101 protein-coding genes, 8 tRNA genes, 1 other RNA gene and 1 riboswitch (1 of these 111 running past the window's edge) are annotated in these 115,343 nt (G+C 62.8%); of the genes, 93 read left to right on the top strand and 17 right to left on the bottom strand.

Going from position 1 to position 115,343, the window contains the following annotated elements; genetic code table 11:
• The 27 genes from VJ923_RS00545 to VJ923_RS00415 all read left to right on the top strand — a co-directional run.
• Positions 1-640: the end of an FtsX-like permease family protein gene (locus tag VJ923_RS00545; RefSeq protein ID WP_326437432.1), read on the top strand. It extends 2,642 nt beyond the left edge of the window; the window shows 640 of its 3,282 coding nt (coding positions 2,643-3,282); its start codon lies beyond the left edge, outside the window; the stop codon is at positions 638-640.
• 132 nt (positions 641-772) lie between these two features.
• On the top strand, positions 773-2,140 hold the full coding sequence (tig, locus tag VJ923_RS00540) for a trigger factor (protein ID WP_326437430.1): 1,368 nt from the start codon (positions 773-775) through the stop codon (positions 2,138-2,140).
• An 87-nt stretch (positions 2,141-2,227) separates the two neighbouring features.
• Entirely contained in the window at positions 2,228-4,477 is a 2,250-nt protein-coding gene (locus VJ923_RS00535) for a YgiQ family radical SAM protein (RefSeq protein WP_326437428.1), read from the top strand.
• Positions 4,478-5,239: 762 nt separating this feature from the next.
• Complete coding sequence (locus VJ923_RS00530) at positions 5,240-7,705, top strand: molybdopterin-dependent oxidoreductase (RefSeq protein WP_326437426.1); 2,466 nt, start codon at positions 5,240-5,242, stop codon at positions 7,703-7,705.
• A 7-nt stretch (positions 7,706-7,712) separates the two neighbouring features.
• Positions 7,713-8,276 carry a 4Fe-4S dicluster domain-containing protein gene (locus VJ923_RS00525; RefSeq protein ID WP_326437424.1) on the top strand — a complete coding sequence of 188 codons (564 nt, stop codon included), beginning with the start codon at positions 7,713-7,715 and terminating at the stop codon, positions 8,274-8,276.
• Between the two features lie 195 nt (positions 8,277-8,471).
• The gene (locus VJ923_RS00520) at positions 8,472-9,173 is read left to right on the top strand and encodes a Crp/Fnr family transcriptional regulator (protein ID WP_326437422.1); all 702 of its coding nucleotides are present in this window, start codon (positions 8,472-8,474) and stop codon (positions 9,171-9,173) included.
• A 7-nt stretch (positions 9,174-9,180) separates the two neighbouring features.
• Positions 9,181-10,551 carry an MFS transporter gene (locus VJ923_RS00515; RefSeq protein WP_326437420.1) on the top strand — a complete coding sequence of 457 codons (1,371 nt, stop codon included), beginning with the start codon at positions 9,181-9,183 and terminating at the stop codon, positions 10,549-10,551.
• Between the two features lie 1,088 nt (positions 10,552-11,639).
• Positions 11,640-12,470: a 50S ribosomal protein L2 gene (gene rplB / locus VJ923_RS00510; RefSeq protein WP_326437418.1), complete on the top strand. Its 831-nt coding sequence runs from the start codon at positions 11,640-11,642 to the stop codon at positions 12,468-12,470.
• Between the two features lie 20 nt (positions 12,471-12,490).
• Positions 12,491-12,763 carry a 30S ribosomal protein S19 gene (gene rpsS / locus VJ923_RS00505; protein WP_022740332.1) on the top strand — a complete coding sequence of 91 codons (273 nt, stop codon included), beginning with the start codon at positions 12,491-12,493 and terminating at the stop codon, positions 12,761-12,763.
• A 15-nt stretch (positions 12,764-12,778) separates the two neighbouring features.
• Positions 12,779-13,120, top strand: a complete 342-nt coding sequence (rplV, locus tag VJ923_RS00500) for a 50S ribosomal protein L22 (protein WP_326437415.1) — start codon at positions 12,779-12,781, stop codon at positions 13,118-13,120.
• 5 nt (positions 13,121-13,125) lie between these two features.
• Positions 13,126-13,839 (top strand): 30S ribosomal protein S3, encoded by a 714-nt coding sequence (gene rpsC, locus VJ923_RS00495; RefSeq protein WP_326437413.1) that lies wholly within the window; start codon positions 13,126-13,128, stop codon positions 13,837-13,839.
• Positions 13,840-14,262: a 50S ribosomal protein L16 gene (rplP, locus tag VJ923_RS00490; protein ID WP_016309215.1), complete on the top strand. Its 423-nt coding sequence runs from the start codon at positions 13,840-13,842 to the stop codon at positions 14,260-14,262.
• Positions 14,262-14,456, top strand: coding sequence for a 50S ribosomal protein L29 (gene rpmC, locus VJ923_RS00485; RefSeq protein ID WP_016309214.1), 195 nt, complete (start codon positions 14,262-14,264; stop codon positions 14,454-14,456). Before rplP ends, rpmC begins: the two co-directional genes overlap by 1 nt.
• Positions 14,457-14,475: 19 nt before the next feature.
• Positions 14,476-14,736, top strand: a complete 261-nt coding sequence (gene rpsQ, locus VJ923_RS00480; RefSeq protein ID WP_326437411.1) for a 30S ribosomal protein S17 — start codon at positions 14,476-14,478, stop codon at positions 14,734-14,736.
• Between the two features lie 50 nt (positions 14,737-14,786).
• Complete coding sequence (gene rplN / locus VJ923_RS00475; protein ID WP_022740329.1) at positions 14,787-15,155, top strand: 50S ribosomal protein L14; 369 nt, start codon at positions 14,787-14,789, stop codon at positions 15,153-15,155.
• A gap of 13 nt (positions 15,156-15,168) precedes the next feature.
• The gene (gene rplX / locus VJ923_RS00470; RefSeq protein WP_455423869.1) at positions 15,169-15,504 is read left to right on the top strand and encodes a 50S ribosomal protein L24; all 336 of its coding nucleotides are present in this window, start codon (positions 15,169-15,171) and stop codon (positions 15,502-15,504) included.
• A gap of 188 nt (positions 15,505-15,692) precedes the next feature.
• The gene (gene rplE / locus VJ923_RS00465; protein WP_326437408.1) at positions 15,693-16,244 is read left to right on the top strand and encodes a 50S ribosomal protein L5; all 552 of its coding nucleotides are present in this window, start codon (positions 15,693-15,695) and stop codon (positions 16,242-16,244) included.
• Between the two features lie 91 nt (positions 16,245-16,335).
• Entirely contained in the window at positions 16,336-16,521 is a 186-nt protein-coding gene (locus VJ923_RS00460) for a type Z 30S ribosomal protein S14 (protein ID WP_013980746.1), read from the top strand.
• Positions 16,522-16,623: 102 nt separating this feature from the next.
• Positions 16,624-17,022 carry a 30S ribosomal protein S8 gene (gene rpsH, locus VJ923_RS00455; protein WP_326437406.1) on the top strand — a complete coding sequence of 133 codons (399 nt, stop codon included), beginning with the start codon at positions 16,624-16,626 and terminating at the stop codon, positions 17,020-17,022.
• An 18-nt stretch (positions 17,023-17,040) separates the two neighbouring features.
• On the top strand, positions 17,041-17,580 hold the full coding sequence (gene rplF, locus VJ923_RS00450; protein ID WP_326437404.1) for a 50S ribosomal protein L6: 540 nt from the start codon (positions 17,041-17,043) through the stop codon (positions 17,578-17,580).
• 35 nt (positions 17,581-17,615) lie between these two features.
• A complete protein-coding gene (gene rplR, locus VJ923_RS00445; protein WP_326437402.1) occupies positions 17,616-17,984 on the top strand; it encodes a 50S ribosomal protein L18 in 369 nt (122 codons plus the stop codon).
• Positions 17,985-17,999: 15 nt separating this feature from the next.
• A complete protein-coding gene (rpsE, locus tag VJ923_RS00440) occupies positions 18,000-18,530 on the top strand; it encodes a 30S ribosomal protein S5 (protein WP_326437400.1) in 531 nt (176 codons plus the stop codon).
• Positions 18,530-18,721: a 50S ribosomal protein L30 gene (gene rpmD / locus VJ923_RS00435; RefSeq protein WP_326437397.1), complete on the top strand. Its 192-nt coding sequence runs from the start codon at positions 18,530-18,532 to the stop codon at positions 18,719-18,721. Before rpsE ends, rpmD begins: the two co-directional genes overlap by 1 nt.
• Positions 18,722-18,869: 148 nt before the next feature.
• Complete coding sequence (gene rplO / locus VJ923_RS00430) at positions 18,870-19,319, top strand: 50S ribosomal protein L15 (RefSeq protein WP_326437395.1); 450 nt, start codon at positions 18,870-18,872, stop codon at positions 19,317-19,319.
• Complete coding sequence (gene secY, locus VJ923_RS00425; protein WP_326437393.1) at positions 19,313-20,593, top strand: preprotein translocase subunit SecY; 1,281 nt, start codon at positions 19,313-19,315, stop codon at positions 20,591-20,593. Before rplO ends, secY begins: the two co-directional genes overlap by 7 nt.
• 37 nt (positions 20,594-20,630) lie before the next feature.
• Positions 20,631-21,260: an adenylate kinase gene (locus VJ923_RS00420; RefSeq protein WP_326437391.1), complete on the top strand. Its 630-nt coding sequence runs from the start codon at positions 20,631-20,633 to the stop codon at positions 21,258-21,260.
• 91 nt (positions 21,261-21,351) lie between these two features.
• Complete coding sequence (locus VJ923_RS00415) at positions 21,352-23,529, top strand: cytochrome C oxidase Cbb3 (RefSeq protein ID WP_326437389.1); 2,178 nt, start codon at positions 21,352-21,354, stop codon at positions 23,527-23,529.
• Here VJ923_RS00415 and VJ923_RS00410 read toward each other — a convergent pair.
• Positions 23,526-25,175 carry an ABC transporter substrate-binding protein gene (locus VJ923_RS00410; protein ID WP_326437387.1) on the bottom strand — a complete coding sequence of 550 codons (1,650 nt, stop codon included), beginning with the start codon at positions 25,173-25,175 and terminating at the stop codon, positions 23,526-23,528. The genes VJ923_RS00415 and VJ923_RS00410 overlap by 4 nt on opposite strands.
• Before the next feature lie 558 nt (positions 25,176-25,733).
• Here VJ923_RS00410 and VJ923_RS12235 point away from each other — a divergent pair.
• Positions 25,734-25,976: a helix-turn-helix domain-containing protein gene (locus VJ923_RS12235; protein ID WP_394355958.1), complete on the top strand. Its 243-nt coding sequence runs from the start codon at positions 25,734-25,736 to the stop codon at positions 25,974-25,976.
• Here the strand turns inward: VJ923_RS12235 and VJ923_RS00405 are convergent.
• Positions 25,943-26,836, bottom strand: coding sequence for a LysR family transcriptional regulator (locus VJ923_RS00405; RefSeq protein WP_326437385.1), 894 nt, complete (start codon positions 26,834-26,836; stop codon positions 25,943-25,945). The genes VJ923_RS12235 and VJ923_RS00405 overlap by 34 nt on opposite strands.
• A 212-nt stretch (positions 26,837-27,048) precedes the next feature.
• On the opposite strand from VJ923_RS00405, the gene VJ923_RS00400 reads away from it, so the two are divergent.
• From VJ923_RS00400 to VJ923_RS00380, 5 genes are all read left to right on the top strand, one after another.
• Complete coding sequence (locus VJ923_RS00400; protein WP_326437383.1) at positions 27,049-28,278, top strand: radical SAM/SPASM domain-containing protein; 1,230 nt, start codon at positions 27,049-27,051, stop codon at positions 28,276-28,278.
• Between the two features lie 192 nt (positions 28,279-28,470).
• Entirely contained in the window at positions 28,471-29,013 is a 543-nt protein-coding gene (locus VJ923_RS00395; RefSeq protein WP_326437381.1) for a hypothetical protein, read from the top strand.
• Between the two features lie 9 nt (positions 29,014-29,022).
• A complete protein-coding gene (locus VJ923_RS00390) occupies positions 29,023-29,256 on the top strand; it encodes a helix-turn-helix domain-containing protein (RefSeq protein ID WP_326437379.1) in 234 nt (77 codons plus the stop codon).
• Positions 29,257-30,722: 1,466 nt separating this feature from the next.
• The gene (nifJ, locus tag VJ923_RS00385; RefSeq protein ID WP_326437377.1) at positions 30,723-34,274 is read left to right on the top strand and encodes a pyruvate:ferredoxin (flavodoxin) oxidoreductase; all 3,552 of its coding nucleotides are present in this window, start codon (positions 30,723-30,725) and stop codon (positions 34,272-34,274) included.
• A 208-nt stretch (positions 34,275-34,482) separates the two neighbouring features.
• The gene (locus tag VJ923_RS00380) at positions 34,483-35,850 is read left to right on the top strand and encodes an ATP-binding protein (RefSeq protein WP_326437375.1); all 1,368 of its coding nucleotides are present in this window, start codon (positions 34,483-34,485) and stop codon (positions 35,848-35,850) included.
• Between the two features lie 123 nt (positions 35,851-35,973).
• Here the strand turns inward: VJ923_RS00380 and VJ923_RS00375 are convergent, their stop codons facing one another.
• Positions 35,974-36,690 carry a ferric reductase-like transmembrane domain-containing protein gene (locus VJ923_RS00375; protein WP_326437373.1) on the bottom strand — a complete coding sequence of 239 codons (717 nt, stop codon included), beginning with the start codon at positions 36,688-36,690 and terminating at the stop codon, positions 35,974-35,976.
• Positions 36,691-37,115: 425 nt separating this feature from the next.
• On the opposite strand from VJ923_RS00375, the gene VJ923_RS00370 reads away from it, so the two are divergent.
• The 6 genes from VJ923_RS00370 to VJ923_RS00345 all read left to right on the top strand — a co-directional run bounded on the left by VJ923_RS00370 (position 37,116) and on the right by VJ923_RS00345 (position 43,756).
• Positions 37,116-39,776, top strand: coding sequence for a molybdopterin-dependent oxidoreductase (locus tag VJ923_RS00370; RefSeq protein WP_326437371.1), 2,661 nt, complete (start codon positions 37,116-37,118; stop codon positions 39,774-39,776).
• 12 nt (positions 39,777-39,788) lie between these two features.
• Complete coding sequence (locus tag VJ923_RS00365) at positions 39,789-40,415, top strand: DMSO/selenate family reductase complex B subunit (protein WP_326437369.1); 627 nt, start codon at positions 39,789-39,791, stop codon at positions 40,413-40,415.
• A 155-nt stretch (positions 40,416-40,570) separates the two neighbouring features.
• The gene (locus VJ923_RS00360) at positions 40,571-41,341 is read left to right on the top strand and encodes a TorD/DmsD family molecular chaperone (protein WP_326437367.1); all 771 of its coding nucleotides are present in this window, start codon (positions 40,571-40,573) and stop codon (positions 41,339-41,341) included.
• A gap of 97 nt (positions 41,342-41,438) precedes the next feature.
• Complete coding sequence (nrfD, locus tag VJ923_RS00355; RefSeq protein WP_326437365.1) at positions 41,439-42,320, top strand: NrfD/PsrC family molybdoenzyme membrane anchor subunit; 882 nt, start codon at positions 41,439-41,441, stop codon at positions 42,318-42,320.
• 64 nt (positions 42,321-42,384) lie between these two features.
• Entirely contained in the window at positions 42,385-42,771 is a 387-nt protein-coding gene (locus tag VJ923_RS00350; RefSeq protein ID WP_326437363.1) for a GntR family transcriptional regulator, read from the top strand.
• Between the two features lie 22 nt (positions 42,772-42,793).
• Entirely contained in the window at positions 42,794-43,756 is a 963-nt protein-coding gene (locus tag VJ923_RS00345; protein WP_326437360.1) for a slipin family protein, read from the top strand.
• Positions 43,757-43,915: 159 nt separating this feature from the next.
• On the opposite strand, the gene asnB is transcribed toward VJ923_RS00345, so the two are convergent.
• The 4 genes from asnB to VJ923_RS00325 all read right to left on the bottom strand — a co-directional run bounded on the left by asnB (position 43,916) and on the right by VJ923_RS00325 (position 50,963).
• On the bottom strand, positions 43,916-45,826 hold the full coding sequence (gene asnB, locus VJ923_RS00340) for an asparagine synthase (glutamine-hydrolyzing) (protein WP_326437358.1): 1,911 nt from the start codon (positions 45,824-45,826) through the stop codon (positions 43,916-43,918).
• Positions 45,827-45,926: 100 nt separating this feature from the next.
• A complete protein-coding gene (gene cuyB, locus VJ923_RS00335) occupies positions 45,927-46,652 on the bottom strand; it encodes a cysteate racemase (RefSeq protein WP_326437356.1) in 726 nt (241 codons plus the stop codon).
• Positions 46,649-48,097, bottom strand: a complete 1,449-nt coding sequence (locus tag VJ923_RS00330; RefSeq protein ID WP_326437355.1) for a carboxylate--amine ligase — start codon at positions 48,095-48,097, stop codon at positions 46,649-46,651. Before VJ923_RS00330 ends, cuyB begins: the two co-directional genes overlap by 4 nt.
• Before the next feature lie 100 nt (positions 48,098-48,197).
• Complete coding sequence (locus VJ923_RS00325; protein ID WP_326437353.1) at positions 48,198-50,963, bottom strand: oxidoreductase; 2,766 nt, start codon at positions 50,961-50,963, stop codon at positions 48,198-48,200.
• Between the two features lie 213 nt (positions 50,964-51,176).
• Here VJ923_RS00325 and VJ923_RS00320 point away from each other — a divergent pair, with 213 nt between their 5' ends.
• A complete protein-coding gene (locus tag VJ923_RS00320) occupies positions 51,177-52,682 on the top strand; it encodes a helix-turn-helix transcriptional regulator (protein WP_326437351.1) in 1,506 nt (501 codons plus the stop codon).
• Between the two features lie 32 nt (positions 52,683-52,714).
• On the opposite strand, the gene VJ923_RS00315 is transcribed toward VJ923_RS00320, so the two are convergent.
• On the bottom strand, positions 52,715-54,004 hold the full coding sequence (locus VJ923_RS00315; RefSeq protein ID WP_326437349.1) for an aminotransferase class I/II-fold pyridoxal phosphate-dependent enzyme: 1,290 nt from the start codon (positions 54,002-54,004) through the stop codon (positions 52,715-52,717).
• A 234-nt stretch (positions 54,005-54,238) separates the two neighbouring features.
• Between VJ923_RS00315 and putP the strand changes: the two genes are divergently transcribed.
• Positions 54,239-55,801 (top strand): sodium/proline symporter PutP, encoded by a 1,563-nt coding sequence (gene putP, locus VJ923_RS00310; protein WP_326437347.1) that lies wholly within the window; start codon positions 54,239-54,241, stop codon positions 55,799-55,801.
• A 239-nt stretch (positions 55,802-56,040) separates the two neighbouring features.
• Positions 56,041-57,234 (top strand): FprA family A-type flavoprotein, encoded by a 1,194-nt coding sequence (locus VJ923_RS00305; RefSeq protein ID WP_326437345.1) that lies wholly within the window; start codon positions 56,041-56,043, stop codon positions 57,232-57,234.
• Between the two features lie 81 nt (positions 57,235-57,315).
• Here the strand turns inward: VJ923_RS00305 and VJ923_RS00300 are convergent, their stop codons facing one another.
• Complete coding sequence (locus VJ923_RS00300) at positions 57,316-58,854, bottom strand: helix-turn-helix transcriptional regulator (RefSeq protein WP_326437343.1); 1,539 nt, start codon at positions 58,852-58,854, stop codon at positions 57,316-57,318.
• 241 nt (positions 58,855-59,095) lie between these two features.
• Between VJ923_RS00300 and VJ923_RS00295 the strand changes: the two genes are divergently transcribed.
• A complete protein-coding gene (locus tag VJ923_RS00295) occupies positions 59,096-61,093 on the top strand; it encodes an FAD-dependent oxidoreductase (protein ID WP_326437341.1) in 1,998 nt (665 codons plus the stop codon).
• Between the two features lie 500 nt (positions 61,094-61,593).
• Here the strand turns inward: VJ923_RS00295 and VJ923_RS00290 are convergent, their stop codons facing one another.
• Positions 61,594-62,775 (bottom strand): coiled-coil domain-containing protein, encoded by a 1,182-nt coding sequence (locus VJ923_RS00290; RefSeq protein ID WP_326437339.1) that lies wholly within the window; start codon positions 62,773-62,775, stop codon positions 61,594-61,596.
• Between the two features lie 411 nt (positions 62,776-63,186).
• Between VJ923_RS00290 and VJ923_RS00285 the strand changes: the two genes are divergently transcribed.
• The 10 genes from VJ923_RS00285 to rplA all read left to right on the top strand — a co-directional run bounded on the left by VJ923_RS00285 (position 63,187) and on the right by rplA (position 67,478).
• Positions 63,187-63,271: transfer RNA gene (locus tag VJ923_RS00285), tRNA-Tyr, on the top strand.
• Positions 63,272-63,275: 4 nt separating this feature from the next.
• Positions 63,276-63,351 (top strand) — tRNA-Thr (locus VJ923_RS00280).
• Positions 63,352-63,354: 3 nt separating this feature from the next.
• A tRNA-Met gene (locus VJ923_RS00275) sits at positions 63,355-63,431 on the top strand.
• A gap of 80 nt (positions 63,432-63,511) precedes the next feature.
• Entirely contained in the window at positions 63,512-64,714 is a 1,203-nt protein-coding gene (gene tuf, locus VJ923_RS00270) for an elongation factor Tu (RefSeq protein WP_326437337.1), read from the top strand.
• A gap of 118 nt (positions 64,715-64,832) precedes the next feature.
• The gene (gene rpmG, locus VJ923_RS00265) at positions 64,833-64,982 is read left to right on the top strand and encodes a 50S ribosomal protein L33 (RefSeq protein WP_022740305.1); all 150 of its coding nucleotides are present in this window, start codon (positions 64,833-64,835) and stop codon (positions 64,980-64,982) included.
• 23 nt (positions 64,983-65,005) lie between these two features.
• Positions 65,006-65,082 (top strand) — tRNA-Trp (locus VJ923_RS00260).
• A 70-nt stretch (positions 65,083-65,152) separates the two neighbouring features.
• Positions 65,153-65,557, top strand: coding sequence for a preprotein translocase subunit SecE (gene secE, locus VJ923_RS00255; protein WP_326437334.1), 405 nt, complete (start codon positions 65,153-65,155; stop codon positions 65,555-65,557).
• A gap of 3 nt (positions 65,558-65,560) precedes the next feature.
• Positions 65,561-66,091: a transcription termination/antitermination protein NusG gene (gene nusG / locus VJ923_RS00250; protein ID WP_326437332.1), complete on the top strand. Its 531-nt coding sequence runs from the start codon at positions 65,561-65,563 to the stop codon at positions 66,089-66,091.
• 114 nt (positions 66,092-66,205) lie between these two features.
• Positions 66,206-66,703 carry a 50S ribosomal protein L11 gene (gene rplK, locus VJ923_RS00245; protein ID WP_326437330.1) on the top strand — a complete coding sequence of 166 codons (498 nt, stop codon included), beginning with the start codon at positions 66,206-66,208 and terminating at the stop codon, positions 66,701-66,703.
• A gap of 64 nt (positions 66,704-66,767) precedes the next feature.
• A complete protein-coding gene (rplA, locus tag VJ923_RS00240) occupies positions 66,768-67,478 on the top strand; it encodes a 50S ribosomal protein L1 (RefSeq protein ID WP_326437328.1) in 711 nt (236 codons plus the stop codon).
• Between the two features lie 88 nt (positions 67,479-67,566).
• Here the strand turns inward: rplA and VJ923_RS00235 are convergent, their stop codons facing one another.
• On the bottom strand, positions 67,567-68,541 hold the full coding sequence (locus VJ923_RS00235) for an NAD(+)/NADH kinase (RefSeq protein ID WP_326437326.1): 975 nt from the start codon (positions 68,539-68,541) through the stop codon (positions 67,567-67,569).
• Positions 68,542-68,607: 66 nt separating this feature from the next.
• Here VJ923_RS00235 and murJ point away from each other — a divergent pair, with 66 nt between their 5' ends.
• A complete protein-coding gene (murJ, locus tag VJ923_RS00230; RefSeq protein ID WP_326437324.1) occupies positions 68,608-70,644 on the top strand; it encodes a murein biosynthesis integral membrane protein MurJ in 2,037 nt (678 codons plus the stop codon).
• Positions 70,645-70,733: 89 nt separating this feature from the next.
• A complete protein-coding gene (gene map, locus VJ923_RS00225) occupies positions 70,734-71,507 on the top strand; it encodes a type I methionyl aminopeptidase (RefSeq protein WP_326437322.1) in 774 nt (257 codons plus the stop codon).
• 109 nt (positions 71,508-71,616) lie between these two features.
• Here the strand turns inward: map and VJ923_RS00220 are convergent, their stop codons facing one another.
• Positions 71,617-72,405: a hypothetical protein gene (locus tag VJ923_RS00220; RefSeq protein ID WP_326437320.1), complete on the bottom strand. Its 789-nt coding sequence runs from the start codon at positions 72,403-72,405 to the stop codon at positions 71,617-71,619.
• Positions 72,395-72,934: an RNA polymerase sigma factor gene (locus VJ923_RS00215; protein WP_326437318.1), complete on the bottom strand. Its 540-nt coding sequence runs from the start codon at positions 72,932-72,934 to the stop codon at positions 72,395-72,397. Before VJ923_RS00215 ends, VJ923_RS00220 begins: the two co-directional genes overlap by 11 nt.
• Positions 72,935-73,691: 757 nt before the next feature.
• Between VJ923_RS00215 and VJ923_RS00210 the strand changes: the two genes are divergently transcribed.
• A complete protein-coding gene (locus tag VJ923_RS00210) occupies positions 73,692-74,324 on the top strand; it encodes a hypothetical protein (protein WP_326437316.1) in 633 nt (210 codons plus the stop codon).
• A gap of 129 nt (positions 74,325-74,453) precedes the next feature.
• On the opposite strand, the gene VJ923_RS00205 is transcribed toward VJ923_RS00210, so the two are convergent.
• Positions 74,454-76,076 carry a CTP synthase gene (locus tag VJ923_RS00205; protein WP_326437313.1) on the bottom strand — a complete coding sequence of 541 codons (1,623 nt, stop codon included), beginning with the start codon at positions 76,074-76,076 and terminating at the stop codon, positions 74,454-74,456.
• A gap of 289 nt (positions 76,077-76,365) precedes the next feature.
• Between VJ923_RS00205 and VJ923_RS00200 the strand changes: the two genes are divergently transcribed.
• From VJ923_RS00200 to VJ923_RS00185, 4 genes are all read left to right on the top strand, one after another.
• Complete coding sequence (locus VJ923_RS00200) at positions 76,366-76,854, top strand: DUF1269 domain-containing protein (RefSeq protein WP_326437311.1); 489 nt, start codon at positions 76,366-76,368, stop codon at positions 76,852-76,854.
• A gap of 198 nt (positions 76,855-77,052) precedes the next feature.
• Complete coding sequence (locus tag VJ923_RS00195) at positions 77,053-78,534, top strand: DUF1846 domain-containing protein (RefSeq protein WP_326437309.1); 1,482 nt, start codon at positions 77,053-77,055, stop codon at positions 78,532-78,534.
• Between the two features lie 6 nt (positions 78,535-78,540).
• Complete coding sequence (locus tag VJ923_RS00190) at positions 78,541-79,308, top strand: trimeric intracellular cation channel family protein (protein WP_326437307.1); 768 nt, start codon at positions 78,541-78,543, stop codon at positions 79,306-79,308.
• A gap of 2 nt (positions 79,309-79,310) precedes the next feature.
• Positions 79,311-80,342: an asparaginase gene (locus tag VJ923_RS00185; RefSeq protein ID WP_326437305.1), complete on the top strand. Its 1,032-nt coding sequence runs from the start codon at positions 79,311-79,313 to the stop codon at positions 80,340-80,342.
• Here the strand turns inward: VJ923_RS00185 and VJ923_RS00180 are convergent, their stop codons facing one another.
• Complete coding sequence (locus VJ923_RS00180; RefSeq protein ID WP_326437303.1) at positions 80,343-81,260, bottom strand: site-specific tyrosine recombinase; 918 nt, start codon at positions 81,258-81,260, stop codon at positions 80,343-80,345. It lies immediately after the preceding gene.
• Positions 81,261-81,712: 452 nt separating this feature from the next.
• Between VJ923_RS00180 and VJ923_RS00175 the strand changes: the two genes are divergently transcribed.
• From VJ923_RS00175 to VJ923_RS00080, 20 genes are all read left to right on the top strand, one after another.
• Positions 81,713-82,189, top strand: coding sequence for a division/cell wall cluster transcriptional repressor MraZ (locus VJ923_RS00175; RefSeq protein ID WP_326437301.1), 477 nt, complete (start codon positions 81,713-81,715; stop codon positions 82,187-82,189).
• A gap of 19 nt (positions 82,190-82,208) precedes the next feature.
• Entirely contained in the window at positions 82,209-83,165 is a 957-nt protein-coding gene (gene rsmH, locus VJ923_RS00170; protein ID WP_326437299.1) for a 16S rRNA (cytosine(1402)-N(4))-methyltransferase RsmH, read from the top strand.
• 101 nt (positions 83,166-83,266) lie between these two features.
• Positions 83,267-83,839, top strand: coding sequence for a cell division protein FtsL (locus tag VJ923_RS00165; RefSeq protein WP_326437297.1), 573 nt, complete (start codon positions 83,267-83,269; stop codon positions 83,837-83,839).
• Positions 83,840-83,844: 5 nt separating this feature from the next.
• Positions 83,845-85,743: a peptidoglycan D,D-transpeptidase FtsI family protein gene (locus tag VJ923_RS00160; protein WP_326437295.1), complete on the top strand. Its 1,899-nt coding sequence runs from the start codon at positions 83,845-83,847 to the stop codon at positions 85,741-85,743.
• Between the two features lie 15 nt (positions 85,744-85,758).
• Positions 85,759-87,249, top strand: a complete 1,491-nt coding sequence (locus VJ923_RS00155) for a UDP-N-acetylmuramoyl-L-alanyl-D-glutamate--2,6-diaminopimelate ligase (RefSeq protein ID WP_326437293.1) — start codon at positions 85,759-85,761, stop codon at positions 87,247-87,249.
• 15 nt (positions 87,250-87,264) lie between these two features.
• Complete coding sequence (locus VJ923_RS00150) at positions 87,265-88,767, top strand: UDP-N-acetylmuramoyl-tripeptide--D-alanyl-D-alanine ligase (RefSeq protein ID WP_326437291.1); 1,503 nt, start codon at positions 87,265-87,267, stop codon at positions 88,765-88,767.
• Positions 88,767-89,813, top strand: coding sequence for a phospho-N-acetylmuramoyl-pentapeptide-transferase (mraY, locus tag VJ923_RS00145; RefSeq protein WP_326437289.1), 1,047 nt, complete (start codon positions 88,767-88,769; stop codon positions 89,811-89,813). The genes VJ923_RS00150 and mraY overlap by 1 nt, the downstream gene beginning before the upstream one ends.
• 3 nt (positions 89,814-89,816) lie before the next feature.
• Positions 89,817-91,289, top strand: coding sequence for a UDP-N-acetylmuramoyl-L-alanine--D-glutamate ligase (gene murD, locus VJ923_RS00140; RefSeq protein ID WP_326437287.1), 1,473 nt, complete (start codon positions 89,817-89,819; stop codon positions 91,287-91,289).
• Positions 91,290-91,292: 3 nt separating this feature from the next.
• Positions 91,293-92,567 (top strand): FtsW/RodA/SpoVE family cell cycle protein, encoded by a 1,275-nt coding sequence (locus VJ923_RS00135; protein WP_326437285.1) that lies wholly within the window; start codon positions 91,293-91,295, stop codon positions 92,565-92,567.
• A gap of 3 nt (positions 92,568-92,570) precedes the next feature.
• A complete protein-coding gene (gene murG, locus VJ923_RS00130; RefSeq protein ID WP_326437284.1) occupies positions 92,571-93,671 on the top strand; it encodes an undecaprenyldiphospho-muramoylpentapeptide beta-N-acetylglucosaminyltransferase in 1,101 nt (366 codons plus the stop codon).
• Between the two features lie 46 nt (positions 93,672-93,717).
• The gene (gene murC, locus VJ923_RS00125; protein WP_326437282.1) at positions 93,718-95,106 is read left to right on the top strand and encodes a UDP-N-acetylmuramate--L-alanine ligase; all 1,389 of its coding nucleotides are present in this window, start codon (positions 93,718-93,720) and stop codon (positions 95,104-95,106) included.
• 8 nt (positions 95,107-95,114) lie between these two features.
• Positions 95,115-96,047 (top strand): UDP-N-acetylmuramate dehydrogenase, encoded by a 933-nt coding sequence (gene murB, locus VJ923_RS00120; protein ID WP_326437280.1) that lies wholly within the window; start codon positions 95,115-95,117, stop codon positions 96,045-96,047.
• Positions 96,040-97,059 carry a cell division protein FtsQ/DivIB gene (locus tag VJ923_RS00115; protein WP_326437278.1) on the top strand — a complete coding sequence of 340 codons (1,020 nt, stop codon included), beginning with the start codon at positions 96,040-96,042 and terminating at the stop codon, positions 97,057-97,059. Before murB ends, VJ923_RS00115 begins: the two co-directional genes overlap by 8 nt.
• Before the next feature lie 178 nt (positions 97,060-97,237).
• Positions 97,238-98,464, top strand: coding sequence for an ATP-binding protein (locus tag VJ923_RS00110; protein ID WP_326437277.1), 1,227 nt, complete (start codon positions 97,238-97,240; stop codon positions 98,462-98,464).
• Positions 98,465-98,714: 250 nt separating this feature from the next.
• On the top strand, positions 98,715-99,839 hold the full coding sequence (gene ftsZ / locus VJ923_RS00105) for a cell division protein FtsZ (protein WP_326437275.1): 1,125 nt from the start codon (positions 98,715-98,717) through the stop codon (positions 99,837-99,839).
• Between the two features lie 22 nt (positions 99,840-99,861).
• Positions 99,862-100,689: a polyphenol oxidase family protein gene (locus VJ923_RS00100; protein ID WP_326437273.1), complete on the top strand. Its 828-nt coding sequence runs from the start codon at positions 99,862-99,864 to the stop codon at positions 100,687-100,689.
• A 3-nt stretch (positions 100,690-100,692) separates the two neighbouring features.
• Positions 100,693-101,385, top strand: coding sequence for a YggS family pyridoxal phosphate-dependent enzyme (locus VJ923_RS00095; protein ID WP_326437271.1), 693 nt, complete (start codon positions 100,693-100,695; stop codon positions 101,383-101,385).
• A gap of 103 nt (positions 101,386-101,488) precedes the next feature.
• Positions 101,489-102,280 carry a cell division protein SepF gene (locus VJ923_RS00090; protein ID WP_326437269.1) on the top strand — a complete coding sequence of 264 codons (792 nt, stop codon included), beginning with the start codon at positions 101,489-101,491 and terminating at the stop codon, positions 102,278-102,280.
• Between the two features lie 40 nt (positions 102,281-102,320).
• A complete protein-coding gene (locus VJ923_RS00085; RefSeq protein WP_326437267.1) occupies positions 102,321-102,578 on the top strand; it encodes a YggT family protein in 258 nt (85 codons plus the stop codon).
• Between the two features lie 63 nt (positions 102,579-102,641).
• Positions 102,642-103,466, top strand: a complete 825-nt coding sequence (locus tag VJ923_RS00080; protein WP_326437265.1) for a DivIVA domain-containing protein — start codon at positions 102,642-102,644, stop codon at positions 103,464-103,466.
• Positions 103,467-103,662: 196 nt separating this feature from the next.
• Here the strand turns inward: VJ923_RS00080 and rnpB are convergent.
• Positions 103,663-104,037: RNase P RNA component class A (rnpB, locus tag VJ923_RS00075), an RNA gene on the bottom strand.
• A gap of 123 nt (positions 104,038-104,160) precedes the next feature.
• Between rnpB and VJ923_RS00070 the strand changes: the two genes are divergently transcribed.
• From VJ923_RS00070 to VJ923_RS00010, 13 genes are all read left to right on the top strand, one after another.
• The gene (locus VJ923_RS00070) at positions 104,161-104,787 is read left to right on the top strand and encodes a thiamine diphosphokinase (protein ID WP_326437263.1); all 627 of its coding nucleotides are present in this window, start codon (positions 104,161-104,163) and stop codon (positions 104,785-104,787) included.
• Positions 104,788-104,848: 61 nt separating this feature from the next.
• Positions 104,849-104,973, top strand: a riboswitch (TPP riboswitch).
• Positions 104,963-106,345: a phosphomethylpyrimidine synthase ThiC gene (gene thiC / locus VJ923_RS00065; protein ID WP_326437261.1), complete on the top strand. Its 1,383-nt coding sequence runs from the start codon at positions 104,963-104,965 to the stop codon at positions 106,343-106,345. It overlaps the preceding riboswitch by 11 nt.
• Before the next feature lie 254 nt (positions 106,346-106,599).
• Positions 106,600-107,262 (top strand): thiamine phosphate synthase, encoded by a 663-nt coding sequence (thiE, locus tag VJ923_RS00060; protein ID WP_326437259.1) that lies wholly within the window; start codon positions 106,600-106,602, stop codon positions 107,260-107,262.
• A gap of 100 nt (positions 107,263-107,362) precedes the next feature.
• Positions 107,363-107,959: a cysteine hydrolase family protein gene (locus tag VJ923_RS00055; RefSeq protein WP_326437257.1), complete on the top strand. Its 597-nt coding sequence runs from the start codon at positions 107,363-107,365 to the stop codon at positions 107,957-107,959.
• Between the two features lie 101 nt (positions 107,960-108,060).
• On the top strand, positions 108,061-108,909 hold the full coding sequence (thiD, locus tag VJ923_RS00050; RefSeq protein ID WP_326437255.1) for a bifunctional hydroxymethylpyrimidine kinase/phosphomethylpyrimidine kinase: 849 nt from the start codon (positions 108,061-108,063) through the stop codon (positions 108,907-108,909).
• A 233-nt stretch (positions 108,910-109,142) separates the two neighbouring features.
• Complete coding sequence (locus VJ923_RS00045) at positions 109,143-110,837, top strand: FAD-dependent oxidoreductase (protein ID WP_326437253.1); 1,695 nt, start codon at positions 109,143-109,145, stop codon at positions 110,835-110,837.
• A 3-nt stretch (positions 110,838-110,840) separates the two neighbouring features.
• A complete protein-coding gene (locus VJ923_RS00040) occupies positions 110,841-111,254 on the top strand; it encodes a cytochrome c3 family protein (protein WP_326437251.1) in 414 nt (137 codons plus the stop codon).
• A 114-nt stretch (positions 111,255-111,368) separates the two neighbouring features.
• The gene (locus VJ923_RS00035; protein WP_326437249.1) at positions 111,369-112,067 is read left to right on the top strand and encodes a TetR/AcrR family transcriptional regulator; all 699 of its coding nucleotides are present in this window, start codon (positions 111,369-111,371) and stop codon (positions 112,065-112,067) included.
• A gap of 145 nt (positions 112,068-112,212) precedes the next feature.
• Positions 112,213-112,286: transfer RNA gene (locus VJ923_RS00030), tRNA-Gln, on the top strand.
• A gap of 23 nt (positions 112,287-112,309) precedes the next feature.
• A tRNA-Glu gene (locus VJ923_RS00025) sits at positions 112,310-112,386 on the top strand.
• A 54-nt stretch (positions 112,387-112,440) separates the two neighbouring features.
• Positions 112,441-112,517: transfer RNA gene (locus VJ923_RS00020), tRNA-Glu, on the top strand.
• A 54-nt stretch (positions 112,518-112,571) separates the two neighbouring features.
• Positions 112,572-112,648 (top strand) — tRNA-Glu (locus tag VJ923_RS00015).
• A 61-nt stretch (positions 112,649-112,709) separates the two neighbouring features.
• Complete coding sequence (locus VJ923_RS00010; protein WP_326437247.1) at positions 112,710-113,459, top strand: sulfite exporter TauE/SafE family protein; 750 nt, start codon at positions 112,710-112,712, stop codon at positions 113,457-113,459.
• A 36-nt stretch (positions 113,460-113,495) separates the two neighbouring features.
• Here the strand turns inward: VJ923_RS00010 and VJ923_RS00005 are convergent, their stop codons facing one another.
• Entirely contained in the window at positions 113,496-114,965 is a 1,470-nt protein-coding gene (locus VJ923_RS00005; RefSeq protein WP_326437245.1) for a CCA tRNA nucleotidyltransferase, read from the bottom strand.
• Positions 114,966-115,343 lie beyond the last annotated feature (378 nt).

Raw genomic sequence — 115,343 nt, 5'->3', positions numbered from 1 at the left:
CTCCGTGCCCGTGACGGCCGTTATCGAGAACTACATCGGCGACTACGCCTTCATGACGCCGGGCACCTACGAGCGCACCTTCGGCAGCGAGCCGGACAACCTTTCCGTGTACGCTCGCGCCACCGCCGACGAGGGCGCCCGCCAAGAGCTCTCCGAGGCTTTGCGCGCCACGGGGGCCGTGGACACGGTCGCCTTCAACGACGAGGTCATCGATGCTTACAAGCAGATGCTGAAGTCGGTGGACATGGTCGTGGTGGTGCTCGTGGTGGCCGCGGCGGCGCTCGCGTTCATCGTGCTGTACAACCTGACGAACATCAACATCACCGAGCGCGCCCGGGAAATCGCCACGTTGAAGGTGCTCGGCTTCACGCCGCACGAGGTGAACGCCTACATCTTCCGCGAAATCGTGCTGCTCACCATCATGGGCGCTTTGGTGGGTTTGGCCCTCGGCGTGGTGCTGGAAGGGTTCGTGGTGGTGACCGCCGAAGTGGATCAGGTCATGTTCGGCCGCACTATCCACGCGATGAGCTTCGTCATCGCCTTCGCGCTCACCATGGTGTTCACGGCGATGATCATGCTCGTCATGCGCCCGAAGCTCGCGAAGATCGACATGGTGGAGAGCCTGAAGTCCAACGAGTAGAGCGCTGCCCACGAGATTTGTGGGCTTGCCCCGCTGATGTCGTCTATTATTCGCGGCTGTGATACCATATCCCGCAAACAATAGGGCTTGGCACGAGGCTGGGCCCTCTCATGAGAAGGAGAAAGCCAAACCATGCGTGTCACCGAAAGCAAGCCGGCCAACGGCGTCATCAAGCTCGATTGCGAAGCCACGGCCCAGGAGGTCAACAACGCCCTGCGCGAGGCCGCCCAGGCCTTCGCGATGTCCATGGGCGTGCGTCCCGCGCCGGGCAAGAGCGTCGAGGAGGCTGCGAAAGAGCAGCTCGGCATCAGCGACCTGGACAAGATCATTGAGCCCAACGCCATCGAGGTGCTGGTGCCGCGCGCCCTCGATCGGCGCAACCTCGTGCCTGCTTTTCCGCCGAAAGCGGTCCCGACGGTGAAGTTCGAGCGCGGCAAGAAGTTTTCGTTCACTCTGAACGTCACCGTGAAGCCCACCTACGAGCTGAAGAGCTACGAGCCGGTGGAGATTACCGTGGAGCCCTTCGTCTTCGACGAGTCGGCCATCGACAACCAGATTGCCGAGCTGGCGAAGAACTCGGTCACGTACGTGGTCACCGATCCGAAGCCCCTTACGGCCGGAGATGCCTGCTCCATCGCCATGAAGTGCTACGACGATGGTGAGGAGATCAAGGCGCTGACCTGCGAGGACCGCACCTATCTCATGGGCCAGGGCTACATGCCCGCCGGCTTTGACGAGGAGCTTGTCGGCATGGAGCCGGGCCAGACCAAGGAGTTCACCTTCGAGGCCCCGCTTGGCACCGAGAACGGCGAGGTCGTGAACAAGCCCATCAAGTGCACCGTCACGGTCAACGACATCCAGAAGGAAGTCGAGCCCGTCATCGACGACGCCTGGGTGAAAGACCACATGCCCATGTTCGCCTCCCTGGAGGCCCTGCGCGCCGACATGCGCCGCGTCTTCGAGGCCCAGCAGCGCGAGGGCTACGAGGGCTACGTGCAGCAGATGGCCGTCGGTCAGCTCACGCGTCGCTTCGAGGGCCGCATCGCCGACGAGATCTACGAGGCCACCCGCGACCAGCTGATGCAGAACCTGCGCATGGAGCTTTCGCAGGCTGGCATGACCTGGGAGCAGTTCGTGGCCCAGAACGGCGGCGAGCAGCAGTTCGGCATGATGCTCATGATGCAGACCCGCGAGGTGCTCGTTCAGGGCTTCTGCCTGGACGCCGTGTTCCGTCACGAGAAGATGACGCTGACGGACAAGGATCTGGAAGACGCGTGTTACGGCATGAATCCTCAGGGCAACCCCAAGGTCATGCGCGAGGAGCTGGAGGCGTCGGGCCGCGGATTCGCCCTGCGCGAGACCGCCGAGCGCCTGAAGGCCGCGCGCTTCGTGGCCGCCCACGCCATCATCACCACGCGCGATAGCGCCGCGGCCGCCGCTCCGGCCACCCCGGCCGCCGATAAGGCCGAAGGCGACGCCGCGAAGGCCGACGAGAACTAGCCGAGCCCGGGGCCTGCGGGCTCGGTTCCATACGATTTGCCAGGGCGGGGAGCTTCCCCGCCCGTTTCTATGAAGGACGTGTTACCTGTGTCGAAGAAGCCCGCGCCGAAATCTCCGAAGAGCCGCGCTGCCAAGGCGCCCCGAGCCGCGCTGCCGGCGTCGGCCTTCCTGCCCACCACGCGCGAGGAGGCGGCGGCTCGCGGCTGGGACCAGCTCGACTTCGTCTACGTGTCGGGCGACGCCTACGTGGACCATCCCTCCTTCGGCAGCGCCATCATCACGCGCGTGCTGGAATCGCACGGCTACAAGGTGGGCTTCATCGCCCAGCCCGACTGGAACGACCCGGAAAGCATTGCGGTCTTCGGCGAGCCGCGGCTGGGCTTCCTCGTGTCGGCGGGCAACATGGACTCCATGGTGAACCACTACACGGTGAACAAGAAGCGCCGTCACGACGACGCCTACACCCCCGGCGGTGCGGAGGGTGCCCGGCCCAACCACGCGGCCGCGGTGTATTCCAACCTCATCCGCCGCACCTTCAAGAAGACTCCCATCATCTTAGGCGGCATCGAGGCGAGCCTGCGACGGCTCGCCCACTACGACTACTGGTCCGATTCCCTTAAGCGCTCCATCCTGCTGGATTCCGGGGCCGACCTCATCTCCTACGGCATGGGGGAGCGCTCCATCGTGGAGATTGCCGACGCGCTTGCTGCGGGCCTTGCCGTGGAGGACCTCACGTTCATCGACGGCACGGTGTTCCGCACCCGCTCGCTTAAGCATGTGGTGGACTACCAGATGCTGCCGAGCTGGGAGGACGTGAGCGCCAGCAAGCGCGCCTTCGCGGAGAGCTTCGCCGTGCAGTACCGCGAGAGCGACCCGGTTGCGGGCGGCCGTTTGGTGGAGGAGTACCCGCACGGCGTGTACGTGGTGCAGAACCCGCCGGCCGCGCCCCTGACCCAAAACGAGATGGACGCCGTCTACCGGCTGCCCTACGCGCGCACGTGGCATCCGAGCTACGACGAGGCCGGCGGCGTGCCGGCGCTTTCCGAGGTGAAGTTCTCGCTCACCTCCTGCCGCGGCTGCTTCGGCGAGTGCGCCTTCTGCGCGCTCACCTTCCATCAGGGCCGCATCGTGACGGGCCGCTCTCACGAGTCGCTGTTGGAAGAGGCGCGGCTTATGACCGAGGAGCCCGACTTCAAAGGATACATCCACGACGTGGGCGGCCCCACGGCGAACTTCCGCGGGCCGGCCTGCGCCAAGCAGCGCACCCGCGGCGCGTGTACCGACCGCCGCTGCTTGGGCACGAAGCCCTGCCCGGCGCTCAAGGCCGACCATCGCGACTACACGGGCCTTCTGCGCAAGTTGCGGAAGCTGCCCGGGGTGAAGAAGGTGTTCGTGCGTTCCGGCATCCGCTTCGACTACGTCATGGCCGACCCCGACCCCGACCGCACATTTATGCGCGAGCTGGTGGAGCACCATGTGTCGGGTCAGCTGCGTGTGGCCCCCGAGCACGTGTCCGATAAGGTGCTCTCGGCCATGGGCAAGCCGCCGCGCAAGGTCTACGACGAGTTCTGTCGGCTGTTCGACGACCTTAACCGCGAGGCGGGCAAGAAGCAGTTCGTCGTGCCCTATCTCATGTCGTCGCATCCGGGCAGTACGCTGGCCGAGGCTGTTGAGCTGGCCGAATACGTGCGCGATATGGGCTTCAACCCCGAACAGGTGCAGGACTTCTACCCCACGCCGTCCACCATCTCCACCTGCATGTACTACACGGGGCTGGATCCGCGCACCATGGAGCCCATCTACGTGCCCAAGTCGGCCCGCGAGAAAGCCATGCAGCGCGCGCTCATCCAGTACCGCAACCCGGCGAACTACGACTTGGTGCGCGAGGCCTTGGTGAAAGCTGGCCGCACCGACCTCATCGGCTGGGGCGAGCCGTGCCTCATCCGGCCCATTCGCCCGAAGAAGCGCGACGAGGCCGGCAACGCCCCGCGCAAGGGGAAGAACGCCGGCAAGGGAGGCACCGCTGGCAAGGGAGGAGCCGCTGGCAAGGGAGGCGCCCCGGGCAAAGCCAAGGTAGCTGGCAAGGGTGCCACCCCGGGCAAAGCCAGGGCCGGCGGAGGGGGCGGCACCCCGGGCAGAGCCAAGGTAGCTGGCAAAGGCGCTATTCCGGGCAAGGCCAAGGCCGGCGGTGGGGGAGGCGCCCCAGGCAGAGCCAGGGCCGGCGGTAGAAGCGATGCTCCCAAGTCTACGAAGGGACGCCCCGCCCCTAAGGCCCAGCGTGTCGGCAAACCTCCCAAGGCCAACGGTAGGAAGGGCGGCATCCGCAAGGGCCGCTAGATGCGGTTTTGCACCAGCGTTCAGTCAAAAGTGGGAATCCTTGCGCTCGACATTCGCTAAGTAGTTCCGATCTCCTTTTCCGTGGCCAGATGGCTTGAGGCGGACAGTATCGTAGAATGACGATGCGCGCGCCAGTGCTCCGTTCGTTGCAAGGAATCTCGTTTCGACCCCGATGGCACCCGCAGAGGCCAATATGACGCGCGGGTCGGAACGGAAATGTCCACATCGGCAGTATTTGGCGTCTCAGAAGTCCGTATCGACTCTATTTGTCGCTGCAGAAGTCCATATCGACTATATTTGTCCCACATCAGAGAAAAGTGGGCAAAAAAGGGCGATATGGACAGCGAGAGTGCCCTTTTCGGATATGCGAGAGAATCTGACCTGGGGTTTTGCGAGGCCGATGGCGTGATGGCTGCTCCAAGGTTGTCCATATCGGCGTTATTTGTCGCGAAAGATTCTGTCCCTGGCAAATAAGGGCGATATGGACAGCGATGCGTGCTGCAACCTGCACACGCAGGGCGATGCGTGCTGCAACCTGGATACGCAGAAGCGATACGCGTCTCAATCCAGCGGCACAGAGCGGTGCGCGCCGCAAGCCGGTGCATGCCAGCGCAGGGAGTGCTCGCGAAGCCCCGCGCTGGCGTCCAACCAAAAGTGGGGAATCCTTGTGCCCAATGTTGGGCAGAACGGTCGGCCCCTGCTTCCTATACTGAGCCTCATTCGACGCCCCTGCGTCGCTCTTACGAGAGAAAGAGGAGGAGTATGGAAGAGAAAGAGCAATTCGCTCCCACGGAAACCGTGAAGGACGGCAAGGTTACTCGCCGCACCTTCGTCAAGGGTGCCGGCTGGCTGACCATCACGTCGGCTATCGGTGCCAGCGCACTTGGCTGCGCGCCGGCCCAGAAGGCCGAAGAGGTTGACGAGCAGCTCGCCGAGACCGGCCCGGTGGCCGATCCCGAGGAGGGCTTCACCTACAAGAGCGCCTGCTGCTCGGTGAACTGCACGTCCCGTTGCCATCTGCGCGCCCGCGTCAAGGACGACAAGATCTACACCGTCACGCCGGGTCAGATGCCCGGTCGCGACGACTACGCCAACTGCTGCCTGCGCTCTATCGGCCTAGGCACGCGCACCCATGACGAGAACGTGCGCGTCATGCATCCCATGAAGCGCACCGGCGAGCGCGGCTCCGGCGAGTTCGAGCAGATCAGTTGGGAGCAGGCCATCGAGGAAATCGCCGAGCGCATGGAAGCCACCAAGGCTCAGTACGGCGCCAAAGCCTGCGGCTTCTACTCGTTCACTGGCAACCTCTCCAAGCTTTCCTGGGAGGCGCCCACCCGCTTCGCCGGCACCTACGGCGCTACCGCTTTCGACATCGAGGGCATCATGGGTGACCACGGCGCCACCATGGGCATGACCCTCACCTTCGGCCAGGGCCGCGGCGCCCACGACACACGTGACTACATGAACTCCAACATGGTGGTGCTCTGGGGCCGCAATGTGGCTGACACCCACACCTCCGAGTTCCGCTATCTGGTGAAGGCCCGCGAGAACGGTGCCAAAATCGTCGTGGTGGACCCGCGCCTGTGCTCCACGGCTGCCATCGCCGACCAGTGGATTCCCATCAAGGCCCAGACCGACCCGGCGCTGGCCCTCGGTATGATGAACGTCATCATTGGCAAGGATCTTCACGCTAAGGAATGGCTGGTCGCCAACTCTGTGGCTCCCTTCCTCGTGCGCGAGTCCGACGGCGCGCTTCTGCGCGACGGCGAGGGCGAAGAAGCCGCTTGGATGGTGTGGGACGAGGCCGCTGGCAAGGCCGTGCCCAACACCACCGAGGGTGTGACCGGCGCCTTGTCCGGCACTTTCGACGTGAACGGCGAAAAGTGCCGCACCGCCTTCGATCACTTGGTCGATGAGGTGTCGAAGTACACGCTGGAGTACACCTCCGAGATCACGGGCCTCGACCCCGAGGTCATCGAGGCCTTCGCCATGGAGTACATCAACGCCAAGCCCGCGGGCATCCGCATGGGCCAGGGCATGCAGCGCGTCTACAACTCGCACTCGCCCTTCCGCACGGTGGCCACCTTGGCCGCTGTGGCCGGCTACATCGGCGTCGAGGGCGGCGGCGCGTCCCACGCCGGCGGCACCGCTTCCATCCGTTCGACCCCCGGCATCACCATCCCGGCCTTCAACTACGACGACTGGGCCAACACCGGCGAGAACGAAGTGAACATGGTCAAGAGCTCCACGCTCTACGATCAAATCATCACAGGTGATCCGAACCCCATCGACTTCATGTGGTTCGCCAACTCGAACTTCATCAACATGAGTCCCGATTCCAATAAGATCATCAACGAGGTGCTGCCGAAGATCTCCACCATCGTGACGGTCGACCCCTACTGGACCTGGACGGCCAAGTACTCCGACTACGTGCTGCCGGCCTGCAACTACTGGGAGAAGTGGGACTTCCTTGATCGCTCCCCATGGGTGTTCTTCCAGAGCCCGGCCGTGACGCCGGCGGGCGAGAGCAAGTCCGACGTGCAGATCATGTCCCTGCTCGCCGAGAAGGTCGGTCTGGCCGATTTGTGGAACAAGACCGACGAGGAATGGGTGCGCAGCTTCGTGAATGAGGAGCATCCGGCCTGGGAGGGCTTCGACTTCGACCAGGCGGTCGCCGACGGTATTTGGGGTCGCCCCGACGGCATCTACGACTCCCAGATCGTCTTCGCCGACGGCGTGTTCGCCACGCCCTCCACGAAGTTCACGTTCTACAACGACGACTTGGTTGAGTTCGACGAGCAGGTGCCCTGCTACAAGCCGATGCTGGAGGATCCGAAGGGCCCGCTCGGCGAGAAGTATCCGCTCGTGTTCTTGCAGTATCACGACCGCATGAACGTGCACACCCAGCATATCGGCATTCCGGCGCTCGCCGGCATCCAGGATGAGCCCATCCTTGAGATGAACCCGGTAGACGCCCAGTCCCGCGGCATCGCCGATGGCGATGTGGTGAGCATCACCAACGATCGCGGCGCCTGCAAGATGAAGGTGTTCCTCACCGAGGGCATCGTTCCCGGTACCGTGGCCACTCAGAGCGGCTGGACGCCCGATTACACCATCGAGGGCAACTACCAGATGCTCACTCATCTGACCCTTAACCCCACTGAAGAGCACATTTCCCAGACGTGCACGGCCTTCTACGACGTGCTCGTCGAAGTAGAGAAGGCGTAGGTGCAACATGGCTAAGCAATATGGAATGGTTATCGACACGTCCCGCTGCATGGGCTGCCAGACCTGCGTGGTCTCCTGCAAGGTGTCCAACGACGCTCCCGGCGAGATTTACTGGGGGCATGTGGAAAGCCTCGATGGCGACGACGTCTACCGCCCCACGGGCACGTTCCCGAGCGTGAAGATGAACTTCCGCCCGACGCTGTGCAACCACTGCGCCGAGCCGGCTTGCGCGGCCAACTGCCCCACGGGCGCCATGGCCAAGCGCGACGACAACGGTGCTGTCGTGGTCGATCAGGAGGTCTGCATCGGATGCGGTACCTGCGCGAACGCCTGCCCCTACGGCGTGCCGCAGATCGACGATGAGGCCGGCGTGTCATCGAAGTGCACCATGTGCTTCGACCGCATGGATAACGACCACCGTCCCTGGTGCGTTCAGGCCTGCCCGGCCGAGGCCCGCTTCGCTGGCGATCTGAATGATCCGGAAAGCGATGTGGCCAAGTACATCGCCGAGAAGGGCGCCAAGCCCTATCTCGAGGAGAACGGCACGGTTCCCTCGGTCTACTACGTGTAGGAAGAATCGACAAGCCCTCCCTCTTGACGAGCGGCGGCGGCCTTTCGGGTCGCCGTCGCTTGTCGGCCATTGCGCGGGCAACGTGTCGGCGGGAGCGGGGGAGCGAACGCGTGGACTGAGCGTCCATGATAGAATGAGTGTCAACAAACAAGGCGTGGCAGAGACGAGGGGGCTGCGCTGGGGGGGGGAGAGCCTATGACCTGGACGGGCAAGAACGAGGTGGTACACGAGCCACTCGCTCGCGACGAGATGGAGGCGATGCTCAAGGACGTTGATGCCTCTTACGCGATTCGGCATGTTCCCAAAGGGGCCATGGTCATCTGGCCGGGGGAGGCCGACGACAACCATTACTATGTGGCCGAGGGGTCGGTCGAGTGCTTTCGCCTCGACCGCGATGGCCGCAAGAAGGTGATCGATCGCTATGGCGAGGGCATGTTCTTCGGCTACCACATCCTGCGCGACGATTGCATGCCCATGTCAACCATGCGCTGCGAGGAGGACAGCCGGCTCGTGGTCATCCCCAAGGAGTCGTTTTTCAAGCTGCTCCACGGCTCGCCGAAGTTCGCCGATCGTTGTGTGCGCTATCTGTTCGGCGTGCTTTCCATGCAGACCAACGAGATGCTGAACCAGTCGTTCTACGACACGGGCCAACGCGTGCCCATGCTTTTGTCCGGCCTCGTCTCCGAGCGTCTATCTGAAGGGGCGTTCGACGAGAGGGGTGTGCTCATTCCCCTGGGCAATAACGAGATCGCCGACATGCTCGGCGTGAGCCGCAACTCGGTGACCTCGGTCGTCTCTCGCCTTCAGGCCCAGGGCATCGTGGAGAAGCAGCGCAATGCCCTTCGCGTAATCGACCCCGAACGCCTCGCTGACATCGCTCGGCGCGAGCAGGAGTAGGAACGCTGTGGCATCGCGCTCGTCGACGACTGCCGCCCTGGCCCCGCTGTTCGCCGCGGGCTTTCTCGCATACGCTTACAACAATATCTTCATGACGCTCACGCCCACGTTTGTGGTGGGTCTGGGCGGCGCGCTCGCTGAGGCGGGGCTGCAGAACAGTCTGTTTCTGGCCGCTGCCGTTTTGCTGCGCTTCGTCGCGGGGCCGGTGGCTGACCGCTGGGGCACCAAGCCCGTCATGGCCGTTGGTCTGATCGCCTTCGTTATCGGTGGTGCTTTGTTTCCCTTCTGCTCCACGTTCTGGCACGTTGTTGCCGTACGCGTGGTGCAAGCCGTCGGTCTGGCCGGCTTCTGGTCCTCGGCCACGACGACGGTGTCCGATGTTGCGCCGGCGGAGGGGAGGGGCTGGTGGCTTGGGCTCTACCGCCTGGTGACTTCGGTTTCCCTGCTGATAGGCCCGACTATTGCCTTCGCGCTCGTCGAGGCTGTCGGGTTCAACGTATGCTTCGGCCTTCTTTCTCTTTGCGCTGCCGTAGCGCTGCTCTGCGTGCTCTTGCTGCGAAGTGGGCGGCTGGTTGATGGTCGCGTTGACGAGCGCTGTGCGGCGATGCCAGATGTTGCGGATGAGGAGCGGCCTTCTGCGCTGAGCGCTGTCGATGGGAGGCGAGCCTCGGCGCCGAGTGGCTTAGGCGTGTTCTGCGAAGGGGAATGTGCTACCCGGGATGGTGAGCCTTTCTCAAGTGGGACGCACCCGGCGATTTCGGCTGCCCCGAGCGCTCCCCGTGCTTCGAAGTTACGTGGCGCTGCGTCGCGATGGGCCCACGACGCTCGAGCCATTCCTGCTTCCGTTATCGCCTCGGTTCTTGGCGGGACCTTCATCGCCGCCGCCGGCTACGGGCTGCTCTTCAGCTTCGGCGCCACGTTCGCCTCCGCCGCGGGAGCGGCGGACAACGCTGGCTGGTACTTCACTCTCGTGGGCATTGGCGGCCTTGCGGCTAATCCCATTGCCGGATTCCTTTCCGACCGCATCGGGTCCCAGCGCTTGTTCGGCGCTCATCTGCTGCTTATGGGCATGGGTATCGCGCTGTTCTCGATGGCTGGTGTCGCGGCCGTGGCCTTCGTCGCTTCAGGGCTCTTAGCGGGTTTCGGCTATGCGGGCGCCACGGTCTGCGCCCAAGCGCAGGCTGCTTCTCGGGTGGACCAAGCGCACCGCGCCACCATCCTTGCCCTTCAGCAAAACGCCATAGATCTCGGCATTGCCTCGGCCAGCGCAGTGTATGGTATTGTCTTCACGGCTCTTGGGCCGGAGAGCGCTTTGCCGTTCATCGTCCAGGCGCTATTTGTGCTCGCAGCCGGCACATTCCTGCTGCGACGCCATTGAGCCGACCCAATTTGCCGCGTAAAGGTGAAGCGACAAGCGTCCGTGTCGGGTCTGCACGGTGCGGCAGAAGTCCGCATCGGCTCATTAGCGTCGCAGAAGTCCACAACGACTGTATTTGCCGCCGCAGAAGTCCACATCGGCGGTATTTGTCGCTGCAGAAGTCCGCATCGGCGGTATTTGGCGCCGCAAAAGTCCACAACGACTGTACTTGTCGCTGCAGAAGTCCACATCGGCGGTATTTGTCGCTGCAGAAGTCCGCAACGACTGTATTTGGCGCCGCAAAAGTCCACATCTGCGGTATTTGTCGTGCGCCAGATAAAAGTGGGCAAAAAAGGGCGATATGGACAGCGAAAGCGCTCTTTCCAGATTTGCGAAATGATCTGACCTGGGGTTTTGCGGGGCCGATGAGGTGACGGCTGCTCCAAGGTTGTCCATATCGGCGTTATTTGTCGCGAAAGATTCTGTCCCTGGCAAATAAGGGCGATATGGACAGCGCCGCAGCTGAGGAACGGAGAAACTTATTGAATCGGAGAACGCCTCTGCGCGGCAAACGTTTGTGCGGCGGCTTTCTCGCAGAAATCCTCCTATGCGAGGCAACGTCCATGCGGAAGGCCCCAAGCGGAAGGCCCCCGTGCGGAACCCCCCATGCGGACCCCCCATGCGGACCCCCATGAGGAAGGCCCCCGTGCGGAAGACCCCATGCGGAGACTTTCGGCGCAGGGGATCTCCGTGCAGAACACCCCCCATGCAGAGGAGCCTCTTGCGCGCAAAGGCCGTATGTGCGGGAAATGTGGGCGCGCGTCCGCTCGCGGAAAAAGTTCTTGAGTGCGCAAACTCCCACCCCTATAATGCTTCTTTGCGTCTGTGTGCCCAGCGATGGATACACCCGGGCGCGTGGCAAGACGGCGTCGCAGCGCAGAGCCTCCATCTGCGCCGATTGGCAATCGCCTTGCCACTACCAGTAGGGGAGGTTCCGGTGTGCGGAGAGGCGCGCGAGCGGAAACTCCAAAGTAAGGGGCGCCTCGCTCCGTCGGTTGCCGTTACCGGCCGGCGGGATGTGGAGCCCGAAGTCAAGAAAGGTTGTTACTGTGGGAATCAAACAGTACAAGCCGACGAGCCCCGGCCGACGTTTCCAGACGGTCTCCGACTTCTCGGAGATCACCACGTCCAAGCCGGAGAAGTCTCTTCTGGCCCCGAAGCCGAAGAAGGCCGGTCGCAACGCCTATGGCCGCATCACCACCCGTCACCAGGGCGGCGGCAACAAGCAGCGCTACCGCATCATCGACTTCAAGCGCAACAAGGACGGCGTGCCCGCCAAGGTTGCCACCATCGAGTACGATCCCAATCGTTCCGCTCGTATCGCTCTGCTGCACTATGTTGACGGCGAGAAGCGCTACATCATCCACCCGAAGGGCCTGAAGGTGGGCGACATCGTGGTCTCCGGTCCCGACGTGGACATCAAGCCGGGCAATGCTCTGCCTTTGGCCAACATCCCCGTTGGTACGCTGATCCACAACGTGGAGCTGCAGCCGGGCAAGGGCGCTGCTATTGCCCGTTCCGCCGGCACCTCCATCCAGCTCATGGGCAAGGAGGGCAACTACGCCATCCTGCGCATGCCTTCCTCCGAGATGCGCCGCGTGCTCATCACCTGCCGCGCCACCATCGGCGAGGTGGGCAATGCCGAGCACTCCAACATCAAGATCGGCAAGGCCGGCCGTAACCGCTGGAAGGGCATCCGTCCCTCCGTCCGCGGTACGGTCATGAACCCGGTCGACCACCCGCACGGCGGCGGCGAGGGCAAGAACAAGTCCGCTGGTCGTCACCCGGTCACTCCGTGGGGCATCCCGACCAAGGGCCATCGCACCCGCAACCCGAAGAAGGCCTCCAGCCGTCTCATCATCCGTCGTCGCAAGAAGTAGCGGAAACTTAAGGAGTCATAGTGAGCAGAAGTTTGAAAAAGGGTCCTTTCGTAGAACCGCGCCTTCTTGCCCGCATCGAGGCAATGAACGCGGCAGGCGAAAAGGAAGTCATCAAGACCTGGTCCCGCGCCAGCACCATCTTCCCGGAAATGGTGGGTCACACCATCGCCGTGTACGATGGCCGCAAGCACGTGCCGGTCTACGTTACCGAGTCCATGGTTGGTCACAAGCTGGGCGAGTTCTCGCCGACCCGCACCTTCAAGGGTCATGCGGCCGACAAGAAGAAGCGATAGGGCAAAGGTGAAGTAATGGAAACTAAAGCAGTATCGCGTTTCGTCCGCATCTCCCCCCGCAAGGCCCGCATCGTGGTCGACCTGGTTCGCGGCAAGTCCGTGCCCCAGGCCCGCGAGATCCTGGCCTTCTGCGAGCGTGCCGCCGCTGAGACCGTCTCCAAGACGCTGAACTCCGCTGTGGCCAACGCCGAGCACAACAACCACCTTCGTGGCGACAACCTGGTCGTGAAGACCGCTTACGTCGACGAAGGCCCCACCCTGAAGCGCATTCGTCCCCGCGCCAAGGGCTCCGCGTCGCGCATCAACAAGCGCACGTGCCACATCACCATTGTCGTCGCACCCCGAGAGGAGGCATAAGGTCCATGGGTCAGAAAGTCAGCCCTACCGGATTCCGCCTCGGTATCACCGAGGATTGGCGCAGCCGCTGGTACGCCGGTAAGGATTACGCCAAGACGCTCGAGAACGATATCGCCATCCGCAAGTTTCTCGACAAGCAGCTCGTCCGTGCCTCTGTGTCTCGCGTGGACATCGAGCGCGCCGGCGACAAGATCAAGGTGACCATCACCACGGCTCGCCCCGGCGTGGTCATCGGCAAGAAGGGCGCCGAGATCGACGCCCTGCGCAAGAAGCTCGAGAAGGTCGCCGACGGCCCCGTCTCCATCGACGTGGTCGAGGTGAAGCGCCCCGAGCTCGACGCCGAGCTCATCGCCCAGTCCGTGGCCGAGCAGCTTGAGGGCCGCGTGGCCTTCCGTCGCGCCATGCGCAAGGCCGTGCAGTCCGCCATGAAGTCGGGCGCCAAGGGCATCCGTATTCAGTGCTCCGGCCGTCTGGGCGGCGCCGAGATGAGCCGCCGCGAGTGGTACCGCGAGGGTCGCGTGCCGCTGCACACCCTCCGCGCGAAGATCGACTACGGCTTCGCCACCGCCGCCACCACCATGGGTTCCATCGGTGTGCAGGTGTGGGTGTACCACGGCGAGGTGCTGCCGGGCCAGAAGGCTCCCCAGCCCGCGCTCGAGGGCTCTTCCCGCCCGAACCGTTCCCGTCGTAACGATCGCCGCGAGAGGGGTGACAAGTAAATGCTCGTACCTAAGCGCGTAAAGCACCGCAAGGTGCAGCGTGGTTCCATGAAGGGCAAGGCCAAAGGTGGCACCCGTCTGAACCACGGCGAGTACGGAATCCAGGCCCTCGAGGCCCACTGGATCACCAACCGTCAGATCGAGGCAGCTCGTATTGCCATGACCCGTCACATGAAGCGTGGCGGCAAGGTTTGGATCACGATCTTCCCCGACAAGCCCATCACCTCCAAGCCCGCCGAGACCCGCATGGGTTCCGGTAAGGGCAACCCCGAGGGCTGGGTGGCTGTCGTGAAGCCCGGTCGCATCATGTTCGAGATCGCCGGCGTCGATGACGAGACCGCCCGTGAGGCTCTGCGTCTGGCCATCAACAAGCTGCCCATCAAGTGCAAGATCGTCACTCGTGAAACGGAGGGGCAGCAATAATGAAAGCAGCAGAGATTCGTGAACTTTCTGCCGAAGACCTGCAGGTGAAGCTGAAGGAGGCCAAGGCGGAGCTGTTCAACCTTCGCTTCCAGATGGCCACCAGCCAGCTGGACAACACTGCCCGCGTCAAGCAGGTTAAGAAGGACATCGCGCGCATCATGACTGAGATGCGGGCTCGCGAGCTGAGCGCGTAGCTTAAGGAAGGTGCAAGAAATGACTGAAGAGCGCAATCTGCGTAAAGTACGTCAGGGCGTCGTGGTCAGCGATGCCAACGACAAGACCATCGTGGTGGCCGTCGAGGAGCGCAAGCCCCATCCCATCTACAAGAAGATGATCACCACCACGAAGAAGTTCCATGCCCATGACGAGAACAACGAAGCCGGCGTCGGCGACACCGTTCAGATCATGGAGACGCGCCCGCTGTCCAAGATGAAGCGCTGGCGTTTGCTGAAGATCGTCGAGAAGGCCAAATAGTTTTGGTGCTCTGGCACGAGAACTATTGATAAGGAAAGTAGGAACATCACATGATTCAGATGCAATCCATGCTCGCCGTGGCCGACAACTCCGGCGCTCGCAAGGTGCAGTGCATCAAGGTCCTGGGCGGCTCCAAGCGCCGCTACGCTGGCCTTGGTGACGTGATCATCTGCAGCGTCAAGGAAGCGATGCCCAACGGCAACGTCAAGAAGGGCGAGGTTGTGCGCTGCGTGATCGTGCGCGTGAAGAAGGAAGTCCGTCGCGCCGACGGCTCCTACATCCGCTTCGACCAGAACGCCGCCGTGCTCATCAACAACGACGGCTCTCCGCGCGGCACCCGTATCTTCGGGCCCGTTGCCCGCGAGCTGCGTGACAAGAAGTACATGAAGATCGTGTCTTTGGCACCGGAAACGCTGTAGGGGAGGTGTCAGAATGGCTCAGAACAAGATGACGATCCGCAAGGGCGACACCGTCAAGGTCATCACCGGCAAGGATCGCGGTAAGACCGGCAAGGTCCTGCGCTCGGTTCCCGAGAAGTCCCGCGTGGTCGTGGAGAAGGTGAACATGGTCAAGAAGGCCATGCGCCCCACCCAGCAGAATCCCCAGGGCGGCATTTCCACGGTCGAGGCTCCCATCCACGTGTCCAACGTGATGCTGGTGTGCCCCAGCTGCGGCGAGGCCACCCGCGTGGCCCGTCGCCGCGAGGACGGCAAGCTCGTCCGCGTCTGCAAGAAGTGCGGTAAGGACATCCCCACCGTCGAGGCCTAATTTAGGCACTCAAGGCACAATTTGAGCCGCCTGCTACCGAATTTGTGTAGCAGGCGGTTTTTACTTGGAAAGTGTTGCCATTTGTGGGACAATTTCCAATCGCGCGCATGCGCCATGGCCCCGGGAAGGTCCCGGGGACGCCGGGTCGGAAATCCGGCGTTTAATCCATCGAAGAAAGGTATTGAAGCATGGCTGATACCCCCCGTCTCAAGGTGAAGTACCAGACCGAGATCGTCCCCGCGCTCGTCGAGCAGCTCGGTATTCAGAACATCAACTGTGTGCCGAAGCTGGAGAAGATCGTCGTGAACATGGGCGTCGGCGCCGCTGCCGGCGACTCCAAGCTGCTTGATGCGGCTATGAACGACATGCGCATCATCACCGGCCAGCAGCCCTGCGTCACCCGCGCCAAGAAGTCCATCGCTGGCTTCCATGTGCGCGAGGGCCAGGCTATCGGCTGCAAGGTGACCCTGCGCGGCGACCGCATGTGGGAGTTCATGGATCGCCTGCTGGCCACCGCCCTTCCGCGCGTCCGCGACTTCCGCGGCATTTCGCCGAAGAGCTTCGACGGCCGCGGCAACTACACCCTCGGCATCACCGAGCAGCTGATCTTTCCCGAGATCGAGTACGACAAGATCGATCGCACCCGCGGCATGGACATCACGTTCGTGACCAATGCCGGCGACAACGACGCCGCGTTCGCTCTGCTGAGCGCGCTGGGCTTCCCGTTCAAGAGCAAGTAAACCGACCGGGCATGCCGCCCGCGTCGCGCAACCTCGGTCACAAGCTCGCGATAAGGCTGCGAGCTTCAGGACATAAGAAAGAAGGACATGCATGGCTAAGAAATCGATGATCGCCAAAGCCAAGCGCGAGCCGAAGTTCTCTACGCGTCAGCATAACCGCTGCACCCGTTGCGGACGTCCCCGCGCCTACTATCGCAAGTTCGGCCTGTGCCGTATTTGCGTGCGTGAGTTGGCTAACAAAGGCGAGCTGCCCGGCGTGACCAAGGCTTCCTGGTAGGAAATCGCGGTTATGCGGGTGTGCCGGCGTTAAAGGCGGAGGCGCTAAGGGCGCCGACGAACCGAACGCACGGTTCATCACGGATCAAAGGAGAAAACAAACATGACAATGACCGACCCCATTGCAGACATGCTTACGCGCGTGCGTAACGCCCAGTCTGCCGGCAAGGACACCGTGTCCATGCCGACGAGCAAGAAGCTCGTCGAGATCGTGCGCATCATGGAGCAGGAAGGCTACATCCAGCGCTTCGATGTCATCGACGGCGAGCCCCGCGGCACCCTTGAGATCACCCTCAAGTACGGCCCGAAGAAGGCCAAGACCATCCGCGGTATCAAGCGCATCTCCAAGCCCGGCCTGCGCATCTACGCCGGCAAGGACGATCTGCCCCGCGTGCTCGGCGGCCTCGGCACGGCAATCATCTCGACCAGTCGCGGCGTTATGACCGACCGCGATGCCCGCAAAGAGGGCATCGGCGGCGAAGTCATCGCCTATCTGTGGTAGGAAAGGAAGGTATCTAGTATGTCTCGTATCGGCAAGATGCCCATCCCCGTTCCTGCCGGCGTCGATGTGACCATCGATGGCCAGACCGTTACGGTGAAGGGCCCCAAAGGCGAGCTCACCCGCACGTTCCTGCCGTCTATGACCATCACCCGCGACGGCGGTGAGCTTATCGTCACCCGTCCCGACGACACCCGCGAGTCCAAGAGCGCTCACGGCCTGACCCGCACCCTGCTCGCCAACATGGTAGAGGGCGTGTCTACCGGCTTCACCAAGAAGCTGCAGCTCGTCGGCGTCGGCTATCGTGCCGCACTCAAGGGCAAGGACCTCGAGATGCAGCTCGGCTACTCCCACCCCGTGCTGGTGGAGGCTCCCGAGAACATCACCTTCGAGGTGCCCTCTCAGACCGAGATCGTGGTCTCCGGTCCGAGCAAGGAGCAGGTCGGCCAGGTTGCCGCGAACATCCGCAAGTGGCGCAAGCCGGAGCCCTACAAGGGCAAGGGCATTCGCTACGAGGGCGAGCATGTCCGCCGCAAGGCTGGCAAGGCCGGCAAAGACTAAGTGCCTATTCGGTAGCTGATTGAAGGGATTAACCTATGAATAAGCAACAGGAGAAGCAGGCCCGTCTTGCCCGTCGCCATCGTCGCGTGCGCGGCAAGATCTCCGGCACTGCAGCTCGTCCGCGTCTGTGCGTGACGCGCAGCAACAGCAACATGTACGTGCAGGTCATCGACGATGTGGCCCACACCACCATCTGCGGCGTTTCCACCCTTGGCGAGGCCTTCAAGGCCACCGGCAAGTCCGGTGCCACCGTTGAGGGCGCGGCCGAGCTCGGCAGCATCGTTGGCAAGTTGGCTCAGGAAAACGGCGTGACGGAAGTTGTGTTCGACCGTGGCGGCCACCTGTATCATGGGCGCGTGAAGGCTCTCGCCGAGGCTGCCCGTGAAGCAGGCTTGAAATTCTAGAAGGGGTTTTAGCTTATGGCTCGTAACAACAATCGTCAGCAGGAGAGCGCCGCTCCCGAGCTTCAGGAGCGCGTGGTCTTCATCAACCGCGTCGCCAAGACCGTCAAGGGCGGCCGCCGCATGCAGCTGTCGGCCCTCGTGGTCGTCGGCGACGGCAACGGTCGCGTGGGCGTCGGCATGGGCAAGTCCGCCGAGGTTCCCACCGCCATCAAGAAGGGCGTCGAGGACGCGAAGAAGAACATGTTCACCGTTCCCGTGACCGCCGAGGGCTCTGTGCCCCACGAGATCATGGGCGAGTACGGTGCCGGCCGCGTGCTGATCAAGCCCGCCGTTCCCGGTACCGGCGTGCTCGCCGGCGGCCCGGTCCGCGCCATCATGGAGCTGGCCGGCGTCCAGAACGTGATCACCAAGTCGCTGGGCACCGATAACGCCATGAACATCGTCAAGGCTGCCGCCGAGGGTCTCAAGAACATGGAGAGCCCCGTCCAGGTCGCCGAGCGCCGCGGCATCTCCGTGGCCGAGATGTTCGGTGGGAAGGAGAACTAATGGCTGAGGCAAAGAAGACGCTGCGCCTGACTCAGGTGAAAAGCCCCATCGGCCGCGCGCCGAACCAGGGCCGCACCCTGCGTGCGCTGGGACTCAAGCGCATCGGCGATACGGTCGACCAGGTCGACAACGAGTGCGTTCGCGGCATGATCTTCACGGTGAAGCACCTCATCACTGTCGAGGAGATCTAGTCGTCACGACCCAATTCGGATGGATTTCGGCGTGTCCTTTGGGGCACGCCGTTGCCATGATAAAAGGAAGTTTGCTGGCGGCGAGCTGCCAGCACTGACCAGGCTTGAGAAGCGAGCTGGTCAGAGAGCGAAAAGGAGATTAAGCTACATGGAACTCAAGGATCTGCGCCCCGCTGAGGGCTCTCGCAAGAACCGCAAGCGCGTCGGCCGCGGCCCCGCCTCCGGCACCGGCAAGACCGCTGGCCGCGGCATGAACGGCCAGAAGTCCCGCGCTGGCGGCGGCAAGGGCGCCGGCTTCGAGGGCGGTCAGACGCCGCTCGCCCGTCGCCTGCCGAAGCTCCCCGGCTTCCGCAACATCAACCGCGTGGAGTACCTGCCGGTGAACGTGAGCCGTCTCGAGGCCAAGTTCGAGGCTGGAGACGTGGTCGATGGCGAGTCTCTGAAGGCCAAGGGCATCATCAAGCACGCCGATGCGCTGGTGAAGGTGCTCGGCGACGGCGAGCTGACCAAGGCGCTCACCGTGAAGGTTGATAAAGTGTCGGCTTCCGCCAAGGCGAAGATCGAGGCGGCCGGAGGAAAGGTCGAAGAGCCTTGCTAAGCTCAATCATTGACGCATTTAAGGTTCCGGAGCTGCGCAAGAAGATCCTCTTCACCTTGGCTATTCTTGCGCTCTACCGCTTCGGCGCCTACGTGCCGGTTCCGGGCATTCCGTTCCACGAGTTTGCCACGGCCTTCCAGGACACGGGTGTGGCCATGACCATGCTCGACCTGTTCACCGGCGGCGCGCTGTCGAACTTCTCGGTGTTCTCGCTCGGCATCATGCCCTACATCACCGCATCCATCATCATGCAGCTGATGCAGGGCGTTATCCCCGCCGTGGGCCGTTGGGCCCGCGAGGGCGATACGGGCCGCCGCAAGATCACCCAGGTGACCCGCTATCTGACGCTGGGCCTCGGCCTCATCAACGCCATCGGCTACTTGCTGCTGTTCAAGTCGCCGGCCTATGGCGTGCAGTTCTCCACCGAGGTGCCCGAGTTGCTCACCGACATCGTCATCATCTTCACGCTGGTTGCCGGTACTGCCTTCATCATGTGGATGGGCGAGCTCATCACCCAGCGCGGCATCGGCAACGGCATGTCGCTCATCATCTTCGTGTCCATCGTCTCCCGCGTGCCCTCGGCCATCTTCTCGTCGGCCACGCTCACGAGCGATCTGGGCACGGGCATTGCGCTCACCCTCGTAATTCTGGCGGTGGTGCTGGTCTGCATCCCGCTGATCATCTTCGTGGAGCGCGCCCAGCGCCGTATCCCGGTGAACTACGCCAAGCGCGTTCAGGGTCGTAAGATGATGGGCGGCCAGTCCACCTACATCCCGCTGAAGGTAAATGCCGCGGGCGTTATCCCGATCATCTTCGCGAGCTGCATCATCTACTTCCCGGCGCAGCTGGCGGCCATCTTCAACGTCGATTGGCTCACCACCTTCGCGAACTGGTGCTCCACCGGCTGGTTGAACTGGATCATCACGGTAGTCCTCATCGTGTTCTTCGCCTACTTCTACACCTCCATGGTGTTCAATCCCGAAGAGACAGCGGACAACATTCGCAAGCAGGGCGGCTTCATTCCGGGCGTGCGTCCGGGAACGGCTACCGTCCAGTACATCAAGAACGTGATCAATCGCGTGACGCTGCCCGGCGGCATCTTCATCGCGCTGATCGCGGTGGTGCCCACGATTATCTTCTACTTCACGGGCAACCAGCTTATCCAGGCTTTCGGCGGCACGTCCATCCTCATTATGATCGGCGTTGCCCTTGACACCATGAGCAAGGTGGAAAGCCAGCTGAAGATGTACAACTACGAGGGATTCTTCAAGTAAGACGGACATGCGGTCCGTATAGGAAAGGATGTTTGATATGAACATCGTGCTTCTGGGCGCACCTGGTGCTGGCAAGGGCACCCAGGCCGCAAAGCTGGTGGAGGAGTTCGGCACGCCGCACATCTCCACGGGCGATATGCTGCGCGCTGCCGTGGCGGCGGGAACCGAGCTGGGCAAGAAGGCCAAGTCCTACATGGACGCGGGCGATCTGGTTCCCGACGACGTTATCATCGGGCTCGTGACCGAGCGTCTGCAGGGCGATGACACGGCCAATGGATTCATCCTTGACGGCTTCCCCCGCACTTCGGCCCAGGCCGTGGCGCTGGATGCCGAGCTTTCCAAGCTGGGTCGTCCGCTGGATGCGGCGCTGCTCATCGACGTTGACCCCGAGGTCATCGTCGCCCGCCTCACCTCCCGTCGCATGTGCCGCGAGTGCGGCTACATCGGAAGCGCTGCCGATGGCGCCGCCTGCCCCAAGTGCGGCGGCGAGATGTACCAGCGCGACGACGACAACGAGACCACGGTGCGTAACCGCCTCGATGTCTACGAGACCTCCACAAGCCCGCTGATCGACTACTACCGCGGCTGCGAGCTGCTCGTCACCATCGACGGCGATCGTGACCCCAGCGTCGTCTACGCCGACGTGAAGGAAGCGCTCGACCTGTAGGCAGCGACCTTGCCGCCGCAAACAAACGGTCTTGGCATCTAATCCCGCATCCCTGGCCTAAGGGATGCGGGATTTCTTTATAATGGGGCCCATGCCAACCGTGCGCGAGAACATAGCCTACACCTTCGAGCATTTCATGCTCGTTTACCGCGCGACCTTGCTTAAGGTCGCGCGAGCCGTTGCCCTTATCGTGCTCGTCGCTCTGGCCCTCGAGGTGTTCGTTTTTAATATCAACTTCTTCACCTCGGCGGGCTATCGGACCATCAACCTGAACGACCGAATCGAGCTGCCGCGCGACGAGGAGGGCACTTTCGTGCTCACCGATATGGACCATGTGCTGGAATTCGGCAGCCTGAATACCGAGGTTCACAACATTCGCATCGACTTCGGCACCCAGCAGCCGGCCCAGAACATCGCCGTGAAAATCCAGTTCACCGATTCGGCCCATCAAACCTACTTCGATACCACCGAGTACACCGTCGGTATTCCCGAGGCCCATGTGTCCACCCTGGTAGACCCGAGCAAGTTCATCAACCTTCAGACCGCCGGCTACGTGGAGAGCCTCCGCATCGAGGTGGTGGGGGAGGAGGTGTCCTATCCCATCCTGCTCAACGGCGTGTCGCTGAATGCGCACCGCCCGTTCTCGTTCAACGGCGTGCGCTTCGTGGTGGTGCTGGGGCTTCTGCTTCTGGGCTACGCCTTCCGTCCGAAGTCGGCCATCTACCGCATCCGCATCGTGGAGAACCCCCGCAAATCGAAGGCGGGCATCGTCTTTGCCGTGGCCATCGAGCTGGCGCTGGTGACCACCTTCCTCTTCTACGGCTCGAATCTGGTGGGCGTTGCCACCTCGACTTACAACTACGGCGCCTGGAACGGCACCTCGCTCGTGAATACCTTCGAGGTGGGCGGCGACAACGCCCAGCAGTACGCCATGCTCGCCCAGGCCATGGCTGAAGGCCAGCTGCACCTGGAAGAGGAGCCGCCCCAGTGGCTCAAGGATATGGAAGACCCCTACGACAAGGGCGCCCGCGACGAGGCCCAGAAGGAGACCGGCGAGCCCTACCTGTTTGACGTGGCCTACCACGACGGGCACTATTACGTGTACTTCGGCGTGGTGCCGGTGCTGCTGTTCTACCTGCCGTTCTACCTGGCAACAGGGGCCAATTTCCCCACGGCTATCGGCGTGCTCGTCATGGCGCTGCTCTTTGTCCTGGGCGCCACGGCCCTGCTTGACCGCTTTGCCCGTTACCACTTCAAATCGGTGAGCCTGGGCGTGTACCTGCTGCTGCAGATACCTCTTGTGTTCTGCTGCGGCATCATGTACCTGGTGAAGTTCCCCACGTTCTACTCGCTGCCCATCATGTGCGGTCTCGCGTTCTCGGTATGGGGCCTGTACTGCTGGATGCGCTCGCGGCTGGCGGTGCGCAAGTGCGGCTGGCTGTTCGCCGGCTCGCTGTGCATGGCGCTCGTGGCCGGGTGCCGCCCACAGCTGCTCGTGTTCTCGCTTTTGGCTTTCCCGCTGTTCTGGCGCACCTATATCACCGAGCGGCGCCTGTTCACGCGCCAAGGAGCGGCGGAGTTCGCCTGTCTGGCGGCGCCCTATGTGCTGGTGGCCGCGGGCATCATGGCCTACAACTACGCGCGGTTCGGGTCGCTCACCGACTTCGGCGCGAACTACAACCTCACCGTGAACGACATGACCAAGCGCGGCATGAACCTGGGCCGCCTCGCGCCGGCGTTCTTCACCTACTTCTTGCAGCCGCCCTGCATGGCCGGCGTCTTCCCCTTCTTGCAGCCGGCCCCCTTCGAGACCACCTACATGGGGCAGACTATCAAAGAGGTCACCTTCGGCGGCATTCTCGCCTGCCTGCCCATCCTGTGGGTGCTGGCCTTCACCCGCCGCATTCTCGCCATGCGGGCCCGCCAGGCCGAGACGCGCACCATCTTCGGCATCATCGTGGCGCTCGTGGCCTCGGGCGTGCTCGTGGCCCTACTCGATGCGGAGCTCGCCGGCATCCTGCAGCGCTACTACGCCGACTTCAGCTTCATGTTCCTGGCGGCCGCCGTGCTTCTGTGCTTCGTGGTCAACGAGCAGCTCGCCTATCGCGAGGGCGCCCACGACCTCATGCTGAAGCTCTTGCTCGTCTTCGTGGGCGTATCGGTGGCCTACAGCGCGCTGCTGTGCCTGACGCCCGAGACGGGCTGGTATTCCGACGTGTACCCCTGGGCCTACCAGGGGCTGCTCGATTCGGTGCTCTTCTGGCGCTAGATCGGGTCGGCCTCGCGCATGGGGGTCGTGCCCAGGAAGTTCAATCCCGTGGCCGCAATGGGGTCGTAGTCGTCCAGCGTAGCCGACCACCAGGCCGTGGCCGTCTCGCGATGGAACAGCGGGTACAGCGGCACTTCGGCGGCGATGATGTCGAAGCACTGGTTCCAAATGCCCTGCTGCTCGTCGCCGTTGGTCGTCGCACGAGCCTGGGCGAGCAGCTCCGTCAGCTCGGCGAAGGCGGGTGCTGTGGCCCAGCGGCTCCGGGCCCGGGTCCAGACGTTGTCGCCGTACCACCAGCTGATGATGAGATCCGCGTCGTTGCCGAAACACGACGGGTCGCCGGGGGAGAGCACGACATCGAAGGGCAGAAGCGTGCCGGGCTCGGGGGCGGTGGACAAGTCCGCGAACAGGGCGGTGGTGTCCAGCTGCACCACCTCCGCCGTCACGCCGACCCGCCGCCAGTCCTCCACGATGGCCCCGGACAGTGCGCTGACCCAGTTGTCGTTGACGCGCAGGGTGAGCGCAAGCTCCGTTGCACCGGCCTCGGCCAGAAGCTTGCGGGCCTTCTCCGGATCGTAGCTGTAGACGGTGGCGGCGCGATGGTAGTGGCGGAAGTAATCCGGAAGCAGCGAGGTGGCGGCCCGCGCGTGCCCTGCCATGACCGAGCCGATGAGCGAGTCCACATCAATGGCGTACAAAAGCGCCTGGCGCACCCGTGCGTCGTCGAAGGGCGGTTTCTCGCAGTTGAACATGAGGAAGGGCAGATTGAATCCGGGCACCCACTCCACGGTGGCTCCCGCCTCCTCGATGTCCTCGCTTTGCACCTCGGGGGCGGCCTCCATGGCCATGACTCGCTTGGAAGTGAGGGCGTCGGTGCGCTTCTCGTCGTTAAGGAGCACGAGCCACTCCATGCGCTCGCAGGTGGCGGGCCACTGACCCGAGTAGTTCCGGTTGGCAGTGAAGGTGATGCGGCCCCCCTCGGAGGCGTTGACGGCGTCGTAGCACCACGGCCCCGAGCCCACGGGCTTTGCGGCCAGCTCCTCGTCGGTCATCGATGCGGGGAACACGCGCACCAGCGCGAGACGCTCCTGGAGAATAGAGCCCATGGGGGCCAAAAGGCGGAAGCGCACCCTGCGCTCGTCGGGCGCCGACACGCCCGCGATAAACGAGAGGAACGCTCCGTACAGCTCGTTGTCCATGTTCTTCTCGAAGGCGTTCACCACATCGGCCGACGTGAGGGGCGCCCCGTCGGAAAACACGGTGTCCTCGCGCAGGGTCACCTCGTATTCCAGATCGTCTATCTGAACGGGGGCATCGGCGGCCAGGCCCAGCTCGGCCCGGTAGGTGTGCATGTCCAGCTCGTAGAGCCCTTCGAAAACATGCCAGCCGGCGGCCAGAAACACCCCGGAGCTCGCGCCGACGGGGTTCGCGTCGCCCCCCTCGTAGGCCACGGCGGCCGAAAGGGTGGTGGCCACGCCGCTTGCTTCGGCCACGGGGTCCGCATAGGGCTCGCCGCTGCCCTCGGGCGCAGGCGTTTCGGGCTCTAAGGGCTGCTCCACCGAGCAGCCGGCCAAAGCCAGGCCCGCCGCAGCGGCGCCGGCCACAAAGGCGCGGCGGGTGAGGAACGTGCGGGTATTGGACAGCATAGAGTTTCTCCTAGAGCAAACACAAAACCATTAGCATTATAGAGAATGCCTCAGGCAGCTCCCTGATTTCCCGATTTTCACCTCAATTACCCTGGTTGCGCACTGACTCTGTCGAGTATACGGGTGGAACCTAGTCTTTTGTCAGGCCCTGTGGCGGCCCGCGAGTGAAATCGCTGTCACCAGGCAGAAATCGAGAAACTACGCGCAATTACCGAACGCTTGTTGCACGACTGGGCATAGGGGAAGGTTCCGTGCAATTCCCCGAGCTGCAATCTAATGAGCTTCGTGGCAATTGTCCGAGTTTGTGCTAGCGAAGGCCGGAGGCTCCCATATCGCGCAGCAGCATCCCAGTTCTCGTTGCAGGCGATGGGCGAGAGCGCGAACGTCTTCGAGGGATGGCTGGAGTTTGACAAGTTGTTCTATGGAGGCGATGCATTGAAGCTCCAACTCGAGTTCCGCCCCGTCCACCGTCACGCCACCCCGTCTTTCTCTTTAAGAATTTCTCCAATGTAACATATACGGTACATCCATCATATCATCCCTCGCTACTCTTTCCGTATGGGAGAAACACAACAAATAATTGGCGGTAGAGTGCGTGCGGTCCGTGAATCTAAGGGGCTCACGCAGGAGCAGTTGAGCCTTATGGTTGGTGTGAGCCGCATGTCTATCTGGCGGTTGGAGAACGATTCCGAGAATGTTTCCGTCGCCTGTCTCGATAAGCTGCTTGACGGCTTGGGATGCACTATTATTGAGCTTCTTCGTGACGATTATCTTGAAGTTATCGTAGGGGAAAAGAGGTGATCTCTCAGGCGGCGAAGCTCTGGGGTGATGGTGCGGTAAATGAGGTATACGGGCAGGGTGATAGAGTGCTTTGACGCGAGGGGGACTATCTCTAGATCTTCGTGAGTTTCAATGAGCGAATTGTTTGGGGCGGAGAAGACGACTCCTCCTGTTTTGAGAAAATGGTACAGTCCATCTTCTGTCGGCTCAACATGTTGGAAGTGTGGCGAGGGAAGGCCCAGGGCGTTGAAGTGCGCCTGAATCGTCGGCAGCACGTATCGGATGTCGTCGGGAAAAGCGAGGGGTGTGCCGCTCAGCTCATCGAGTCCTATCTTGGTGCGCGAGTGGGGCTTTGCGTCCCGATGGGCTAATAGACCGGGCGATATACTTCCAATACGGGTGCAGACATAGCCGTCTTCCGCTACGCGCCCGATGAGTATGGCGGCATCGGCGATGGACTCCTTGAGCGCTCGCAAGCATGTGTCGCTGGCGCGTCTGAGTATTCGCGTATCAACGAGGGGGAATGCGTGAGCGAATTCCCCGAGTGCGCTTTCGTCATACACCTCCCCTCGAAAAGGGGTGACAGAAAGAGCTATGGTGAGTTTTCCGCTTGCGGTCGTCTCGCTATCTTCGGAGCCTAAAGTTTCCAAATCATCGTAATTCTCGATTACCTCACGCGCGCGCTCGGCGAAGAGGAGGCCAAAAGATGTGGGCTTTACGCCTCGTCCATTTCGCTCAAAGAGTTTGCGGCCGAGCTGCTTCTCTTTGTCCGCAATGGCTTTGGTGATAGCCTGGGGAGAGATGATGAGCTGCTCCGCCGCTTTTGCGTGACTCTCCAATTCAATGGCAGCAACAATGTAACGAAGCTTTTGGATGCTCATAATATCCCCCAAATTTGGGTAAAAATCAATGAGAAACATGGATACGATTGAATATATTATCACTAATTATGAGAAGGGGAAGAACGGGTTGGTGACGATTCCCAATAAAAAAGTGGAAATCGAGTGCAAGAAGTTACGGGTCGGGTCTCATGACGCAAGCGTATTCGTGGGATACTTCTATTCAGGATGACTCTCTGGGAGAGGAGGCCCTGGTGGGCGAGAGGGGGCTGCTGTTTTCTGCCGATGGCGTATCAATGTTCGGAAGCTTGAGCACGGGGCACCTCATTGGCCTCTCGCCCGAGGAGGTCGAGTGGTGCGAGGCGTTTGCTCAGGAACGTATATCGTTGCGCGAGGTGGCCGCCAAGCATCCCGATTTGGCTGACGAGCTGGAGCGCGGGGAGCTTGGGGAGGTTGAGCCATCCACCGTCTGTGGTGCATACCTGCATGTGACCCAGCGCTGTAACTTATCTTGCATTGGGTGCTATTCAGGAGGCGGTGGGAGAAATCTTATCCCTGACCCCCCGCTTGAGAAGCTCGAGTTCGTCTTGTCGTATCTTGCACGCTTGGGAGTTTCTACGCTTAATATTTCGGGTGGCGAACCCTTTCTTCGGTCTGATTTGCCCGAGATAGTGAAGAAGGCCACGGAGTCGTACGGTATCGAGGTGGTGAACGTTCTCACAAATGGAACCGTTTGCGATACGACGATGCTGCAACGGTTGGCGCCTTTTGTGGCCGCCATCTCGGTGTCGTTCGATGGGGTCTCCGCCAGCGATGCGGCTCCCATACGGGGGCGGCAACGTTTTGATGAGCTCATAGAATTCGTGGGCCTAGCGCAAGAGATTGTTGGCAAGGTGTGCATAACGCCGACATTGCATCGCAAGAATATTGAGGATATGCCTCGATATCAAGCATTGGCGAATTCTTTGGGCGTTGATTTGGGGTTCAGCTTGCTCTCTACTCCCAGTGCGGGCTGCAGCACTGCCGACCTTTTGCCTGAAAGCCCAGATCTGGTGCGCATGGTCGAACTGCTTCTGGCTCCAACTGTGGGAGAGAGCTCGGCTTTTTCGATTCAATCGCTTGCTGGAGGGCTGGTTTGCCGGAATTGTTGCGGGGCAGGAAAAAGCACGGTGAGCGTGGATGCCGATGGGAGCGTTTATCCGTGCCATATGATGCACGACGCACGTTTTCTTATGGGAAATGTTTTCAAGGAGACTGCTCCGGCGTATCTCGAAGATACGTGTTGGGAGGTGTGGTCTTTGGCTGCTGAGTGCGAAGAGTGTGACTACCGTTATCTCTGCGGTGGAGGTTGTCGGGCTAGAACCGTGGCCGCAGGGAGCGACAAAGATCCTTATTGCGCTATGCACCAAGCTTTTTACGGTGAGGTGTTGCGAAGGGTGAAAAGGCAATTCGAGAGGAGAGAATGCGATGCTATTTCACAGTGAGGAAAAGGTACATGCTGGCTGTCATCAGATCGGGTTTGGTAATATATGTATAGCTCACGGCTTTGCTCGTGGCTCATCGAGAAGCGCTGTGACGAAAGCAAGCGATTCTGCATTAAAGCTAAGGAGTTATGGGGCAAAGGCGCCAAAGCACGTTTGCCCCATAACTGAAAGCAACTAGAAGAAGGAGCATTGGTGGGGCGAAACAGGGAGATCGAGCTACTGGAAAGATCGTTTGCGGGCATTCCTCGGTTGGGCAAGCTGCTCGGCATCATCTTTACGATATGTGCGTGTTTGAGCGCAATAATGATTCTCTTCCTGGCCGCCTCGCCGTTCTTTTTTGCGGTAGACGGTGTCGCGGGATTCGCACCGGCTGCGCAAATCGCTTATGACATTATTGGTCAGCTTGCCATGCTTGCGGTCTACGTAATGTGTGCGCTTGTTGCATGGGACATGTCGAAAGGGGAGACTCCTTTTGCGCAGAAGCAGGTGAGAAGAGCTCTCGCAGCGGCTTGCATTGTCGCACTGTATACGCTCGTCTGCTTCATTTGGGATCCTCTCTTTTCTGCCATTGAGGTGGCTTTGGGGCCGCTCACTTCAGTCTATGATGCCGATCTTAAGCCTGCGACATTTTTTGTGAACTTCGGTACGCTGCTGGCTTCAGCTGTGCTCTTTTTGCTTGCCTATATCCTGAATTACGGCAAGACCCTGCAAGCGCTTTCCGATGAGACGGGGTAGGTGGCTGCTGTGGGAGTGATTGTCAATTTGGATGTAATGCTCGCCAAGCGTAAGATGCGCTCCAAAGATATCGCAGAACGTATCGGCTTATCAGAGAACAATTTGTCGCGCATTCGTGCGGGCCATATCAAAGCCATCCGGTTTTCCACGCTTGGCGCCCTTTGCCGCGAGCTCGACTGCAAGCCAGGCGATCTTCTCGACTATGTCTACGAGGAATCCGACGAATGGGACGGCGAGGAATAAGAGAGAAGCCGGCGAAACCGAACTATGCTCCTAGTTCTCGGGCGCGTAAACGGCGGCTTGTGGCTTACATTGGGATTATTCTCAAATTTCCTTCAGAGTCTCTTTCTTCTAATTCAGCTTGTCTCCTTCTCGCGCTTATTAGCGGATGTGGCGGTCGAATCCCCCTCGATTCCGTGATGCTCTCGTGTCCAGCTCGAGTTGATGGAAAGTTTTGCTTGGCGAGACAGGGATAAGTCTCTGTAGAGGCTCGACTCGCAACGAAATAAAAGGAGTTGACACGAAATGCGAGGAAACGTTTTGCGGAGCCCTTGCTAAACTCTTCACGAACCGATCGGCTAAGTGCTGGATTCCACATACGATAGGAGGAGTTATGTGCAAAGAGATTGCTGGAGCGGCCCCCTCTATGTCGCGTAAGGAGTTTCTTATCGCTGCCGGGGCAAGCGCGGCTGGGGTGGCGATAACGGCTTTTTCGCCAGACATCGCGCTTGCGGATGAGGCGTTAAACGGAGGGCAACCGTTTCCTCCGGCAGACTCAGCTTGTTATCGCATTGTGAGTGAGGCAGAAATAGATCAAATGTGAGCAGATGCTCTTAAGAGTGCAGAGGAAACTGGTGGGGAAATTGTCTTGAATGAGCCTCATCCGGTTGATCCCCCCATCGTTCCTCGAAGCCGGATAAGTGCGCAAGTTCAAGCCAATACGACAGTTGGGGGCATCCCTGACATTATTTACTTGCTGGCAATATATGAAAACAAGCAAAACCAAACTCGCATTAGCACGGTATATAATAAATATGCATATGGGTTTCACAGCACTTGCGAGAATGGAACTTACAGTCACGTAATTGCCGATGGTGGTCGCACTCTTATTATTAATGCCACGGTAACCATGCGTAATACGGCAGGGTTTGCGCAGAGCTTCAGGCTTCATGGGGAGTTTGGCCCGAAAGGTGGAAATTATCTAAACGTTGCCTATCTTTAGCCCGCTGACAGGGGGATAATATGGGATCAGGTGAGATGTTTGTTCTGGTATGGACGTTTTTGGCGCCCATTGCGATTTTCGTATTAGCGCTTCTGGCCATCTATCTTGTGGTCAGAAAGGCTGTGAGGGATGAGCTGCGGAAAAGTTCGGCGGTCTCGCACCCACCCCATCGAGTTGAGTGATCCCACGAAGAAGCGGCCGCCAGGAGTTTCGTCCCGGCGGCCGCTCCCTCTTCTCGCGGGTTGTCCCGAACCCCGCCGACCGACGGGGGAGGGCGTCTTGGGGGCGCCCGCGCGCTTGACGTCGCGTCAGGGGCGGGCCCGCTGCTAATATCAGACAGGTATTTCTGTTCGCAGAGCAAATCCGACCCGTTTGATCGGACGCGCTTCGTCCCTCCGACCTCTCCGCGACAGTACCACCCGCGCGTTGAGCGACGAGGCCGCAAGCCGGCCGATTCCGTGCGGGCCAGATGCAAAGGAGAGGACACATGACGAGAGAACTCAAGTCGATGGACGGCAACAACGCCGCAGCGCATGTTTCTTATGCGTTCACGGAGGTCGCCGGCATCTACCCGATTACTCCCTCGAGCCCCATGGCCGACTTCGTCGACATTTGGGCAGCCCAAGGCCGCAAGAACATCTTCGGCACCACCGTCAAGGTGTGCGAGATGCAGTCCGAGGGCGGTGCCGCCGGTGCAGTCCACGGCTCGCTGGCCACCGGTGCCTTGACCACCACCTACACGGCCAGCCAGGGCCTGCTCCTTATGATCCCCAACATGTACAAGATCGCCGCCGAGCAGCTGCCCACGGTCTTCCACGTGTCGGCCCGTACCGTGTCCACTCAGGCGCTCAACATCTTCGGTGACCACTCCGACGTCATGGCCTGCCGCCAGACCGGCTTTGCCATGCTGGCCGAGTCCAACGTGCAGGAGGTCATGGACCTGTCTGCCGTGGCTCACTTGGCCGCTATCAAGGGCCGCGTGCCGTTCTTGAACTTCTTCGACGGCTTCCGCACCTCCCACGAGATCCAGAAGATCCAGGTGTGGGACTATGACGATCTGGCCGACATGTGCGACATGGACGCCGTGCGCGCCTTCCGCGAGCACTCCCTGAACCCGGAGCGCCCGGCCATGCGCGGTTCCCACGAGAACGGCGACATCTTCTTCCAGCATCGCGAGTCCTGCAACCCCGTCTACGACGCGCTGCCCGCCGTGGTCGAGGAGTACATGCAGAAGGTGAATGAGAAGCTCGGCACCAACTACCAGTTGTTCAACTATTACGGCGCTCCGGACGCCGAGCGCGTCATCGTGGCCATGGGTTCCATCTGCGACGTGGCCGAGGAGGTCATCGACTACTTGACCGCGCAGGGCGAGAAGGTGGGTCTGGTGAAGGTGCGCCTGTACCGTCCCTTCGTGACCGAGAAGTTCGTGGCCGCGCTACCCGAGACGGTGAAGAAGATCGCCGTGCTCGATCGCACCAAGGAGCCCGGCTCCATCGGCGAGCCTTTGTACATGGACGTGGTGAACGCCCTGACCGTCGAGGGCCGCACCGGCATCACCGTCACCGGCGGCCGTTACGGCCTCGGGTCCAAGGACACCCCGCCCGCGTCCGTGTTCGCCGTGTTCACCGAGCTGGAGAAGGACGCGCCGCGCCGCCAGTTCACCATCGGCATCGTCGACGACGTGACGAATCTGTCGCTGCCCGAGGTTCCCTCGCCTAACACCGCCGCCCCCGGCACCATCGAGTGCAAGTTCTGGGGCCTTGGCGGCGATGGCACGGTGGGCGCGAACAAGAACTCCATCAAGATCATCGGCGATCACACCGACAAGTACGTCCAGGCCTACTTCCAGTACGACTCGAAGAAGACCGGCGGCGTGACCATCTCGCACCTGCGCTTCGGCGACAGCCCCATCCGCAGCCCCTACTACGTGAACAAGGCCGACTTCGTGGCCTGCCACAACCCTTCCTACATCACCAAGGACTTCCCGATCGTGCGCGACGTGAAGCCCGGCGGCACCTTCCTCATCAACTGCCAGTGGACCGCCGACGAGCTTGAAGAGCACCTGTCCGCCGACGCCAAGCGCTACATCGCCGATAACGACATCAAGCTCTATCTCATCAACGCCATCGATTTGGCCATCGAGATCGGCATGGGTAAGCGCACCAATACCATCCTGCAGTCCGCCTTCTTCACCCTGGCCAAGGTCATGCCCCAGGAAGAGGCCATCCAGTACATGAAGGACGCCGCCACGAAGTCCTATGCCAAGAAGGGCCAGGACATCGTGGACATGAACCACAAGGCCATTGACGCCGGTGCCACCGCCTTTGTGCAGGTGGACGTGCCCGAGGCGTGGAAGAGCGCCGCTGCCGCGCCTAAGGCCTCCGACATCGAGGGTCGTCCCGAGACCGTGGCCCTTGTCGAGGGCATCATGCAGCCCGTGGCCCGCATGGACGGCGACTCGCTGCCCGTGTCCGCCTTCGTCGGTTACGAGGACGGCCAGTTCCCGCTGGGCGCCTCGGCCTACGAGAAGCGCGGCGTGGCCGTGTCGGTGCCCGAGTGGAGCTCCGACACCTGCATCCAGTGCAACCAGTGCTCGTTCGTGTGCCCGCACGCCACCATCCGTCCCTTCGCGCTGACCGACGCCGAGCTTGCCGCCGCACCGGCGCAGACCAAGTCCATCCCGGTCAAGGGCAAGGTGGGCGCCGACATGCAGTACGTGCTCGCCGTCTCGCCGCTCGATTGCATGGGCTGCGGCCTGTGCGTCATCCAGTGCCCGACCGATTCACTGACGATGATGCCCATTGCCGACGAGCTGGACGAGCAGCCGGTGTTCGACTACTGCGTGTCGAAGGTCGCCCGCAAGCCCGAGCTCGAGGGTACTTCGGTGAAGGCCAGCCAGTTCAAGCAGCCCTTGCTTGAGTTCTCCGGCTCCTGCGCCGGCTGCGCCCAGACCTCTTACGCCCGCCTGGTCACCCAGCTGTTCGGCGACCGCATGTACATCGCCAATGCTACGGGCTGCTCTTCTATCTGGGGCGGTCCGGCGGCTACCTCGCCCTACACGGTGAACGCCGACGGCCATGGTCCGGCCTGGTCCAACTCGCTCTTCGAGGACAACGCCGAGCACGGCATGGGCATGCTTTTGGGCTACGAGGCCGTGCAGGACAAGGTCGTCGTCGACTCTGAGGCCCTCATCGAATGCGGAGGCGCGGCCGGGGATCTGGCCGATGCGGCCCGCGCCTGGCTTGAGGCCCGCGCTGACGCTGAAGCCTCCAAGACTGCGGCGGCGGCCTACATCGAGGCGCTGAGCACTGCTGCCGAGGGCACCGGAGAGGTGGCCGAGCTCGCGGCCGGTATCCTTGCCAACAAGTCCTACCTGACTAAGAAGTCCGTCTGGATCTTCGGCGGCGACGGTTGGGCCTACGACATCGGCTACGGCGGCTTGGATCATGTGCTCGCCTCCGGCAAGGACGTGAACGTGTTCGTGTTCGACACCGAGGTGTACTCCAACACCGGCGGCCAGGCTTCCAAGGCTTCCAACCTCGGCCAGGTGGCGCAGTTCGCCGCCGCGGGCAAGGATGTGAAGAAGAAGAGCCTCGCCGAGATCGCCATGACCTACGGCTATGTGTACGTGGCCCAGGTGGCCATGGGCGCCAACCTCAACCAGACCATCAAGGCCATCACCGAGGCCGAGGCGTACCCCGGCCCCTCGCTCATCATCGGCTACAGCCCCTGTGAGATGCACTCCATCAAGGGCGGCATGACCAACTGCCAGACCGAGATGAAGAAGGCCGTGGACTGCGGCTACTGGAACCTGCTGCGCTTCAACCCCGAGGGCGCTCCGGGCAAGAAGCTCGTCATCGACTCCAAGGAGCCGATCGAGGGCGAGTACCAGAACTTCCTCATGAACGAGGCTCGCTACAGCCGCCTCACCCGCGAGTTCCCCGAGCGCGCCGGCGAGCTGTTCGCCGAGAACGAGCAGGCGGCCATGAACCGCTGGGCGCACCTCGAGAAGCTCAAGGACCTCTACGCCGCCGAGTAGCGCGCCGTACCAGATCCGCCCAACCAACGAGGCCCGGATGCGTTCCGGGCCTCGTTTACTGTCCAGGGTATTTTGCTGATGATCCCATTAAATCCAATTTCGTGTACAGCTTGTACACGAAAATACGAAATTTCGTGTACAAGCTGTACATGAAATTCTATTTTCGATCTATAATGGGCTGTAGAAGGCCTTGGATGAGGGGTGTCTTATGGACTATATGAAGCGCAAGCTTGAAGAGGCGGTACGAGCGTGGGCTCAAGATGCTAATTCGCGCCCTCTGCTCATCCAGGGGGCTCGTCGGGTGGGGAAAACGGTTCTCGCGGAGCACATGGGACGTGAACTGTTTGAGGATGGTTTCGTTAGGCTCGACTTCCAGACGGATCTGGTGCGAGCGAGCGCTCTCTTTGATTGGCCGACCGACGATGTTGATGGGCTTGTGGCCCGCATCGCCGAATACAAGGGCGCGGCTATTCGGCCCGAGAAGACGCTTATCATTTTGGACGAAATTCAGCTTTGCGAGCAAGCGCTCAACTCCCTGCGCTTCTTTGCCGGCTCGCCGTGGCGTGTGCTCGCAACGGGCAGTCTGCTGGGTGTTACTACGAAGCGCCGCAGCTTGCCGTTTCCCTCAGATGTGGTTCAGCTCGAGCTCCATCCCCTCGATTTCGAAGAGTACTTATGGGCGTTCGGGGAGTGCGTCATGGCAAACGATATCAGGGCCCATGCAGTCTCGGGGGAGCCCTACGTGCGTCACGACCAGGCTCTTGACTGGTATCGGCGCTACTTGGTGCTCGGCGGAATGCCGAAAGTCCTCAGTTCCTACCGACAAGACCGAACCTTTGCGTCGGCTGCGGAGATTCAAGCAGAGATAAACGGTACCTATACCGCCGATATGACCGATCCCGAAAACGGCATCAGCGGCATCTCGGCCAAACGCATTTGGGATAGTTTGCCTAAGCAGCTCCTGCGGGCATCGACGAAGAAGTTTAAGTACGCCGAAGTGGTGCGTGGCGGCCGTCGTGAGCGCTTGCTTGAGCCGCTGGAATGGCTCGCCGCTGCGGGCATCGTGAGCATCAATGATTTGACGCGCGACGACCAAGCACCGCTAGCACCATTTAACGATGAAGAAGGAAGCTACTTTAAAGTGTATGTAGCTGATACGGGGATCATGTTCTTCAAGTTCGGCATCGATGCGGGCCTCTTTCTTGAAAAGGAGTCGCGATTGGTTTTGGCCTCTGATTTTCGGGGGGCGCTGGCTGAAAATTACGTGATGCAGGCTTTGGCGGCTAACGAGGTAAAAACGTTCTACTGGATGCCCTCCGACAAAGTGGGGAGCGGAGAGATAGACTTTGTCTTCCAGGATCGTCGGGCGCAGATTGTTCCTGTCGAGGTGAAGTCGGCGCGTAACGTAAAAGCCAAAAGCTTGCGCAAATTCATGGAAGAGGGGAGCTCCCCCTATGCGCTTCGCCTGTCAGAAGCAAACTTTGGCGTTGAGAAGATTGGGGATTCCGACAAGCTGTTGCGAAGCCTCCCTCTTTATGCAGCCTTCTGCATAACGCAAGCGGGCGTTGGGGCTTAAAGCCGATTTCGCGTGCAGCGTTCCATATACTTGCATTTGAAGGTTTTGAGTCAGGGCATCTTTGCAATATGGAGGCTCGAGGCGTTCAGAATGCGCCTTTGGCTGCTTGTTGGAAGAAGCTGCTTATTGAGCCACAACCAACTCGAGTTCCGCTTCTGATTCGATGGGAGCAGCGTTGGCGACATGATCGGCCAGGGCCTTGCACGTACGCAGCACCACATAGGCGCCAGCGACGAGCGAGTACACGATAATGCTCACAGTGGCTACCTGGCTGCCCGAAAGTGCGCTCGGCATGAGTAGCAGGGCAAGGTGCACGTAGGTCAGCAGGTAGAAGGGGTAGGCGAGGCGTTGGGCCGCCTTCCAAGCGGCAGCCTTCATGCGGTGCTTAACCGCGAGGAACGACGTGACGAATAGCGCAATCATGAGTAAGGCGATAAACGCCGCCAATCCGAAGGAAAGACCGATTCTGCCTGAGAAAACGTTCACAAGGTGGGGGAGATACGAGTTCGTGTAGAAGGCAATATGTCCCACGGCGAGTATACAGGCGATGATGGACAGTTGGCGCCGAATGGGCATGAGGTGAGCGCGCAACCTCGATTTCTCGTTAAGCACGCCGACGAACATCACTACGGAGAACAGCAGAAATGCCAGGGCGCAGCGATGGATGATCTGCTGAAACACCGACCAAGCTTCACCGCGCATCCCGCTGGAGACTCCCCAAAAGTAAAGCCCCACTAGAGCCACGGCACCCAAATAAAAGGGGATGGGATACTTTTTCAACGGCTTCGCAAAGGCGACAACGAGTGCAAGTGAAAGAACCAAAGCGATTATGAACCTCATGCCTAAGCCCCTTCTCAAGTGAAGCATCGAGAATTGTAAACTGTTACGATGTTGTCACAATAGCATAGGATAGATTAAAACACAACGAGCAAGGAGCTATACTATGACAGCGCTGTAGATGCCTCATGATGCAAACAAGCCTCTCCACTATGAAACCTTACTCTCAATCCCATTTCTAGAAAATAATATGTTACCAGGAAAAAGTATGAAAAGAGTTAAAGATATGCCTATAAAGAATTTATTCTCAAAATAGATAAGCTGGTAGCACGGTATTGTCGTTGACTGTCCTATTTGAGCATGATAGTATATCCACCAGTAACCGTCATATTAGTTTAGGACGGTTGTACCTATGCATGGGTCGCGTTGGAAGAGGGGAGCGGCCCGCTTCGGGCTTCCCCGACACAATCACGAGAGGGAGGGTCAATATGACAACATCATTGACTCGACGCAACTTCGTCAAGTGGGGCACTGTTGCTGCTGGAGCCGCCGGCATCGCCGGCTTCACCGGATGCGCTACTTCATCGGAGAGCGCAGGGGATGCGTCTGATGCGCCCGCAGCATCCGGCGTAAAAGCCGAGCTGGCCGAAACGGGTAACGGCGAATGGAAAACTGCGCCTTGCAAATATAATTGCTGCTGCGGTGTTTCCCGCTGTCTGTTGAAGGTATATGTGGAAGATGGCGTGCCGCTCAAAATTCGCACCGACGAGGCGGAAGACACTATCGCCAATCCGCAGCGTCGCGCCTGCGCACGCGGGCATGGACAGATTTCGAATATGACATCTCCTGCTCGCATTAAGTATCCCATGAAGCGCAAAAACTGGAGTCCGGACAATCCCAATGGGGATTTGCGCGGCAAGGATGAGTGGGAGCGCATTAGCTGGGATGATGCGCTGCAGTATGTGGCTACCGAAATCAAGAAGACGTACGACACTTATGGCCCCCGCAGCATGTTCGGGGCCTGTCCCGACGGTGTTTTCTCGGAAGACCCCATCGTTTTCGCGCTTTACAAGCTCGGTGGTGTAGTGCACAACAACGCGGGAACCGTGTCGTTCGGGTCGTGGGCTGTGGCCGATACCCACATGCTGGGTGGATGGTGCGCGAGCGCCGGTCCTCATCATCTTCAGATGCGCGACTGCGAGTTGCACGTACTCTTCGGCTGCAACTGGATGGCAAATAAGGCGGGTAACCACGGTCACTTCATCGATCAAAGTCGCAAGAACGGCGGCAAGGTTATCGTCATCGATCCTTGGCTGAACCAAACCGCTCAGGCCTTGGCCGATGAGTGGGTTCCTATTTTGCCTGGTGGCGATACGGCTTTGTCGCTCGCGATTTGCTATCAGTGGATTCAGGACGGTACGTTCGATCAGGACTATCTTGACAGGTACTGCATTGGATTCGACGCCAATCACATGCCTGAGGGCGTTGATGCCAAAGACAACTTCAAAGATTACGTGCTGGGAATAACCGACAACGAACCAAAAACGGCCGAATGGGCAGAGCCTTTGTGCGGTGTTCCGGCAGCCAAGATTGTCGAACTGGCAAAAGAGATTGCCGGCGTTGACAAAGTGAACTTTTTCGCTGGCCAGTCCACTTCGAAAATTCCTGCCGGCGAACAGTTCGTGCAGGTGTTCTACACCATGGCTCTTATGCATGGCGGTATCGGAACGCCGGGACATTACATGGGCTGGAAGGGTGTGAACGAGGGCAATGTCGGCGCCCTTGCCGCTGGCAGTGCCCTGACGCCTGAGCTGGATCTTCATAATCCGCTCAATCCTCCGGGAACGCCAATTTACATGATGTACCCCATTCCCACATTCGATGTCATGGAAGATCCCGATGCTTGGGATATGCTTGAACCTTCGGAGTCGTGGAAGAATATTCTCGACGGAGAGTATGGTCGCGATTGCTGGCCGACTGGCAAGCGCAAGCTTGATATCCATCAGATGTACTACGGCGTTGTTCAGAACTCGCTCAATCAGATTCCCAACACCAACGCGGGTATTGAGGCTACGAGAAAGATGGACTTCGTCTGGGGAACTGGCGTGTTCTTCGACGCATCTCGCCAATACTGCGATATCGTGCTTCCTGTTTGCTCATATTGGGAACAGGGCGGCCAGGCCTATAGCGCCGAGGCCTCTACCATTTTCTGGTACGACGCCATGATGGAGCCCTCCTATGAGTCAAAGAACCTCAACGAGATTGCTGAATTGCTCGCGGAGAAGCTCGGCCTTGACCCCAAAGAGGTGAACAGAGCGTCTCTTGAGGAGCGCAACTTCCGCACGGTGGCGGGCGCCACGATTACGGATATGTCCACGGGAGAGGCGAAGCCGCTGCTCACCTTGACTCAAGAGGATATTGACGAATTTGGCGTTGAGGGGCAACCTCAGGAGGGCGTCATTCCGTTCGCTGAGCTCAAAGAGGCTGGTATTTACAAATATCCTGTTGAGGAGGGTAGCTTCATCCCCGAGCCTTTCGCGGCCTTCATCGCCGATCCTGAGGCGAACCCGCTCAACACGGCCACGGGTAAGTTCGAAATTTGCTGTCCGACGTTGGCGTACATGATTAATTCAGTGGGTTACTCTACGATATCCCCGATTGGAAAATGGCAGATTGGCGATCCGACTCAGGGCATTGGCGCTCAGACCGATGAGTATCCGCTGCTCCTTTGGACGCCCCATTCTCTGCGCCGTGCGCACTCTCTTGACGACAATGTGTACAGTTTGCGCGAGGCGTTCCCCCAGGAGTGCTTCATGTCGACGGTGGATGCTGAGGCGCGCGGCATCAAGAACGGAGATGCGGTGTTGATGACGAGCCCTCACGGGCAGGTGCTTCGCCCGGCTAAGGTATTGCCGACGATTGTGCCCGGCGCCGTTGCGCTGCAGGATGGTTCGTGGACGAGAATCGATGAAGAAACTGGCATCGACCTCGGAGGCAACCCAAACGTTCTTCAGGCGCCGGCCTCATCGGGCGGCGGGTCTCAGTCTTGGACTGGTACTCTTGTGCAAGTTGAGAAGTACGCAGGACCGTTGGAGCTTGTGCCTGACAGGGAGTGTCCCCTTGTTATGCCCGTTGGCATCGAAGCGTAAAGGAGGTGCGTCATGACGCAGTACGCATTCTATTTCGATCAGGATATATGCACGGGTTGCAAGACTTGCCAGGTCGCTTGCAAGGAGACGTACAAGCTGCCCGCTGGCAATCTGTATCGACGCGTGTTGAATTATCAAGGTGGCGCATGGGAGCGCAACGAAGCAGGGACCTATGTGCCCAATGGGGTGTTCGGCTACTTTGTTTCCGTCGCCTGCAATCACTGCACCGATCCTGCTTGCGTGGAGAATTGCCCCACAGGCGCCATGCAGAAAGATCCCGAGACAGGTATCGTATGGACCGATCATGATGCTTGCATCGGTTGTAAAACATGTCAAACTGCATGCCCCTACAATGCCCCTACGTTCTCCGAAGAAAGGGGCTATATGGTTAAGTGCGACATGTGCGCGGGAGAGCTCGAGCGCGGTCGCAAGCCCATTTGCGTGGCCAGTTGCCCCATGCGTGCTCTCGATTTCGGGCCGCGAGAGGAGCTCATCGAAAAGTACGGCGATGGCGACGTCGAGGTTGAGCCTTTGCCGCAAAACACTACCGATCCGAATCTCATTCTGAAGCCGCACCGGGAGGCTCAGAAGTCGGGATCGGGCACCGGTGAAATAGTAAGTCTGGACGAAGAGCTTTAAAGATCGCCGCGCAACAAGGAGGGGCCGCCGAGACGGCCCCTCCTGCGAAAAGCCGCGACATCCTATCGAGTGGTAATTCCGATATGCGGCAGGCGTCGAACAGGTTAAATCTCCCTCCCAACCTGCTGGTGCCTTGCCTGTTTAGAGGTGATGAAATGGAAGAGGTCATGTCTTTGGAGGACTTGGGTGGCGCGGAGGTGTGCTTCGCTGTTGCATCGCGGCTCCTCTATTGCGAGCCTGATTATGAAGAAGTGGCTGAGCAAGTGGCGATGCGCCAGTTTTCTCGAGCTCCGTTTGCGGGAGATAACCCCGTCGCACGTAAAGGGCTGGAGGAAATGGATGCATGGTGCGTCGAGGTTGTTGAAAAAGCTCGCGGGGATGCTGCATTCGCATCGGCGGGCCCCCTCGCATCCGAGGTCCTAGTCGACTCGCCAGTTTTTCGAGAGAGCGTCGACGCTCTTCGTCGTGAGTGGTTTCGTCTGTTCGTTGGGGTGGGCGCGCCTGAGGCATCGTGTCTGGAATCGTTCTATGTTGAGCCCAGCAGCCGCATGTTCGCCAAAAACACGCTTGCAGTGCGCGAGGCCTATCGGGCTTATGGACTGCAAATCGAGCATCTTCATTCCGAGCCGGACGACCATCTGGGTCTTATGCTGGGATTCGTGTCGCACCTAATCGGTGCGGAGGGCGAGGCGCGCGAAAGCACGGACGATTCGGTTTCGCGCATCGTTAAGGATCAGGAAGATTTCCTCGTCGAGCACGTGCTGCCTTGGCTCGCGGTTTGGCGCTATGGAGTTATGAAGCGCGCTGCATCTGATTATTTCCTTGGTGTTGGCGACTTTGTTTTCGGGCTTGTTGCCAGCTATGCCGAGCGCTTCGGCATCGTTTATGATGCCAAGCAAGAACGGTTTAAGCACATGGAGTCTTAGCGACGAGCGGCAAGCAAGTCAAAGGCACGTCCGAGCATGCGGTGTCGACTCTGCGATTGACGGGGCATGCTTGTAAGGCATTGGGAGGGGTTAGCTGGTGCTCGGAACTTTTGTGGTTCTCTATCTGCTCCTTGGCGGTTGTGGTGCGGCCGTTCTGGGACTTGCTGCTCTCTGGTCGCTGCTCTTCAGCCGCACGTGTACTCGTACAGGTGCGCAGAGTCGCGCCTTTGCGCTCTTGCGTGCTCGTTTGTTTCTTGTCAGCTTCGCCATCCTCGTATTGGCGGCGTTGTGCCTGCTGCTAGATTTGGGACGGCCAGCTCGCGTGTTGCTATTGTTTGTTCGACCGACGACTTCCCTTATATCTCTCGGCACTTTCGTTCTCGCAGCATGTCTCGTCTTGAGTGCGTTTTTGGCCGCCGCAAATATGCTGGACAGTATGCGAGTTTCTTCGCGGATACGGAAGGTAGCCGAGGTTTTATCGCTGATTCCTGCTGTGGTGATGCTCGTGTACACGGGCCTGTACATGGCTTGGATGGAAGCGGTTCCGCTGTGGAACAATCCAGCGTTGCCCTGGCTGCTTGCCGCCTCTTCGCTCTCATCGGGCGTGGCGCTTATTATGTTAATAGCCCCTTTCAGCCGGGATTGGAAACTCCTTACTGGTTGGTTAGATGCTTTGCGCCGAATGCATCAAATGATACTTGTTGTAGAGCTTGTGGCGCTGATTGCTTTCTGCATTCTGGCGGCGATGAGCCCCTTTGCCGTGGTGTTTCTCGCCGATCTGTTTGACCCCATCGCGTTGGGCCCTTGGTTTGTCGTGGGCTTTATCGTGCTGGGTCTTGTTCTGCCCCTCGCGGCGGAATTTCTGGTTAAATCACTGCGCGGCAGCGCTGGCCCTAAGCTCGCCGAGGTCCTTTGCATTTCCGGCGGGTTGATTCTGCGGTTCTGCCTGGTGTTGGCGGGGAGTCATTGGTTGGGGTGATACAATGCCAAGCTGTACGTTTCCCTAAAAGGTTGTTAGGCCGCAGAAGCTTTCAGGAGGTGACATGGCTCTTTTCGAGATAGACGAATCCAGCGGGCTGCCCGTGTGGGTGCAGCTGCGCAATCGGTTCGTGTACCTCATCAAGACCGGTCACTACAAGCCCGGCGATCAGCTGCCCAGCGTGCGCACCTTGGCTGCCGAGGCGGCCATCAACTACAACACCGTCAGCAAGGTGTACGTCAATTTGGAAAGCGACGGCTATGTGGAGTCCGTTCGCGGTCGTGGCGTGTTCGTGCGCGATATCGGCGGCAAGGCCGACGACGTTCGCTCCATTGCCGATACGGAAATCGAGGGCTGTATCCGCCGTTGCCTTTCTTTGGGCATGACCATCGACGAGGTGGTGCTTCGCATGATGGACGTCGCCCATCGTCTCAAGGAAGAAAAGTCCTGATCCTCGAAGAGGAGAGGTTGCTATGAGAAATCGTACCCCCAAGGCCGAGCGCGCGGATAAGCGTCCGGCGCGCATCTCGGGTATCGAGAAGTACAATTCCAATGTCGATCGCCGCACGTCGCAAAACGGGCCGCTGGTGTTCGCGGCATTCGTGGCCGTGGTGGTGTTCGCCATCGTGCTTACGGCGAGCTATGCGCTTTCGAGCGCTTTCAGCGTTTGGGGGCTGCTCGCGGCCTTCATCGTGGCCTGGGCGGCTACTATGACCATCCACATTGCCATGCAGTGGGAAAAGGTGGTCATTTTCCGCTTCGGCAAGTTCAACCGTATGGCCGGTCCGGGCCTGTACTTCACCATTCCCTTCATTGAGCAGACGGCGCTCAAGGCCGACCAGCGCATCATGGTCACCGGCTTCGGCGCCGAGGAAACGCTCACGAGCGACTTGGTGCCCATCAACGTGGACGCCGTGCTGTTCTGGATGGTGTGGGATGCGAAGAAGGCGTGCCTGGAGGTGGAGAACTACTACAACTCGGTATCGCTGGCGGCCCAGACGGCTCTGCGCGATGCCATCGGACGTGCGAGCGTGTCCGAGGTGGCTATCCGCCGCAACCAGTTGGACCAGGAGCTGCAGGAAGTCATCGAGGAGCGCACGAGCGTATGGGGCATCACGGTGATGTCCGTGGAGATCCGCGACATCGTGATTCCCCAGGAGCTGCAGGAGGCCATGTCGGCTGAGGCCCAGGCCGAGCGCGAGAAGAACGCCCGCATGGTGCTCGCCGAGGTGGAGAAGGATATTTCCGCCATGCTGGTAGATGCTGCCAACGTCTATGACGAGAACGAGCTTGCCGTGCGCCTGCGTACCATGCACCTGCTTTACGAGTCGGTGAAGGGCTCCGGCGGCACCGTGGTCATCCCGAGTGCGTATTCTGAGGGATTCTCGGATGCCGCCCTGGACAAGGCCGTCGACAGCCTGAAAAGCGGGAAGTAGGCCGTTTCCGCAGGCGGCGCCCCGTCGTTCCTGTGCCGCTTTCGTGAACCTCGTCAACGCCGCGTCAACGGGCCGGCAGGTGAGTATAATCCGAAATCAAGGCGGGTACCGGACAGATTCATCCCCCTCCCTCCCGATTTGTCCGGTGCCCCGCCTGCTCTAGCCGAAATATGCTTCGTGCCACAAGGTGAAGCAATAGGCCGACCAAATCCTCTTCATATGCGAGCGGGCACCGCTTCGGTGCTCGTCTAAGAGCGCGTCCAGCACCTCGGTGCGGAAAAAGCGCCGCGCCGTGGCGCTGTGCAGCACCTCGCGCACCTGGGCCGCCCATGGCTCCTCGCGCAGCCACTGGGCGAGCGGGGTGAGAAAGCCCTTCTTGGGCATGGCCGCGGTGCGCGCCGGCAGCGTGCGGGCGGCTGCGCGGCGCAGGGCCGGCTTCGTCTCGGTGCGGGTCACCCGCAGCTCGGCCGGCAGGGTGCGCGCCACGGCGAATACCTCGCGGTCGAGGAAGGGCACGCGCAGCTCGAGCGAGGCGGCCATGGACATCTTGTCCGCCTTCAGGAGGATGTCCTGCTGCATCCAGGTGAGGATATCGGCGGTCTGCATGGCGGTGACCTCGTCGACGGCCCCGCTCCCGCGTCTCTGTCCGCCCGCGCTCTCGCCCCGTGCCGCCGCATCGGCCCCGCACGCCTCCGCGAGCAGAGGGGCGGCCGCCTCCCAGGGCGCGCCCGCGCCGCGGGCGAGCGCCGCCAGATCGGGCTGCAGCAGGTCGAGGGCGTCATTCCAGGGGAAGTTGTACTCCAGGCGGAGGTAGCGCTCGCCGAAGGGACGCGCCCCGCGCATGAGGAAGCGGCGGCCATGTGTGCCCTCGGGGAGGCGCGCCGCTCCGGCCGCGAGGGCGTGGCGCAGATTTGCCGGCACGGCCATATAGGGCCCGAAGGAAAGGCATTCCTGGTAGTAGGGGTAGCCGCCGAACAGCTCGTCGGCGCCCTCGCCCGACAGCACCACCTTCACCGACTCGGCGGTCATGCGGCACAGGTGGTACAGCGGTATGGCCGAGGGGTTGGGCAAAGGCTCGTCCATGGCGTACTGCACGGCGGGAACCGACGCGAAGAACTCCTCGGCGGTAAGGGTGCGCCCCTGGTTGGAAAGGCCCACGGCGCTGGCGAACGCGCGGGCGGCCGCCAGCTCGGAGTAGCGCTCCTCGCCGTAGCCGATGGAGAAGGTGCGCGCGTCCATGATGCGCGCGGCCTCCGACGCCACCAGGCTGGAATCCACCCCGGCTGACAGGAAGCAGCCCACCTCCACGTCGGCTATGGCATGGGCCGCCACCGACTCGCGCAGCACGTCCTCGATGGCCTCGGCAGCCTCATCGGCCCCAAGCCGTGTGTCGGGAACGAAGTGCGGGGAGAACCAGCGGCCCATCTCGGTGCGGCCGTCTCGCCAGCGCAGCCAGTGCCCGGCGGGCAGCTTGCGCACGCCGGCGATGAGCGTCTCGTCGTCGGGGAGGTACTCCATGCACAGCCAATGGCCGAGCCGCCGCTCGTTCAGCCGCGCTGTGAAGCGCGGGTGCGCCTGCAGCGCCTTGATCTCCGAGGCGAACAGGAGGCGCGGGCCGTCGGCAGCGTAGTAGAGGGGCTTGATGCCGAAGGCGTCGCGGGCGCAAAACAGCTCTCCGCGCGTTCGGTCGTACAGCGCGAAGGCGAACATGCCTCGCAGCTCGTCTAGGAGCCGCGGCCCCCACTGCTCGAAGCCGTGGACGAGCACCTCGCCGTCGCCCTGGGTGGCAAAGACGTGCCCGGCCCCTTCCAAACGCCGTCTCAGCTCGCGATAGTTGTAAATCTCGCCGTTGAACACGAGCACGAGCGTGCCGTCCTCGTTGAAAAGCGGCTGGCTGGCTCCTTCAAGGTCGATGATCGCCAGGCGCCGAAAGCCCAGGGCGCAGCGCCCGTCGTCGAAGGCGCCCGCCTCGTCGGGGCCGCGGTGCGCGATGGCGGCCGCCATGGCGTCAAGCGCGGCGGCGCGGTTGTAGCCGGCGCCGTCGTCGAAGAACCCCGCGAATCCGCACATAGAACTCCTCCTCGTTTTCGTGTATGGCGGAAGCGAGCGCGTTCCCGCCAACCTCCTGACCAGGAGATGAAGGGAAAATGCGCAGGTCAATCCCGCAATTTCAAAGGGGCGGGAACGCCTTCGCTTCCGCCCTGCATTCTGCCAGGGCGATGACGCGGTCCACCAGCACGTCCAGGGCGTCTATCATCGGAAGGCCCGCCGCCATCGTTCTGCCCCCGAAGGCGAGCGAGAGCTCGGTGCAGCCCAGCACCACGCCGTCGCAGCCTGCCGCGGCCACATCGGCCGCCAGCACGTCCAAGCCGGCCGCCTCCACGGGAAGCCCCGCCTTCACCTCGTCGTAGATGATGCGGCTCGCGAGCCGCTGGGCGGAAGGCGACAGGTAGCGGCATGCTAGGCCGCATGCGGCCGCCTCGCGCCCGTACACGTCGGCGAGCATCGTGCCGCGGGTGGCCAGCACGCCCAGCTGCATCAAGCCAGCGTCGGCGGCGGCGCGTACGGTCTCGCGCACCATGTGCACGACGGGAACGGGCAGCGCGGCCTGCACCTCGTCGAAAAACGTGTGGGCGGTGTTGCAGGGGAGCGCCAGAAGCTCGCAGCCGCAGGCGGCCAGCAGCTGTCCGTCCTCGATAAGCGCCGCCACCGGCGAGCGGGCGCTCTCGCCGGCGATGAAGGCCGTGCGGTCGGGAATGGCCGTGTCGTTGAAGGCGAGCGTGCGTACATGGTCCTGGTCGCGGCGGGCGTCGGTGCGCTGCACGAGCCGCGAGAGGAAGTAGGCTGTAGCGCCCGGGCCCGTGCCGCCGAGCACGCCGACGAGTCGGCCGCTCACGATGCGACCCTCGCGCAGCGCATGTCGTCGGAGGCTATCAGGGTCGTAGGCGCGGCCGGGTTCGGCGCGCTTGCGGGTCCGGCCGCCGCGCCAGCTGCCTCCCGGGATGCTCCTTCTGCTGCGAGCGGTCGAGGGGTATCGGAGCTGTTCGCTTGCGCCGCCTGCGCCCCGCGCCGCTCCCGCTCCCGTTTGGCCTCCATGGCCGCCCGGCAGGTCTTCCACTGGCGCGCGGCGAAGACGAGTGGGTACAGGCGGCGGCGCAGGTGCTTTTCGGCGGGGTAATCGAGCGGGTCGGCATCGCAGCCCAGCGCGTAGAGCCCCTGGATCTCGCGGCGCAGGGCCACGTCCTCTATGTAGTCCAGCAGGATGCGCTTCGGCACCACGGTGTACAGCGACTCGCGCCCGCGGACGATCTGCACCCCGTCGGGGAAGGGGCGCTCCTCCACCAAATCTTCCACCAGCAGCTGCGCCACGTTGCATCCGGCGGCGGTCACGTAGTAGTTGCTGCGTCCCAGGCGGGTGTTCACCTCGAAGAACACGTGGCTCCCGTCGCGCGGGTCCACCTTGATGTCGAAGTTCGCGAAGCCGGTGTAGCCCACTGCCTCCAGAAGGCGGGTCGCCTCGGCCACGATCTGCTCGTCGGTGCGGCTCACGATGGCGAGCGGGTTGCCCACGCCCATGGGCCGCATGTCTTCCAGAAGCGTCTGGCCGAAGGCGGCGAAGCGCACCTTGCCCGCGCGGTCGGAATAGGTGGTCAGGATGCGCATGTAGGTGTCGTCGCCGGGGATGGTCTCCTGCACGAGAAAGGCTCCGTCATAACGGCTGGCCTGCACGACGTTCAGCACGCGCTTAAGCTCGTCGGCATCGCGCGGGAAGAACACCTTCTCCTTGCCGGGGAAGTCGGCGTAGTGGTAGGTGGCCGATACGGCCGGTTTCGCCACCACGGGGAAGGGGAAGGGCACGTCGATTCGGTCGGGGTCGGCTGCGTCGTCGCCCGCATCGAAGACGACCGTGCGCGGCACGGGCACGCCCACCTGGCCGCACAGCTCGTAGAAGCGCTCCTTGTCGGTCAGCTGGTTCAGCAAATCCTCGCCGATATAGGGGATGGTGAAGGACGCTTCCAGAACGGCGCGGCTCTCCACGATGGCCCGCACGTACCAGTCACCGCAGCCGAGCAGGATCAGGGTGCGGTGCCCGAAGCACTCGGCCACATCGGCCAGCGCCGAGAGCATCACCTCGCGCCGCTCCAGATGCGGCACCACGCGGTTCACCAGAATGGACGAGTCGCCGCACATATGGCAGTCGGCCTGGGACAGCACGAGCGAAACGATGCCGTAGGCCTCATGAAAGGCCCGCGCCAGGCTGTAGGCGCCGATGTCGCCCCCCAGAATGACGGGCAGCACATCGTGATTAAGGGGCTCGGCCATGGTTCTCATCTCCTGCATCGTCGGCCTTCGGTACAGGAAGATGATAGGAAAAGGCCCCCTTACGCTTCCCATAGCAAATGCTGACGAAAGCGTAAGGGGGCCGAAAGATTGCTTAAGGTTAGATTCCCGCCTGCTGCTTGCAGCCGGCCAGGGCCTCGGCGACGGCCGTCGAGGTCTCGGTGGCCCCGCTCACGGCATCCACGTTGCCTGTCTCCACGATCTGGGAGGCGAACTGCGAGCCGAGCTCGCGGCCGATGCCGGCGGTCTCGTTTGAGGTATCCACATCGGCGGCGGCAATGACGCCGTCTTGCACGGTGAGCACTACCGTCACCTCGCCAATGCCCGTGGCCGTGGCGCCGTACTGGTCGTCCTCGAGCTGCAGGGCGCCAAAGCCGTCCAGGGTCTCGATGTTGCGCGCCACGATGTTGGCCCGGGCCACCGCGTTCGCGATCGTGCCGGGGGCGTAGGCGTCGCCGACGGCATGGGCGGCAAAACCCGCTTCGCGGATGCTCGCGAGCAACTCGGGGCGGCTCTGGGGCGGCCGGGCGTCTACCAGCACGTCGAAGGGGACGGTGGCCGCCACGCCGCGCTCGTCGGTGAACGTGATGTCGCCCTCGCCCACGGAGATGTTGCGGGCCTGATGGTGCAGGCGCACGCCATGGGTCTTAAGCCAGGTGGTTCCCATGAGCTTGGGCCAGGTGGGCGCCCCTTGGTAGAGGCTCTCGGCCGGGGAGGGGCTGACGATGTCCACGGTGCGCCCGGCGCGCACCAGGTACTCGGCGACGTTGCAGGCCTCCATCTCGCAGCCGTACACGGTCGCCCTTTCGCCGGCAAGGAGCTCGGCCACTGCCTCGTCGCCGGAAAGCTGGGCCTCCTGCAGATCGGCCAGGGTCACCAGGCGCGCCGCCGCTCCGATGGGCTCGTTGCGGTCAAGGGCTCCGCCGCAGGCCACGACCACGATGTCGGGTGCGCAGGATACCACGAGGTCCACATCGGCCTCGGTGCTCAGGTGCACGTCCACGCCGGTTACCTCGAGCTGGCGGGAGAGGTAGGCGATATGGTCGGCGATGCGCTCGTGGCTCCCCTTCACGGCGGCGGCCAAGCCGGTGAGACCGCCCAGGTGGTCCTCCCGCTCGTACAGCGAGACGCGGTGCCCGCGCAGGGCGGCGATGCGGGCCGCCTCCATGCCGGCCGGGCCGCCGCCGATGACCATGATGCTGCGCGGGTCGCTGGCCGGCACCGGCGTGTAGCCCTCGGGCATCTCCTCGGTGAAGGCGCGGGTGTGGGCGGCGTTCACGCGGCAGTAGGAGGGCGTGCCGAAGGAGAAGGGGGCCACGAAGCAGGTCATGCAGCGGGTACAGGGGGCCACTTCGTCGCGACGTCCCTCCTCCAGCTTCTGGGCGATGGCCGCATCGGCGATGAGGGGGCGGGTCATGAGCATGAAGTCGATCTTCCCGTCGGCAATTGCCCGGTTCATAAGATCCGGTTCCGCCCGCGGGTCCATGTAGCCCACGGTGCCCACGGGAATGGAGACGGCCTCTTTGATGCGGGCCGCCACCTCGATGAGGGCCCCCGCTCCGTCATGGGAGCCGTCGATGACGCCGCCGAAGTGGCGGTCGTAGTCGATGACGGTGCCGTAGCCGGTGTCGCCGTGCTCGTGGTAGTGCAGCACGTCGGGCTGGAAGCCGCCGTTGTGATGGCCGTAGAGCTGCGAGCGTACGTGCAGGCTGGAGGCGCCGGCCCTCTCGAAGAGCTTCGCGAACTCGATGGCCTCCTCGATGCTCGTGCAGCCCGTGTCGTCTCCGAGGGACGCGACGTTGCCCTCGATACCGCTGTAGAGCACCTGGATGATGAAGTCGTCGCCGACGCGCTCGCGTATCCCCTCGATGATCTCGGTGAGGATGCGGGCGCGGTTCTCGATGGACTCGCCGCTGTACTGATCGGTGCGCTCGGTGTTGGCATAGCGCGAGAGGAAGGTGGAGAAGTAGTGGTTGCACGAGGCGTTCAGCTCCACGCCGTCCCAGCCGGCCTTCTTATAGCGCTCTGCCGCATCGATGAACGCCTGCTGCTCGGCCTGAACCTGCTCGGTCGTCTGCATGAGGGGAGGAACCATGGCCATCTCCAGCGATCCCTCCTCGCGCACGGTCGAGGCGGCGGCCCCCGTGGAGGTGGACACATCGAGCATCTGGGCGATCAGCACCACGTCGTGACGGTGGATGCGGTCGGCGATTTCCTGGTGCGCCGGGATTCCCGCATCGTCGTAGATGCTGAGGAATCCCGAAAGGCCGCTCGGCATCACGTCCTCCATGGAGCTGCTGCCCTCGGCGCCCGCATCGCCCATCGGCGGCAGGTCGCCCATCGCGCCGTCCATCGGCGGCAGGTCTCCCATGGAACCGTCCATCGGCGGCAGGTCTCCCATGGAACCGTCCATCGGCGGCAGGGCCGAGGTGTCCATGGAGGCCGCCGGCGGAAACAGCAGAGACTGCTCGTAGACGATCATGCCCAGGCCGCCCTCGCAGAAGCCCTCGTAGAAGCCGAGCATCTTCTCGTCGGGCCATTCCGTCGATTCCTGCAATTCCGATCCCGCGCAGCTTTTGCCCAAACGGTTCTTCACGGTAACATGGGCTATGTTCAGGGGAGAGAAGATCGCGCTCATATCGCCGCTGGGGCCTTCGACGGCTGCCTGGGGGTTCAGCTGGTCTCCCAGAAGGACGCTCTCCCCCGTGGTGGCGGGGTCGGTACCGGTTTCGGCGACGGGAGTGCCCTCGGCGCCGCAGCCGGCAAGCGACGCCGAGGCGGCGATGCCTGCCACGGTGGTGGCTGCGCCGGCGAGGAACGAGCGGCGTGAGAAGGTCGGGGTGGACGAATCTGGGGAACGATGCATGGTCTCCTCCTCCGTTGTGGTCGGTTGAGCGCCCGGGTGGTGCGTCATGGGGCTAACGGTACGGAAAGGGAGGAGTCCTGTCTGTAGGACATCGGCCCGTTACGTGTAGGACATCATTAGTAAAAGGGCTTTTCGGCGGGGTTTGACCCCCTCTTTCGCATCTCCGCCACAGGGCGGCCGCTATACTGGAGAGGCGAGAAAGGAGGGGGGACGATGGCTGGCGGAAGAGGCGCGGAGATACTGAGGCAGGCTTGCCTGCAGGCCGGCCCGCTTTGCTACTTGGTGACGCTTGCGTTCAAGCTGCGGTTGGCTCAGGATGCCCTGGCGGGTCTCGCCCCGGCGCAGGCGGCGGGGCTGCACGTGGCGTCTATGGCCCTGGGCGCCCTTTGCTGCATGGCCCTCGTGCGCCTGCGGCCGAGGGGCGGTCAGCAGTGCGTGGCCGCCGTCGCGGCCATTGCCCCCGCCGCCCTTCTGGCCGTGGCGCTCGTGTGCGGCGACGTGGCGTCGCTTCCCGTGTCTCTCGGCTTGGGTGCGACGTGCATGGCGCAGTTCTTCCTCATGGCGCGTTGCCAGCCCCTCGGATTCGCCGAGGCGCTTTCCGCCGCCGCCATCGCCTTCGGCATTGCCGGCGGTATGGCCGTCCTGCTTCACGGGCTGCCTCTGCTGTACCACCTCGGCGTCGGCGCCCTGGGGCTTCCCCTGACCTTCTCGGGAATCGTCGTGGGGCAAAATGCTTTTCGAAACGTGCATCTCGCTCCGTCGGCGGAGAGCTCTCTCGGGCTGTCGTCTGGCCTTAGCGCCGATCGTGCCGAAGATGCCGTATCCACCCCTTTCGAGGCCGCGCTCGGCGTACAGCAGGAGCGCGATTCCTCGTTGCCCGGGCTGTTCGCCTCGTCGCTTCGCTCCGCCGCGCCGGTGCTCCTCGTCTGCCTGGCGTGCGCGATGAGCCTCGGGGGCTCGTGGAGCCTCAACCCCTTCTATGACGCGCGCGCCGAGCCGCTCCCGTTCTTTATCGGGTCGCTTGCAGCTGTGTTCATGCTGCTGTGCTTGCGCGTCGCCTGGGTGCGGACGCGCAGCGGCGACGCGCTGCTCCTTGCCTCTGCCCTGCCGCTCTCGCTCGCCATCGTGCTCATCGCCTGCTATGCCGTCGCCCCCACGCCCTTCGAGTACAGCGTGGCCGCCATGTCCGAGTTCGGCTTTCTTTCGGTCATATGGGCGTGCTCCCTGCTGCTCGACCGCTCGCCGCGATTCCCCGGCTTCGCGGGCACCGCGCTTCTCGTGTACTTCTTGGCCCTGTTCGCCCTCTTCACGTTCGTCGGCAGCCTGATGAGCCTCCGAATCGCCCGGGCCGCCATGGCGCTGGCGGCCTGCCTCGGCCTGCTGTTCCTCATCGGCTTCGCGTATACGGCCCGCAGAGGACAATCCTACGGCACCGTCGAAATGCCGCAGGTGGGGGTCTCTGGCGACGAGTCGGCCTCGGCGCCCTTTCGCGAGTCGGTCGACGCCCGCTGTGCGGAGCTGAGCGAGTCCTGCGGCCTCTCGGCCCGCGAGGCCGAGCTGCTGCCGTTCTTCGCTGCCGGCATGAGCGCTACGGCGATAGGGGAGAGGCTCTTCATTTCCCCGAAGACGGTCAACAGCCATCGCTACCGCATGTACGGAAAACTCGGCGTGGCGAGCAAGGACGAGCTTATCGACCTGATTTGGGGCGGCCGGCAATAGCTGTTCCGCTGCCCCTTCCGCAGATGGGGTCGCTAGTCTTCCAGCAGCTTCTCCAAAGCCGCCAGCTTCACGCAGCAGCAGAACACGTCCATGGCGGCGTCCAGCTCGTCCAGCGGGGGCAGGGACGGGGCGATGCGGATGTTGGAGTCGGCCGGGTCGTCGCCGTAGGGCCAGGTGGCGCCGGCGCCGGTCATCGTCACACCGGCCTCGCGGGCCAGGCCCACAATGCGGGAGGCGGTGCCCTCGGGCCCCTCGAAGCTCACGAAGTAGCCGCCGCGCGGACTCGTCCAGGTGGCGATGGCGGCCTCGCCCAGCTCGCTTTCCAGCTTTTCCACCACCAGATCGAACTTCGGCTTCATGAGCGCGCCGTGGGCCGCCATGTGCTCGGCCAGGCCCGCGCCCTCCTTCAGAAAGCGCGCGTGGCGCAGCTGGTTCAGCTTGTCGTGGCCGATGGCCTGGGCGTTCATGTGGCGCTTGACCTCGGCCACGTTGGCGGGGCTTGCGGCCACGGCCGCCACGCCGGCGCCGGGGAAGGTGATCTTCGAGGTGGAGCCGAACTTCAGGTAGCGGTCGGGGTTTCCCGCCTCGGCGCATGCGGCGGCGATATCGAGCACCGTGTCCTGCTCGGCCGGGTCGTCGGAGAAGTGGTGCGCGGCGTAGGCGTTGTCCCAGAAGATGCGGAAGTCGGGCGCGGCGCAGTCCATGGCCGCCAGGCGGTGCACCGTCTCGTCGGAGTAGGTGACGCCCGACGGGTTCGAGTACTTCGGCACGCACCAGATGCCCTTGATGGCGGCGTCCTCGGCCGCAAGGCGCTCCACCTCGTCCATGACCGGCCCGTTCTCGTCCATGGGCACGGGGATCATCTGGATGCCCAGCGCCTCGCAGATGGTGAAGTGGCGATCGTAGCCCGGTACGGGGCAGAGCCATTTCACGGCGTCAAGCTTGCCCCAGGGCTCACTGCCCAGGGCGCCGAACATCATATAGCGGGCCATGGCGTCGTACATGGCCGTGAGGCTGGCGTTGCCCAGCACGATGACGTTGTCGGGCGCATCGTCCAGCAATGTGGCCATGAGGCGCTTCGCCTCGGGAATGCCGTCCAGCACGCCGTAGTTGCGGCAGTCGGTGCCGTCCTCGGCACTCAGGTTGGCGGAGGAATCGAGCACATCGAGCATCGGAAGCGACAGTTCCAGCTGGGCCGCCGACGGCTTGCCGCGGGCCATGTTGAGCGCCAGACCACGGGCCTGCATCTCGCTATAGCGCTCGCGAACCTGCGCGAGCTCCTCTTCCAATTCCGCCGTCGTGAGGTCCGCGTAGCGCGCCATGGGGCATCCTTTCGCCGTAAAACTGTTCGTACGCTCAAGATGGGAGCTTTCACTCCATCGCGGTAAAGTATAATCCCAACAGTCAGTTTTAAGAAGGAACAGGCGACTTCGCGGCGACGAAAAGTCGTGCGGAGTCGGGGTTGGCGCACAGGTCCGCGCGGTTTGCGGCTGCAGCCGGTCTTTGGGCCAACCCCGACTCGCGTCTTTGCGCGAGTCCCGCAGAAAGGGGGAGCTATGATTGAGAACGACTTCTGGGTAGTTTTCGCCATGCTCATCTACTTCGTAGCCGTCGTTGTGATCGGCTTCGTCTACGCCAAGCGCTCGAACTCGTCTTCCGAGGAGTACTTCCTCGGCGGCCGCGGCTTGGGCCCGTGGCTCACGGCCCTGTCGGCCGAGGCCTCGGACATGTCCGGCTGGCTGCTCATGGGCCTGCCCGGCGTGGCTTACTTCACCGGTGCGTCGGATGCCATGTGGACGGCCATCGGCCTGGTCATCGGCACGTATTTGAACTGGAAGTTCGTCGCCAAGCGCCTGCGCAAGTATTCCGAGAAGGCCGGCAACGCCATCACGGTGCCCGACTTCTTCTCGAACCGCTTCCATGACCACAAGCACATCCTCATGACTATCGCCGCGGTCATCATCTTGCTGTTCTTCACCATTTACACCGCCTCCTGCTTTGTGACGGTGGGCAAGCTGTTCGCCACGCTGTTCGGCTGGGATTACGCGGCCATGATGGTCATCGGCGCCATTATCGTGTTCCTCTACACCTTCATGGGCGGCTACCTTTCGGTCTGCACCACCGACCTCGTGCAGGGCACGCTCATGTTCTGCGCGCTTGTGACCATCTTCGTCGGCAGCGTGACGGCCGCCGGCGGCGTGGACAACACCGTGGCGTTCCTCCAATCCATCCCCGGCTTCCTGTCGGCTACCGAAATTGCCACGCCCGTTCTTGACGAGAACGGCCTGCAGGTCATGATCGACGGCCTGCCGCAGTTCGGCGATGCGAACACCTACGGCATCATCACCATCGTGAGCGGCCTGGCTTGGGGCCTCGGCTACTTCGGCATGCCCCAGGTGCTCATCCGCTTCATGTCCATCCGTCATTCCGACGAGATCAAGAAGTCCCGTATCATCGCCATGATCTGGCTCGTGGTGTCCATGTCCGCCGCTGTGTGCATCGGCCTCATCGGTCGCGCTTACCTGCCGGACTGCTTCGCCTCCCAGTCGGCGGCCGAAAGCGTGTTCATCGTGCTCGCCCAGATTCTCCTGCCGTCGTTCTTCTGCGGCCTGGTGGTGTCGGGCATCTTCGCCGCGGCCATGAGCTCGTCTTCGTCCTACCTGCTCATCTCCGGCAGCGCCGTAGCCACCAACATCTACAAGGGCCTTATCAAGCGCGATGCCACCGACCGCCAGGTCATGATCGTGGCCCGTATCACGCTCACCTGCATCTTGGTGCTGGGCTGCTTCCTCGCCATGGATCAGAACTCCTCCATCTTCAACATCGTGTCCTATGCCTGGGCCGGCTTCGGCGCATCGTTCGGCCCGCTCATGCTCTGCGCGCTGTACTGGCGCCGCACCACCCTGCAGGGCGCCATCGCCGGTATGCTGACTGGCGCTGCCACGGTGATTATCTGGAACAACTTCATCGCCCCGCTCGGCGGTTGGTTTGGTGTATACGAGCTTTTGCCCGGCTTCGTGCTGGCGCTTATCGTCATCATCGTGGTGTCCAAACTCACCCCCGAGCCCAGCAAGGAAGTCACCGACGACTTCGACACCTATATGCAGCTGGATGTGTAACGAGTGCGTTAGAGGAGGAGCGCCGGAGTGGCCGGCGGCGCCCGCGCGCAGGTTGCGCAGCGAACGGAACAGGACTAAATGTCCTGTTCCGCCGAGCGAGCCATTGCTTGAGCACGGGCGTTGCCGGCCACTCCGGCGCTCCGGACAAAACGATTCCTCAACGAGGCATCCCAGGCAGGGGTGCCTCGTTTGCGCTAGGGCTACCATGGTGCCGTAATCCGTACAGGTGAGGAGGCATCATGCTTAAGGCCATCGAGATCAAACCGGACGTTTTCTGGGTAGGCGGCATCGACTGGAACGAGCGCAACTTCCACGGCTACACCACCGAGCGCGGCAGCACCTACAATGCGTACCTGATTCTGGACGAGAAGATCACCCTCATCGACACCTGCAAGAAGCCCTTCGTCGGCGAACTTGTCGACCGCATCGCCGGCATCATCGACCCGGCCTCCATCGACTACATCGTGTCGAACCATGTGGAGATGGATCACTCCGGCGGCCTGCCCGCTCTGGCCGAAATCGCCCCGAACGCCACCATCATCACCGGTGCCCCCAAGGGAGTGCAGGGACTTACTGCCCATTACGGCGACGGGCTGAGCCTTAAGGGCGTGAAGACCGGCGACACGCTGGGCATCGGCAAACGCACGCTCAGCTTCGTGCAAACGCCCATGGTGCACTGGCCCGATTCCATGGTCACCTACGACGAGTACGACCAGATCCTCTTCTCCAACGATGCCTTCGGCCAACACTACGCTTCGTCCAAGCGCTTCGATGACGAGGTGGGCTTGCCCGAGGTGCTCGTGCAGGCGCAGAAGTACTACGCCAATATCGTCATGCCCTACGGCAAGAACGTGGAGGCGGCCCTGAAGGCGCTGGCGGGCCTGTCCTTCGATATGATCGCTCCGGCCCACGGCATCATCTGGCGCAGCCATGTGCCGGAGATTCTCGCCATGTACCAGAAGTGGAGCAGCAGCACGCCGGAAGAGTACGCGCTCGTGGTCTACGACTCCATGTGGCACACCACCGAGTCTATGGCCGTCGAAATCACCGAGGCGTTTATCGAGATGGGCATTCCCGCGCGCCTGCTCGATTTGAAGGTGAACCACATCTCCGACATCATGGCCGAGGTGCTGAATGCCCGCTACATCGCCGTCGGGTCGCCCACGCTGAACAAGACCATGATGCCCACAGTGGCATCGTTTCTCTGCTACATGCGCGGTCTGGCCCCGGCCGGGCGCGTGGGCATTCCCTTCGGCAGCTACGGCTGGGCCCCCATGGGCCCCAACGAGGTGTACCAGGCTCTGGAGAGCTGCAAGTTCACGCTGCCCGAGGCGCCGTTCACCCATCAGTGGGTAGAAGACGAGGCGGGCCTGAATTCGCTGCACGACGCCGTTATCGACTACGTGAGCCTTTTCCACGAGAAGGCCCAGTAGCAAAGCACCTCTTGTCCTTCCGCAATCCTGCTTCCGCAGCGCCCTACGTAGGAGCAGACTTCAGCCTGCCCTCATCAGCTGCTAGCTCAGTCCGTCTTCGATAAGAGAGAGCAGCTCCTGCTGCGTGTGGATATCCAGCTTGCGATACATATTCTTGCGATGGGTGTTCACGGTGTTCCGCGAGATGAACAGCTCCTTCTCGATATAGGTCACATCACGTCCCCGTGCGAGCAGCGTGAAAATCTCGGTTTCCCGCTCAGTGAGCCCATGGGCGGCTGCCACTTCGCGGCACCGTGCGTCCAACGACTCATGGGAGAGTTTGAGCAGCCTCGGGGAGAGCAAAAGCAGCGTGCGCTCAGGCAAGACGAACACGTAGGCTGCCACTAGCACGGCAACGGCGAAGAACCCGACATAGGGGAGCAGGTCGAACCCCTCCGAGAGCGTTGCAAGGTGCTGCATGACCTTGGCCGCGCCAAAGCCGCAGGGGAGGGCCAGGCACTGCAGCCCGAAAACGAGCCCCACGATGCGCCGGGCGGGAATGTGCCGCATGAACACGACGCTCCAGGCGAGCATCCACATGGTGGCCGTGATGAGGGCGTAGGCCACATAGATGACGGCATAAGAAAAGAACAGATGGTTGTAGGCGAGGGGGAGCGCCGAAGAGCCGGCGACACCTATGGCAAAGGCCGCGCGATAAAACAGCTCCATACGGTAAGCGCCCCAACGTTCCATAAGGTGGAGAATGACGGTCATGACGATTGCCGAGGCAATGAGAACGCACAGATAGACGAGCCAGAACAGCCCTTGATCGAGCGGAGCGCTCGTCATCACGACATTGCATGTCCAGACAAACTGGACGACGAAGGCAAAACAGAACAAGGAAACCGCCATGCGGGCGGGCACGTAGCGCGGCCCCTCCACGTTCTCGTTTGGCTTGGCACTAGGGCCTTCGCCCAAATCTTCGCCGGCAAAGCCTTTCAAGCCCCAAAAAGAGAGGAGGGGGAGCCCTCCGGCGAGGACGGCCTTCCCGACAGCGCCGAGAGAAGTCACGACAATAAACGGAACCCACTGAAGGCAGAGCGCGACACAGAGCACCACGACCATCTCGCGAATGTCGAATGAGGTGATGAGAAGCCCCCACGCGAGCGTATAGCGCACAACAAAAGCGGCGGCACCCAGGCCAATGAGAACGGCTGCGATGGTCACGGCGGGTCCCATAGCGGTTGTTGTGATGCTCAGCGCAACGCCGGCGATACCGGACAGCGCGCCAAGAATGCCGCAAAGGAGAGCCCCGCGGCCTTTCGGCGCCTTGGTGCCGCCCTTGCGTTTCGACAGCTTTGAGGGCATCAACCCCAGAGCGACAAGCGTGCATCCGCCGAGAAGCAGTGCTGTGATGAAAAGCGGATCGCGCACGACGCCGCCGCCGTACGCTACGGTGTCTCTGAGAAAGCCTTCGAAGCAAATGAGCAGGTTCACCCAAGCGCTGAAGGCGGCGAAGCCAACGAGCAGCCTTGCCCGAGGGCCATCGAGATATTTCGCGAGAAAAGGCGCACCCGATTCCGACGCTTTAAGGTCTTCTCGCTTCAGCGAGACGTTCTCTTCCCGGTTGCGTCCCCCCATGTAATCCCTCCCAGCATTTCAAAAGGAACCACTCCATTATAAGCCCGCCCTGTTGCGCCTACTAAAAAACAATGTGCGTACTACCTGGGGGAAAGGTGATTTCACCTTCTCGTGGTGAGGCGTTTAGGGGCGGTTTCACCATAGAGACGGTATAGCCGGACGGCTCTGGCGCCTCCATAGTGGTCTGCGGGGCCGCAATCCTCGGCTCTGTCAAGGCTATGAGAAAGAAAGGGGATGGGGAATGGAGAACCATCACGAGATTGAGAAGCTGCGGGAGACGCTCGCTGGCAAGCGCGGCCGCATCGCGTTGAGCCGCCGCAGCTTCCTGCGGGGTGCCGGCGTCATGGCGGCCGGCGCTGCGGCGGCAGGCATGGTGGTCGGCTGCAGCCCGCAGACTGAGGGCGCTTCGGCCTCCGGCGCCGCAGGGTCTGGCGAGGCCATGGCCAGCACCGGCGCGGGTGCTGCAGCCACAGGCAACGAAGGCAAGACCATGGGCGAGGTGCTCGGTGCCGGCTGGCTCGGCGAAGAGCCCGAGATTGCCGAGGACGAGATTGCCTCTGTTCAGGAAGCTGACATCATCGTGTGCGGCGCGGGTCATGCTGGCACCGCTACCGCTCGTCGCGCCGCTGAGCTTGGCGCGAGCGTCATTGTCGTCGAGATGCAGCCCGAGGACACCTTCAGCGCCCTTGGCAACGACATTGGTCATCTGAATTCCTCTTGGCAGGTCGATCGCGTCGGCGTGCCGGAGTACTCTGTCGTAGACTTCATGAACGAGTATCAGATGTACGGTGCCGGCCGCGTCCAGCCCACGCTGCTTTCCCAGTTCGCCAACCGCTCCGGCGAGGCGCTCGACTGGTTTATTGAGGACTACACTGAGGCCGAGAAGGACGAGCTCATCCCGCTCAACTGGCCAGTCGTCGAGGGCTACAATTACAAGAAGGGCCCCTTTACCTCCTATGTGGGCACCTGTCAGTTCGGCGGTTCCGTCGGGATGACCGATGCCGTGAAGCGCTCCCAGGACAAAGCTAAGACCGCCGGCGCGCAGTTCTTCTTTGGGCAGCCGGCCGTGCGCCTCGTGCACAACGAGGACGGCACCGAGGTCACCGGCGTCATTACCAAGGATTCCAGCACGGGTGAATACACCCAGTACAATGGCCGTGCTGTCGTTCTCGCTTGCGGCGACATCGGCAGCAACTCTGCCATGTACAACGCCATCTGCCGTGAGAACTACGAGCTGGGCGAGTACAAGGACTGCTCCGCTATGTCCGGGCGCGACGGGTCGGGCATCGCCATGGCCATGCGCATCGGTGCCAAGGTGGAAATCGCCACGGGCGGCGATATGGGCAGCCACGCCTTCATTCCGCTGTCTCCCATGGAGGGCGTGGAGTGCCTGTGGCTCAACAAGTACGGTGAGCGCTACTGCAACGAGGCCTTCGGCGGTCCGCTGCTTTCTGGTTGCGCCGGCGCTCGCGAGCCTGGTGACCGTGCCTATTTGGTGTGGGGCAACGACTGGCAGGAAGTCTTCCTGAACCAGCTCGCCGGCCACCTGGCCCCCAAAGAGTGGGATGATGAGGCCATTGCCAACGTGAAGTCCTATATGGACGCCGCCGTGGGCTCGGGCCCGGAAGGTGATGACACGTCCGGCAAGTTCCTCTACTGCGCCGATACCCTCGAAGAGCTTTGCGATTACATGGGCATGGAAGAGGGTGTGAAGGCCAACACCCTGGCCGCCATTGAGAGGTGGAACGCTGCCCACGATGCCGGCGTCGACACTGAGTTCGGCCGCGATCCTGAGACCATGTGGCCCATCAAGGACGGCCCCTTCTACGGCTACCCGTGCTCTAAGCGCGTCGGCGGCGGCTCGCTTGTAGCCACCTCCGGTCTGCTCGTCACCGGGCGCCAGCAGGTGCAGGGCCGGGGCTTTGAGCCCATCAAGGGCCTGTTCGCCTGCGGTAATACGTCGGGTGGACGTTTCCCCATGGGCTACAACGGTATCATGAACGGCGTGTCCATCGGCATGTGCCTGTGCCTCGGCTACACGCTGGGTGAGTTCCTCGCCACCGAGGACTTCGATCGCTACTGCACCTTGGGTGCCGGCAATGCTGAAATCAAGCAGTCCGAAAACGGCATGGCCGGCCCGCCCATGGGCGGCGAAGGCGAGGGCGACGGCGGTGCCCCGGCTGGCGACGGCGGTGCCCCCGAAGGTGGCGCTCCAGATGGCGGCGGTGCCCCGGCCTAAGAACGGCCTTCTGAGCACCTAGGTGCTGACACATCCCCGATGACTCGGGACGCACTCCTCTCCCTCCCTCCAGCGTCCCCGGGCATACATTGAGAAGAGTCCCCCCTCCCCAGGGGGCTCTTCCGCGTCGCGGGACCCATCGTCCTTTGTTTGTAGGTGTAAAGGCAAGCGCGGTCTTTTTTGGGCAAATAATCTCGATATGGACGCGTTCCGCAAAGAAGGCGAAAATAAGCAAGCCTCTGAACAGGGATTATTGCCCCCTCTTGCTCGCACGGCGTCCAAAGCAGCTGAAAATGTGTCCATATCGCCGTTGTTTGACAAGAAAAAATTTCGGTAGGGCAAATAATCGCGATATGGACACGCAGAACGAGCAGCACCCTAAATCGGGCACATTTTTTTCCTACAACCCGCCTTTGCGGGAGGGGCGAGCTTGAAGAGGTTCGACCATGAAAAAGGGCTCCTGCGGGAGCCCTTGTCGGTGTCGTTCGATAAATCGCTTGCTAGTAGCGCGTGTAGATCATGCCGGAGTGGACGCCGGAGATCTTGACCACATCGCCGGAGCGCGGGGCGTGGATCATCTGGCCGTCGCCGATGTAGATGCCACAATGGTGGTCGTTGCAGCAGATGTCGCCGGGCTTGGGGTTGGACACGCGGGTGTAGCCCATGAAACTGGCGGCAGTGCCCAAACGGCTGTGGCGGCCGAGCAGGCAGTAGCTCACCAGGCCGGAGCAGTCGTAGGAGTTCGGGCCCACAGCGCCCCACTTGTAGGGCTTGCCCAGCTCGCCGTAAGCGCGGTCGACTGCCGTGCCTCCGACCGTCTGCGGCTTCGAGTTGTTCGAAGACCCGCTGCTCGATCCGCCGCCGGAGCTGGAGCCGGACCCCGAGCTGGAGCTTCCCGAATCGTCGTCATCGTCGTCGCTGTTGCTAGAGCCTCCGCCGCCGTTGTTGCTGCTTTGCTGCTGGCGGCGCTCCTCGGCCTCGGCCTGGCGACGGGCCTCTTCCTCGGCGGCCTGGGCGGCGGCGCGAGCGGCGGCCTCGCGGGCCGCCTCTTCCTCGGCCAACAGCTGCGCGGCCTCGGCGGAGAGGGACTGGTAGGTCTCATCCATCTGGGCCACGAGGGCCTCGGCCTCTTCTTCGACGGCCTTGGCCTCCTCGGCCTTCTGGGCAGCGACGTTGCGCTGCTCCTCGTAGACGGCCTTCTCGGATTCCACCTCGGCGCGCAGCGTCTTGGTCTCTTCAACCATATCGGCGTCGTTCTGATTCATGTCGTTCAGAAGGTCCCAGTTCGAGGCGAAGGCCTGGAACGTGGTGGCTCCCAAGAGCAAATCAAGGAAGGTGGAAGAACCGGAACGGTACATGGAACGGGCGCGGTTGCCCAGATGGTCCTGCAGCTCGCTGATGCGCGAAGAAGCGGTGTCGATGCGGCCTTGGGCCTCGTCCATGCGGGCCTGGGCGTTATCACGCTCGGTGCAGGCGTTGAAGTAGTTATCGGAAGCGCGGTCGAGCTTCTCCTGCATGGCATTGAGCTTCTCGAGGGCCGCGTTCGCCTCGGCCTGCTTTTCAGCGGCCGTGACGGCATGGGCAGTTCCGGGGGTCAGCGGCGGCAGGCAAAGGGAGATGCCGAAAACCGCGGCGCCACCGACAAAGGCTCGTCTGCTAAAGGGACGTGTATGCTCACTCATATAAAAGTATCCTCCTGGTTGAGCATCTAGTGCGTTGGTGCAAACTCGTTCGGCTATCATAGCACGGAACAGGGGTCTCCACGACCCCCACAGAAGGGATTCACAAACCCCCGAAGGCTCCATCCGCTGCGGAAATAATGCCGTTCGCGGCGGGCGCGTGTTGCGCGGATGCGGAGCTCACAAGACCTGGTGCCTCGGCGTTTTCTTTACTCTATATATAGTAAGAGGGGCGTAGGCGCCTCCGTGCGGGCGGAACAGGGGATGGGGAGGAATCGTGGAGACACGCCCGGGGGCGTGTAAACGGTTGACACCACCCGACTCGTACCGTATTATTCATTCGCTCGCTTTTCCCGGGCATTCGGGAAGCGCGAGTGGCAGCTTGAAAAGTACACATGAATTAAGCGCCGAAATGGGCGTGTGCCCGAGTGGTTAAAGGGGACGGGCTGTAAACCCGTTGGTTATGCCTACCTAGGTTCGAATCCTAGCGCGCCCACCATTTCGCCTGTGTAGCTCAGTCGGTAGAGCACTTCGTTGGTAACGAAGAGGTCACCGGTTCAAGTCCGGTCGCAGGCTCCACTTGGCGGTGTAGCTCAGTTGGTCAGAGCACACGGTTCATACCCGTGGCGTCACTGGTTCAAATCCAGTCACCGCTACCATTTAGATTTACCGCGTCCTTTCTGGGCGCGTTTATTTTGTTGCAATTCGTTTCGCTATCACCCTTGAAGGAGGATGAAACATGGCTAAGGAGAAGTTCGAGCGTTCCAAGCCGCATGTTAACATCGGTACCATCGGTCACGTTGACCACGGCAAGACGACGCTGACGGCCGCCATCTCCAAGACCCTGTCTGAGAACGACGGCTCTCATGGCACCGCTAACGCCGACTTCACTGCCTTCGACATGATCGACAAGGCCCCCGAGGAGCGCGAGCGCGGCATCACCATCTCCATTGCTCACATCGAGTACGAGACCGATACCCGCCACTACGCTCACGTCGACTGCCCCGGTCACGCCGACTACGTGAAGAACATGATCACCGGTGCTGCCCAGATGGACGGCGCCATCCTGGTTATCGCTGCTACCGACGGCCCCATGGCCCAGACCCGCGAGCACATCCTGCTCGCCCGTCAGGTCGGCGTGCCCTACATCGTGGTCTTCCTGAACAAGTGCGACATGGTCGACGACGAGGAGCTCATCGAGCTCGTCGAGATGGAAGTTCGCGAGCTGCTCGACAGCTACGAGTTCCCGGGTGACGATACCCCGATCATTCGCGGCTCCGCCCTGAAGGCCCTCGAGGGCGACAAGGCGTGGCAGGAGAAGGTCTGGGAGCTCATGGAGGCTGTCGACTCCTACATCCCGACCCCCGACCGCGACGTCGACAAGCCGTTCCTGATGGCTGTCGAGGACACCATGACCATCACCGGCCGTGGTACCGTTGCCACCGGTCGTGTGGAGCGCGGCGTGCTCCACGTGAACGACCCGCTGGAGATCGTCGGCATCCGCGAGACCGCCAACACGGTCTGCACCGGCATCGAGATGTTCCGCAAGCTGCTCGACGAGGCTCAGGCTGGCGACAACATCGGCTGCCTGCTGCGCGGCATCAAGCGCGAGGAGATCGTCCGCGGCCAGGTTCTCTGCAAGCCCGGTTCCGTGACCCCGCACACTGAGTTCGAGGGCCAGGTCTACATCCTGACCAAGGAAGAGGGCGGCCGTCACACCCCGTTCTTCGATGGCTATCGTCCGCAGTTCTACTTCCGCACCACCGACGTAACCGGCGTTGCCCACCTTCCCGAGGGCACCGAGATGGTTATGCCTGGCGACAACGTGACGATCAAGGGCGAGCTCATTCACCCCATCGCCATGGAAGAGGGCCTGAAGTTCGCTATCCGCGAGGGTGGCCGCACCGTGGGCTCTGGTCGCGTGACCAAGATCTTCAAGTAAGCATCCCTTACTGAATGATTTCAAAGCGGGGCCTGTCTTTTTCGAGGCAGGCCCCGCCCCCTGCGCTTCATGTGTATAATCAATCCTGCATTTCGTTTTATAGGTAAAAGGAGAATTCATGCGTACTCTGGTCACTTTGGCCTGCACCGAGTGCAAGCGCCGTAACTACACGACCAAGAAGAACAAGCAGAACAATCCTGACCGCATCGAGCTCAAGAAGTACTGCAAGTGGTGCAACGCCCACACAGTGCACAAAGAGACCCGATAAGAGGTTAAGGAAGAAACAGGCATAGGCCAGTAGCTCCAATTGGTAGAGCGGCGGTCTCCAAAACCGCATGTTGGGGGTTCGAGTCCCTCCTGGCCTGCCAGCTTGTTTATGTGAGCAGCCCTGGGCTGCTTTTTTGGCGATTAGACAAGAGATGTTCCATAAGGAATCCCATGGCAAAGAAATCAAAGACACAGAAAGCCAAGGCCTCCGCTGCTCGTCAGCAGCGCAAGGCCGAGCGTGAGCTCGAAGGGCAGAACCCGGCTCCGGTGGCCGCCGAGGCGACCGAGGAGAAGAAGGGCTCCCTGTTCAAGAAGGGCTCCGAGGACAAGTCTGCGTCTTCCACTGATACCGCGAAATCCTCCAAGAAGGAGGAGAAGCCGAAGAAGAAGCGCTTCCAGTTCTTCCGCGATGTGAAGTCCGAGATGAAGCGCGTCACGTGGCCTACGCGCACCGACGTGCTCCGCTGGAGCGGCGTGGTCGTGGTGGCCCTGCTGTTCTTCGGCGTGTTCGTGGCTCTTCTGGACAACGTGATTATCACGCCGTTGCTCGTGTTCATCTCCGGGATTGGGGCGTAATCGATGGCTAAGAAATGGTACGTGCTGCACACCTACTCGGGCTACGAGAACAAGGTGAAGTCGAATCTCGAGCAGCGCATCGAGGCCATGGGCCTCGAGAACAACGTCTTCGGCATCGAGATCCCCACTGAGATGGTCACCGAGATTAAGGAGGGCGGCCGCCGTGTGGAGAGCGAGAAGAAGGTGTTCCCGGGCTACGTGCTCGTCCGCATGGAGCTGGACGATCGCAGCTGGGCCGCCGTTCGCAACACGCCCGGCGTCACGGGCTTCGTGGGCAGCCAGGGCAACCCCCAGGCGCTGACCCGCGAGGAATACAACAAGATCATGAAGCGCACGAGCCGCGAGGCTCCGAAGAAGACCTCCACGAACCTCGAGGTCGGCCAGTCGGTGAAGGTGACCCACGGTCCTCTCGCCGAGTTCGACGGCACCGTTTCCGAGGTTATGCCCGACGCGGGCAAGGTCAAGGTCATGGTCTCCATCTTCGGCCGCGAGACCCCCGTCGAGCTTTCCTTCGACCAGGTGGCCAAGATCTAATTTTGCAAGCACTTTGACTTGCTGGGCGTGCCCGCGTGGACCGGGGCTTCTCACGACCAGCGAGTTTTGAGTGATAGAGAAGTAAACGTCGATACATCTGAAAGGTAGTCACAGATGGCTGACAAGAAAGTCACTGGATTTGTAAAGCTGCAAATCCCCGCCGGTGCTGCCAACCCGGCTCCTCCGGTTGGCCCGGCCCTCGGCGCCCAGGGCGTCAACATCATGCAGTTCTGCCAGGCGTTCAACGCTCAGACGCAGGACCAGGCCGGCACCATCATCCCGGTCGAGATCACGGTCTACGAGGACAAGTCCTTCACCTTCGTGTGCAAGACCCCTCCCGCGGCCGTGCTCATCAAGGAGAAGCTCGGCATCAAGAGCGGCGCCGCCATCCCCCAGATTCAGGTGGCCGGCACGCTGACCGAAGATCAGCTTCGCGAGATCGCCGAGATCAAGATGCCCGACCTGAACGCGAACACCATCGAGGCCGCCATGGAGATTGTGGCCGGCACCGCTCGCTCCATGGGCGTGCGCATCGAGGGCCGCGAGATGAAGAAGAAGTACGTGCCCAGCCGCAAGGTTGCCGCTATGCTTCAGGGCAAGGCCGTCGACTAGTTCGACTGATTAAACGACAGTGGAAGGGCTGGAAGCGCCCGCCATTACCACGAAAGGAAGTTCAATGACTAAGCACGGAAAGAAGTACGCCGAGGCCGAGAAGCAGATTCCGGCCGAGGCCCTGCGTCCTCTTGAGGCCATGAAGCTGCTGAAGGAGATCTCTACGGCCAACTTCGACGAGACGGTGACGGGCGACTTCCGCCTGGGCATCGACACCCGTCAGGCCGACCAGCAGCTGCGCGGCACCGTGAGCCTGCCCAACGGCTCCGGCAAGACCGTCCGCGTGGCTGTCTTCGCCGAGGGCGAGGCGGCGCGTGCTGCCGAGGAGGCCGGTGCCGACATCGTGGGCACCGACGAGCTCATGCAGCGGATCCAGGCCGGCGAGTTCAACTTCGATGCCGCTGTGGCCACGCCCGATCAGATGGGCAAGGTCGGCCGTCTCGGCAAGATCCTCGGCCCCCGCGGCCTCATGCCGAACCCGAAGCTGGGCACCGTCACTAACGACGTGGTCAAGGCCATCAATGAGCTGAAGGGCGGCCGCGTGGAGTACCGCGCCGACCGTTACGGCATCGCGCACGTCATCCTCGGCAAGGTGAGCTTCACCCCCGAGCAGCTCGCCGAGAACTACGGCGCTGTCTATGACGAGATCCTGCGCATGAAGCCGGCTGCGGCCAAGGGCAAGTACGTCAAGTCCGTCACAGTTTCCGGCACCATGACTCCCGGCGTGGCCGTGGATTCTACGGTGACCCGCGCCTACACCGAGGCTGCCGAGTAAATCGACGCTTCTCTATCGAAGAGAACGGGCCCCGCGCTGCGGGGCCCGTTTTTTGTTTTCGCTCGTGAGGGGCGTTTGTTGGGCGGCGTTAGTCGTCGAAGAAGTCCTTGGAGATGCGCTCGTAGAACGAGGCGCCATCGGCGCGCAGGAGGGTGACATCGAAGGGGGCGCGCTTGAGATACAGCTTGCGCAGGGGCCGCTTGAAGGGGACGATGTCGCCATCGACGAACAAGGTTGCCTCGCGGAAGGAGTCCGTGTCCTCAAGCGACACCTCGATGATGTCGCTGCTGTCGGTGACTACGGCGCGCGAACGCAGGGTGTGGGGTGCGAGGGGCACTGCGATGAGCCCCTTGAACCCTGGGGACACGAGAGGGCCTCCGGCGGAAAGCGCGTAGGCCGTCGAGCCGGTGGCGGTGGACACCACGAGGCCGTCACCGCGCATGCGGGCCACGTTGACGCCCGAAACGCCCAGGGTCAGCTCGATAATGCGCCCCAAGGCACCGCGGGTGATAGCGGCCTCGTTCAGGGCGAAGAACTGCCGGGCGCCCGCGAGTCCGCGCCCGTTCACGCCGAACTTGTCCAAAGGAGCGCCCTGAACCCCCTCAGAGGCGCTGTCGCCCACGCGCGCGTCGTAGGCGTTGCGTTCCTCGTCGTCGCCGTAAGGATCGCGTTCTCCCTCGCAAACGACCTCGATGGAGAGGACGCTGCGGCACTCGACATGCAGATCGCCGGCCAATCCCTCGGCCACCAGGGAAACGAGCCCGCCTTCGTCGGCGTTGGCGAGAAATCCTAAGCGCCCGAAGTTGATGGGAAGAATGGGTGCCTGCTTGTCCCGCAGCAAATGGACCGTATGGAGCACGGTGCCATCGCCGCCGAGCACGACCGCCATGTCGGGAGGGACAGAGAGCTGCCGGCGCACCTCTTCGCGTCCCTGGTCGGTTCCCAGCGACGAGGAGTCGGCGAGCAGCACGTCGACTCCCTGGCTGGTGAGGTAGGTGGTCAGAAGCAGCGAGGCGTCGATGGCCTGGGGGTTGGAGTTATTGCGTACGACAAGTATGTGCATGGGGGACTACTTTCCGCTTTTGCTAAGATAGGTAAATTATACCCCTCAACTCTGAAGAGTCCGACCATGCCCGACAAGCTCCAACGAGCCCGCCATATTCGCCCGAATCCGCCCGCGCCGGCGGCGGGCGATAGCGCGCCCGAAAGGCTCGGCCGGCATGGGCGGCGCGCGTCCGGCGGCTCCGGCCCTGTTGCGGTGGAGCCGATGTGCGAGAGGGAGGACGCCGCTTTTTTGCCCGCGGTGCCGCGCAATAATCCGCGCGCGAATCGCGAGGCGCGCCGTGCGGCCCGCGGTCTTCACCGTGGCGTGGACAAAACGCTGCTGAACCCTCCGGTTGACCCTGGCTCCACGGGGCTCATCCCCGTGGTCGGCTCTCATGCCGGCCTCGATAGAACCATTCCCTCGGCCACCGCCGAGCGGTCAATCCGCCAGCAGGAGCTCATCGTCGCCGAGGCAACTGACGAGGCGACAGGCGCCGAAGAGCCCATCGACGCCGGCGCGCTGTCCGCCGAGTCGGTCGGAGCCTCGGCGGCCCTCATCTCCGTCTGCGTCATCATCTCGCGCATCACCGGCTTCGCGCGTACCTGGGCCATGGCCTTTGCCCTGGGCTCCACCTTCGTGTCCAGCTCTTACCAGGTGGCGAACAACTTGCCCAATATGCTCTACGAGCTCGTGATGGGCGGCATGCTCATCACGGCGTTTCTGCCGGTGTACCTTTCGGTGAAAAAGCAGCTGGGGGACAAGCGCGGCAACGAATACGCATCGAACCTGCTGACCATCGTCGTGGCGCTGCTTGCCATCGTGTCGGTGCTCTGCGTCGTGTTCTCGGGGCAGATCATCTACACTCAGAGCTTCTACTCGAACCAGGACGAGATGGCGCTCGCGGTCTTCTTCTTCCAGTTCTTCGCTGTTCAAATCGTGTTCTACGGCGCCTCGTCCATCGTCTCGGGGCTTTTGAATGCGAATCGCGAGTACTTCTGGTCCTCCTTCGCGCCGGTATTCAACAATATTATCGTCATCGCGTCGTTCATTCTGTACGCCGTCATTGCCCAGACCGACCAGAACCTGGCCTTCCTCGCCATCGCCATCGGCAACCCGCTTGGCGTATTCGTGCAGATGGCCTTCCAGATTCCCGCCTTGAAGAAGGTGGGCATTCATCTGCGCCCGCGCATCAACTTGCACGATCCGGCCCTGGCCGATACGCTGCGCTTGGGCGCGCCGGCGGTGTTCGTCACGGTGTGCTCGTTCGCCACGGTATCGGCCCAAAACGCCGCCTCGTACTGCTTCGCCGACAACGGCCCCTCGGTCATCGCCTACGCGCGTCTGTGGTTCACGTTCCCGTATTCGTTTCTGGCGGTGCCGGTGACCACGACGCTGTTCACCGAGCTTTCCGACATGCAGGCCGACGGCAACACGCGCGGCGTCGTCGCGGGCATCATCGATGGCACGCGGCAGATTCTCTTCCTCATGGTTCCCATGGCCCTCTACCTTATGGTGTTCGCCACGCCGCTGGTGACGCTGTACCACATCGGCGCCTTCACGGCCGACGCCATCGGGCAGATTTCGAACTATCTGGCTGTTATGGCCGTGGCGCTGCCGTTTTATGGCGTGAACGCCTATCTGAACAAGATATTCAGCTCGATTCGGCGCATGGGCGTCTTCTCGATCATCAACTTTGTTGCCGTAGCGGCCCAGGTGGCGGTCACGCTGGGCGCGGCGTGGGGCTATCAGCACGGGCTTCCCGTGACGCTTGAGGCCGTGGCGGCGAGCACCATCGTGTCCTACGTTATCGGCGACCTTGTCGCCTTCGCGTACCTGCGGCGCCATTTCGGGCCTATGGGCCTGGGAGCGGTGCTGCGCTCGTTCTTTGTGGCGCTCGCTTTGGGCGGCGCCGGCTCGGTGGTCGGCTACGGGGTGCTCGTGGCGCTCTCGCTCGGGCTGGGGCCTCTCGATGGCAGCGTTGGGCGCGCCTTCGCCTATGTGCTTGCCGGCGGCTTGGCGGCATTGGTGGTCACGTACGGTCCGGCTGTGCGCGGCAACTGGCCCGAGGCCTCGTTTGTTTCCGGCGCCGTGAGGAAAGTGGCTCGCAAGCTGAAGAGATAGTGCCGTACCCTGCGCCTCGTGAGCGCCGAGGAATGGACGCGACGAGGCGGTCGTGCGGCGGCGAAGATGAATTGAGAAAGCGTGGTTTCATGGCAGTGAAGTTGAAGTCCCCGGCGCAGATCGAGGCGATGAGGGAGGCCGGGCGCGTGTCGGCCTTGGCCTTGCGACGCGTCGGCGAGGCCGTGGAGCCGGGCATCACCACAGCAGAGCTTGATGCCATCGCGGAGAAGACCATCCGCTCCGAGGGCGGCATTCCCGCCTTCAAGGGCTATGGCGGCTTCCCCGGCACTATCTGCGCCTCGGTGAACGAGGCGGTCGTGCACGGGATTCCCTCGAAGCGGCTCGTGCTGCGCGAGGGGGACATCATTTCCATCGATACGGGCGCCATCGTGGACGGATGGGTGGGCGACAATGCCTGGACTTATCCCGTGGGCGCGGTTGCTCCCGAAGTGCAGCGGCTTTTGGAGGTAGGGGAGCGCTGCATGTGGGAGGGGCTCGACAACGCCCGGGCCTCCAAGCGCCTCGGCGACATCGGGCACGCCGTGCAGTCTCTGGCCGAGGCAGCGGGCTACTCGGTGGTGCGCGACTACGTGGGCCACGGCATCGGTCGCGCCATGCATGAGGACCCCAACGTGCCGAACTTCGGGCGTCGCCGCACGGGTCTGAAGCTTTTGCCGGGCATGGTGCTTGCCATCGAGCCTATGGTAAACATGGGCTCCCGCAAGGTGAAGGTGGGCTCCGACGGCTGGCTCGTGCGCACCCGTGACGGCAAGCCCTCGGTGCACTTCGAGAAGACCGTGGCTATCACCGAAGACGGGCCTTTGATCCTCACCACCGAGGAGGGCCACGAGCGGCCGGTCTAGGGTCGCCCGCGGTATCGGCCCTTCGGAACCCCCGATACTGCTGCCCCATTGGATGTCAACATTCTCCAAAGGGTGCAGGGTTTGCAGGGGCGGCTCTTGACCCTTAGGGTCAATTGGTTGCGCAGGGTACAAGATTGATGGTTAAGGGACCGCCGTGAAAGAGGCTTGACGAAAAATCCCATTGCCCCTTCAGCTGATCGATGTCGAGCGCATAACACTTTGAAGATGCGCCGGCCTCTTCTACGGTAAGAGAGGCGGTTTCGAGTTGGTCGACTGTGAGCTCCATCTCCTTGTATATTCGGTAACTGTCTCTTTCATAGTCTGTCTCGATCATATCTCGGTAAGTAGCTTCATCGAGGGACGAAAGACGGATGAGGATAATGAAATCGATGCTTGACGAGGGGTTGCGAATCGTAAGATGCCTGGATGCATCTTGGTAGTAGGGCACATCGGCTTTGAGGGACGGAAGGGCAAGCTCAATCGACGGACTATCGAAGGAAAGAATTCGTTTGCCCATGCCTTCCGATGACGAAGGAAGATTGAGGTGGGCATGAAGAGCGAGGATGATATCTTCGTCAACCTGGTAAATGGGGCCGCTCGTAAGGCGGAGGTGCTCGGCGCTATGCTTTGGCGCAAAGGCGTCGGCAATCGTGGGGAGGGAGGGAATGGCGAGAACTGACCCGAGCACGCAAACCGTGAGCAGGAGACAAGCGGCAATTTTCGCAGCGAAATGCATCTTGACTCGAAAGGTGGATCTCGCACGTGAGGCGTTGTGGCCTCCCTTTGGGGCGACGTGCTTTTCTGGATCGTTCTCCAGGATTAAGGAAATAGTGCGATCGGCCAAATCGGGGGGAGCTTCAATGTCTTTCATAGCTTGGATGTAGCGGCTAATGTTCATGGCCTCTCCCATCTTCTAAATACCTACGGAGTGTTTGGCGGGCGCGCCTTAAATTGGTTCGCACTGTGTTGTGCGGCATATTCGTCATTTCGGCGATCTCTTTCGTGGTGTACTGCTCCACATAGAAGAGATAGATGAGTTTTCGCTGATTGGGGGAGAGCTTCTCGACAAAGTTCCAAATCTCACTCTCCTCGTCATGGTGCGACTCGTCGCATGCGTTCTGCAGGAAAGCAGCTTCCGTGTAATCGGTTGGATCGACGAGGATCTCCTTCGTTCTTCGCGATTGTTCGTGAAAGAAGCGCTTGCAGCGATGGGAGGCTGTCTTGAAAAGCCATCTTTTGAGGTGCTCGTCGTCGTGAAAGAGAGGAGCAGATTGGTAAAGGGCGACAAAGACCTCTTGATATATATCTTCGGCAGTGTGTCGACGCAAAACCTGGCTCAAGGCGAAGCGATAGACATCGCCGCCGAAAGTTCGTATCGCATATTCAAGCAGGTCTTTGCGGTTAATGATGCAGTCCTCGCTATCCATCGGGGTTCTTGGTCGATAAAGCGAAGCAGGCAGGTGAATTGTTTCACATTCACACAGTGTACACAACAAGGAGAAGACGGTCTGCTGGCGCTCGTCAAATTGGGCAGGTGCAAGCTAGTTGCAGGCCTCTTTGCTTGGTTGGCTTTCTGTGATCGTTTTTGATTTATGAAACATTTCAGCAAGAAAGAGTGCTGTTAGAGCGTGTGGACGTTGGAGCGGAGAGGAAGGAGGAGAGATCACGCTACCAGTAGCAGCCTGCGATAACTAAGAAAGAAGGACGCCATGTCGAAAACGAGAAAAGGGATGCTGTGCATTTGCATGGCAATGCTAATGGCTTGTACTGTTTTTGCGTCGGCCGCATATGCTGCGGAAACATACGGCCTTCCAGTGTCTAAATCCTACAAAGGAAGCTATATCGTGACCGGAAAGAATTGGGTTGAGGATTCTTTCAGCAGTAGTTTTTTGGGGATGGGAACGCAGGCCAGCTTGGGGGGGAGGTACGATGGCGAAAGGAACAGTTAAATTGCGAGCTCGAGCTGCAAACCAGAATATGAAACTCGTCAAAACTGGAAGTTGGAGTGCGAACAGTCGAAGCATAACCTACGCTAACCCCTTTTCGGTGTCAGTAACTTACAGCGACAATAGCGGGCGGTTTTGCTCCTACGGGCAAATGGCTTTTGTCGGGGACACCGCACTCACAGGAACGATACAGGTTCCTGCTTCCCCGTTCCGGACGCTTAAGTAAGGAGTTACAGAAATGAGAATAATCAATATAACTCGCTCTAATCATTTCGTACTGACAATTGTTGCTGTGCTTGCTGCATTCTGTCTTACGTTGTGCGGGGGCTTTGCGTTTGCTGGCGATAAAGAGGGGCGAATGGTCGATCGCGGGGAGTTTCTTGTGAACGAGGCCGGGCAGACGTACGGTACTGCCTTCGATGCGGAGAGCTCTGAAGCTGAGCCAGATCTCATTGAGGCAGTTGCTACCAATGGCCAAGAGGGGTATGTGCTGAAGGTCGACCTCGATAAGGCATCGCATGCAGACGAGGGCGTCGACGAGTTGTTGATCTCCCAAGAAGAGCGAAGAGAGATGGCAAGCGGGCTTCTCCTCGAGAAGATGAACGACCGAGACGAAAGATTCGACTACTCAATTGAGGAGGCAGAGCTTGCCCTTGCGTACGGACTCTGCTCTGAGAGCGTGCCATCGGCAAAGATGCAAGATGCTCTTGGCGTTTCAGCTGATGACTCGATGGCGCGAGTGCGTGCCATCGAGAAGGATACGCTTGTGGAAATGATCTATGAAGTCGATGAGGCTATGACCGTTTACATTCCCGTGTATGAGATAGATGGCGTTACTCGGATTGGAGAGTTTCCCGTAAGTCAGCTATAGTGTCTTCCCTTTGTCCCTCCGCTCGCCACAGAGGGACAAAGGGAGAGGAGCCGCTTTTGGCATTGGGCGCCGAAGGGGAAAGCGGAGCGATCTGCGAGTACCTTTTCCGGCGCCCAATGTCACAGCCTGCTATTCTGCCTGTGCGCTCTCGCGTTCGTTGGCGGCACCTATGAAAGCTTTAAAGAGGGGGTGGGGGTTGGTGGGGCGGCTCTTGAACTCGGGGTGGCCCTGGCTGGCGACGAAGAAGGGGTGGTCGGGCAGCTCTATCATCTCGGTGAGGCGTCCGTCGGGTGAGAGGCCGGAAATCACAAGGCCTGCCTCCACGAGCCTGTCGCGGTAGGCGTTGTTCACCTCAAAGCGGTGGCGGTGGCGCTCGTAGATGACCGGCTCGCCGTAGGCCGCCTCCGCCCGGGTGCCCGGCACCACCTTGCAGGGATAGGCGCCCAGGCGCATGGTGCCGCCCTTGTCTTCCACGTCTTCTTGCTCGGGCATGAGGTCGATGACGAATGGTGCGTCCGCAGGCGCGTCCTCGGCGAACTCGGCGGAGGTGGCGCCCTCCAGGCCGCACACGTCGCGAGCGAACTCGCACACGGCAGCTTGGAGTCCCAGGCAGATGCCCAAGAACGGCACGTTGTTCTCGCGGGCGTAGCGGGCGGCGGCAATCTTCCCCTCGAAAGCGCGCTGGCCGAAACCGCCGGGCACCAGGATGCCGTCCATGGCGCCCAGCACCTCGGCGGCGTTCTTGGCGGTGAGTTCCTCGCCGTCGATGAGGTGGACGTTTACTTTGCGACCGTGGGCGATGCCTGCTGCCACGAGCGCTTCGTTGATGGAAAGGTAGGCGTCGGGCAGGCTCACGTATTTTCCCACCACGGCGATATCCAGCTCGCCTTCGCAAGCGTCCTTGGCTTTCAGGAAGGCGCGCCAAGGCGCGAGCTTGATCTTCCGGGGCGCAAGCCCCATCTTCGCCAGGGCCGAGATATCGAAACCCTGCTCGTAGAGGCTCACGGGCACTTCGTAGATGGAGGGAGCATCTGGGCAGGCGAGCACATCGTCGGTGTCCACATCGCAAAACGATGCGATCTTCTCGCGCACGCTATCTTCTATCTCGTGGTCCGAGCGGCAGACGATGAAGTCCGGCTGCACGCCGAGGCTGCGCAGCTCCTTCACGGAATGCTGCGTGGGCTTGGTCTTCACCTCGTGGGCCGCGGCGATGTAGGGCACGAGCGTCACGTGCACGAACAGCACGTTGCCCGGCCCTGCCTCCTTCTTGAACTGGCGCGCCGCCTCGATGAAGGGCAAACCCTCGATGTCGCCGATGGTGCCGCCAATCTCGGATATCACGATGTCGGCGCCCGACTGCTCGGCTGCGCGGCGGATGCGCTCTTTGATGGCTTCGGTCACGTGCGGGATGACCTGCACGGTGCCGCCGAGGAAGTCGCCGCGTCGCTCGCGGGCGATAAGTGTCTGGTAGATGGATCCTTGGGTGAAGTTGCTCTCGCGGGAGAGGTTCTCGTCGATGAAGCGCTCGTAGTGGCCGAGGTCAAGGTCTCCCTCGTGCCCGTCCTCGGTGACGAACACCTCGCCGTGCTGGAACGGGCTCATGGTGCCCGGGTCCACATTCAGGTACGGATCCATCTTCTGCATGGTCACCTTGTAGCCACGGGCCTTCAGAAGCTGGCCGAGCGAGGCGGCCGTGATGCCCTTGCCGAGCGAGGAGACGACGCCCCCAGTAACGAATATGTGCTTGGCCATGACGCGGTCTCCTTTCGCCCCGCAGGGCTCCCTGGGCATAAAAATACGCCGGGACAGGCGGCCGGCGCCTCTCCCAACGTTGTCCCATAATGCGCCGCGAATGTTTCCAGCGGGAAACGCGTACGGAATGTAACGAGCCTGAAACACAGGGAGCGGCACATCGGCGGTGCGTGACAGTCTGACAACGGCGCATCCATCGAGCGATGACGGATGCCGTGCGCGCAGCCCTTTGCGGGAGGGTCATCTTTAGACTGGGCGTCAACCTTGTTTCGAGAGAAAGGACGCATGTATGTCTACACTGCTTGTTTTGGGCTATCCCACCGAGGAGAAGGCCAAGGAGGCCTACCAGGAGGTGCTGAACCTCGGCAACGACTTTATCGTGAACCTCCAGTCGGTGGCCGTGGTCGCCCGCCGCGACAACGGCAAGTTCGATGTGGTGACACCCGGTCAGCCCATCGGCAACTCCACCGTGTGGGGCCTGTTTTGGGGCATGCTCTTCGGCCTCATCTTCCTCATCCCCTTCTGGGGCGCGGCCATCGGCGCGGGTCTGGGCGCGCTCACGGGATTTTTCGTGAAGCGCGGCGTGGATGAGGACTTTCAAGACCGGGTGCGCAACCTTCTGACCCAAAAGGACGAGGCGGCCGTGTTCATGGTGGTCAGCTCCATGACCGAGGACAAGTTCGCCGAGGCCATGCGTCCCTTCGGCGGGGACATTCTGCAGACCTCGCTGTCCATCAAGGACGAGGAGGAGCTCAAGTGCGAGCTGGGCAAGTGCTAAGCGCTCGCTAACCCTTTTGCCGATCTTTGGGCCCGCGCGGTGCACGCCGCGCGGGCCTTTTGGCGTTCTGGGCCGAAGGAAGCCGCCGAATCCCCGCGAGGGGATGCGGCGCGGTGCGCTATACTGAATCGGTTATCGGGGCGCCGCAGGCAAACGGCGCCGGCAGTGGAATCCGCGTCGTGAAAAGGAGTGCCGCCCATGCGCATTGGATTCGACAACGACAAGTACATCGAGCTGCAGGCCGAGCGCATTCGCGAGCGGGTCGACCAATTCGGTGGCAAGCTCTACCTCGAATTCGGCGGTAAGCTCTTCGACGACTACCACGCCTCGCGCGTGCTTCCCGGGTTTTTACCCGACACGAAGATCTCCATGCTGCAGTCTATGAAAGACGATGTGGAGATCGTCATCGCCATCAACGCCAACGACATCGAGCGCTCGAAGGTGCGCGGAGACTTGGGCATCACCTACGACGAGGACGTGCTGCGCCTCATGGATATCTTCCGTTCCATGGGCTTCAAGGTGGGCTCGGTCGTCATTACCCGCTATGCCAACCAGCCCGATGCCGACGTGTTCCGCAAGCGCCTGACGGCCATGGGCATCACGAGCTACCTGCACTACTCAATTCCGGGCTATCCCAACGATATCGACTTCATCGTCTCCGACGAGGGCTTCGGTAAAAACGAGTACATCGAAACCGAGCGCCCCATCGTGGTGGTAACCGCCCCGGGCCCCGGCTCGGGCAAGATGGCCACCTGCCTCTCGCAGCTCTACCACGAGCACAAGCGGGGCATCACCGCCGGCTATGCCAAATACGAGACGTTCCCCATTTGGAACTTGCCGCTCACCCATCCGGTGAACATCGCCTACGAGGCGGCCACGGCCGATTTGGACGACGACAACATCATCGACCCCTTCCATCTGGAAGCCTACGGCGAGACCACGGTGAACTACAATCGCGACGTGGAGATTTTTCCGGTGCTGCGCGCCACCATGGAGCGCATCGCGGGGGAGTGCCCGTACCAGTCGCCCACGGATATGGGCGTGAACATGGCGGGTCTGGCCATCTCCGACGACGAGGTCTGCCGCCAGGCCGGCAACAACGAGATCGTGCGCCGCTACTTCCAGACCGCCGAAGAGATCAAGCGCACGGGTGTGGGCGAGGAGGCTCTGAAGAAGATAGAGCTGCTCATGAACCAGGCGGGCATCAACCAGAATCTGTCGCCGGCTCGCTCGGCGGCCCTGCTCAAGGAAGAGATGACCGGCGGTCCTGCCGGCGCCATGGTGCTGCCGGACGGGCGTGTGGTCACGGGCAAGACGGGCAATCTGCTCGGCGCGGCATCGGCGCTGCTCATGAACGCGCTCAAGGGCGTTTCGGGGGTCGATGACGAGCTCTACGTTATCTCCGACGACGTGCTCGAGCCCATCTGCCACTTGAAGACCGAGCATTTGAAGAGCCACAACCCGCGCTTGCATTCCGACGAGACGCTGCTGGCGCTTTCCGTCAGCTCGGTGCACAACCCGCTGGCAGAGAAGCTCATCGACAACGCCGATAAGCTGCGGGGCTGCGACGCCTACTTCTCGGTTATCATCTCGGCGGCCGACGAGAAGCTCTACAAGACGCTGGGCATCAACGTGTGCTGCGAGCCGAAGTACGAGCAGCATCGCTTCTACCACAAGTAACACGCCATGGAGCACCTCTTCGCCGACGGCACCGCGCTCACGGTGCCCTTCGGGGCCGACTTCTTCAGCGTGGCCGTGGGCGTTATCACCGGGGCCATGTTCGCGTGCGACCGCAAGCTCGATATCGTGGGCACGATTGTGCTGGGCCTGATGACCGCTTATGGCGGCGGCATCATCCGCGACTTGCTTTTGCAGGACGACGGCGTCTACTTTATGGAGTTCCCCGGCGTCATTCTCGTTTGCATTTGCCTGGCGGTGTTCGTGTTCTATTTCCGCGGGCTGTTCCGCCATTCGGGCCAGTTGCTGTTCTTCGCCGATGCGCTGTCGGTGGCGCTGTTCGCCCTGGCCGGCGCCAACAAGGCCTTTCAGTGCGGCGAGGAGTTTGTGATGGTGGTCATCTTGGGCGCGCTCACGTCCGTGGGCGGCGGCGCTTTGCGCGACATATCGGTGGGGGAGACCCCCGGCGTGTTCCAACGCTCGAACTTCTATGCGGTGGCCGGGGCGGCCGGGGCGCTCGTGTTCGCGGCCATGGCCTTCGCGTCGGCTCCGCTCGTGCTGGCGGCTTTGGCCTGCGTGTTCACGGTGGTCTTCCTGCGCTATCTTTCCGTTTACTACGATTGGAAGACGGCCAACGAGGCCGACCTCACGCCGAAGGTGGCCCACGGCGCCCATGCGGCCAAGGATTTCCTTTCGGAGATATTCCGCCGCGCCACGCTGCACCGTAAGAAGGTACCCGCCACGCGCGCGTCGTGGTTCCGACGTCGAAGGGGCTAGCTATGACTCCGCGCATTCTTCTCATCTACACGGGCGGCACCATCGGCATGACCGAGGATTTGGCTACGGGCGCTTTGGTGCCCTTCAGCTTCGAGCACCTCATGAAAAACGTGCCGAAGCTCGCCCGCCTCGGCTACGATGTCGATCTGGTCGAGATGGAGCCCATCGATTCGTCGAACATGAATCCGGCCCACTGGGCGGAAATCGCCTCGATCATCGCCGAGCGCTACGAGGAGTGCGACGGCTTTGTGGTGCTGCACGGCACCGACACCATGGCCTACACCGCCTCGGCGCTCTCCTTCATGCTGCCGCACCTTGCAAAGCCGGTGATTCTCACGGGCAGCCAGCTGCCCATCGGCGAGATTCGCGAAGACGGCACGGAAAACCTCATTGCCGCCCTGCAGATTGCCGCCGCGCGCACGGCTGCGGGCGAGCCTCAGGTGCAGGAGGTGGCCATCGCCTTCGGGCGGCGCTTGTGGCGGGGCAACCGTGCCACCAAGGTCAGCTCGACGGATTTCGGTGCCTTCGAGTCGTTCAACTACCCGCCCTTGGCCGAGATGGATCTGCACATCGTCTTTCGCGAGCGCTTGCTCGCGCGCCCGGAGCCGGGCACGCTGCTGCGCCCGGCTCTTGCCATGGACGATGCCGTTTCGGTGGCCTTCCTCTATCCGGGCATGACCGAGGCCGTGCTGCGTTCGCAGTTGGAAATCCCCGGGGCCAAGGCGGTCGTCCTGCGCACGTTCGGCGCGGGCAATGCGCCCACCGAGCCGTGGTTCGTGCGCGCGGTGTCCCAGGTGGTCGAGGCGGGTCGCGTAATTGTGAATGTGACGCAGTGCCCCGCCGGGGGCGTGGAGGACACGCGCTATGCCACCGGCGACGCCCTCGTGCGAGCCGGCGTCGTCTCGGGCGGGGATATGACGTTCGAAGCGGCGCTCACCAAGCTCATGCACTTGCTCGGCCAAAAGCTTTCCGCGTCCGATGTGGCCGCCCGCATGCTCGTCCCGCTTGCCGGCGAGCTCACCGCCGGCGAATAGCTACATGGTATCGCGGGGGTGGGCGTGGGCGTATTCCTCGTGAAGATGAGTGCGGTCGAGGTGCGTGTACACCTGCAGCGTGGACATGTCGGCATGTCCTAAGATTTCCTGCAAGACGCGCAGGTCGGCGCCGCCTTTCAGCATATGGGTGGCAAAGGAGTGCCGCAGGGTGTGGGGGTGCAGATCGAAGCGCCCTATAACCCGCCCCGCCTTGCGCGCAAGATTGAAGATGCTCTGGCGCCCGAGCCGTCCTCCCCGCTGGTTCAAAAACACCGCGGCCAGATCATCGGCGCGGGGGGAGGCGGCCTTGAGGGCCAGGGCGGGGCGCCCCTCGGCCAGATACTGGCGCAAGGCCCTCTCGGCGGCGCCGGCAATGGGCACGATGCGCTCTTTGGCGCCCTTGCCGAACACGCGCAGGAAGCCGTCGTCGAAATTGACGCCGTCCATGTTGAGCCCCACGCACTCGCTCGCGCGCAGGCCGCAGCCGTAGAGCACCTCTAAAATGGCCCGGTCGCGCAAGTCGCTCGGGCGCTCGCCCACAAAGGCATCCAGCATCTCGCCCACTTCCTCGATGGAAAGCACGTCGGGCAACCGGTCGGCGGCTTTGGGGATGTCCACGGAATCGGCCGGGTTCGCCTCGGTGAGCCCTTCGCGCACAAGGAAGCGATGGTAGCCGCGCACGGCGGCGATGCGGCGGCGCACGGTGGCGGTGGAAAGCCCTTCTTCCACGAGGCTCTTCTCGAAAGCCGCCACGTTATCGCGGTTGACGTCCGCAAAGTCCGTCACGCCCTCGCCGTCCAGAAAGGCGAGATAGCCCTCCAGGTCGCGCCGGTAGGCCTCGGCGGTGCGCGGGGAGGCGCCCCGCTCGATGCGCAGGTGCGACAGATACTCGTCTAGGGCGTTCTCGAATTCGAACACGGGGCTCCTCTCGCTCGCCCCCGCCTCTGCGGCCTTTATCGCGCGGGACGCGAGGCGCAGCACGACGCGGGGCTCTCATCTCTTTGCCATTGTAGCCGCTTGGCGGCGCGAACGGCGCGGCTCTTCAAATCTCGTTCACAGTCTCGGAGCCCCGGTCCCCTTTCCCCACTCCGCCCCACCGCGCGTGATGACTTGGCATATCTAGTGCCCCGTGTGCTCAATACCTCAATACTAATACAATATATGGGAAAGTACTCGCTATTCCTCCCGTAGTGCTTCCATATCTTGAGGGTAACAAGTGGGGCGAAAATGGGCCAAAAGTGGGAGAAAATGTTGCGAAGTGGGGGATAGTGGGGTAATATGCAGAACGTGGAAAACGACCGAGCGGGATTTCGAAACGCACTACACACGAAATCAAATCCCACTCAAAACGCAGCAGGGGAAAGGAAGCCGTGCCGCAAGCTGCCGACAATGAAGGAACGCCCGAGCTGCCTCGTCACGAGGTAGACCTCAACGGCGAATTCCATTTCAAAGTCGATGGCAAGGGACGCATGGCCCTTCCCGCGAAGTTCCGCAAGGTTCTTTCCAAAGATCTCGTGGTGACGCCGGAGCTGACCAACGAGTGCGTGTACGTGTTCGAGACGCCCGATTTCAACGAATGGGTCGAGAAGCTGTTTATCGATCGGTTCGGCGAGTACAAGGAGTCCGACCGCGAGCACGTCAAGCTTCGCCGCGTGCTCAAGAGCCGCGCCCGCGATGTCGAGGTGGACGCCTCGGGGCGCATCATGCTGTCGCCGGAGGTGCGAGCCGCCGTCGGCATCGACAAAGAGGTCGTGGTCGTGGGCAACACGGGCCGCTTCGAGATCTGGGATGCTGACCGCTTCAAGTCCATGAGCGACGAAGTCGATCTGGGGCTGTTCTACAGCTAAGAGGCGAGGCAAGAGAACCGTGACAAGCGAATACCGGCACATACCTGTTCTTCTCACCGAGTGCGTTGACGCCCTCAAGCTATCGGATCATCCGGTGTTTGTGGACGCGACGCTCGGTTTCGCGGGGCACTCCTTCGAGGCGGCCAAGGCATTGGGCGCCGAGGGCCTGCTCATCGGCGTCGACCAGGACGAGGTGGCCTTGACCGAGGCCGCCGCGAAACTGGAGACGATTCCCGAGGACGCACGGCCCGCTCTCGCGCTTCTGCGCGGGAACTTCGGAGACCTCGACGACTTGCTCGCATCCTGCGAGATTCCCGGAATCGATGCAATCCTGTTCGATTTGGGCGTCTCGTCGGTGCAGATAGATACGCAATCACGCGGCTTCTCCTTCAAGGAGAACGGCCCGCTTGACATGCGGATGGATCCGGGGAAACAAACCCTAACCGCAGAAGAGATCGTCAACACCTACAACGCAGCAGATCTCACTCGGATCATTCGCAGCTACTCGGACGAGAAATGGGCGAGCCGCATTGCGGACTTCATCGTGAAGGCGCGCGCGGAAGCCCCTATCGAAGAGAGTGGCCAGCTGGTCGACGTGATCAAGGCGGCCATTCCCGCCTCGGCAAGGCGCGCCGGGGGACATCCCGCCAAGCGCACCTTCCAAGCCCTTCGGATTGAAGTCAACTCGGAGCTGACCGTCCTGCGTCGCGGCCTTGACGCGGCGGTTCGCTGGCTTAATCCGGGCGGCATCATCGCGGTGATCAGCTACCACTCTTTGGAAGACCGCATCGTGAAGGACACCTTCGCCTCGTTTGCGGACCGCTGCACCTGTCCGCCGGACATTCCGGTGTGCGTGTGCGGCAAGCAGCCGGTACTCGATTTGATCACCCGCAAGCCGCTGCTTCCGAGCGCGGAGGAAATTGAGCGGAACCCCCGCTCGCGCAGCGCCAAGCTGCGCGTGGCGCGCAAGCGCTAGGGGAGGCCGGTAAACGACAGAAACTTGAACAAGCCCGAGGACGCTGTCATCGGGCTTGTTAAGCCTTAAGACGCAAGAGATCGACTAGTGAGGAGGGCCCCGTGGGCGCTACGTCTTACACGCACAACGCGACACGCCCCGGCGCCGGCCGCACTTCTTATGGGCGCACGCCCCGCGGGCGCTCGTCCTCGCCGGCTGCGGGCTATCGCGGCGCGCGCTACGTGCCCACCTCCCTCGCCGAGCAGCTCGCCTTCGACGACGAGCCGTCCATCTCAGTCGTGCCCGGTGCCGGCCGCCGCGCCCGGGCCCAGGCCGAGGGCATTTCCGCTGCGGCCTTGTCCTTGGCGAAGGTTTGCGCCGTCGTTTGCATCGTCATCGCCCTTATCGCCATGGCCCGGGTGGCCATCACCTCGGCGGCGGCCTCCTGTGCTTTGGAGACGCGCGCCATCGAGAACAACATTGAGGCGGCCCGCGCCCAGGGCAACGATTTGGAAGTGTCCCAAAGCGTGCTCGCCAACCCCTCGCGCATCAAGGCCCAGGCCACCGCGCTCGGCATGGCGGCCCCCACATCCGACATGACCGACCAGATCGTTCTCCCCCCCGACATCGTCGCCACCGACGGTGCCGGCAGCCTGTCGCTGTCGGAGTCTGTGGCCCGGCTGGCGAGTCAGTAGGCGCCATGGACAACCGCCGCTACAACGGGCGCGTCGAGCGCCGAAGCCGCGACCTCAGCCTGGCGCGAAGCAGCCGGGCTTCTTCGCGTTCCGGGCGAGAGCGGGCTTCCTATGGTCGTCCCGCCTCGGCGCCGGGGTTCTCTTCCCGCAACGACTGCCGTCGCGCCGGCCGGGGCTCGGCCCGCGGCGGCTACGGCCGCCCTGCGCGGACGGGCGTGGGCGCCGCCATCGACGCGGCCATGCCCTCGGTGTCCGGCCGCGCCAAGGTGCTGCTTCTGGTCTTTGCCGCCATCGCCGCGGTGTTCTTCCTGCGCCTGGTGTTTCTGCAGGTGCTCGTGGCCGATCAGTACTCGGCCATGGCCGAGGAGTCCCGCACGGTGAGCTTCGAGACCACGCCGCGCCGCGGCACCATCTACGACCGCAACGGCATCGTGCTCGCCACCTCGGTGGAGGCTACGACCATTTACGCGAATCCCGTGGAAGTGACCGACCCGGCGGCCGAGGCGGCCGCGCTGGCCTCGGTGCTGGGCGGGGAAGTGGCCGACTACCGCGACCTTCTGGCCACACCTTCCACTACGTTCGTCTACATCAAGCGTCAGGCCGACGTCGACAAGGCCGAGGCGGTGCGCGAGCTTGGGCTCGACGGCATCTACTTCATCGCCGACACGCGCCGCGAGTACCCCAACGGGGCCATCGGCGGCCAGGTCATCGGCTACTGCAACGTGGACGGCGAGGGCATCACCGGCCTTGAGCTGCAGTACAACGACATCCTCTCCGGCACGCCCGGCGTCTACGTGGGCGAGCGCGGCGAGCAGGGGTTCCCCATTCCCGGCGGCGTGAAGGAGGAACAGCCGGCCGTCAACGGCCAGGACATCATGGTGTCGCTGGACATCAAGATGCAGGATACGGTGGAACAGGCCCTGGCCGAGGGCGTGAAGGACCTGGAAACCGAAGAGGGCAGCTCCATCGTCATGGACGCGGCTACCGGCGAGATCTACGCCGCGTGCTCGCTGCCCTACATGAACCCGGCCGATATGTCCTCATCGGAGGTGGGCAGCGAGTCGGTGAAGGCCATTACCCAAGCTTACGAGCCCGGTTCTACCTTCAAGTCCGTCTCGGCGCTCACCATTCTGGAGCAGGGGACCATGGGCCCTGAGGACACCATGTTCTGCCCGAGCTCCATCTCCGCCGATGACTACGACGTCTCCGACTCCCACGAGCGCGACGGGGCGACCTACTCCCTGCGCGAGATCTTGAACCACTCCTCGAATGTGGGGATCTCGCTGGCCACCGAGCAGGCGGACTTCAAGTACTTCTACAACAACATCAAGCGCTTCCACTTCACCGAGCCCACGGGCGTGGATTACCCCGGCGAGGCCGGCGGCAACGTGCTGGACTTCGACCAATGGGCCAAGATCACCGGCTACAACGTGAGCTTCGGCCAGGGCATTGCCGTGACCCCGCTGCAGATGGTGCGCTTCTACGCCGCCATCGCCAACGACGGCACGCTCGTGACCCCGCACTTCCTTATCTCGAAGCCCCAGAGCGGAGAAGTGGCCGAGTGGGAGAGCGAGGACGTGGGCGTTGACAAGGGAGCGCTCGCCGACATGCGCTCGATGCTGCGCTCGGTGGTCACCGACGGCACCGGCGCGGCTGCCGATATCGAGGGCTTCGAGGTGTGCGGCAAGACCTCTACCGCCGAGATCGCCTCGGAGGAGGGCGGCTACAAGAAAGAGGTGTACAACATCGGCTTCTGCGGCTTCATCGACCAGTCGTCGAGCAATTTAGTTTGTTTTGTAGGAGCCAACGAGGTTTACGCCATGCGCCAGACCACCAAGATCTTCAACGATATAATGGAAAACGCAGTCAAGCAGTACAACATCACGTCGAACGTGTCGAATTAGAGGAACGATAACGCCATGACCAAGACCTGCGCAGAGCTTTTCCAAGGGATGGATTGCACGATCATCGGCAATGGGAGCGAGGAGGTGGCAGGACTCGCTTTCCGCAGCAACGAGGTGAAGCCGAACGACATGTTCTTCTGCATCGTTGGCACCGTTGTGGACGGCCACAGCTTCGCCCAAGACGCCATCGACCGGGGCGCCACGACCTTGGTGGTCGAGCGCAAGGTGTACCTGGCCGACGCCACCGACGTCACCGAGGTCGTGGTGTCCGACTCCCGCAAGGCCATGGCCTACGCCTCGGCCAACTACTACGACAACCCCTCCCGCGACTTCTCGCTCGTGGGCATCACCGGCACCAACGGCAAGACCACTACGACCTATCTGGTGGAGCACATCGCCGAGGTGGCGGGCAACCGCTGCGGCGTCATCGGCACCGTGGGCAACAAGATCGCCGGCGAGATGGAGCATGCCGAGCGCACCACGCCGGAGTCCCCCGACCTGCAGAAGCTCTTCGCCCGCATGGCCGAGGCGGGCTGCACGGTGGTGGCCATGGAGGTGAGCTCGCATGCGCTGGATCTGAAGCGCACCTGGGGAACGAACTTCGCCGTAACGGCTTTCACGAACCTCACCCAGGACCATCTGGACTACCACCATACCTTCGACGACTACTTCGAGGCCAAGGCCCTGCTGTTCTCGAAGGACTACCCGGCCCGCCGCGTTATCTCGGTGGACGGCTCATGGGGTCGCGAGCTTTTGCGCCGCTGCACCGCCGCCGGCGACGAGGTCATCACCACCGGCTTTGATGTGTCGGCCCAGATTCACCCGGTGGAAGTGACCTACGAGGCCACGTGCACCCGGGTCGTCTTGGAGGTGCGCGGCCAGCGCGTCCCGGTGACGTACCCGCTCGTGGGGCGCTTCAACGTGGAAAACGTCATGACCGCCTTCGGCTGTGCGCTCTCCCTCGGCATTCCCGTTCAGACCATCGTGGAGGCCCTGGGCACCATGCCCGCCGTTCCCGGTCGCTTGGAGCAGGTGCGCACCGAGGTGGATGCGCCGATCTCCATCTACGTCGACTACGCCCACACCCCCGATGCGCTCACCAAGGCCATCGCCTCCATCAAAGAGCTGTCACAGGGCCGCACCCTCGTGGTCTTCGGCTGCGGCGGCAATCGCGATGCCAGCAAGCGTCCCATCATGGGCGCCGCGGCGCTGGGCGCCGACTACGCCGTGGTCACGAGCGACAATCCGCGCCACGAGGATCCCGACGCCATCATTGCCGACATTGTGGCCGGCATGGAGGATACCGAGCGCTTCGCCGTCGAACCCGACCGTCGCGCCGCCATCGCCGCGGCCATCGAGCTTGCCCAGCCCGGCGATGCCATCCTGCTTGCGGGCAAGGGCCACGAAGATTACCAGCTCGTGGGCGACGAGGTGCTCTCCTTCGACGACCGCGTGGTCGCCGCCGAAGAGCTCGTGCGCGCCTTCGGCGAGGCGGAGAACGCTTAGGCGAAAGGATACGGCGTGCGCCTTAACGCAAAACAGATTGCCGCCTACACCGGCGGACAGTTCCTCGTAGACCCTATCGACCCCAGCGCCCTTATGACGGGTGTCACCTGGGATTCGCGGGAGGTGCAGCCAGGCTGGCTCTACGTGGCCCTGCCCGGCGAGCGCGTCGATGGGCACCAGTTCGTGGAAGCGGCCCTGCGCGCCGGCGCGTTGGGCGCGCTGGTGACCGACGCCCCTTCGCATGCCTGCGCCCTTCTGGCCAAGGAGCTGGGGGCCGCCATCATCGAAGTGCCCAACACGGCCAGCGCTATCACCGACTTGGCCCGCGCTTGGCGCGGGCATCTGCACGGGCGCGTCATCGGCCTGACGGGTTCGGTGGGCAAGACCACGACGAAGAACCTCGTGCGCGATGTGTGCGCCGCTTACGGCTCGGTCGCGGCCACCAAAGCCAATCAGAACAACGAGCTGGGCGTTCCCCGCACGCTGCTGTCCGCCGATCCCGAGACGGCCGTGGTGGTCGTGGAGATGGGCATGCGCGGACGCGGGCAAATTGCCGAGCTGTGCGATTTCGTGCGCCCTGCCTGGGGCCTGGTCACGAACGTGGGGGAGAGCCATATCGAGCTTCTGGGCAGCCGCGAGAACATCGCCTGCGCCAAGGCCGAGCTTTTCGAGGCCCTGCCCGCTGGTACGGGCCGCGCCTTCGTGAACATCGCCGACGATTTCACGGACGTCATGGTTGAGCGGGCGCGGCTGGGCGAGCGCGCTGTCGCCGTCACCGGCTTCACGGGCCACCCCGATGCCGCCGCCCGTGAGGCGGCCGAGCGCGAGAGCGCCGGGTGCGACCAGGCCGTTTGGGCCGAGGATGTGGCGCTGGACGCCGAGGGGCGCCCTTGCTTCACGCTGTGCGCGCGCGATGCGGCCGACCACGACGAGGGCGCCCTGTTCGCCACCGTCGAGCGCGTGCCGTGCGCTTTGGCCCTCACCGGTGCCCACAACGTGGACAACGCCTGTGCCGCCGCGGCCGTCGGCTATGCCCTCGGGCTCGATCTGGCCACCATCGCCTCGACCCTCGGCGCCTCGGTGCCGGAGCCGGGTCGTCAGGAGGTCATCGCGGCCCGGGGCGGTTTTACCGTGATCAACGACGCCTACAACGCGAGCCCCGATTCCATGCGGGCCTCGCTCGCCACGTTCGCCGCCACCGAAGTGGCGGGCCGCCGCATCGCCGTGCTCGGCGACATGGGCGAGCTCGGCAGCTTCGCCGAGGCCTGCCACAAAGGCGTCGGTGCCGCCGCGGCCTCTCACCCTATCGACCGGCTCATCTGCGTGGGCGAGCTCGCGCAGCATATCGCCGAGGGGGCCGAGGCCGCCGGCATGGATAGCGCGCGCATCAGCCGCGCAGCCACTATCGCCGATGTGCTTGAGGAGCTGGATGTGCTGCTCGAGCCGGGCGATGCCGTGCTCGTGAAGGCGTCGCACTTCATGGGACTTACCCGTATTGTCGAAGGATTGGTCAACTAATGTTCTCTCTGTTCTCCGCATACCCGACGTTCATGATCTTTCTCGGCGTGGCCATGGCCATGGTCATCACCATGGTGCTCATGCCCGCCTGGATTCGCTTCTTGAAGACGAGCCACATCGGCCAGCAGGTGCGCGCCGACGGCCCCCAGAGCCATCTGGTGAAGCAGGGCACGCCCACCATGGGCGGCGTCATCATGCTCATCGCCGTCATCGCCTTCACCCTGCTCGCCTCGGTGGGCGCGCCCACGGCCGAGCTGTGGCTGCTTTTGGGTGCCACGGTGCTCACCGGTGTGCTCGGCCTCATCGACGACGCCTCGAAGGTGGCGCACGAGCGCTCGCTGGGCCTCACGCCCAAGGCGAAGCTCGTAGGGCAGTTCCTCATCGCCGCCATCTTTGTGCTTTTGGCCGTGAACCTCATCGGCATTGAGCCCACGGTGGAGATTCCCTTCGTGGCCACCATCGATTTGGGCGTGGCCACGACGGTCGTGCCCATCGGGGACGGCTTTTCCATCCCGTGGCTCTATCTCGTCTACTGCCTCATCCTGCTCGTGGGCCTGTGCAACGCCGTGAACCTCACCGACGGCTTAGACGGCTTGGCGGCGGGCACGGTCATGGTCGTCATGCTTGTCATGGCCGCCATCGCCTTCCGCGCCGGAGTGCTGGAGCCGGCCCTGTTCGCGGGCGCTCTGGCCGGTGCCTGCATCGGCTTTCTCTGGTTCAACTCGCACCCGGCCGACATCTTCATGGGCGACACGGGCTCCTTGGCCCTCGGCATGGCCCTCGGCTGCCTTGCCGTGGTCACCAAGACCGAGTTCGTCGTCATCATCATCGGCGGCCTGTTCGTGGCCGAGGCCCTCTCGGTCATGATCCAGGTGTTCTACTACAAAAAGACGAAGAAGCGCATCTTCCTCATGGCGCCTTTGCACCACCATTTCGAGAAGAAGGGCTGGTCCGAGACGAAGGTAGTCGTGCGTTTCTGGATTGTGTCGGGCATGCTGGCCGCCTGCGGCTTCGTGCTCTACTTCGCCGCGACGTTGGGAGTGTAGTCTATGGTTGAGAGCGCCACCTCGTTGATAGCCGGAAAGAAGCACGCCCCGACCTGTCTCGGGCGCGTGCTCGTTTTGGGTCTGGGGAAGTCCGGAACGGCGGCGGCCGACTACTGCCTCGATCTTCTGGGCGATCGCGTGGAATCTCTGGCCGTGGCCGCCGGTGCGCCCAACGACGCCGCCTGTGCCTGGGCCGAGGGCGCCCGCGAGCGCGGCGCCACGGTGCTCTTCGACCACGAGGTCATCGAGGGCGCCTACGACGTGTGCATCGCAAGCCCCGGCATCTCCGAGAACGCGCCGTTCTACCTCAGCGCCAAGGCGGCATCGACCGAAGTGATCAGCGAGGTGGAGTTCGCCTGGCGCGAGAGCGCCTCCGCATCGCGCTGGGTGGCCATTACGGGTACTAACGGCAAGACCACCACGACGGCGCTTGCATGCCATCTGCTGCGCGCAGCGGGCATGAACGCGGCGGCTGTGGGCAACATCGGCGAGACCTGCATCGCGGCCGTGGCCGCCGGCGCCACCGATGTGTACGTGGCCGAGGTGTCCAGCTACCAGCTGGCCTCCACGCGCCTGTTCGCGCCGGATGTGGCCGTGGTGCTCAATATCACCCCCGACCACCTTTCCTGGCACGGCAGCCTTGAGGCCTACGCCGCGGCCAAGTGGAAGGCGCTCGCCAACCTCGCCCAAACGGGCGGTACGGCGGTGCTTAATGCCTGCGATGATGCCGTGCGCACGAAGATTCGCGAGACGCGGGCCGCGGGCGGCTTCGGCTTTTCGTACATTCCCATCGGCACGGCCGCCGGCGCCGGCGGCGATATGCGTGCTGCCTGCGGTTCTGAGAACGCCGCCATCCGGGGCGACGGCGGGCGGCTGTCCGTTGCCTGGGACGGCCAGCTCTTCGATTTGGTGTTCGTGGACGACCTGCAGATCAAGGGCGGCCACAACCAGCAGAACGCCCTGGCCGCCGCCAGCTGCGCGTTGGTGCTGGGCGCTACGGCCTCGGCGGTTTCCGAAGGGCTCATGTCCTTCCGGCCGCTTGAGCACCGCATCGAGCCGGCGGGGCTGGTGGACGGCGTGGCCTGCTACAACGATTCCAAGGCCACCAACGTGGACGCCACGCTGGTGGCGCTTTCGGCCTTTCTGCCCGTGAAGCCCATCGTGCTTCTGGGCGGCCGCGACAAGGGCACCGACCTGACCCCGCTCGTGGCGGCCTGCGAGGAGAACGCGCGTGCCGTGGTCTGCTTCGGCGAGGCCCGCGAGCGCTTCCTCGCCGCCTTCGAGGATTCGAAGATTTCCCCGGTGCTTTCTGCGGCCACGATGGAAGAGGCCCTGGATGCGGCCTTGTCCCTGGCAGCCGATGGGGATGTGGTCGTGCTCTCGCCGGCCTGTGCGTCCTTCGACGAGTTCTCCTGCTTCGAAGAGCGCGGCGACGTGTTCAAAAAGCTCGTGGCCGATCGCGCGGCGAGGAGCTAGCCTTTGCCGCGCCGCTCCCAACATAGTGCGACTTCTGCGGGCCCCTCCAGTCAGGGGCCTCGCATTCTGCTGCTCTTATGCGTGCTCGCCCTTGTGCTCGTGGGGCTCGTCATGGTGTATTCCGCCTCGATGGTCAAAGCGCTTGATGCCGGCAAGCCCGCGTCGGATTTCTTCACCGACCAGCTGGTCTATGTGGCCTTGGGCGTCGTGGCGGCGCTCGTGCTGTGGAAGGTCATTCCCTACCGCTTTTGGGTGGGGCCTGCGGTGTGGATCGTGTGGGCCGTAGCGCTGCTGCTCATTTTGGCCGTGTGGTTCGTGGGCACGGCCAACTACGGAGCCAAGCGCTGGCTCTACATCGGCCCTATCGGCCTGCAGCCCTCGGAGTTCTGCAAGATCGCCTTCATCCTGGTGGCCGTGCGCCTCATCGTCGACTGGCGTGCGGGGCTGGTGGAAAGTCGCGCCACGATGGTGCGCGCCCTGCTGTTCATTATCGTGCCCGTCGCCATCATGTACCGCACCCAATCTGATCTGGGCACCACGGCCATCTGCTTCGTGGGCATCCTCGCGGTCATGTGGATGGGCGGCGTGTCGCGCCAGGTGATCTTCGCCTGCCTCGGGGTAGCGGTGGTGGGCGGCCTAGTCGCCATCTTCGGCACGGGCTATCGCTCCGACCGTCTTGTGTTCATGGACCCGTGGAACGACGGGAACGACGGCTACGGCACCGGCTACAACATCATCCGCTCCTACTATGCGCTCGCCGAGGGCGGCATCTTCGGGGTGGGTCTGGGCAATTCCCATGAGAAGTTCCAGTACCTGTTCGCCTCGGAGAGCGACTTCATCTTCGCCGTCATCGGCGAGGAACTGGGGCTGGTGGGGGCGCTTGCGGTCATCGGGCTGTTCTTCTGCGTGCTGTACGCGGGGCTGGCCATTGCCGAGCGCGCCAGCGACGACATCGGTTCCATGATCGCCGGCGGGGCTACGGTCATGCTCGTCTTCCAGGCGTTCCTCAATATCGCCTGCGTCATCGGGGTGTTTCCCACCACGGGAAAGCCGCTGCCCTTCATCTCCGCGGGCGGCACGTCTATGATCGCGTCGTTTATCCTCGTGGGGCTCATCCTCGCCGTGTCCGCGGCGCCGGCTGCGCCCTCCGTCTACGAGCAGCGCCGGGCCGATTTGCGGCTCGTGCGCCAGGAACCGGCCCCGTCTCGGGCGCGGTCGGGCCGCACCAACCGTTCGGGCCGGGCGGGAACGTCGGGCCGCTCGAACCCAAGGAGGTAACCTATGTTGGCAGTTCTGTCCGGTGGCGGCACCGCCGGCCACATCAATCCCGCCCTGGCTCTGGCCGAGGAGCTGGAAAGTCGCGGGTGGGACGTGCGCTTCGCCGGCACTCCCGCGGGCGTGGAATCGCGTCTGGTACCCGCGGCGGGCATTCCGTTTGCGGCCTTCGAGGCCTCCGGGTTCGATCGCGCGCATCCCGCCTCGCTCGCCAAGGGCGTGGCCAAGATTGCCGCCTCCACGAGCAAGGCGAAGAAGTGGTTCGGCGAGATCAAGCCCGATGTGGTCGTGGGCTTCGGCGGCTATGTGTGCATCCCGGTGGCCCGCGCCGCCGAGAAGACCGGCGTGCCCGTGGTGCTGCACGAGCAGAACTCCGTGGCCGGCATGGCCAACAAGTACCTGGCCAAAAAGGCGAGCGCGGTGTGCCTCACCTACGAGGGCTCTGCGGCGAGTCTGCCCACTGCCGCCCCGGTCACGGTGACGGGAAACCCCGTGCGCCGCTCGGTCATCGAGGCCGACCGCGTTGCCGGCCGCGCGCTGTTCAATCTGGCCGAGGACGACTTCATGCTGCTCGTCTTCGGCGGCTCGCTCGGCGCCCGCCACATCAACGAGGCGCTCGTGGCGCTCAAAGACGAGCTGCTCGCCCGTCCGAACCTGCACATCGTGCACATCACCGGCCCTAAGGAGCTGGACGCCGTCACCGGGGCGCTGGCGCTTGCGCCCGATGAGGCGCGACGCTGGCACTTGATGGGATACCAGGACCGCATGGGGGAGACCCTGGCGGCGGCCGATGCCATCGTGTCGCGGGCCGGCGCGACCTCCCTCGCCGAGATTTCGGCCCTGGCCATTCCGGCGCTGCTCGTGCCGTACCCCTACGCCACGGCCGACCACCAGACCACCAACGCCCTCGCCTGGGTGGAATCCGGTGCGGCCTTCATGATGCCCGACGATGCGCTGGGCGGTGAGGAGTTCAAAGAGAAGCTCTTCGCGCTCGTCGACGATGGGACGGTGCGCGCGAAGATGATCGAGGCGGCCCGGGCCCAGAAGACGGGCGAGGCCGCCAGCGCATTGGCAGATGTTGTGGTCGGCGTCGCCAGCGCGCGCTGATGCTTTACAATAGCGAGATTCCACCAACATGAAAGGCGAGGGCGACATGGCCAGCGAACAGGAGCAGCTTCACTTTATTGGCGTCGGCGGCGTTGGCATGAGCGGCATCGCCCGAGTTGCCCACGACCAGGGCATGAAGGTTTCCGGCTCGGATATCAAAGAGAGCCGCTATACCAAGCAGCTGCGCGATGCGGGGCTTTCCATCTTCATCGGCCAGGATGGCGAAAACATTCCCGAGGGCGACACCACGGTGGTCGTCTCCACGGCCATTCTGGAGAACAACCCCGAGCTCATCGAGGCCAAGCGCCGCGATCTTCCCATCGTGCACCGCGCCCAGATGCTCGCCCGCCTCGGGCGCGATCTGGACACGCTCGCCGTGGCGGGGACCCATGGGAAGACGACGACCTCGTCCATGCTTGCCAGCACGCTTGATGCCATGGGTTACGATCCCACCTTCCTTATCGGCGGCATCGTGCGCGCCTTTGGCACCAACGCCCACTCGGGCACCGGCGGCTACTATGTGGTCGAGGCCGACGAGTCCGACAAGTCCTTCACCTATCTCTCTCCGGCGGCGGCCATCGTCACCAACATCGAGGCCGACCACCTCGACCATTACGACGGTCTCGAGGAGATTTACGCCCAGTTCGCCGAGTTCCTCTCCGGCGTGCGCAAGGGCGGCCCTATCGTGGTCTGCGGCGATGACGAAAAGCTTGTGGAAGTGGCCCGAAGCACGGGACGCACGGTGACCACCTACGGCTTTGCCGAGGGCTGCGATGCGCGCATCCTCGCCACCGAGGCCCAGGGCGTGGGCACCCGCTTTACTCTGCGCTTGCCCGATGGACGCGTGGTGGCCAGCCGCATCAAGCAGAACCCGGGTCTGCACAACGTCTCCAACGGCGCGGCGGTGCTCGCCCTCATCTCGCTGTTGGGCCTTGATGTGGAGCTCGCTGCCGAGAAGCTGCAGGAGTTCGCCGGCGTGCGTCGTCGCTTCGACCTGATCGGCGAGGCTGCGGGCGTCACCGTTGTGGACGACTACGCCCACCATCCCACGGAAATCGCCGCGACCATCAAGGCCGCCAAGGCGCTTGACTTCAACCGCGTGCACGTGCTGTTCCAGCCGCACCGCTATTCTCGCGTCGCCCTGTTCACCGACGTCATGCGCGATGAGTTCGGCGCCGCCTTCGACGAGGCCGACACCGTCACCTTCATGGACGTGTACTCTGCCGGCGAGGCGCCCGTGCCCGGCGTGAACGGCAAGACCTTCCTGAACGTGATTATCGAGCACGGGCATCCCAACGCCACCTTCGTGCCGCGCCGCATCGATACCGTGCCCTTTATGATGGAGCTCGCCGCGCCGGGAGACTTGGTCATTACCATGGGCGCCGGCGACGTGACGGCCATCGCTCCCCAGCTCGTGGACGAGCTGGGCCGCTAGGGAGACCCATGGCCCGTCACGCTTCACCGGTACAGTCGCTGCTCGTGGACGATCGCTTCGATGGCGACGTGTATGCCCGCGAGCCTTTGAGCCGTCACACCACCTACCGCATCGGGGGCCCGGCGCGCTTCTTCGTGCGTGCGAACTCCGTGGGCGCGCTCACGGGGCTTATCGAGGTCTGCGAGGCCGAGGGCACGCCCTGGGTGGTGCTCGGCCGCGGGTCCAACGTGCTCGTTTCCGACGAGGGCTTCTCCGGCGTGGCCATCGCGCTCGGTCGCGATTTCCGCACGCTGCGCTACGACGAGGGGCGCTTCACCGTGGGCGCCGGCGCCACGCTTTCCTCGGTGGTGCAGGAGGCCTTCAAGCGCATGGTCGGGGGCTTCGAATTCGCCGTGGGCACGCCGGGTACTGTGGGCGGTGCTCTGCGCATGAACGCCGGCACGCGCGATGAGTGGATAGGGGAGCGGGTCATTTCCGTCACCACCTTCCGCCCCGGGCGCGGGTTGGCGCGCCGCCATGGGGGCGATATCGAATGGGGCTACCGGACGAGCTCGTTTGCGCCCGATGAGGTTATCGTGGAATGCGAGCTGGCCGCTGGCGTGGCCGACCCGTATCAGGTGCGCGACAAGATGGAGGGAAACCTCGCCCGCCGCAAGGCCTGCCAGCCGCTTTCCGAGCCCACCTGCGGCAGCGTGTTCAAGAACCCCGAGGGCGCCTCGGCCGGCCAGCTCATCGAGCAGGCGGGGTGCAAGGGCGCCGAGGTGGGCGGCGCGCGCATCTCGGAGCTGCACGGCAACTTCATCGTGAATCGCGGCGGTGCCACCGCTGCCGATGTGCGCGCGCTCATGGCCCTGGTGCGCGAGCGCGTTTTGGAGGCGACGGGTATCGAGCTTACCCCCGAGGTGCGCCTCGTGGGGTTCGAGGACGGCGACCGTGGCTAGGCGCGCAAACGGTCGCAACGTGAACGTGCCGCGCGGCGCTTCGTCCCGGTCCGGCTCTGCCCGCGGTGCGTCGTCGCGGGCGGGCGCTCCGGCCCGGCGAGCCGCCTCGGCTCCCGTCCGTCCCGCCTCGGGCCGCACTCCCGCCGCCCGTCCCGTGACCACCTCGGTGCGTTTGGGGGATTTGCCCCAGGCGCGCACCGGCCGCAGCGCGCCGGCGGCTCGCTTCATCGCCAAGCCGAAGAAGTCCGCCGCGTTCAAGGTCTTCATCGCCGCCATCGCGCTCGCCTTTGTACTGAGCATCACCTATGCGGGTCTGTATTTCAGCGGGGCCTTCGCTATTACCGGCGTGAAGGTCAACGGAGCCGCTCACCTTACCAACGACGAGATGGCAGTTCTCGCCGCCGTGCCCCAGGGCACCACGCTGCTCAATGTGGACACGGCCTCCATCGCCAGCAGCGTCGACCGCGATGCCTGGGTGGCTGATGTTACCGTGAACCGCATCTTCCCCGATACCTTGGAGATCAACGTCGTCGAGCGGCAGATTGCCGCCATTGTGGAAGTGGCCGCCGATAATGCGAAGATCACTCAGCAGTGGGCCATCGCCTCCGATGGCATGTGGCTCATGGAGATTCCGGCTCGCGATTCGGAGCTGGGCGCTTCCATCTCGCCGCAGATCTACGAGGATGCCGAGCGCGTGCTGCACATCACCGGCGTGCCCTTCGGTCTTACTCCCGAAGTGGGCACCTACTGCGCCGACGGCAACGTGAACAACGCCCTGGCCATTTTGAGCGGTCTGTCCACCGACTTGGCCGAGCAGGTAAAGACGGTGACGGCCACCGACGCCGCCTCTACCTGCCTGACGCTGGACAATGGTATCGAGATCGCCTTCGGCACGGCCGACAACATCCGCGACAAGGAGCGCATCTGCCTGCAGATCATGGCCGACAACCCCGGCAAGGTCTCCTACATCAACGTGCGCGTCCCCTCCCGCCCCACCTGGCGCGCGGTGTAGGGGGCCCGTTCGCCCTGCCTGCCCAATGGCTTGCGGGAGAGGCGGCGGTTGCGACGCATCCCGTATCAGCGCGCCTGAAGAGTCGCATGAGCGTCGTAAGGCCGTGCGCGTCAAAGTGCCGTTTCGGCTAATTTTAAATTTGTGATAAAATTAGCCGAAACACCAGGAAGGAGCACCTGTGGAATATATCAAGCGCGATATCGAGGGGGAGTTTCTCTCTTATGCGTCGGAGTTTCCCCTTGTGCTTCTCACGGGCATGCGTCAGTGCGGCAAGTCGACGATGCTCGCCCATCTGGCGAAGGACGGCCGTGCGACGGTGACGCTCGACGACCTGCAGGAGCGTGCCCTCGCGCAGGATGATCCCCAGATGTTCCTTCAGCTTCACGAGCCGCCCCTCATCATCGACGAGGTTCAGTACGCCCCTCAGCTCTTTCCCTACTTGAAAATATATGCCGACTCGCATCCTGACGCCAGCGGCAGCTTCTGGCTGACGGGATCGCAGCCGTTCCCGCTCATGAAGCTTGCGGGAGAGTCGCTCGCCGGGCGCGTGGGCATTCTGCACATGCTGCCTCTCTCCCAGCACGAGCTGTACGGGTCCGGCCCCTTGCGCCCGCTGGACATTGCCATACCCGAGCTCAAGGAGCGGCTCGCCGAGCAAGAGCCAGCGGCGCTTCCCCAGGTGTACGAGCGCATCTTCCGAGGCTGGATGCCGGCCGTGGCCAACGGCCGCACGCCGAACGTGGACCACTTCTATCGCAGCTATATGCAGACCTACATCGAGCGCGACGTCCGCGAGTTGGACGGGGCTGCCAGCGCTGTCGACTTCTCGCGGTTCATGGCCGCTGCGGCCGCCCAGGTTGGGCAGCTTCTCAACATCGAGTCTATGGCGCGGGATGTGGGCATTCCACGCGCCAAGGCTCAGGAGTGGCTCGGCATCTTGCAGAAGTGCGACATCGTGTTTTTGCTGCAGCCCTATTCGAACAACGCAATGAAGCGCGCCGTCAAAACCCCGAAGCTTTACTTCAATGACACGGGCCTTGCCGCCTGGCTCGGTCGCTGGAGCTCTCCAGAGACTCTGGCGGCAGGCGCCCTGTCCGGCCAGATTTTCGAGAATTATGTAGTGAGCGAAATTACGAAGACCTTTGCTAACAGCGGTGACGTGGCGCAGCTGTGGTTCTATCGCGATCGAGACGCCAAGGAGATAGATGCGGTCATCGAGCGGGATGGAGCGCTTTATCCCATCGAGATAAAGAGGAGCGCCAACCCCCAGCGCAGAGATATCGCGGCGTTCTCGGTACTGGCGAGGTCCCCGCTTGACCTTGGAGTGGGGATGCTCGTTTGCCTTGCCGAGCGCTTGGGTGCCTTGGACGAGAGTTGCCTTACGTTTCCCGCTTGGGGCATCTAGACAATTTGGCATCGAAAAGCGTGCGTGAGAGGCGGCCCGACGGGACGGCCTTTGTTTTTCTGCCGTTAATGTCGTATTCGTGTATGCGGGGGGCCCTTTAGCGGGGATTTCCGTTGCAAACGAATACCCATCGTGTACAATGTCCTGCATAAATGCCGCCAATCAGGCGGAAGGAAGGGCGCGCCGCTTGAGCGACGCGCGAGAAACGAGATAAACGCAGCAGTAAAACGCAGCAGGTGTGGAGGACGAAATGCCGAACATTGCAGGCACTGAACATTTGGCCGTCATCAAGGTCGTCGGCGTAGGCGGCGGCGGCACCAACGCCGTGAACCGCATGGTCGAGGCTGGCGTGCGCGGCGTGGAGTTCATCGCCGTGAACACCGATCGCCAGGCTCTTCTCATGTCCGATGCCGACAAGACCATCCACATCGGCGAAGAGCTGACCCGTGGCCTGGGCGCTGGCGCCAACCCCCAGGTGGGCTGCCAGGCCGCCGAAGAGAGCCGCGCGGAGATTCGCGAGGCGCTGGCCGAGGCCGACATGGTCTTCGTCACCGCCGGAGAGGGCGGCGGCACCGGCACGGGCGCGGCCCCCATCGTGGCCGAGATTGCTCGCGAGGAGATTGGCGCCCTTACCGTGGGCGTCGTCACCAAGCCCTTCTCCTTCGAGGGACGCCTCCGTCGCAACCAGGCCGACCAGGGCATCGATTTGCTCTCCCAGAAGGTCGACACCCTCATCGTCATCCCCAACGACCGTCTGCTCGAGATCGTCGACAAGAAGACATCCATGATCGATGCCTTCCGCATCTGCGACGACACCCTGCGCCAGGGCATTCAGGGCGTTACCGACCTCATCACTATCCCCGGCCTCATCAACCTCGACTTCGCGGACATCCGCACGGTCATGAAGGATGCCGGCACTGCCATGATGGGCATCGGCATCTCCACGGGCGAGAATCGTGCCCTCGATGCTGCCCAGCAGGCCACGTCTTCGAGCCTGCTCGAGTCCTCCATCGCCGGCGCTTCCCGCGTGCTGTTCTCCATCGCCGGCGGCCCCGACCTCACTCTTACCGAGGTTTCCGAGGCGGCCCGCACCGTCGAGGCCTGCGCCGACGAGAACGCCAACATCATCTACGGCCAGATCATCGACGAGGAGCTGAAGGACGCTGTGCGCATCACCGTTATCGCCACGGGCTTCAAGGTGGGCGCCTCCCAGTCCTCCATGGATTTCTCCTCCCGCAAGGACCTGTTCGCCTCCACCGAGGCTCCGGCGCCCCAGCCGGTCCAGCAGGCCCCGGTCACCTTCTCGGCCCCGGCACCGGCCAGCCGCTTCACTGACGAGGACTACATCCCCGACTTTTTGAAGCGCGCCCGCTAGAAGAGAGGCGAACAGAGGCCTTATGGCACTTCCCGAACCAACGCTGCAGGCCCGCACTTTAGCGGGCCTGTCCTTTTTGACTGATGAGCCGCTCTTTCGCGCGACCGGCGTGCGCATGGGCTTCACCCGGCGTGCGGGCGGCGTGAGCGCGGCGCCCTACGATTCGCTCAACCTCGGAAGCCACGTGGGCGACGACCTGTCCGCGGTGCGCGACAACCGCCTGCGCCTGCTTGACGCGGCGGGGCTTGCGGGAACCGAGCTGCTGATGCTCAACCAGGTGCACGGTGACGTGGTGCTCGCGCTGTCCGATTCCGCCCGCGAACCTTGGGTCGATGTTGTTGAGGCCGCCGAGGAGGGGGCCGACGGCGCGGCCGTGGCGGTGCCGAACGTGACGGCTCTGCTGTGCTTCGCCGATTGCACCCCCGTCATCGTCGTCTCGCCGACCGGCGCCTTCATGGTGGCCCACGCGGGCTGGCGCGGAGCCCTGGCGGGCATTCCGGCCAAGGCGGTGGAGGCGCTTGCGGCCCTCGACGCCGAGCGCGGGGTCGCGGCAGACCCGTCGGCCTACAACGCTTACGTCGGTCCGCACATCGGCGCGGAGTGCTACGAGTGCGGAAGCGAGCTCGTCGGACGATTCGCCGACCGCTTCGGTGCGTGCTGCGCCGTCGGCGAGGATCGTCTCGATTTGGAGGCTGCTGTGCGCGCCAGCCTTGCGGAGGCGGGCGTGGCGGCAGAGCGCATCGCCTCATCGGGGGAGTGCACCGCCTGTTGCGACGACCTCTACTTCTCATATCGAAAGAGCGGAGGCCGCTGCGGACGCCACGGCGCCTTCGCCGGCCGAAAGGAATAGATCATGGGTATTGCCGAGCGTTATCAGAAGGTGGCTGCCGAAGTGGCCGAGGTGACCGTTACGGCTGGACGGGCGCCCGAAGACGTGCTTTTGGTGGCCGTGTCGAAGACAGTGGGGCCCGATGGCGTGGCCGCGGCCCTGGAGGGCGGCACGCGCGACTTCGGCGAGAACCGTCCCGACCAGATCGTGCCGAAGTCCCAAGCGTTTCCCGAGGCCCGCTGGCACTTCATCGGCAACATTCAGTCGCGCCGCATTCCCGAAATCGTGGCCGCCTCGTCGCTCATCCATTCGCTCTACCAGCTTCGCCATGCGGAGAAAATCGAGCGCGCCGCCGCCGAGCTTGGCAAGGTGCAGGACGTGCTCATCGAGGTGAACGTGTCGGGGGAGGAGTCGAAAAGCGGCGTCGCTCCCGCCGACGCCGCCGCGCTGGTGAAGGCCTGCGCCGCGCTGCCCCATGTGCGGGTGCGCGGCCTGATGACCATGGCTCCTGCGGGCGATAGGGCTGCCGCGCGGTCCGCCTTCGCGGGTCTGGCTGCTCTGGCCGACGAGATTCGCGCCGAGCTTCCCGAGGCGGAAGCCGTCGCGTTTACCGAGCTTTCCATGGGCATGAGCGACGATTGGCGCGAGGCCATTCCCTTGGGGGCGACCATTGTGCGCGTCGGTCGGGCCATCTTTAGTGAATCTTATCAGGAATAGCGCTCAACCTGCTATGATGAGCGGAACACTTTGCGGGGCACCAGTGCCCCTGAGACCTTAGAAGTACGACGGGCGGCAGCGCCCACACGAAGCAGGAGGCCCCATGGACGGCAAGAGCATGTTCGGCGATATCAAGTCGAAACTGGGATTTGGCCGTAAGGACGATTACGAGGAGTTCTACGAGGACTACGAAGAGTACGACGAGGGCGACGACTACGGCGAGTACGGCTACGACGAGTCCTACGGCCGCGCTGCCGGCTCTGCCTACGATCGCTACGACTCGGTGACCACGCGCGAGCCCGGCGGGCGCCCCCGCGGCCGCTCCTCCATGCCGCGCCTCGTCTCCATCGACGATGTGCGCGCCCGCACGGCGGTGCCCACGCTGCCCGAGGACGAGGCGGCATCTCCGCGTCGCGGCGGCTCCAATTCGTTTCGCACTATGGTCGACTCCTCGCTGCCGCCGCAGATGACCCCCGAGGGCACGGCCGCCGCGTCCGCTGCCGCCTCGGCGGTGCACCATGCGCGCTCCGAGGGCCTGAACTCTCTCTTCGAGCCCACCACGCCCCCTGCCGACGATCGCGTGTCCTCGTCGCGGGCGACGAGCGCCTCCTCTTCGCGCTTTACTCCTTCTCGCACGCTGAAGGTCATCGCCCCTTCTGTCTACAACGATGCCGAGGCGGTCTCAACGGCCCTGAAGCTCGGCAACGCCGTGGTGCTGAACCTCGCGGCCACCCCCGACGCGCTGGCCAAGCGCATCCTGGACTTCTCCTTCGGGGTTGCCAGCGCGCTGGATGCCAACGTGGAGTGCGTGGGCAACAAGGTGTTCGCCCTTACGCGCATCGACGAGCTGTCCGAGGCCGAGCGCTCGTATTTGCGCACGCAGGGCATCGCATAGGCCTCTTCAACGATTCTCAGGGCAAAGGAGCCTTCAAGTTATGCTGACCTACCTTCTCGTGAGACTGGCCGACGCCTACTCCATGATCATTTTCATCTACGTGATGATGTCTTGGCTGCCCAACACCCAAAGCGGCGTTATCGGCGATATCTACCGCGCTCTGGGCAAGCTCTGCGACCCGTATCTGAACTTGTTCAGAAAATTAGTTCCGCCCCTTGGAGGAATGGTGGACGTGACTCCCATCATTGCTCTGCTTGTATTACAATTCGGGGTACGTTTGCTGGTAATGATCTTCTAGGTTCAGAAGGCCGGCATTCCGACGCTACAGCAACGTAACATCGTAAGAAACTGAGGTACCTACATGGCAATCACCGCTTCCGACATCCACAATCAGAGCTTCTCCATCGACCGCAAGGGCTACGATGTGGATGAAGTGGACGTGTTCCTGGAGCATGTCGCCGATGAGATCGACATCCTGAACGACACCATCGCCTCGTTGCAGGACCAGCTGGAGGCCGACCGCTTCAGCGGCTTCGACGCCCCGGCTGCTTCCACGGTGGCCATCTCCGAGGTGGCTGTCGCCCCGGTCGACAACGCCGAGTGGGATGCTCAGCTCGCCCAGAAGGACGCCATCATCGCCGATCTGGAACGCCAGCTTTCCGACAAGCGCGCCGACGACAATGCCATTGCCCAGGCCCTCATCATCGCCCAGCGTTCCGCCGATGAGATTCTCGCCAAGGCCAACGCGAACGCCACGGAGACCATCCAGGATGCGCGCGACGAGGCCCAGCGCATCATCGACCGCGCCAACACCGACCGCCAGGACGTGATCGATGCCATCCGCAAGCTGCAGGACGACCGCGAGGACGCCCGCGAGGAGTACGCCGACCTGCTGAAGGACATCATCTCCGATGCCTCCCGCAAGCTGGCCGACATCGGCGCCAACGTGCCGGCTGCCGCCAACGCCTTCGATGGCGAGTACGATGTGGTGCCCGGACTTACCGGCAACTTCGAGATCGACGAGTACGTGGCCCCCTCGGCCTACGTGACGCCGGCCGCTCCCGCTGCCCCGGCTGCCGCGACCGGCATGGCTGTGGCCGCCGCCACACCGGTTGCCTCGGCCTACGAGAAGGACCTCTCCGGCTTCGGCGACGCCGACGACTTCGAGTTCGAAGAGATCGACTAAATTGTTCCGTGCGGCCTGACGGCCCTACGGACTACTCGACGCTGCGAGGCTCTGGCGCATTTCATATTCACCCTTGTTTTGCACTCGGCGTTGGCCGAAGCCAACTTGGTGCAAAGGCGGGCGAATCTGAAACGTGCCAGAGCCTCTCGCTGACTTTACGAACGACCAGTGCGTCGTTCTTTTATTTTGTGGAAGAAAGGCGAGCGGGCCTGTAAGCCGGGTTCTGTCTTAGGACGGCCATTTATCTCGAGCGCGAGTCGCCTCGCGCCTCTAGCACGCAACCCGAGCGCACGGCGGGCAACCGTAGGGCGCTCCTATTTGCGCTTGCTCCAGATGGGGTTTACCAAGCCGCGCTGTTGCCAGCGCGCTGGTGCGCTCTTACCGCACCGTTTCAGCTTTTCTCCTGTTTCGTGCGTGCCGCTCGTACGGCACGTTTCGCGCAGGGGAGTTTTCTTTTCTGTGGCACTGATCCGTCGGGTCGCCCCGCCCAGCCGTTAGCTGGCATCTTGCCCTGGGGAGCCCGGACTTTCCTCGCACCCTCGATGGGATACGCGACCGTCTGGCCCGCTCGCCTGTGGTATTGTAGCAGAACTTGCCAAAGCGGGAAGCATGTTTGCGGTGTCATCCTGAGCGGAGCGCGCAGCGTGGAGTCGAAGGATCTCAGCGGTAACGAAGGGAATACCTGGAGGTAGCAATGAAAACGATAGCGTTGGTGGGAGCCTCCGATTTAAACATCGACCATTTCGTCTTGCGCTGCGCTGCCGGCGCCTTCGATGCGGTGATCGCCGTCGACGGCGGCTATGCGTCCCTCGAGGCCGCAGGCTGCGTACCCGATCTCGCCCTGGGCGATTTTGATTCGCTGGGCTATGTGCCCGAAGGCGTGCCCGTGAAGGACTTCCCGCCCGAAAAGGACGCCTCGGATATGGAGCTGGCGCTGGAGGAGGCCCTGGCCTGCGGCGCCGATGCGGTAGAAGTGTACGGTGCGCTCGGCGGCCGGCTCGACCATACGCTGGCAAACCTTCAGCTGCTCGCCTCTTTCGCCGAGCGCGGTCTTGAAGTGCGGGCCGTGGGCGCCGATTCCCAAATCGCGTTTCTCGTCGGTCCCACAGAGCTGTGCGTGGAAGGCGAGCCTGGTGCCCTCGTATCCGTCTTCTCGCTCAGCGACGCCAGCACGGGCGTGGTGGAAGAGGGCCTGAAGTACTCCCTCGACCACGTCACCCTCACGAACCGCACCAGCTGGGGCCTTTCCAACGAGTTCGCCGCCGCCCCTGCCCGCATCGCCGCAGAAAGCGGCACGCTGGCGGTGTTCCTGCCCCTGTAGGGCGCCCGCCCGCGCCCGCGCCGCCCGCCGCGCGTCCCGTCTTCCCTATACTGTTTTCACAACCTCATAGCTGGGGAGCTTGCAGCCGTACGGCGGCCGGGCAGGCTGAGAGGGAGCACCGCATTGCTCCGACCCGACGAACCTGATATGGGTAATGCCAACGAAGGGAGTTTCCATGGTCGAACGTATCGCCGCATCCGAGATGGCGTGCGCTTCCGCCGCCCTGGCCGATGCTGCCGGGCTCGTCACGCAGATCGATTTCGCCCGCGCGGGCATCGTCACGCCCCAGATGGAGGCCGTGGCCGCCGCTGAGGGGCGCGACCCCGACGTCATTCGCGTCGCCGTCGCTGCGGGGCGCATCGCCATTCCGGCGAACATCCATCACGAGAGCCTCGCGCCCGAAGGCGTGGGCGAAACCCTTGACGGCGTGCCGCTTTCCACCAAGGTGAACGTGAACCTCGGCATCTCCGGGGATTTGGCCGACGAGGCTTTGGAGTGGGAGAAGGTGGATGTGGCCCTGGAGCTGGGCGCCGACGCCATCATGGACCTCTCGAACTCCGGCAAGACCCGCGCGTTTCGTCGTCGGCTTATCGAGAAGTCGCCGGCCATGATCGGCACCGTGCCCATGTACGATGCCATCGGATATCTGGAAAAGGCGCTCATCGCCATCACTCCCGAGGACTTTCTGGAAGTAGTGCGCGCCCATGCCGAGGACGGCGTGGACTTCGTCACCATTCATGCGGGCATGAACCGGCGGGTCATCGAGTCGTTCAAGGAAACGGGGCGCCTCACCAACATCGTATCCCGCGGCGGCTCTCTCATTTTCGCCTGGATGGAGGCCACGGGCCGCGAGAACCCCTTCTACGAGTACTACGACGAGGTGCTGGCCATCTTGCACGAGCACGACGTGTGCATCTCGCTGGGCGATGCCATGCGCCCGGGCAGCGGTTACGACGCCACGGATGCGGCCCAAATCGCCGAGCTCATCGAAATCGGCAAGCTCACCCGCCGCGCCTGGGATGCTGGCGTGCAGGTGATGGTGGAAGGTCCCGGGCACATGGCCCTCGACGAGATCGCTGCCAACATGAAGCTGCAGAAGCGGCTGTGCCACGAGGCGCCCTTCTACGTGCTGGGGCCGCTCGTCACCGATATCGCGCCCGGCTACGACCATATCACCGCGGCCATCGGCGGCGCGGTGGCGGCTATGTCGGGCGCCGATTTCCTCTGCTATGTGACACCGGCCGAGCATCTGCGTCTGCCCGACGCCAACGATGTGCGCGAGGGACTCGTGGCCACTAAAATCGCGGCTCATGCGGCCGATATCGCCAAGGGAGTGCCCGGTGCCCGCGACCGCGACAACCGCATGAGCGACGCGCGCCGCCGTGTGGCCTGGGAAGAGATGTTCGGCCTGGCGCTCGATCCCGACCGCGCCCGTGCCGTTTTCGAGAGCGCCCCGCCTTCCACCGAGGGCACCTGCACCATGTGCGGCAAGATGTGCGCCATGAAGACGGTGAACGACATCATGGAGGGACTCACGGTCGACTTGGACGCGCACTAGGCGCGAGAAAAGTTTTCCCGTGAAATTTGCAAATTTCACGGGTTTGTTAGACATTGGATGTCGAAAGTGCCGCGCCGTGCGTCAGCGGCGGTGGATTGACCAGGCCTTTTGCGGTGCGTTTTTGCCCCAAGCTGAGCAATCTGGCAAGGTAATGTCTAACAAACCCGGTTTTTTTGAAAATCAGGGACAGAAAAATCGTCTGAAGCGATTCGAAGCCCCGTACGCAGGCCTCCGGAATCGAGAAAGGTTGCAATATGGAACACGAGAAGCCCGTTTGGTCGCCTGAGGCAATTCGCGAGGCGCTCAAGCTCTACGCGGTTACGGACAATGCGTGGCTAGGGGAGCGGACGTTGGCGGAATGCGTGGAGACGGCGCTCGCCGGAGGAGCGACCTTCGTGCAACTGCGCGACAAGCACGCGAGCGCGGACGAGCTGCGTGCCGAGGCCGCCGAGTTGCTGGCGCTCTGCCGGGCGGCCGGCGTGCCCTTCGTGGTCAACGATGACGTGGAGTGCGCCCTGGCCGTTGGCGCTGATGGCGTGCACGTGGGCCAGGACGATATGGCCTGCGAACGCGCCCGCGCGCTGCTTGGCCCCGATGCCATCGTGGGCGTGAGCACCCAAACGGTGGAGCAGGCCCGCGCCGCCGAGGCGGCCGGGGCCGACTACCTGGGCGTGGGCGGGGTGCGTGGCACGGCCACCAAGCCCGAGGCCGGCGTGCTCACTCCCGATGAGTTTCGCGCCATCGCCGCCGCGGTGGATATTCCCATCGTGGCCATCGGCGGCGTGAGCGCGGAGACGATGCCGCTTCTGGCCGAGCTTGACGTGGATGGCGCCGCCGTCGTGTCGGCCATCTTCGCCGCCGACGATATTGAGGCTGCCACCCGCGAGCTTTCCCGTATCATCGACGAAACGCTTTAGCGCGATACTCCGAAGAGCGCCGCAGCTCTCGCCTCGTGTCATCCCAAGCGGAGGTACGTAGCGCCAGAGCCGAAGGATCGCCAAGAAAGGAAGGACTTCCATGCTGGGAGATGAGAACAACAACGATCTGGTGGACCTTTCCGCCGTCGACCGCTTGAGATGCGCGCTCCTCGTCATCGACGAGCTGGGCGACCCAACCGGCACGCCGCTGGAGCCGGTGCTTCTGCCCTCCATCCTGCAGACGGCCAAGCTCACCGAGGCCGCCCGCAAGGCGGGCATGCCCGTCATCTTCACCAACGACGCGCACATCCCCGGCATCGACCGCGAGTTGGCGCTGTGGGGCACCCACGGCATCGCCGGCACCCTCGAGGCGCAGACCTCACCGCTTTTGAGCCCCCAACCCACCGACTACGTGGTGGAGAAGCGCCGCTACAGCGGCTTTTTCCAGACGGGGCTTCTTCTGCTGTTGAACGAGCTGGGCGTCGACACCCTCATCTGCTGCGGCATGGACACCAACATCTGCGTGAAGCACACCGTGGCCGATGCCTACTTCAACAACTTCAACATCATCGTGGTGGGCGACGCCACGGCCACCTTCCTCGTGGGAGACCAGGAGGAAGGCCTCGACTACATGCGCACCTGCTACGCCGCCAAGATCATCGACACCGACGAGGCCGTGAGGCTCATCGAAGGCTAGCCTACGCGTGACGATTGACCATCGGAAGGAGGCGACCGTGCGAGGTCGCCTCCTTTTTATGAGATGATAGGCGCACTCGTATGTGCGGAGAAAGGAACGCCATGAAAGCGGTTCTCACCATTGCCGGGTCCGACTCCAGCGGGGGAGCGGGCATCCAGGCCGATTTGAAGACCATCATTGCCCATCAGCTGTTCGGGGAGAGCGTCATCACGGCGCTCACGGCCCAGAACACCATGGGGGTGACCGGCGTGCTGGATGTGGACCCGGCCTTTGTGGGCCAGCAGATCGATGCCGTGTTCGAAGATATTCGCCCCGACGCTGTGAAGGTGGGCATGGTGTCGTCACCCGAGATTGTCGCGGCCATCGCCGAGGGACTTGTGCGTCATAGGGCTGAGAACATCGTTGTGGACCCGGTTATGGTGGCCACGTCCGGCTCGGCCCTCATTGCCGATGCTGCCGTGAATGCGCTGGTGGAGAGGCTCTTCCCGCTGGCGAGCGTCATTACGCCGAACATTCCCGAGGCGGAGGTGCTCGCGGGTATGGGCATCACCGCGCCGGATGATGTCGCGAGGGCTGCTGACCTCATCGCCGAGCGCTGCAAGGCGGCGGGAGAGGGCGGCGCGGGTTCTGGCGACTTCGGCATTCCCGCCATCATGATCAAGGGAGGCCACGGCGTGGGCGACCCCGATGCTGCCGATGACTATCTGCGTTTGGCCCACGGCGAGCGCGTGTGGCTGCGGGGGCCCCGTATTGCCAACGAGAATACCCACGGCACGGGATGCTCGCTCTCTTCGGCCATCGCTTGCCGGCTGGCGCAGGGCTTCGCCGTCGATGTGGCCGTGCGCGAGGCCAAGGCCTACGTTGCCGGCGCCCTCGCCGCCGGTCTGAACCTCGGTCGCGGCTCCGGTCCTCTCAACCACATGTGGCAGTACGGCCCGGTTCCCTGCTAATACTTCGCATAAAGCGCTTCGCTCAAGCCCCGCCGGTGCCCAGTGTGCTGGCGGGGCTTTGTCGTTAGCGCCTCATCCTCCGTAAAAGAAAACTCGCTTTTGACACTTTACAATGTAAAGTAAAGTGGTTATGATTCCTCCTGCATCGAACTTTACGATGTAAAGCCCGTGTAGCGCTTTGCTGCATGAAACAAGGAGAGGCCCGCAAGACGGGCCGATGCGAAGGAGGAACAATGGAGGGAACGAACGTATCGCGTCGCGACTTCCTGCGCGGCGCCGGTGTTGCGGGCGCGGCAGCAGGGGCCCTCGCCCTGGCCGGAGGCGCGCACGTGCCGGTGGCCGTGGCCGATGAGGCTGAAGGCGCGGTGCCGGCCATCGCGAAGCTGGCCAACGAGACGGCCTGGATTCCGGTGCAGAAGGCAGCTTGCCCCGGCCCCCGCGGCCCCATCGCCTTCGAGGCCGAAGCGATTCCGGCCGATAAGATTTCCGCGACGGAAGACCACGACATCGTCGTTGTCGGCGCCGGTATCGGCGGTCTCACGGCAAGCCTCAAAGCGGCCGAGGAAGGCGCCGACGTGGTTTGCATCGAGAAGATGACCCGCGGCCGCGGCTGCTTCGAGTGCTTCGGCGCCGTGAACGCCGCGTGTCAGAAAGACCTCGACATCAAGCCCCAGCTGCTGCTCGACGAGATCTACCGCAGCGCCTACTGGCGCACGCGTCCCGAGCCGGCCCGCACCTACGTGCGCCGCTCCGGTGAGGCCACCGACTTCTGGCAGGCCATGCTGGACAAGGGCCCCAACGGCTTTCTCATCACGCCGGTGCCCGAGGTTCCTTCCACCTGCGGCATGCCGTGCCTGACCGACCTCATCCCCACCGAGCTCGGCTTCTACGACAGCCCCTGCCTGCCGCCCGACGCCGGGGTGCGCTCGGGTTACTCGGGCATGTACGTCTGCCTGGAGATGCAGGAAGTGGCCCAGGGCTACGACAACCTCGACATCCGCTTCGAAACCCCGGGCGTGCAGCTCGTGCGCGAGGGCGACGGCCCGGTGACGGCGGTCATCGCCAAGAACCCCGACGGCACCTATGTGCAGCTGAACGCGAGCAAGGGCGTTATCCTTGCCACGGGCGGCTATGACGCGAACCCCGAGCTCATGCAGGCTTGGACGCGCCCCGAGGACTACGCCTCGTCCAGCTGGTGGAACCCCGGTTGGGGCACCACGGGCGACGGGCATCTCATGGGCATCCAGATCGGCGCTCAGATGGACCCCTGCCCGCAGCCGGTCATGAACTTCCGCTGGGGCAACCCCGACTCCTTCTACGATGCCCGCACGTGGAACGCCATCTACTTCGCCATCCTCGTGAACGGCGACGGGCATCGCTTCGTGCGCGAGGATCTGCCCTTCCAGAGCGTGTCGAATGCCCAGAACGCCCAGCCCGATTACGGTGCAAACTGTTGGGAGATCTTCGACGAGAACATGATGGAGGGCATGGACGACGCGGCTATTGAGGAGTTCAAGGGCAAGGGCTGGCTCTTCGAAGGTGCCACGCCCGAAGAGCTCGCCGAAGCCTGCGGTGTCGATCCGCAAGGCCTGGCTGACGCCATCGCCCGCTACAACGGCTTCTTTGCGGCGGGCGTCGATGAGGACTTCGACCGCGACTTGTCCACCACCATGCCGTTCACGGGAAAGCGCTACTTCGCACTGACCACCAACAGCTGCGTGCTCGCCACGGTGGGCGGCCTCACTATCGACGAGAACGCCCAGGTGCTCGACGTGAACAACAAGCCCATCGGCAACCTGTACGCCACGGGCAACGCTTCGGGCAACTTCTTCGCGGGCAACTACCCGCGCCATATTCCGGGAACGTCCATCGGCCGTGCGGTCACCTTCGGCTTTGTGGCCGCCGAGCATGCCTTGAAGGGGGAGTAGACCATGAGAAGAACCGACAAGCTGGCGGGCGGCCTGCGCCTTGCGATGACGGCGGCCGCGACGATGGCCCTGTGTCTCGGCCTTGCCGCCTGTGCGCCGCAGCAGCCGGCTTCCGATGCCAACGAGGCCGCCGGGGCCTCTACCGAGGAGCAGGTGGATGCAGCGGCTGAGGCTGGCATGTATCAGTCCGACGAGCAGTGCCTGTCCTGCCACGGCGGCTCTTACGAGGCCCTGGCCTCCACGACGGCCGACTACGGCATGAGCAATCCGCACAACTCCATTCACGGCGGGTACAACTCCTGCGTGAACTGCCATGCTCGCGACAAGGAAGTCACCGACAACCAGTGCGATAACTGCCATACCTGGCCCCACAACCCCGAGACGGGACCGGGCGCCGCGCTCTCGAGCGCTGCGTAAGGGTCCTTTGCTTTTCAAGTGGCGATAAGGCGGCGCGTCCGTAAGGGGCGCGCCGCTTTTACTATACTGGGTATACTGGGCAAGGTTGCATTCGATGAGAGAGGGAGGTGGGCCGTGAGCCAATCCGCAAGCGAAGAGGCACGTCCTGCGCTGTCTCGAGAAAGCATCGTGTGCGCTGCCACCGTTCTTATAGAGCGAGAAGGGCTTCGGTCGTTTACCATGCGCTCGCTCGGGAAAGAGCTCGGCGTGTCGGCTATGGCGGTCTACAGCCATTTCTCGTCGCGCGGAGAAGTGCTTGCCGCCGTGCTCGAGCGTTTTATGGCTACGATGGATACCGATCCGGTGCCCGGGGAGCGCTGGGACGATACGCTGCGCCGCACTATGACGTCCATCTATCGCGAGGGCGTGGCGCACCCGGAGATTTCTTCTATAGAAGTTGAACCCGGCAGCGGCGACGAGGGCTTGGCTTCCCATACGGATAAGATCATTCGCCTCCACCTTAACCAGGGGATGCCGGAGGACGTGCTTTCTTGGGCGTGGGCCATGGTTGACGCCTATCTGACGGGTTTCACGGGCAATGCGGTTGCCGTGCGCAAGGAGAAGGCGCGACGCGAGCGAGGGAACGCCAGCGAAAACACCGAGGCGCCCGAGGCTCCGTTCTGGCGGAGTATTGTGGACCGGGCCTATACCGATGAGGCCTTCGCGCACGGTGTGGAGATCATCATCGAGGGCGTGCGCGGTCTGGCGGCGCCCGACCCCTGTGAATGGTACACGCCCGAGGACGCGGGGGAGGGCCCGCTTCTGGCGCATTAAGCCCGTCGGCCCCGGGCCCGCCAGTGCCAGTGCCATTCCCCGCATTTTTCATAATTCCCGAAATTGGGACTTGACGGGGCGGGGTCGCTTCCGTAACATACTCACTTGCGCTTACCGCTTTTGCGGTTTCGCGAAGAAGTGTCGTTGGGGTGTCGTCTAATGGCAGGACAGCGGTTTCTGGTGCCGTATGTGAGGGTTCGACTCCTTCCACCCCAGCCATTTTTTCGCAGAACGCATTACGTGGCTCCGTCGTCTAGCGGTTTAGGACGCCGCCCTCTCAAGGCGGAGGTCGCCGGTTCGAATCCGGTCGGAGCTACCAGGGAAATCGGGCCGGGAGGCTAAACCCCTCCCGGCTTTATGAAGCGCACAACGTGGCTCCGTCGTCTAGCGGTTTAGGACGCCGCCCTCTCAAGGCGGAGGTCGCCGGTTCGAATCCGGTCGGAGCTACCAGGGAAATCGGGCCGGGAGGCTAAACCCCTCCCGGCTTTATGAAGCGCACAACGTGGCTCCGTCGTCTAGCGGTTTAGGACGCCGCCCTCTCAAGGCGGAGGTCGCCGGTTCGAATCCGGTCGGAGCTACCATGAACTTTCCGGGCCGCCCAGAGGGCGGCTCGTTTTGTGTTCGGAGGCGGAAGGGGCGTTTGTGGAATACCTGATCGTGTGCCCGCTGGCTCTTCTGGCCGGTTTGGTGGACGCCGTGGCCGGCGGGGGAGGGCTCATCTCGCTGCCGGCGTATTTCTTCGCGGGCCTGCCGCCCCATGCGGCTATCGCCACGAACAAGCTCTCCTCTACGATGGGCACGACCATCGCCACGGTTCGCTATGCGCTCTTTGGCTATATGGCTCCGATGTTCGTCGCGGCGGGTGTCGCGTGCGGCCTTGCGGGCTCGGCGCTCGGTGCCAATCTGGCGCTGGTGGCCGACAGCTTCGCGCTCATGGTGTTCATGCTCGTCTCTCTTCCCTTTGTGGCCGTGCTGGTCTTTCGCGTGCGGGATCTGAACAAGTTCGCCGAGCGCCCGCTGCCGCGCCATCGCGCCCTGGCTCTCACGGGGCTCATCGCCTTGGCCGTGGGTGTCTACGACGGGTTTTACGGGCCCGGCACGGGAACCATCCTCATGCTCTTGCTGACGATGGTGGCCCATCAGTCCATGCGGGAGGCTGCTGGCACCACGAAGGCCGTCAATCTGGCGACTAACGTAGCGGCGCTTGCGGTGTTCCTCGTCAACGGGGCCGTGCTCATTCCGCTCGGCCTGGCTGCCGGAGCCTTCAACATCGTGGGCAACTGGATCGGCTCGAGCCTCTTCGACAAAAAGGGAGCTGCGGTGTTGCGCCCCCTCATGCTCGTTGTCATCGCCCTGTTTGCCGTGCGCCTTATAGCCGATCTGCTCGCCTAGGCGAAAGCGGGCGCGCGGCTTGGCCCGCCGTGCGAGTTAGTCGTAAAGCTCTGAGGACACGAAGGTCAGCAGCGCCTCGCGCTCGTTGGGGACGCGCTCGTCGATGACGGCGTCCAGGGCCGCGTCCAGGATGCGTCCCACTTCGGGTCCCGCCTCCACGCCAAGCGCCATGACATCGCGCCCGTTCACGGCAAGGTGCTTCACCGAGAACGCCGCCTCTTCCTCCAGAATCTGGCGCATGAGGGCCCGCAGCTCCTCGGCCGTATTGGCGCGAGGCGCGCAAAACGGCGCCTGGGCCAGGGCGTCGGCGCGCTTGATGTCGCAGAGCGCCTCGAACAGGTCGGTGCGCCCGCCGAGTCGGCCGAGCATGCGGCGCACCGCTCGCGTGTTGGCGGGCACCACATCGTCGTGGGCGCGCACGAGCACGGGCACGTCGCGGCGCAGCCACGCGGGGAAGGGGAGACGGTGCATGATGCCGCCCGCAAGCTCGACGCTGACGGCGGCATGGCCGTAGAAGTGCTCCACCTCGCCCTCGAAGAAGGCCGCTGCCGGCTTGCCCATGTCGTGGAACAACGCGCTCCAGCGCTGCAGCGGCTCGGGGGGCGTGCGCTGGACGACCCAGGCGGTATGCTCGAGCACATCATATATATGGTACTTCGTCACTTGGGCGCAGTCCTTCATAGCGACTAGCTCCGGCAGCACGAAAGCCAGCACATCGACGCACGTCATAAGGGCATCGTGGACGTGGTCACCGCAGACGAAGCGCTCTAGCTCGCGGTAGATGCGCTCACCGGATACCTTGCGCAGCAGGCTCTTCGACGCGACCATGGCCTCGAAGGTCGCCTCGTCGATGGCAACGCCAAGCTGCGAGGCGAAGCGGCAGGCCCGCAGAATGCGCAGCGCATCTTCGGAGAACCGCGTCAGGGGGTCGCCCACGCAGCGCAAGATGCCCCGACGCATATCACTCAGACCGTCGAAGGGGTCGATAATGCCGCGCTTCGGGTGATAGGCCAGCGCATTAATAGTGAAGTCGCGGCGCTTCAGGTCCTCTTCAATAGAAGAAGCGAAGGCGACGGAATCGGGGTGGCGCCCGTCGCTGTAGGAGCCATCAGTGCGATACGTAGTAATTTCAAGCGGCTCGCCTTTGCGCACAACCGTAATGGTCCCGTGGGCGACACCGGTCTCTGCCGTGCCCCAGCCGGCGCCTTCGAAGGCGTCCCTTACGCGCTGCCAGGGAAGGCTCGTGGCGATGTCGACGTCGTGGACGGGCCTTCCCAGGAGGGCGTCGCGCACGAATCCCCCCACGCACCAGGCCTCGCCGCCGGCGTTCTCGATGATGCGCAGCGCTTCGCTCGCCGCAAGGGGAAGTTCGAGCCTGGTCGAAGAGGCAGCAGCTAAAGGGGCCTTTACAGAGGGAGCCTTGACGCCGCCATCTTGGACCTGTGCCGGTGAGCCATAGGAATAGGGGCGGGAAGATGTGTTCGGATTGCGGTGAGCGGCTGCCATGTTTTATTCCTTCGATTCAGTGATTTTCCCTAAGTATACTGGTCTTTCTTCGAATGAAGGGCGAGAGCGCTGTGCACGTGGCCAAAAAGTTTTAATAAATTTCAAAATCCCTCTTGCGCGATTGGGGAAGAGCTGTATTATATGCAAGCTGTCTTTTTCGGAGGTACGAAAGACAGCGTTCCTTGCGAACCTTCGGGGTTGTCAAGCGAGAAAGCAAAATTGTTGAGGTTTTGTGAAGCGCTTGACGGACACTTCGAAACCCTGTAAAGTACTTCCTTGCGCCGCTCACGAGGGCAGCGCGGCGGGAGAGGCTCCCGCGGAACCTTGACAACCGGATACTGAGGATGGAATTCGAGAGATGAATCATCTCGAGGATGT

Source organism: Adlercreutzia shanghongiae, from assembly GCF_035830635.1.
GTDB lineage: Bacteria > Actinomycetota > Coriobacteriia > Coriobacteriales > Eggerthellaceae > Adlercreutzia > Adlercreutzia shanghongiae.
Note: the sequence above shows the minus strand (reverse complement) of the source record. Positions and strands in the feature narration are given on the sequence as shown.

Excerpts from the sequence above, each read along its gene's own strand:
- tig (WP_326437430.1), top strand. The coding sequence starts at position 773 with ATGCGTGTCACCGAAAGCAAGCCGGCCAACGGCGTCATCAAGCTCGAT.
- VJ923_RS00530 (WP_326437426.1), top strand. The coding sequence starts at position 5,240 with ATGGAAGAGAAAGAGCAATTCGCTCCCACGGAAACCGTGAAGGACGGC.
- VJ923_RS00525 (WP_326437424.1), top strand. The coding sequence starts at position 7,713 with ATGGCTAAGCAATATGGAATGGTTATCGACACGTCCCGCTGCATGGGC.
- VJ923_RS00520 (WP_326437422.1), top strand. The coding sequence starts at position 8,472 with ATGACCTGGACGGGCAAGAACGAGGTGGTACACGAGCCACTCGCTCGC.
- rplV (WP_326437415.1), top strand. The coding sequence starts at position 12,779 with ATGGAAACTAAAGCAGTATCGCGTTTCGTCCGCATCTCCCCCCGCAAG.
- rpsC (WP_326437413.1), top strand. The coding sequence starts at position 13,126 with ATGGGTCAGAAAGTCAGCCCTACCGGATTCCGCCTCGGTATCACCGAG.
- rplP (WP_016309215.1), top strand. The coding sequence starts at position 13,840 with ATGCTCGTACCTAAGCGCGTAAAGCACCGCAAGGTGCAGCGTGGTTCC.
- rpmC (WP_016309214.1), top strand. The coding sequence starts at position 14,262 with ATGAAAGCAGCAGAGATTCGTGAACTTTCTGCCGAAGACCTGCAGGTG.
- rpsQ (WP_326437411.1), top strand. The coding sequence starts at position 14,476 with ATGACTGAAGAGCGCAATCTGCGTAAAGTACGTCAGGGCGTCGTGGTC.
- rplN (WP_022740329.1), top strand. The coding sequence starts at position 14,787 with ATGATTCAGATGCAATCCATGCTCGCCGTGGCCGACAACTCCGGCGCT.
- rplX (WP_455423869.1), top strand. The coding sequence starts at position 15,169 with ATGGCTCAGAACAAGATGACGATCCGCAAGGGCGACACCGTCAAGGTC.
- rplE (WP_326437408.1), top strand. The coding sequence starts at position 15,693 with ATGGCTGATACCCCCCGTCTCAAGGTGAAGTACCAGACCGAGATCGTC.
- VJ923_RS00460 (WP_013980746.1), top strand. The coding sequence starts at position 16,336 with ATGGCTAAGAAATCGATGATCGCCAAAGCCAAGCGCGAGCCGAAGTTC.
- rpsH (WP_326437406.1), top strand. The coding sequence starts at position 16,624 with ATGACAATGACCGACCCCATTGCAGACATGCTTACGCGCGTGCGTAAC.
- rplF (WP_326437404.1), top strand. The coding sequence starts at position 17,041 with ATGTCTCGTATCGGCAAGATGCCCATCCCCGTTCCTGCCGGCGTCGAT.
- rplR (WP_326437402.1), top strand. The coding sequence starts at position 17,616 with ATGAATAAGCAACAGGAGAAGCAGGCCCGTCTTGCCCGTCGCCATCGT.
- rpsE (WP_326437400.1), top strand. The coding sequence starts at position 18,000 with ATGGCTCGTAACAACAATCGTCAGCAGGAGAGCGCCGCTCCCGAGCTT.
- rpmD (WP_326437397.1), top strand. The coding sequence starts at position 18,530 with ATGGCTGAGGCAAAGAAGACGCTGCGCCTGACTCAGGTGAAAAGCCCC.
- rplO (WP_326437395.1), top strand. The coding sequence starts at position 18,870 with ATGGAACTCAAGGATCTGCGCCCCGCTGAGGGCTCTCGCAAGAACCGC.
- VJ923_RS00420 (WP_326437391.1), top strand. The coding sequence starts at position 20,631 with ATGAACATCGTGCTTCTGGGCGCACCTGGTGCTGGCAAGGGCACCCAG.
- VJ923_RS00415 (WP_326437389.1), top strand. The coding sequence starts at position 21,352 with ATGCCAACCGTGCGCGAGAACATAGCCTACACCTTCGAGCATTTCATG.
- VJ923_RS00410 (WP_326437387.1), bottom strand. The coding sequence starts at position 25,175 with ATGCTGTCCAATACCCGCACGTTCCTCACCCGCCGCGCCTTTGTGGCC.
- VJ923_RS12235 (WP_394355958.1), top strand. The coding sequence starts at position 25,734 with ATGGGAGAAACACAACAAATAATTGGCGGTAGAGTGCGTGCGGTCCGT.
- VJ923_RS00405 (WP_326437385.1), bottom strand. The coding sequence starts at position 26,836 with ATGAGCATCCAAAAGCTTCGTTACATTGTTGCTGCCATTGAATTGGAG.
- nifJ (WP_326437377.1), top strand. The coding sequence starts at position 30,723 with ATGACGAGAGAACTCAAGTCGATGGACGGCAACAACGCCGCAGCGCAT.
- VJ923_RS00380 (WP_326437375.1), top strand. The coding sequence starts at position 34,483 with ATGGACTATATGAAGCGCAAGCTTGAAGAGGCGGTACGAGCGTGGGCT.
- VJ923_RS00375 (WP_326437373.1), bottom strand. The coding sequence starts at position 36,690 with ATGAGGTTCATAATCGCTTTGGTTCTTTCACTTGCACTCGTTGTCGCC.
- VJ923_RS00370 (WP_326437371.1), top strand. The coding sequence starts at position 37,116 with ATGACAACATCATTGACTCGACGCAACTTCGTCAAGTGGGGCACTGTT.
- VJ923_RS00365 (WP_326437369.1), top strand. The coding sequence starts at position 39,789 with ATGACGCAGTACGCATTCTATTTCGATCAGGATATATGCACGGGTTGC.
- VJ923_RS00360 (WP_326437367.1), top strand. The coding sequence starts at position 40,571 with ATGGAAGAGGTCATGTCTTTGGAGGACTTGGGTGGCGCGGAGGTGTGC.
- VJ923_RS00350 (WP_326437363.1), top strand. The coding sequence starts at position 42,385 with ATGGCTCTTTTCGAGATAGACGAATCCAGCGGGCTGCCCGTGTGGGTG.
- VJ923_RS00345 (WP_326437360.1), top strand. The coding sequence starts at position 42,794 with ATGAGAAATCGTACCCCCAAGGCCGAGCGCGCGGATAAGCGTCCGGCG.
- asnB (WP_326437358.1), bottom strand. The coding sequence starts at position 45,826 with ATGTGCGGATTCGCGGGGTTCTTCGACGACGGCGCCGGCTACAACCGC.
- VJ923_RS00330 (WP_326437355.1), bottom strand. The coding sequence starts at position 48,097 with ATGCAGGAGATGAGAACCATGGCCGAGCCCCTTAATCACGATGTGCTG.
- VJ923_RS00325 (WP_326437353.1), bottom strand. The coding sequence starts at position 50,963 with ATGCATCGTTCCCCAGATTCGTCCACCCCGACCTTCTCACGCCGCTCG.
- VJ923_RS00320 (WP_326437351.1), top strand. The coding sequence starts at position 51,177 with ATGGCTGGCGGAAGAGGCGCGGAGATACTGAGGCAGGCTTGCCTGCAG.
- VJ923_RS00315 (WP_326437349.1), bottom strand. The coding sequence starts at position 54,004 with ATGGCGCGCTACGCGGACCTCACGACGGCGGAATTGGAAGAGGAGCTC.
- putP (WP_326437347.1), top strand. The coding sequence starts at position 54,239 with ATGATTGAGAACGACTTCTGGGTAGTTTTCGCCATGCTCATCTACTTC.
- VJ923_RS00305 (WP_326437345.1), top strand. The coding sequence starts at position 56,041 with ATGCTTAAGGCCATCGAGATCAAACCGGACGTTTTCTGGGTAGGCGGC.
- VJ923_RS00300 (WP_326437343.1), bottom strand. The coding sequence starts at position 58,854 with ATGGGGGGACGCAACCGGGAAGAGAACGTCTCGCTGAAGCGAGAAGAC.
- VJ923_RS00295 (WP_326437341.1), top strand. The coding sequence starts at position 59,096 with ATGGAGAACCATCACGAGATTGAGAAGCTGCGGGAGACGCTCGCTGGC.
- VJ923_RS00290 (WP_326437339.1), bottom strand. The coding sequence starts at position 62,775 with ATGAGTGAGCATACACGTCCCTTTAGCAGACGAGCCTTTGTCGGTGGC.
- tuf (WP_326437337.1), top strand. The coding sequence starts at position 63,512 with ATGGCTAAGGAGAAGTTCGAGCGTTCCAAGCCGCATGTTAACATCGGT.
- rpmG (WP_022740305.1), top strand. The coding sequence starts at position 64,833 with ATGCGTACTCTGGTCACTTTGGCCTGCACCGAGTGCAAGCGCCGTAAC.
- secE (WP_326437334.1), top strand. The coding sequence starts at position 65,153 with ATGGCAAAGAAATCAAAGACACAGAAAGCCAAGGCCTCCGCTGCTCGT.
- nusG (WP_326437332.1), top strand. The coding sequence starts at position 65,561 with ATGGCTAAGAAATGGTACGTGCTGCACACCTACTCGGGCTACGAGAAC.
- rplK (WP_326437330.1), top strand. The coding sequence starts at position 66,206 with ATGGCTGACAAGAAAGTCACTGGATTTGTAAAGCTGCAAATCCCCGCC.
- rplA (WP_326437328.1), top strand. The coding sequence starts at position 66,768 with ATGACTAAGCACGGAAAGAAGTACGCCGAGGCCGAGAAGCAGATTCCG.
- VJ923_RS00235 (WP_326437326.1), bottom strand. The coding sequence starts at position 68,541 with ATGCACATACTTGTCGTACGCAATAACTCCAACCCCCAGGCCATCGAC.
- murJ (WP_326437324.1), top strand. The coding sequence starts at position 68,608 with ATGCCCGACAAGCTCCAACGAGCCCGCCATATTCGCCCGAATCCGCCC.
- map (WP_326437322.1), top strand. The coding sequence starts at position 70,734 with ATGGCAGTGAAGTTGAAGTCCCCGGCGCAGATCGAGGCGATGAGGGAG.
- VJ923_RS00220 (WP_326437320.1), bottom strand. The coding sequence starts at position 72,405 with ATGAACATTAGCCGCTACATCCAAGCTATGAAAGACATTGAAGCTCCC.
- VJ923_RS00215 (WP_326437318.1), bottom strand. The coding sequence starts at position 72,934 with ATGGATAGCGAGGACTGCATCATTAACCGCAAAGACCTGCTTGAATAT.
- VJ923_RS00210 (WP_326437316.1), top strand. The coding sequence starts at position 73,692 with ATGAGAATAATCAATATAACTCGCTCTAATCATTTCGTACTGACAATT.
- VJ923_RS00205 (WP_326437313.1), bottom strand. The coding sequence starts at position 76,076 with ATGGCCAAGCACATATTCGTTACTGGGGGCGTCGTCTCCTCGCTCGGC.
- VJ923_RS00200 (WP_326437311.1), top strand. The coding sequence starts at position 76,366 with ATGTCTACACTGCTTGTTTTGGGCTATCCCACCGAGGAGAAGGCCAAG.
- VJ923_RS00195 (WP_326437309.1), top strand. The coding sequence starts at position 77,053 with ATGCGCATTGGATTCGACAACGACAAGTACATCGAGCTGCAGGCCGAG.
- VJ923_RS00190 (WP_326437307.1), top strand. The coding sequence starts at position 78,541 with ATGGAGCACCTCTTCGCCGACGGCACCGCGCTCACGGTGCCCTTCGGG.
- VJ923_RS00185 (WP_326437305.1), top strand. The coding sequence starts at position 79,311 with ATGACTCCGCGCATTCTTCTCATCTACACGGGCGGCACCATCGGCATG.
- VJ923_RS00160 (WP_326437295.1), top strand. The coding sequence starts at position 83,845 with ATGGACAACCGCCGCTACAACGGGCGCGTCGAGCGCCGAAGCCGCGAC.
- VJ923_RS00155 (WP_326437293.1), top strand. The coding sequence starts at position 85,759 with ATGACCAAGACCTGCGCAGAGCTTTTCCAAGGGATGGATTGCACGATC.
- mraY (WP_326437289.1), top strand. The coding sequence starts at position 88,767 with ATGTTCTCTCTGTTCTCCGCATACCCGACGTTCATGATCTTTCTCGGC.
- murD (WP_326437287.1), top strand. The coding sequence starts at position 89,817 with ATGGTTGAGAGCGCCACCTCGTTGATAGCCGGAAAGAAGCACGCCCCG.
- murG (WP_326437284.1), top strand. The coding sequence starts at position 92,571 with ATGTTGGCAGTTCTGTCCGGTGGCGGCACCGCCGGCCACATCAATCCC.
- murC (WP_326437282.1), top strand. The coding sequence starts at position 93,718 with ATGGCCAGCGAACAGGAGCAGCTTCACTTTATTGGCGTCGGCGGCGTT.
- murB (WP_326437280.1), top strand. The coding sequence starts at position 95,115 with ATGGCCCGTCACGCTTCACCGGTACAGTCGCTGCTCGTGGACGATCGC.
- ftsZ (WP_326437275.1), top strand. The coding sequence starts at position 98,715 with ATGCCGAACATTGCAGGCACTGAACATTTGGCCGTCATCAAGGTCGTC.
- VJ923_RS00100 (WP_326437273.1), top strand. The coding sequence starts at position 99,862 with ATGGCACTTCCCGAACCAACGCTGCAGGCCCGCACTTTAGCGGGCCTG.
- VJ923_RS00095 (WP_326437271.1), top strand. The coding sequence starts at position 100,693 with ATGGGTATTGCCGAGCGTTATCAGAAGGTGGCTGCCGAAGTGGCCGAG.
- VJ923_RS00090 (WP_326437269.1), top strand. The coding sequence starts at position 101,489 with ATGGACGGCAAGAGCATGTTCGGCGATATCAAGTCGAAACTGGGATTT.
- VJ923_RS00085 (WP_326437267.1), top strand. The coding sequence starts at position 102,321 with ATGCTGACCTACCTTCTCGTGAGACTGGCCGACGCCTACTCCATGATC.
- VJ923_RS00080 (WP_326437265.1), top strand. The coding sequence starts at position 102,642 with ATGGCAATCACCGCTTCCGACATCCACAATCAGAGCTTCTCCATCGAC.
- VJ923_RS00070 (WP_326437263.1), top strand. The coding sequence starts at position 104,161 with ATGAAAACGATAGCGTTGGTGGGAGCCTCCGATTTAAACATCGACCAT.
- thiC (WP_326437261.1), top strand. The coding sequence starts at position 104,963 with ATGGTCGAACGTATCGCCGCATCCGAGATGGCGTGCGCTTCCGCCGCC.
- thiE (WP_326437259.1), top strand. The coding sequence starts at position 106,600 with ATGGAACACGAGAAGCCCGTTTGGTCGCCTGAGGCAATTCGCGAGGCG.
- VJ923_RS00055 (WP_326437257.1), top strand. The coding sequence starts at position 107,363 with ATGCTGGGAGATGAGAACAACAACGATCTGGTGGACCTTTCCGCCGTC.
- thiD (WP_326437255.1), top strand. The coding sequence starts at position 108,061 with ATGAAAGCGGTTCTCACCATTGCCGGGTCCGACTCCAGCGGGGGAGCG.
- VJ923_RS00045 (WP_326437253.1), top strand. The coding sequence starts at position 109,143 with ATGGAGGGAACGAACGTATCGCGTCGCGACTTCCTGCGCGGCGCCGGT.
- VJ923_RS00040 (WP_326437251.1), top strand. The coding sequence starts at position 110,841 with ATGAGAAGAACCGACAAGCTGGCGGGCGGCCTGCGCCTTGCGATGACG.
- VJ923_RS00005 (WP_326437245.1), bottom strand. The coding sequence starts at position 114,965 with ATGGCAGCCGCTCACCGCAATCCGAACACATCTTCCCGCCCCTATTCC.